The sequence below is a fragment of the Streptomyces sp. NPDC016851 genome (assembly GCF_055562795.1).
Window position 1 is genome coordinate 335,400 of record NZ_JBVHEP010000004.1, and the last position, 111,337, is coordinate 446,736.

Consider the following 111,337-nt stretch of genomic DNA (forward strand, 5'->3'; position numbering starts at 1 on the left):
CGACTGCGAGAGGTAGCGAGTTCATGAGCGGGAAGTACCTGGTGACGGGCGGCGCGGGTTACGTCGGCGGCGTGGTCGCCCAGCACCTGCTGGAGGCGGGTCACGAGGTCACCGTCCTGGACAACCTCTCCACGGGTTTCCGCGAGGGCGTCCCGGCGGGTGCCGCCTTCATCGAGGGCGACATCCGCGACGCCGCCAAGTGGCTGGACCCCTCCTTCGACGGCGTGCTGCACTTCGCCGCGTTCTCGCAGGTCGGCGAGTCGGTCGTGAAGCCGGAGAAGTACTGGGACAACAACGTCGGCGGCACCATGGCCCTGCTCGCGGCGATGCGCGAGGCGGGCGTCCGCAAGCTCGTCTTCTCCTCCACGGCGGCGACGTACGGCGAGCCGGAGCAGGTCCCGATCACCGAGTCGGCCCCGACGTCCCCGACCAACCCCTACGGCGCCTCGAAGCTCGCCGTCGACCACATGATCACCGGCGAGGCGGCGGCCCACGGACTGGGCGCGGTCTCGCTGCGCTACTTCAACGTGGCCGGCGCCTACGGCGAGCACGGCGAGCGCCACGACCCCGAGTCCCACCTGATCCCGCTCGTCCTGCAGGTCGCGCAGGGCAGGCGCGACGCGATCTCCGTCTTCGGCGACGACTACCCGACGCCGGACGGCACCTGCGTGCGCGACTACATCCACGTCGCGGACCTCGCCGAGGCCCACCTGCTCGCCCTGACGGCCGCGGCCCCCGGCGAGCACCTCATCTGCAACCTCGGCAACGGCAACGGCTTCTCCGTCCGCGAGGTCATCGAGACGGTCCGCCGGGTGACCGGCCACCCGATCCCGGAAGTGGTCGCCCCCCGCCGGGGCGGCGACCCGGCGGTCCTGGTGGCGTCGGCCGCCACGGCCCGCGAGAAACTGGGCTGGAACCCGTCCCGCGCGGACCTCGACGCAATCGTCGCGGACGCCTGGGACTTCGCGCAGCGGCGCGGCAACTAGTACGGAACGAAGGGTCAGGGGTCAGGCATGAGCGAGGCTGTTGCCGACGAGGCCGCCGGAGCGGTCGCCGAGCGGTTCACGGAGCTGTACGGCGCCGAGCCGCACGGAGTCTGGGCGGCACCGGGCCGCGTCAACCTCATCGGCGAGCACACCGACTACAACGACGGCTTCGTCATGCCGTTCGCCCTGCCGCACCAGGCGGTGGCGGCGGTCGCGCGCCGCGAGGACGGTGTGCTCCGCCTCCACTCGGCGGACGTCGAGGGCGGGGTCACCGAACTCCGCCTGGACGACCTGTCCCCCGAGTCGGACAAGAACTGGACGGCGTACCCGGCGGGCGTGGTGTGGGCGCTGCGCGAGGCCGGCCACGCGGTGACGGGTGCGGACATCCACCTGTCCTCCACGGTCCCCTCGGGCGCGGGCCTGTCGTCCTCGGCGGCGCTGGAGGTGGTCGTGGCCCTGGCCCTGAACGACCTGTTCTCCCTCAACCTCCGGGGCTGGCAACTGGCCCGCCTGTGCCAGCGCGCGGAGAACGTCTACGTGGGCGCCCCGGTCGGCATCATGGACCAGACCGCGTCGGCGTGCTGCGAGGCGGGCCACGCCCTGTTCCTCGACACCCGCGACCTCTCCCAGCGCCAGATCCCCTTCGATCTGGCGGCCGAGGGCATGCGCCTCCTCGTGGTCGACACCCAGGTCAAGCACTCCCACAGCGAGGGCGAGTACGGCAAGCGCCGCGAGGGCTGCGAGAAGGGCGCGGCCCTGCTGGGCGTCGACGCCCTGCGCGACATCCCCTACGCCGACCTGGACGCGGCCCTGGCCCGCCTCGGCGACGAGGAGGAGGTGCGCCGCCTGGTCCGTCACATCGTCACGGAGAACGAGCGCGTCGAGCGGGTGGTGTCCCTGCTGGAGTCGGGCGAGACCCGCGCGATCGGCCCGATCCTGATCGCCGGCCACGCGTCCCTCCGCGACGACTTCCGCATCTCCTGTCCCGAACTGGACCTGGTCGTCGACACGGCCCTCACCTCCGGCGCCCTGGGCGCCCGCATGACCGGCGGCGGCTTCGGCGGCTCGGCGATCGTCCTCGCGGAGGAGCCGGACGTGGACCCGATCACCAAGACGATCCAGGAAGCCTTCGCCACAGCGGGCTTCAAGACACCCCGCGTCTTCGAGGCGGTACCGTCGGCGGGAGCACGCCGCCTGCGCTGAGACTCCGCAGCAGATGCCGGGCGCCCTTGTCCTGAGGACGAGGGCGCCCGGGCCGCGAACCGCGTCAGTTGCACGTCCCCGGGACGGTGGTCAGCGAGGTGGTCTTCCACACGCCCTGGGACGTCCGGCCCAGCCGGAGGCGGTACTGGACGTTCGATCGCAGCTCCTCACGGCCGTCGTCCACGATCGCCTGAAGCTTCGGGTCACTGTTCGACCAGTTCTCGAAGTCCGCTCGGAACTCCTGGGGCAGCGTGATCTTCGGACGCTTGACGCTGCCCGGCGAGGCTGAGGGGGAGGGGCTGGCCGATGTGCAACGTCAGGGCTGGCACTTCCGCGATCCCCGGTCCTCGGTCAGATCCCACGTCTGCCAGACACCGTCCTCGTTCTTCTTCAGGCCGAGGTTGTAGAAGACGTAGCTGTTGGGCGTGGTCTTGGTGCCCCGAAGCTTGTTCGTCTCGCGGTTCTTGAGGTCGGCCTTGCTCTCGTCGACGCAGTACGTAAGAGCCGCCGACTTCTTGTCGAACACCGTCAGTTGGCGGTCGAAGTAACGCAGGGTGCCGGCCCAGCTGGTCTTCTTGGCGATGGCGCCCTTCGCGTACTGGTAGATGCCGACCAGCGCACTGTCCGTGTAGTAGAAGCCCATCCCGGACTTCTTCATGTTCCCGTAGGCCATGGCCTGCCACACCGTGCTGACGGTTCTCTCGTTGTCCGCCAGGATCGCGTCCTTGACGGTGTCGCCCGTCTGCTGTCCCTCGAAGACCAGCTTCATATCCGAAGGCAGCTTGATCTCCGGCCGATCGATCCCGTCCGCCGTCGCGGACACCGACGGCGAGGCCGATGGCGAATCGGCCGAATCCACATTGGCGATCTTGTCGGACGACGCCCCGTCACCTCCCCCCGAGCCGCAGGCGGTCAGCAGCAGGGCCGCGGATGCGGTGAGCGCGGCTGTCACGAGCCGAGCAGGGCGGTTCACTGTGTGCTCCAGTTGAGGGGGGACAAGTCAAGCGAACCAAACGCTATCCGTGGGCCGGACCGCGCCAGCAACGAGGTCTTCAGCCCAGCCGCTTCGTCAGCATGTACTCCGTGATCCCCGGTGGATAGTCCGGCACCGTGCACGCCACCTCGTACCCCTGCTTCTGGTAGAAGCGCGGGGCCTGGAAGTCCCATGTCTCCAGGCGGGCCGCGCGGCAGCCGCGGTCGCGGGCGGCGATGCGTTCCGCCTCGGAAAGCAACCGCGCACCCATGCCCCGGCCCCGGAGGCGTTCGTCGACCCACAGGTAGGTGACGTGGAGCCAGGTCGCCCACGTGTAGCCGACGAGGCCGCCCGCCAGGCCGTCGTCGGTGTCGTTCACAGCCCACACGTGCAACGGGACGTCCCTTTCGTCCGGCGTCCCGCGCAGGGCGCGCAGCACCGGAGAGGCGGCCGTGTTCGTTTCCCGCAGGCGTGTACGGAGCAGATCACGTCGGGCCTTGTCGACTTCTGTCTCAAGACGGAACATGCGGCACACCATAAACGCGCAGGGCAGTCAGTTCTGCAAATAACCTTCCGCTCCGGGCCCCCGGCCGTACTCTGATGAACAGCACCGGTGGGGGCCGGTGCCGATCAGGGGGCGAGACAGCCGGGTACGACACCCGGGGTGGGGGTAGCGGTTTCTGCACGGCGGCGGCCGTGCGGCTGCGGCGACCCGGCCGGACTGCTGTGAGGACGGACGGACAGATGCAGCAGATCCGGGCACCCCGGTGTCGTACCCGCGCGGTGCCGTCTTCCGACGATGGGGTATCCCCTGCTCTTCAGGAGCCTGGGGAAGGGGGTTACGTGGTTCGCATCCGAGTCCTGGTCGTCGACGACCATCGCATCTTCGCCGAGTCACTCGCGGCGGCCCTTGCCGCCGAGCCCGATGTCGAGGTCTCCGCGGCCGGCAGCGGTCCCGCCGCGCTGCGCAGCCTGGAGCGGGCGGTCGCCGAGGGGCGGCGGTTCGACGTGCTGCTCGTCGACGCCGATCTGGGCGGCAAGGTGCCGGGCGCCCGCCCGGCCGTACCCGTGCAGGAGGGCAACGAGGACGGGCTCGTGGACGGGATCTCCCTCGTCACGGGCGTGCGGTCCGCGCAGCCGAACGTACGGATCGTCGTGCTCGCCGAGAAGGACGACCCGCGCCGGGCCGCGCTCGCCCTTCAGGCCGGGGCCTGCGGGTGGGTCGCCAAGGACTGCTCGCTGTCCCGGCTGCTCACGGTCATCCGGGGCGTGCTGCGGGACGAGACGCATCTGCCGCCGGCCCTGCTGACCGGTGTGCTGCGGGAACTGACCGCCGCCCGCAAGCACCGCACGGAGAGCGAGCGGCTGGTGGAGTCCCTCACTCCGCGTGAGCGGGAAGTGCTGCGGTGCATGGTGGCGGGGCTGGGGCGCAAGGCCGTCGCCGAGCGCCTGTATCTGTCGCCTCACACGGTGCGGACGCACATGCAGAACGTGCTGGGCAAGCTGGGTGTGCACTCCACGCTCGCCGCCGTCGCCCTGGCCCGGCGGGCCGGGGTCGGCCCCGCCGACCTAGCCGGGGATGTTGTCGAACGGGGCGGTCAGCTGGCGTAGCAGCCCCGCCAGTTCGCCGCGCTGGGCCCGGGTGAGCTCCGCGAGGATCGCGCGCTCCTGGTCCAGCAGACCCGCCAGGGCCTGGTCCGCGCGGTCCCTGCCCTCGGCGGTCAGCCGGACCAGGACGCCGCGGCGGTCGCTGGGGTCGGGGAGGCGTTCCACCAGGCCTTTCTTCGCCAGGCGGTCGATGCGGTTCGTCATCGTGCCCGATGTGACCAGGGTCTGGGTGAGGAGCTGTCCCGGCGAGAGCTGGTACGGGGTGCCCGCGCGGCGCAGCGCCGTCAGGACGTCGAACTCCCACGGCTCCAGGCCGTGCTCCGAGAAGGCCAGCCGGCGTGCCCGGTCCAGATGCCGGGCCAGTCTGCTCACGCGGCTGAGCACCTCGAGCGGTTCGACGTCGAGGTCCGGGCGCTCCCGGCGCCATGCTGCGACCAGCCGGTCGACCTCGTCCTCCATGACGATCAGTGTAGTGGTTGTGTCGACGTAGAGTCTCTTGATGCCAACATTCTTGACGCCGAGATAAATGCGGTGTCACGCTGTGTGTGCGTGCCTTACGGCCATCATGGACACCAGGAGGAGCCATGCACTCAGCCGCCGCCCCCACCTGGGACCCCGCCCAGTACCTCCGCCACGCCGGCCACCGCGCCCGCCCCTTCGCCGACCTCCTCGCCCGCGTCCCCGACCTCCCCGGCGAACCTCCCCGCATCGCCGACCTCGGCTGCGGCCCCGGCAATGTCACCGCGCTGCTCGCCACCCGCTGGCCCACCGCACGGATCACCGGCTACGACAACTCGCCCGAGATGCTCGACAAGGCCCATGTGGAGCACGAGGGGCCCACCCCGGGCGGCGGCCGACTCGACTTCGCCCCCGCCGACGCCCGCAGCTGGACGCCCGACGAGCCCTGCGACCTGATCCTCAGCAACGCCACCCTCCAGTGGGTGCCGGGGCACCTCGACCGGTTCGCCGACTGGGTGGCCGCGCTGAAACCCGCCGGGACCTTCGCCTTCCAGGTGCCCGGGAACTTCGACGCCCCCAGCCACCGGCTCATGCGCGACCTCGCGCACGCACCGCACTGGCGCGACCACCTCGCGGGCACCCTGCGCCACGGCGACGCCGTCCACACCCCCGAGGCCTACCTGGAGCGGCTCACCTCGCTCGGCTGCACCGCCGACGTGTGGGAGACGACGTACATCCATCTGCTCCAGGGGGAGGACCCCGTGCTCGACTGGGTGAAGGGGACCGGCCTGCGGCCCGTGCTGACCGCCCTCGCCGACGACCCCGAGGCGCGGGACGCCTTCGTCGCCGAGTACCGGGCCGCCCTGCGCGAGGTCTATCCGACGGGGCCGCACGGCACGCCGTTCCCGTTCCGCAGGGTGTTCGCCGTGGCCCGCAGGGAGCGCTGATGATCACCGCCCTCGACCACGTCCAGCTCGCCGCCCCGCCCGGCAGCGAGGAGCGGCTGCGTGCCTACTACGCCGATGTCCTCGGAATGAGCGAGATCCCGAAGCCGTCGCCGCTCGCCCGGCGCGGCGGATGCTGGTTCCAGGCCGGTGCCGTGCAGCTGCACATCGGGATCGAGGAGGACTTCCGGGCGGCGAAGAAGGCCCATCCCGGGCTGCGGGTGACCGGCATCGACGCGTACGCCGCCCGGCTGGAGACCCACGGGGCGCCCGTCACCTGGGACTCCGCCCTGCCGGGACACAAGCGCTTCTACTCCTACGACCCCGTCGGCAACCGCCTGGAGTTCCTCGAACCCCTCCAGGCGGACACCCCCTAGGCCTTGCGGCGGCCTATCAGGTGCGGCTTGGCCTCCAGGCCGTCCAGCCCGTGCCACGCCAGGTTCACCAGGTGCGCGGCCACCTCGGCCTTCTTCGGCTTGCGTACGTCCAGCCACCACTGGCCGGTCAGCGCGACCATCCCGACCAGGGCCTGGGCGTACAGCGGAGCCAGCTTGGGGTCGAACCCGCGGCTCTTGAACTCGCGGCCCAGGATGTCCTCCACCTGGGTGGCGATGTCCGAGATGAGCGAGGCGAAGGACCCCGTCGACTGGGGGATGGGGGAGTCACGGACCAGGATGCGGAAACCGTCCGTGTACTCCTCGATGTAGTCCAGCAGGGCGAAGGCCGCCTGTTCGCACAGTTCGCGGGGGTGACCGGCCGTGAGGGAGCTGGTCACCATGTCCAGCAGGCGGCGCATCTCGCGGTCCACGACCACCGCGTACAGCCCCTCCTTGCCGCCGAAGTGCTCGTAGACCACCGGCTTGGAGACCCCGGCCTTCGCCGCGATCTCCTCCACCGACGTGCCCTCGAAACCCTTCGTGGCGAAGAGCGTGCGACCGATCTCCAGCAGCTGCTGGCGGCGCTCGGCACCGGTCATCCGGGTGCGACGCACTCGCCGCGGCTTGTCATTGCTGGGGGTGCTGCTCGAGTCGGTCGCCACAGCGACCATCATGCCGCCTTGACGGGCTCCTTCCCGCGCGGGGAGCCGCCTTCCCCGGTGTTACGGCGCGAATCGATACGCGAGCGTGACGGCCAGCGCACGTCGTACGCCCAGCCGCACATCTCGAACCAGCGGATCAGCCGGGCGGAGGAGTCCAGCTGGCCGCGCATCACCCCGTGCCGCGCGGAGGTGGGGTCGGCGTGGTGCAGGTTGTGCCAGGACTCGCCGCAGGACAGGACCGCCAGCCACCACACGTTGCCCGAGCGGTCGCGCGACTTGAAGGGACGCTTGCCCACCGCGTGGCAGATCGAGTTGATCGACCAGGTCACGTGGTGCAGCAGGGCCACCCGGACGAGCGAACCCCAGAAGAACGCCGTGAACGCGCCCCACCAGGACATTGTGACCAGCCCGCCGATCAGCGCCGGAAGGGCCAGGGACACGACCGTCCACAGGACGAACTGGCGGGAGATCGCACGCAGCGTCTTGTCCTTGATCAGGTCCGGGGCGTACTTCTCCTGCGATGTCTGCTCCTCGTCGAACATCCATCCGATGTGCGCCCACCACAGGCCCTTCATCAGGGCCGGGAGCGTCTCTCCGAACCGCCACGGCGAGTGCGGGTCACCCTCCGCGTCGGAGAACTTGTGGTGCTTGCGGTGATCGGCCACCCAGCGGACCAGCGGACCCTCGACCGCCATGGACCCGGCGATCGCCAGCGCGATCTTCAGGGGCCGCTTGGCCTTGAAGGAACCGTGGGTGAAGTGACGGTGGAAACCGATCGTGATGCCGTGGCACCCCAGGTAGTAGAAGAACACCAGCAGACCGAGGTCCAGCCAGCTCACTCCCCAGCCCCAGGCCAGCGGCACGGCCGCCAGCAGCGCGAGGAACGGGACGGTGATGAAGAGGAGGAGGGCGATCTGCTCGATGGACCGCTTCTGCTCGCCGCCCAGCGTGGCGGGGGGAGCCTGGTCGGTTTCCTGACCGGATGCCTTCGGGGCGTTTTCGATCACGTCGGAACTACTGGTCATACGCGTCCCCTGGGGGGTATGTGGATGGAGAGGAGGGTGCCGGAGCACGGGAACTCCGCAGTGCTTCCTACGGTTCCGTAACCTACGGCTTCGTAAGTATGGCAGCGCGTCGCCCGGCGGCAAGAGCCCGAGAGCCTGCGCGTCCCGGCCGACACCTATCCTGGAGTCGGTCGGACAGCGCGGTCCGCTCTGATTTCTTCCCGGATGTCCGGCCCGTATGCGGCGCCCGCCGCGCGAGACGCCGTCCGGGTACCCCCTCCCAGACGAGCTTCAACACTGCAAGGAGCCGCACCTGTGAGCAGTGCCGACGACCAGACCACGACGACGAGCAGTGAGCTGCGTGCCGACATCCGCCGACTGGGTGACCTCCTCGGAGAGACCCTCGTCCGGCAGGAGGGCCCGGAGCTCCTGGAGCTCGTCGAGAAGGTCCGCCGCCTCACCCGTGAGGACGGCGAGGCCGCCGCCGAGCTGCTGCGCGGCACCGAACTCGACACCGCGGCCAAGCTGGTCCGGGCGTTCTCCACCTACTTCCACCTGGCCAACGTCACCGAGCAGGTCCACCGCGGCCGCGAGCTGCGCGCCCGCCGCGCCGCCGAGGGCGGACTGCTCGCCCGCACGGCCGACCGGCTCAAGGACGCCGACCCCGAGCACCTGCGCGAGACGGTCCGCAACCTCAACGTCCGCCCCGTGTTCACGGCCCACCCGACCGAGGCCGCCCGCCGGTCCGTCCTGAACAAGCTCCGGCGCGTCGCCGCACTCCTGGAGACCCCGGTCATCGAGTCGGACCGCCGCCGCCTCGACACCCGCCTGGCCGAGAACATCGACCTCGTCTGGCAGACCGACGAACTGCGCGTCGTCCGCCCCGAGCCCGCCGACGAGGCCCGCAACGCCATCTACTACCTGGACGAACTGCACGCCGGCGCCGTCGGCGACGTCCTGGAGGACCTCACCGCCGAGCTGGAGCGCGCCGGGGTCAAGCTCCCCGACGACACCCGCCCCCTCACCTTCGGCACCTGGATCGGCGGCGACCGCGACGGCAACCCCAACGTCACCCCCCAGGTCACCTGGGACGTCCTCATCCTCCAGCACGAGCACGGCATCAACGACGCCCTGGACACGATCGACGAGCTGCGCGGCTTCCTGTCCAACTCCATCCGCTACGCCGGCGCCACCGAGGAACTGCTGAGCTCCCTCCAGGCCGACCTGGAGAACCTCCCCGAGATCAGCCCCCGCTACAAGCGCCTCAACGCCGAGGAGCCCTACCGGCTCAAGGCCACCTGCATCCGGCAGAAGCTGGAGAACACCAAGCAGCGCCTCGCCAAGGGCACCGCCCACGTGCCGGGCCGCGACTACCTCGGCACCAGCGAGCTGATCAGCGACCTGCGGATCATCCAGGCCTCCCTGCGCGAGCACCGCGGCGGCCTCTTCGCCGACGGCCGCCTCGCCCGCACCATCCGCACCCTGGCCGCCTTCGGCCTCCAGCTCGCCACCATGGACGTACGCGAACACGCCGACGCCCACCACCACGCCCTCGGCCAGCTCTTCGACCGCCTCGGCGAGGAGTCCTGGCGGTACGCGGACATGCCCCGCGACTACCGCACCAAGCTGCTCGCCAAGGAACTGCGCTCCCGCCGCCCCCTCGCACCCACCCCGGCACCCGTGGACGCCCCCGGCGAGAAGACCCTCGGCGTCTTCCAGACCGTGAAGAAGGCCCTGGAGGTCTTCGGACCCGAGGTCATCGAGTCGTACATCATCTCCATGTGCCAGGGCGCCGACGACGTCTTCGCCGCCGCCGTCCTCGCCCGCGAAGCCGGCCTGATCGACCTGCACGCCGGCTGGGCCAAGATCGGCATCGTCCCCCTGCTGGAGACCACCGACGAGCTCAAGGCCGCCGACACCATCCTCGAGGACATGCTCTCCGACCCGTCCTACCGGCGCCTCGTCGCGCTCCGGGGCGACGTCCAGGAGGTCATGCTCGGCTACTCCGACTCCTCCAAGTTCGGCGGCATCACCACCAGCCAGTGGGAGATCCACCGCGCCCAGCGCCGCCTGCGCGACGTCGCCCACCGCTACGGGGTGCGCCTGCGTCTCTTCCACGGCCGCGGCGGCACCGTCGGCCGCGGTGGCGGCCCCACCCACGACGCCATCCTCGCCCAGCCCTGGGGCACCCTGGAGGGCGAGATCAAGGTCACCGAACAGGGCGAGGTCATCTCCGACAAGTACCTCATCCCGTCCCTGGCCCGGGAGAACCTCGAACTCACCGTCGCCGCCACCCTCCAGGCCTCCGCCCTGCACACCGCACCCCGCCAGTCCACCGAGGCCCTCGCCCGCTGGGACGCCGCCATGGACGTCGTCTCCGACGCCGCCCACGCCGCCTACCGCCGCCTCGTCGAGGACCCCGACCTGCCGACGTACTTCCTCGCGTCGACGCCGGTGGACCAGCTCGCCGACCTGCACCTGGGCTCCCGGCCCTCCCGCCGCCCCGGCTCCGGCGTCTCGCTCGACGGCCTGCGCGCCATCCCGTGGGTGTTCGGCTGGACCCAGTCCCGGCAGATCGTCCCCGGCTGGTTCGGCGTCGGCTCCGGCCTCAAGGCCCTGCGCGAGGCCGGCCTGGACACCGTGCTCGACGAGATGTACGGCCAGTGGCACTTCTTCCGCAACTTCATCTCCAACGTCGAGATGACCCTCGCCAAGACCGACCTGCGCATCGCCCAGCACTACGTCGACACCCTCGTCCCCGACGAGCTCAAGCACGTCTTCGACACCATCAAGGCCGAACACGAACTGACCGTCGCCGAGGTCCTCCGCGTCACCGACGAGAACGAACTGCTGGACGCCGAGCCCGTCCTCAAGCAGACCTTCGCCATCCGCGACGCCTACCTCGACCCCATCTCCTACCTCCAGGTCGCCCTGCTCAAGCGGCAGCGCGACGCGGCCGCCGCCGGCGAACAGCCCGACCCGCTGCTCGCCCGCGCCCTGCTCCTCACCGTCAACGGCGTGGCAGCGGGCCTGCGCAACACCGGCTGACCCGCTCCCCGGACACGACCGTGCCCCCGAGCCCGTACAGGCTCGGGGGCACGGTGCGTTCGCGGAGGCTCAGCCGCGACCGAGCTTCCTGCGACGGAGCACCAGGAACCCACCGCCCGCGACCAGCACCGCCGCCACACCGGACAGCAGACCCACCGGGGCCCCGCTGCCCGTCTCGGCGAGGTCACCTCCGGCACCGCCCTGCGGCGACGGCGACGAGGACGCCGGCGCACCCCCGCCGGCCGGCGAACCCGGCGACAACGACGATCCCGGCTCCGCCGACGGCGACTCGGACGCCCCGGACGACGGCGACGGCGAAGCCGACCCGGACGGCGTCGAACCACCGGGCTCCTCCTCGTCCTCGCAGTCCGTCCAGAACACCTTGTGCTTGGCGGCACCCTTCTCGCCGTCGAAATTCCAGAACAGCTTGTAGTGCCCGTCCGGCAGCGACAGCTCCTCCGTGCGGCCGTGGCCCTCCGCGTCCAGCGTCAGCGCGCCGGACTTCACCGTTTCGCCCTTGTTCTCGCTCGGCGGGATCGCGTCGATGTGCCAGTCGACCTCCTGACCGCCGTCGAAACCGAAAGCGTCCAGGTAGAACGTGCATACGTGCGGCTCGTTGCGGCGCAGTTCCTCACCCGTCGAAGCATCGTGGATCTTGACCGTGCCGTTGTCACCGGGAGGGCTGGCCTGGGCGGCCGGAGCGAGCAGGAGAACCGCACAAGCGGCGGCGGCGACAGAGCCGGCGCGCGAAAGAGTTCGCATCGAGGAGTCATCCATCTTCGAGAAGTGACCGGGAAGATGTGGAGGGGGCGGCTCAGCATCCAGCCGCGCCCGACCGCCCGTCAATCACGAAGCGACAACGCTCGGCCCTCCACAGAACTGGAGAACGCCGGAACCCCTCATACAGTCACTCAGACGGCCACTCAGACGGTCACGAAAGCGGCCGTCAATAACGCCACCCCCGACAACGCCATCACCCACGCCGCCCGCGTCCGCAGCAGACCACCCGCCACCACCACCGACGCCAGCAACAGCGCACCGCCCAGCGGAATCCACGCGTACAGCACCCCGGCCGGACCCGAACGCACCGCGTCATCACTGCCCGGCTTCACGACCACCGTGTAGGTCCGGCCCTTCTGCACCGCGACCGACCTCTCCAGAACCACCTTCGACCGGGGCTGCCAGCCCTCGGACAACGGCGAGTACCGGCCCGTGCACGTGTCCTGCCCGCACCGCGTCACCTCGACCGTGCCGCGCTCCCGGCCCTTCGTCAGCATCACGTGCTGCGCCGTACCCCACGACGCCCACACGCCCGCGATCAGGATCAGCACCGCGACCGTGCCCATCGCCGCGAACCGCCCGAACCGCAACACGGCATGAGCGCTCTGGTGAGGGGTGGTGGCGGCGACAGAGGCAGGCATGGCCGGGATCATTGGCCATACCCGCACGGCCGGTCAACTCCCCCGGGCGACAAGTCAGGAGTTGTACGTACTCTGCGCCCGCTCCAGCCCCTCGATCACCAGACACTCCACCGCGTCCGCCGCACGGTCCACGAAGTAGTCCAGCTCCTTGCGCTCCGCCGACGAGAAATCCCGCAGCACGAAATCCGCCACCGGCATCCGCCCCGGCGGCCGGCCGATCCCGAACCGCACCCGGTGATAATCCGCCCCGAACGCCTTCGTCATCGACTTCAGCCCGTTGTGCCCGTTGTCCCCGCCACCCAGCTTCAGCCGCAACACCCCGTAATCGATGTCCAACTCATCATGAATCGCCACCACATGGGCGACCGGCACCTTGTAGAAATCCCGCAGCGCGTTCACCGGCCCACCCGACAGATTCATGTACGACATCGGCTTCGCCAAGATCACCCGCCGGCTGGCCGGTCCCGGCGGCCCGATCCGGCCCTCGACGACCTGCGCCTGCGCCTTCCCGGCCCGCTTGAACTTTCCCCCGACCCGGCCCGCCAGCAGATCGGCCACCATGAAACCCACGTTGTGCCGGTTCCCCGCGTACTCCGGCCCCGGATTGCCCAGCCCCACGATCAGCCACGGAGCGGCCGCATCGGTCGTCACGTCCATGTCTCCTTCATACGCGTCGGCCGCTGCTCCGCACCGAAGCAGCGGCCGACGAAACGACGACGAAGAGGATCAGGCCTCGGCGGCCTCGCCGCCCTCGGACTCCTCGCCCTCGGTCTCCTCCGCCTGCGCGGCCAGGACCTGCAGAACGACCGTGTCACCCTCGACGTCCAGCGTCGTGCCCTTCGGCAGCGGGATGTCCTTCGCGAGGACCGAGTCACCCGCCGTCAGACCCTCGACGGAGACCGTCACCGACTCCGGGATGTGCGTCGCCTCGGCCACCACCGGCAGCGCGTTCAGCACGTGCTCCAGCAGGTTGCCGCCCGGGGCCAGCTCACCCTCGGTGTGCACGTAGATCTCGACGTTGACCTGCTCGCCGCGCTTCACCAGCTGCAGGTCCACGTGCTCCAGGAAACCCTTCAGCGGGTCACGCTGCACGGCCTTCGGAATCGCCAGCTCGTTCTGCTTGCCGTCGATGTCCAGCGCGATCAGCACGTTCGGCGTACGCAGCGCCATCAGCAGCTCGTGACCCGGCAGGGTCAGGTGCAGCGGGTCCGAACCGTGCCCGTACAGGACACCCGGAACCTTGGACTCACGACGGATACGGCGCGCGGCACCCTTGCCGAACTCGGTGCGCGACGCGGCGGAGATCTTCACCTCGGACATACTCACTCCTCGAAGTAGGAACGGACGTGGTCACCCGGCCACGAACGGCCTGCTACGAAGAGCGCGTCGATAACGGACAGCCGCACAAACTTCCAGAAGAAGCGGTACGGCCTCCCTCGCCGAGCAACTTCAGCAGTCTACTCGGCGAGGGAGGCCGCACCCAAAACGATCTACAGAAGCCCGACCAGGGATTCCTACTGGTCGTCGAACAGGCTCGTCACCGAACCGTCCTCGAACACCTCACGCACCGCGTTCGCGATCGTCGGAGCGATCGACAGCACCGAGATCTTGTCCAGGCCCCCGCTCAGCTCACCCGGAGTCGGCAGCGTGTTCGTGAACACGAACTCACTCACCCGCGAGTTCTTCAGCCGGTCCGCCGCCGGACCCGACAGCACACCGTGCGTCGCCGTCACGATGACGTCCTCCGCACCGTGCGCGAACAGCGCGTCCGCCGCGGCACAGATCGTCCCACCCGTGTCGATCATGTCGTCCACCAGAACACACACGCGCCCCTTCACCTCACCCACGACCTCGTGGACGGTGACCTGGTTCGCGACGTCCTTGTCCCGGCGCTTGTGCACGATCGCCAGCGGCGCGCCCAGCCGGTCGCACCAGCGGTCGGCGACCCGCACCCGGCCCGCGTCCGGAGACACGACCGTCAGCTTCTGCCGGTCCACCTTCCGGCCCACGTAGTCAGCCAGCAGCGGCAACGCGAACAGATGATCCACCGGACCGTCGAAGAAGCCCTGGATCTGGTCCGTGTGCAGATCCACCGTCAGCAACCGGTCCGCACCCGCGGTCTTCATCATGTCCGCGATCAGACGCGCCGAAATCGGTTCACGTCCCCGGTGCTTCTTGTCCTGCCGCGCGTAACCGTAGAACGGCACGATGACGGTGATGGAGCGGGCCGACGCGCGCTTCAGCGCATCGATCATGATCAACTGCTCCATGATCCACTTGTTGATCGGAGCCGTGTGGCTCTGGATCAGGAAGCAATCGGCACCACGTGCCGACTCCTGATAACGCACATAGATCTCACCGTTCGCGAAGTCGAAGGCCTTCGTCGGGACAACCCCGACACCCAACTGCTGGGCGACCTCCTCGGCAAGCTCGGGGTGGGCGCGGCCGGAGAAGAACATCAACTTCTTCTCGCCGGTCGTCTTGATCCCGGTCACAGCACTGTCTCCTCAGAGGTGTCGCAGCTGGGGTGTTCGAGAGACCCTCTCAGCCGACTTGCGAGAGGCCGTCTCAGCTGGTGGGGGTGCGGGTGTGCACTTATCACCGTACGCCGTGTTTCAGGCACCGGTTTCCGGTCAGCCCTCCTCGGCCGACCCCCGGGAAGCCGCCTCCGCCGCCTTCGCGGCCGCGCTCCCCGGACGCTTTCGAGCCACCCAACCCTCGATATTCCGCTGCTGACCACGGGCCACGGCCAGCGAACCGGGCGGCACATCCTTGGTGATCACGGACCCGGCCGCGGTGTACGCCCCGTCCCCGACCGTGACAGGCGCCACAAACATGTTGTCCGAGCCCGTACGGCAATGCGAACCGATGGTCGTGTGGTGCTTCTCCTGACCGTCGTAGTTCACGAACACGCTCGCCGCACCGATGTTGGAGAACTCACCGATCGTCGCGTCACCGACATAGGAGAGATGAGGCACCTTCGTCCCCTCCCCGATCGACGCGTTCTTCGTCTCGACGTACGTCCCGATCTTGCCCTTCGCCCCGAGCCGCGTCCCCGGACGCAGATACGCGTACGGCCCGACGGACGCCCCGGGCCCCACCTCCGCACCCACCGCCACGGTGTTGTCGACACGCGCACCGGCATCCACCCGGGTGTCGGTCAGCCGGCAGTTGGGCCCGACCTCCGCGCCCTCCCCGAGATGGGTCGACCCGTGCAGCTGCGTACCCGGATGCACGACGGCGTCCTGCTCGAACGTCACCGTGACGTCGATCCACGTGGTCGCCGGGTCGATCACCGTCACACCGGACAGCATCGCCTCCGTGAGCAGCCGGTCGTTGAGGATCCGACGGGCCTCGGAGAGCTGCACACGGTTGTTGATGCCGGCGATCTCACGGTGGTCACCCGCCACGGAGGCCCCCACCCGGTGCCCCGCCTCACGCAGAATGCCGAGGACATCGGTCAGGTACTCCTCACCCTGACTGTTGTCCGTCCGCACCTTCTTCAACGCGTCGGCGAGCAACTGCCCGTCGAACGCGAACACCCCCGAGTTGATCTCCCGGATCGACCGCTGGGCCTCGGTGGCGTCCTTGTGCTCCACGATCGCCGTCACGGCACCCGAGTCGTCCCGCACGATCCGGCCGTAGCCGGTCGCGTCCGGCACCTCGGCGGACAGCACGGTGACCGCGTTGCCGTCCTGCGTGTGGGTGGCGGCGAGGACCCGCAGCGTCTCGCCGGTCAGCAGGGGAGTGTCCCCGCACACGACGATCACCGTCCCGTCGACGGACCCGCCGAGCGGCTCCAGGCCCATCCGTACGGCGTGCCCGGTGCCGTTCTGCTCCGCCTGTACCGCCGTGCGGACATCCGGGGCGATCTCGCCGAGGTGGGCGGTGACCTGCTCACGGGCGTGGCCGACCACGACGACCAGGTTCTCGGGGTCCAGCTCGCCCGAGGCGGCGAGCACGTGTCCCACGAGACTGCGGCCGCAGAGCTCGTGCAGGACCTTGGGTGTGGCCGACTTCATACGGGTGCCCTCACCCGCTGCGAGAACGACGACGGCTGCCGGGCGGTTGGCGCTCACGGGATGCCCTTCGGCTGTGGATGGGGTGGGGTGACATCCGCAGGATACCGGGGGGTTTTGTGGGGGGTGGGGGTGTGGGGCCTGACCCGGGGGTTTCACGGGGTCGGAACCCGAACTGAGGCTCTGGGGCCGCTGGCTCCCCCGCAAGGATTCGAACCTTGTCCTGCTGGTACCAAAAACCAGTGTGCTGCCAGTTACACCACGGGGGACAGCGCCTCAGACCTTACCGGAGACGTGCCTGAGCGTGGGCAACGATGCCGCTCCACCAGCCCTCGATGCGGTTGTACAGCTCGGCACTTCGGGCAACCGTCACGACGAGGCACCCGTGGTAGTCGTCGCCGGTGTTTTTGCGGACCGTTTTGGGGTTGTGCTTCTTCAGCGTCGGCTTGGCGAAGACCGACGCGTCGACGTCAGCCAGGTCTGCCCAATAGCGTTGTGCCGCGTCCACGTCGGCTGACTCGTGGATGAGTACGCGGAAGCGCAGGCGTTCCCGGCTCACCCCGAGCAGGTCGAGCCAGGCGAGGTAGACCTTGATCACCCCAGCGTCACTGTTGACGAAGATGGCCCTCTCCCGCCGGTCGTACGGCTTGCTCTTGGCGCCCTCGGCCCAGTAGAGCGCGACGCCCGTCAGAAACAGCTCCCTGTCCGTGAGGTCGCCCACCTCCCGTGTCGCGCTTTCCTTGGTGCGCTTGCGCTCTTCGTCCTGCGTGGCGCGGAGCCGGACGAGACCGGCTTGCATGAGTTCTCGCTGTTCCTCCGGCGTGTACCGGGGCTTCGGCTTCGGCAGGTCCCTCACCCACAGCGACACCGAGCTCCTCGAGCACCCCAGCTCCGCCTCGATCTGGTCGTACGTCCAGCCCTGGAGTCGGAGCTCCCGCGCCTTCTGTCGTAGGTCGTCCTTCGCGTTCGGGCGCTTGGTCCAAGCCGGCGGGGGCTCGCCCTTCACCAGTTGGTTGAGAATGTCGTTGTTGAAGATCTTCAGCTCGTCGCGGATCTGCCGAAGGCTGCAGCCCGACCGCCGCAGCGCCACCGCCCTCTCCCGTAGTCCCTCGAAGTCGGCGTATTTGCCGGTGGCATGTGTCATACGCATACCGTCCGGGCGGAATGGAGGGCTCCGGGGTCGAACGGTGAGCGATTCAGCAGTTCGAGGGATTTCGGGCCGTATCGCAGCCGAACGGTCACGGAGTGTGGTGGGGGCAAGTCCGGGAAATGCGCCGGAAAACCGGCTGCGGGCGCCCGTAGGCTGGAGGCATGACCGCGACGGGGGAAGACCATGTGACGGCCCGGGGAGGGCCGTGGTGGTGGGCCAGGCGGCGTAGTGCCGTGTTCGATGTGAGTCTGGCCGTGGTGTCCGCGCTGGAGTGCGGGGCGGAGGGCTTTCCGTTCGCCAGGGACGCGGGGATCCCGGTGGCCGCGGGGGTCGTTTTCGGTGTGCTGGCCGGGTCCGTGCTGCTCGTGCGGCGGCGGTGGCCGATCGCCGTCGTCCTGGTCTCGATCGCCATCACGCCCGCCCAGATGGGTTTCCTGATGGGCGTCGTCGGCCTCTACACCCTGGCCGCGGCCGAGCTGCCCCGGCGGATCATCGGCTCGCTGGCGGGGATGTCGCTGGTGGGGACGCTCATCGTGACGTTCGTGAAGACGCAGCAGGACACGGTGCGGGGCGATCTGGACCTGGGGGACTGGTTCGTGCCCTTCGCCGCCATCACGATGTCGCTGGGCTTCACGGCGCCCCCGGTGCTGCTGGGCCTGTACGTGGGGGCCCGGCGGCGGCTGATGGAGAGTCTGCGGGAGCGGGCGGACAGTCTGGAGCGGGAGCTTCAGCTGCTGGCCGAGCGGGCGGAGGAGCGGGCCGAGTGGGCCCGGAACGAGGAGCGGACGCGGATCGCCCGGGAGATGCACGATGTCGTCGCGCACCGGGTGAGTCTGATGGTGGTGCATGCGGCGGCGCTGCAGGCGGTGGCGCGGAAGGATCCCGAGAAGGCCGTCAGGAATGCCGCGCTGGTGGGGGACATGGGGCGGCAGGCGCTGACCGAGTTGCGGGAGATGCTCGGGGTGCTGCGCACTGGCGGGGACGTGCGGCGTGAGCGTGCCGCGTCGGTGCCGTTGGCGGCCGTGGGGGTGGCTGCCGCGGCGGCGGCTTCGCGGGCGGCCGATGACGAGGGGCCGTGTCTGGCGGAGATCGAGGAGCTGGTCGGGCAGTCGGCGGCCGCGGGGATGGTGGTCGATCTGACGGTGGAGGGGGACACCCGGTCGTATGCGCCGGAGGTGGAGCAGACGGCGTACCGGGTGGTGCAGGAGGCGTTGACGAACGTCCACAAGCACGCGGCCGGGGCGAAGACGTATGTGCGGCTGGCGCATCGGGTGTCGGAGATCGCGATGCAGGTGGAGAACGAGCCGCCGGAGGCGGCGGCGTCGTCGGCGCGGTTGCCGTCCGGGGGGAACGGGCTGGTGGGGATGAAGGAGCGGGTTGCCGCGCTGGGCGGGGTGTTCGTGTCCGGGCCGACGGACGCGGGGGGTTTTCGGGTGTCTGCGGTGATTCCGGCGTCGTAGCCGCCCTCGCGGCCTGGTGCGGCTGGGGTCAGCCCGCCGTCAGGCGGGTCGGTTCCGTGCCGGCGATGAGGGTGGTCAGGGCCTGGTCGATGTCGGGGCCGAGATACCAGTCGCCGGTGTGGTCGAGGGTGTAGACGCGGCCTTGGGTGTCGATGGCGAGGAGGGCCTGGCTGTCGGTTTCGGCGCCGAGGGGGCAGACCTCGGTGCCGAGGGCGCGGCCGAGGTCGCCGAGGGTGCGGGCCATGTGGAGGCCGTGCAGTGGGTCCAGGTGGAGGGTGGCGGGGGCGACCTGGCGGCCGGGGCCGGTGGGGGCGATGTGGAGTCCGCCGAATTCGGCCCAGGCCTCGACGGCCGCGGGGAAGACGGTGTGGCGGTGGCCGGCGGGTGAGGCGTGGTCGCGCAGGGCGTCGGCCCAGATCTCGGCCTGTTTGATGTCCCAGCGTCCGGGTTGCCAGCCGGCGGCGCGCAGGGCGGCGTCGACGGTTACGGCGAAGCGGGTGGTGGACGTGCGGTCGGTGTGCATCTGCCCTTCGTCTCGTCGAGGTCATGGGTGGCGGGCGCGGGGGTGCCGGTGGTGTTTTCGGTGTGCGTGGGGGCGTGTCAGCCGGTCGTGGCGGCCGGGTCGACTATGCGGACGCCGAAGTGGGCGCTGAGTGCGGTGCAGGCGCGGCAGGGGGTGGCGAAGCTGCCGTGGAGGGGGTCGCCGTCCTCGCGGATGCGGCGGGCGGTGAGTTTGGCCTGCTTGAGGGCTTTGCGGGCTTCGCCGTTGGTCATGGGTTTGCGGGCGGCGCGTTTGCTGCGGGCGGCGTCGGCGGCGGTGATGTGCCGGGAGATGAGGATGGTCTCCGCGCAGCGGCCGGTGAAGCGGTCGCGCTGGGCGCTGGTGAGGGTGTCCAGGAAGTCCTGGACGAGGGGGTGCAGTGCGGGGGGTGTGTCGCCGCGGGCGGCGGTGCCGGTGAGGGTGGCGCCGCGGACGGAGAGGGCGGCGGCGACGGTGGGGAGGATGCCGTCGCGGCGGTGGTGGAGGACGGGGGCGTGGGCGGCTTCGGTGGCGCTCCAGCCGATGCGGGGGTCGCCGCCTCTGGGGTCGCCGGTGCGCGGGTCGCCGTGTCGTGGGGCACCGGCCCGGGGGTCGCCGTGTCGTGGGTCGGCTGACCTGCCGGTGTGTGGTCCCGTCTGTGTCGCGTTCATGATCGTATTCCCCTCCGTGCATCCCCCCGGGGGTCACAGACTGCCAAATGGCGTGGCTGGTGCGGAAGCTGGGGCGCGGTGACACGCCCGTACCGGGGCGTGCCGTCACGGTGGGGTGACGGCTGGTCACGGAGGCGGAGGGGCGGTCGACCGGTGCCGGTGACCGGTGTCGTCGTACCGCATAGGCTGTCGGCACCGCGGGCGATGCGGTGATCCGTTCGGAGATCGATGTGGTGAACCGGAGGGTGATCCGTGAGGTGGGCGCGTGCGGTGACGTGCACCGAGGTGCACGGCAGTTGAGACAGAAGACGTGACAGTCCATACGGGCCGTAGTGCACCAAAGGTGGTGATTACGGGTCGTACAGAGTGCCGCAGGGGGCAACCGCCATGACGACAGGTCGGCTCGGGCAGCAAGCCGCGCCGCCGAACGCGGCCTACGCCGGGCAGGTCGTGCATTTCCCGGATCCGGTCCGGGCGGCGCGTCACCCGAGAGGGGTACGGGTCGACGAGCGTGGTTACCCCGACTTCTCGCCCTACGCGCGTGCGGCCGCGGAGATCGCGGAGCCGCCGGAGGGTTTCGGCGTGGACGAGTTGCGGCTGACGGACTACGTGTCGGCGAACATGGCGCTGGCGTCGTCCGGGCACGAGTTGTGGGACACGGTGCCGGCGGTGGCGACGCCGCACGGCTGGACGTGGCACCACGCGGTGGGCACGCGGCGGCTGGAGCTGGTGCCGGTCGAGGTGAAGGCGTTGCTGCGGCACCACGGCGGTGTGGCGACGTCGGGCGTCGACCAGTCCAAGCGGGGCACGCGGCCGTTGCAGGAGACGCGTCCGGCGCACTTCGGGCTGCCGAAGTCGGGCGTGGCGGTGACGGAGTCGCAGGTGCAGGGGGCCGAGGAGGACCTCGGCTACCGGCTGCCGGGGCCGTACCGGTCGTTCCTGAAGGCGGCGGGGGGTTGTGCGCCGGTGGGTGCCGCGCTGGACGCGGAGCTGGGGCTGCTGATCGACCAGCCGTTCTTCACCGTGCGGGACGAGGCGGCCGTGAACGACCTGGTGTACGTCAACAAGTGTCTGCGTGACCATCTGACCAAGGACTACCTGTGTGTCGGGTTCGTCCAGGGCGGGCTGCTGGCCGTGAAGGTGAAGGGCGAGCGGATCGGTTCGGTGTGGTTCTGCGCGTACGACGACGTCCGGGACGTGGATCCCTCGCTGCCGCCGGCGGAGCGGGTGGAGCGGCTGCTGCTGCCGTGCGGGGACGACTTCGACGTCTTCCTGTCGCGGCTGGCCGGTGATCCGCCGGAGTTGGAGACGGTGGCGAATCTGATGGTGGACGGCGGGTTCGCGCGTGTGGTGCCGGTGGGTGCGGTGTCGTCCTCGGCCGTGGGGGAGTGACTTCAGCGATGGTGACGTTCGCGCAGGCGCAGGAGCGCGCGGAAGAGTGGATCAACGGGGATGTGCCGTCGTACCAGCATCGTGAGGTGCGGGTGCGGGAGTTCGACCTCGGGTTCGTGGTGTGGGCCGAGGACCGGGCGGACGGGCCGCGGTCCGACGGTGGCGCGCAGCGGCTGGTGATCGCGCGGGACAGCGGTGAGGCGACGCTGTGGCCGGGGCTGCCGGTGGGTGAGGTGATCCGCCGGTACGAGGAGGAGTACGGCCGTCCGGACACGGCGGAGGAGCCGGCGCCGGCTCCTGCGGCCCGGGTGGATCTGAACCAGACGTCGTTCCTGCTGACTCCGCCGGAGTGGTTGCAGGACGCGGCGGACAAGCTGGGGATTCCGGATCGGCGGGGGGCTGGTACGCAGGGGGGTGCGGGCGCGGGTGCCGCGTCGGCTGCTGCTTCTGCTGGTGCCGGGGCTGGTGATTCCGGTTCTGGTGCCTCCTGGCCCGCTGCCGTGGGGAGCGACTCGGGGAGTGACTCTGGGGCGGGGGCGCCGGGTACGCCTGCCGGGGCGACGCCCTGGGCCGGTACGGACACCAACGGCGATGCCGGTGACGACCGTTCCGTACCGCTGCCCGCGACGGTCTTCGCACCGCCGCTGAGCGAGCCCGAGGGTGACACGCCTCCGCCGCCGTCGACGCCCGACGCCAAGACGGCGCTGATGTCGGGCGGCAGTCAGCTTCCGCCGACGGCGGTGTCGCCGGCGATCGACGAGCCGAACGCGCAGGGCGGTCCGGGTGCGGGTCCGGGTGCGACTGGACCTGCCGGACCTGCGGGTTCCGCCGGTCCCGCCGGTGCGCCGCAGCCGCCGGCCGGGCCGGGTACGCCCGCGCGGCCGCTCGCTCCGAACGCAGGCGACATCGCCGACGCCGCGACCAGCAAGGCGACTCCGCCGCCGGGTCGTGGACGGGGCTCGGGTCCGACGACGCCGCCTCCGCCGGGCGCTCCCGGGACGCCGGGTGCGCGGCCGGGCAGTACGCCTCCGCCGTCGGGGCCCGGTGCGCCGGGCACGCCCGCGGGTGGTTACGTGCCGACGCAGCTTGTGTCGGCGCTTGGGCCGGAGGGGCCTGCGGGGCCTGGGGCGCCTGGGGCGCCTGGGGCGCCTGGGGGCCCCGGCAGCGAGGGCGCCGGTGCGCCGCTGCCTCCCCAGCAGCCGCCGGGGTCTCCTGGTGCGCCGCAGCCTCCTGGTGCTCCGAACCAGCCTGGCGCCCCGCAGCCTCCTGGTGCTCCGAATCGTCCCGGCGCTCCCGGTGGTACGCCCCCGGGCGGTGTCCACCATGCCGCGACGATGCTGGCCGACCCCGGTCGGGGCGCCCCGGGCGCACCGCAGCCGCCCGGGCCTCCTGCTCCTCCGCGCGCGCCTGGTGCACCGGGAGGGCCCGGTGGCCCTGGTGGCCCGGGTGGTCCGGGAGTCCCCCAGCCGCCTGGCGCGCCGGGTGCTCCCGGCGGCCCGGGTCCCGTGCACCACGCGGAGACCATGCTGGCCACGCCTCCGGCGGGTGGCCCCGGCGTGCCTCCGCCGCCGCAGGCCCCCGGCGCGCCCCCCGCCGCCCCGGGCGCCCCTGGCGTGCCCGGTGCGCCGCCGATGCCGCCGCCCGGTGGAATGCCGGGTGGGATGCCGGGTGCGGTGCCGCCCGGTGCGATGCCGCAGGGCGGGATGCCGCCCGGCCCCATGCCCCCGGGTGGGATGCCGCCCGGCGCGATGCCGCCGCCCGGTCAGCCCGCCCCCGGGCAGCCTCCGGCGTACGGCTATCCGCAGCAGCCCACCGGCCAGCCGACGGTCGGGCCCGGCTACCAGGCCGTGCTGCGCTACCGCGCGCAGGACGGGTCCGAGCAGCAGCTGATCCGGCGTTCGGCGCCGGGTACGCCGCACCCGGAGTGGCAGATCTTCCACGAGCTGCGGGCCATGAACGTGCCGCCGGACCAGGTGCTGGAGCTGCACACCGAGCTGGAGTCGTGCGAGCTGCCGGGTGCGTACTGCGCGCGGATGATCCGGGAGCAGTGGCCGCAGGCGCGGATCACGTCCATCGCGCCGTACGGTACGGACCACGCGAGCCGGCAGCAGGGCATGCAGCAACTGCTGGCCCACCAGGGCGAGTTGCACCAGGTGGCGGACGGTCCGGCGCGTCCGGCCCCGGTGCGGGCGCCGTTGCCGCCGGTGCAGGCCGTGCCGCCGATTCCGCCGGAGGCCATCGCGCAGGAGCTGGCGGGGGCGTTCGGGCCGGGGGTGTTCCGGTTCGAGCAGGCCGCCGTGTCCCGGCAGGGTGTGCCGCCGGTCGTGGCGCACACGCTGGTGGGGGCGGGCCTGCCGATGGACATGGGCCCCTTCTTCTGGGCGCAGGCGCAGCCGGGCCGGCCCGTGCCGACGCTGGCGGAGCTGGCGGCCGAGCGCGGTGTGCAGCCGGCCTCCGACGCGGGGTCCTACCTGGTGATGGGCAGCGACTTCGGCAAGGCGATCTGCGTGCAGTACGGCACGGCGAACATCGTCGCCGTGCCGGTGGAGGCGGGGCCGGGCGGGGCGCCCGTACCGCCGCAGTTCGTGAACACCGGGCTGCCGGAGTTCGCGCGCTGTCTGGCGCTGCTCGGGCGGATGTGGCGGCTGCGGTTCGGGCTGAACCAGGAGCAGGCGGGCCGTTGGACCGTCGACTTCCAGGCGCAGTTGGCCGCGCTCGACCCGGCGGCGCTCGGGTCGCCGGAGAGCTGGTGGTCGGTGCTGCTGGAGGAGATGTGGGACGGGCTGCTGTGAGACGTCGCCGCTGAGGTGTCCTGAGGCGTCCTGAGGAGCCGGGTCCGGTCGGTCGTGAGGCCGCCGGGCCCGGCTTTTTCATGCCGGCCTGTCACACATTCCCGCGCCGCTCCGTCAGTGAGGTGACAGCGAATCACCGCAGACGCAGGAGGCAGAGATCATGCAGGCACGGATGACCAACCCGGCGTACGTCCTTCCCGGTGCGATGAAGGGCATCGGCACCCTCTTCCAGGCGATCGGGGAGGGCGGGCTCCAGCAGGACGTGGCGGAGATCGTCGGGCTGCGGGCCAGTCAGATCAACGGCTGCGGGGCCTGCGTGCACGGGCACACCGACAACCTCCGCAAGGCCGGGGTGAGCGAGGAGCGCATCGCGGCCGTCGCCGCTTGGCGGCACGCGCCCTTCTTCTCGGACGCCGAGCGCGCCGCGCTGAAGCTGACGGAGGCGATGACGCGCCTGTCGGATCTGTCGGAGGAGTCGGTTCCGGACGCGCTGTGGGACGAGGTGGCCGACCACTTCGACGAGAAGGAGATCTCGGCGCTGATCCTCACCGTCGCGGTCACGAACCTCTTCAACCGCATCAACACGACCATCAAGGAGCCCGCGGGCACCACGTGGGGCTGACGGTCGTACGGCCGGGCCGGGGCCCATGACCTCTGGACCTCCGTGACCTCCGTGACCTGTGCGGAGTGTCGCGTCATGGGTACTTCCGCCTGATCCACCAAGATGTGCGCGAAATCATCCCATTTCGTGCTCGATCGCGCGTCGGCGTGGTGGAGAGGGGCCCGGCATGAGCAGCCCATCGGTGTCCCCGCACGGCTTCCTGGCCGTGCGGGGGCGCGGTTACCGTCCCGAGCAGGTCGACGAGTACGCCGAGGCCCTCTCCGAGGACCGTGACGCGGCCTGGGAGAGGGCGGCCCGGCTGACGGTGCTCGCCCGGCAGATGGACGCGGAGCTGGAGCGGCTGCGGGACGCCGTCGCGCGGCTGGTCCCGCAGACCTACGAGTCGCTCGGGGAGCGGGCGCGGCGGCTCTTCGACCTCGGCCGGGAGGAAGCGGCGGCCGTACGGGAAGGGGCGCGGCGGGAGGCGCGGGAACTCGTGGACGGGGCCTGCGCGTCCGCGGCCGGCGTGCGCGAGTCCGCGCAGGCGTACGCCGATGCCGTACGCGCCGAAGCCGACGAACGCGCCCGGCAGCGGCTGCTCGCGGCGCGCGCCGAAGCCGACGAGATCCGGGCCGCGGCCGGTCGTGAGGCGACCGAGCAGCGGGGCGAGGCGCTGGCCGCGCTGCGTGAGATGCGGGAGCGCACCTCCGGGATGCTGGCCGATCAGGCCAGGGAACACGCCGAGCGGTGGGAGAAGTGGGACGAGGACGACGCCGCCCGGGCCACCGCGCTGGAAGCCCGCCACGCGGAAGCGGTGACGCGCGCCGAGAGCGCGCTGACCGAGGCCGAGCAGGCCTTCGCCGACGCCGATGACGCCGCCCGGCACCAGCAGGACGAGGCGGCCGAGCGCGCCGCGGAGTTGCTCGCCGAGGCCCGCGGCCACGCGGAGTCCGTCGAGCAGGAGACGGAACGCGTGCTGCGCGAGCACGCCGAGCGCGGGGACGACGCGCGGGCCCACATCGACCGCGTCCACGCGAGCCTGACGGCGTGGGCGGGGCGGGCGGCGGCCGAGTGACGGGGTGATACGGCTCGGGGTCGGCGGGGGTTGATGGGACGTCGGGCGCCTGGGTGCTGCGCCTTCGTGTCGCCACCGCCTGCCCCAACCGCCGGCTGGCTCAACCTTCAGCGGCCGCCGCCTGCCCAAACTTCCAGCGACCGCCGCCGCCCGGCCCAACCTCCAGCGACCGCCGCCGGCGGCGGCACGGAACCACAGGCCGTCCGCCGCCGTGCCCTGCGTGTCAGCGGTCCCTGTGTCAGCGGTCCCTGCCCGTCAGCGGTCCCTGCGTACCGCGCCCGCCAGGATCCAGCCCTCCACCGCCTCGTACTCGTGGCGTTGTTCCTCCGACTTGCGGCGGCCGGAGGCCAGGGTGCCCAGCCAGCCGCAGGCGAAGCCCAGGGGGATGGAGAGCAGGCCGGTCGTGGTGAACGGGAACCAGTTGAAGTCGGCGTCAGGGAAGGCGGAGACGGGTGAGCCGGAGACCAGGTTGGTGCCCGGCATCAGCAGCAGGACCGCCAGCGAGCCGCCGATGAGGGTGCTCAGCAGGCCCGTTCGCGTGTAGCGGCGCCAGAAGAGGCTGTAGACCAGCGCGGGCGCGATGGCCGAGGCGCCCAGGCAGAACGACAGCGTCACCAGGGGCTGCAGGCTGCGATGCTGGACGAGGGTGGCCAGAAGGATCGCGGGGATGCCCACGGCCAGCGCCGACAGCCGCGCCAGGGTCATCTCGCGGCGCGGTGACATCTCCCGCACCCGGGCCGCGAACACGTCGTGCGCGAGGGAGTTGGCGCAGGCGAGGATCATCCCGGCGACCGAGGCGAGCAGCGTGAGGAAGACCGCCGTGGTGACGGTGGTGAACAGGAACGTCTCCGCCGACGACACGTCCGCACCGAACGCCGCCTGCGAACCCAGCAGGTACGCCGTGTTGCCCTGCGGGTCGACCTGCGCGATCACCGCCCGGCCGATCAGCGCGGTCGCGCCGAAGCCGACGACCGTGATGATCAGCACGAACAGGGCCACGCCCGACACCGCCCAGGACATCGAACGCCGCACCTGACGGGCGCTGGAGGCGGTGTACATGCGCATGGTGATGTGCGGCAGGACGCCGCCCCCGAGGACCACCGTCAACTGCGCGGTGATCATGTCCAGGTCGGGGCTGGGACCGCCCGCGAACTGCAGGCCCGAGGAGAGGAACGCCGAGCCCACGCCGCTCTTCGCGGCGGCCGCGTCGAACAGGGCCCCCGGGTCCCAGTCGAACCGGTTGAGGATCAGCACGGCGACCACCGTGCCGGAACCGAGCAGCATCACGATCTTCAGGATCTGGATGAGGGCGGTGCCCTTCATCCCGCCGATCGCCGCGTAACTGATCATCAGCGCGCCCACGCCGATGATGCAGCCCGTCTGCAACGACTCGCCGGAGAAGCCGAGGACGAACGCCATCAGCTGCCCCGTCCCCGCCAGCTGCACCACCATCAGCGGCAGCAGCGCCGCCAGGGTCACCCCACAGGCCGCGATCCGGACGCCGCGTCCCGGCATGCGGCGGGTCAGCGCGTCGCCCATGGTGAACCGGCCCGCGTTGCGCAGCGGTTCGGCCAGCAGGAACATCAGCAGCATCAGGGACAGCGCCGTACTGAGGGCCAGTACGGTCCCGTCGTAGCCGAACAGGGCGATCACGCCGCCCGTGCCGAGGACGGTCGCGGCGGAGATGTAGTCGCCGGCGATCGCCAGGCCGTTGCGCATGGGGGACAGGGAGCTGTAGCCGGTGTAGAACTCGTCGAGATCGTCCCGGTCCGGGCCCGTCATCACGCACAGCAGGAGCGTGATCGTGGCCACCGCCGTGAAGCCCACGAGCGACATCGCCTGGGCGTTCCCGCTGAACTCGGTGGTCACCGCGTTCCCTCCCGCCTGGCGTCCAGTTCGGCCTGCTTGCGTATCCGGTCGGCGATCGGGTCGACGCGGCGGCGGGCCGTCTGCTCGTACAGGACGATCGCGAGCCAGGTCACGGGGACCTGGACGAGCGCGAGCAGCAGGCCGGTGGGCAGGCCGTCGGTGACGGTGCTCGTCATGAAGGACGGGGCGAACGCCGACAGGAGCAGGAACAGGACGAAGTAGCCGAGCGCGGTGAGCGTGGCCACGCGCCGCTGCCAGCGGTAGGCGCTGCGCAGCACCCGCAGGTCGCTGTGGTGCCCGAGCGCGGCGTGGCGCTGGGGACGCCTGCCGGCCGGTTCGGGCTCCTGCTGCGGCACCCAGGGGTAGGTGTCGTAGGAGGGCGAGGAATCCGGCGGGCGGTACGGGTAGGACGGTGGCGGCGGGTCGTAGGACATCCCGGTGCTCCTTGCGCGGGTCGGTTCCGGTGCGGCGGACCGCAGGAGGTGGGGGGTGGGCGGCCACGCACGTTACTTCGGAGTACCCGGGCAGCGCGAGGGTTTCGGCAAACTGATTGGTCGGTATGCGCTTGCCTTTTTGACCTCGGGTGTTACCCGCGTTAACGCGGATTCTCGGGAGGTGCCGGCGGCGCGGAGGTCAAGTTCCGGCGCAGGTAACGGCGTCCGGGCCGGCCGGCCACGGTCGTGTCCCCGGTGCACGTGAAGCCGTTGCGGGCCAGGACCGTCATGGAGGCCCGGTTGTCCAGGGTGGTGACCGCGGTGAGGGAGGTCAGTCCGTAGTCGGTGGCGGCCAGGCGGCACACCTGGGCGACGGCCGCCGTCGCCACGCCCCGGCCCGCGGCGCGTTCGCCCACCCGGTAGCCGAGTTCGGCACTGCCGTCCACGAGGTCGAGCAGGTTGACCCGGCCGACCAGGTTTCCCTCGTCGTCCAGGACGACATGGAAGCGGCACGCGCCCGCGTCCTGTTCCGCGAGGAGTGCCCGGTGGCGTTCGGCGAATCCCTCGGCCGTGAAGTAGGCGTCCCCGCGGTCGGTCACCGTGCGGGCGAAGTACGCCCGGTTCTCGCGCTCGAAGGACAGTACGGCGTCCGCGTGATCGGGCCGGAGTAGTTCCAAGGTCAGCATGGGCGGGAGGATACGTTCGGTCAGTCCCCCAGCACCGGGAATTTCCGGGGCGCGAGGAACAGCAGCACCAGGAACGCCAGTGCCGCCGCGCAGGAGGCGCCCAGGTAGACGGCGTGCACCGCCTCGGCGATCGCCCGCCGGGTCGCCTCCGGCGCGGTGCCCGAGCCGAGGGCCCGGGTCACCGAGTCGAGGTCGCCCGCACCGCCGAGCCGGGCGGCCAGCACCCCGTTGGCGACCGCGCCGAAGACCGCCGCGCCGACCGTCTGGCCCGTCTGACGGCAGAACAGCACGGACGCGGTCGTCGTACCGCGCTCGGCCCAGCCCACCGTCGACTGCACGCCGACGATCAGCGGCAACTGGAACAGGCCCAGCGCGGCGCCGAGCAGCAGCATCAGCAGGGTCGGCTGCCAGGCCTGCCCGGGGTACGGCAGGAACGGGAACGAGAGCAGGATCAGCGCGGCCGCTCCGATGCCCAGCATCGCGGTGTTGCGGAAGCCGATCCTGCGGTACACGTGCTGGCTCAGCGCCGCCGACACGGGCCAGCTCAACGTCCATACGGAGAGCACGAATCCGGCGGCCACGGGCGCGAGACCCAGTACCGACTGGGCGTAGGTGGGCAGGAACACCGTCGGCGCCACCATCAGCAGGCCCAGCGCGCCCAGGGCCAGATTGACCGCGGCGATCGTGCGGCGCCGCCACACCCAGCCCGGGATGACCGGCTCCGCCGCCCGGCGCTCCACCAGCACCACGACCGCGACGAGGACGAGTCCCGTACCGAACAGGGCGAGTGAGGGCGCCGACAGCCACGGCCACGCCACGCCGCCCTGCACCAGGGCCGTGAGCAGCACGCCGCCGCACGCGAACACCGCGACGGCGCCCGCCCAGTCCACGCGCGCGGGCGCGCCGCCTTCCCGCGCCGGCTCGTGGAGGTGACGGACGATCAGCCACAGTGCGACCGCGCCGATCGGCAGGTTGAGCAGGAAGATCCAGCGCCAGTCCGCGTAGGCGGCGAGCACACCGCCCAGGCCCGGGCCGGCGATCGCCGAGACCGCCCACACCGTGGACAGCTTCGACTGGATCCTGGGACGGTCCTTCAGCGGGTAGAGGTCGGCGGCGAGCGTCTGCACGGTGCCCTGGAGGGCGCCGCCGCCCAGCCCCTGCACGATGCGGAACGCGATGAGCGCCCCCATGTTCCAGGCCAGCGCGCACAGCAGGGAGCCGACGAGGAAGACCACGGAGCCCGCGACGAGGACCGGTTTGCGGCCGAAGGTGTCGGAGAGCTTGCCGTAGACGGGCAGGGTGACGGTCACGGCCAGCAGGTAGCCGGAGAACAGCCAGGAGAAGACGGAGAAACCGCCGAGGTCCCCGACGATCTGCGGGACGGCGGTCGCGACGATGGTGGCGTCGAGCGCCGCCAGCGCCATGGAGAGCATCAGCGCGGCGACGACGGCACCCCGCCGGTCGGTCCTGGCGGGACGTTCGGCCTCACGTGCCGCGGAACTGGTGCTGCCCACCCCGGGTCCTCCCCCTCGTTTCTGCCTGCCCCTTGCACCTAACTGCCGCCCGACAGCTTCCCACCTGACCCTGACGCAGCGGGAGGGTGGAGCCTGCTTGAGCCGACGGGTGGAGCGAACCCTGAGACGGTCTCCACCCTTCGGTGGACTGCCCCTAGGGGTACCTCCGTACTACGACCTGGGGAGGGTTCGTACCGGCGGAGGACGAGACGCACGGGGGCCGGTCCTTAACCTGGCTTTACGCCGTCGGGGGGCGGCTATGCACACCGGCGGGGGTGGGGTTTTCCACAGGAAAAGACTGCGCTGAGCACCAGGGCGCGGGACCCCTCCCCACCGCGAGACTGAAACGCGTCGGACGGATTCCTCGTCCGCATCGCGTACCAGCGGCTGTCGACCAGGCGACCGCCTTCACCATCTGCTGACCGATATAGGAGACATACCGTGACTTCGGCTGTGACCATTCCCAGGCACGGGGGTACTGGAGAGCGTACGGCCGTTGCCGCGCGGGCGCGGCAGGTCGTGAAGGCGTACGGGACCGGTGAGACCCGCGTCGTCGCGCTCGACCACGTCGACGTGGACATCGCACGCGGCCAGTTCACCGCGATCATGGGCCCCTCGGGGTCCGGCAAGTCCACGCTCATGCACTGCCTCGCCGGGCTCGACACCGTCACCGGCGGCCAGATCTACCTCGACGAGACCGAGATCACCGGCCTGAAGGACAAGAAGCTCACGCAACTGCGCCGGGACCGGATCGGGTTCATCTTCCAGGCGTTCAACCTGCTGCCGACGCTCAACGCCATAGAGAACATCACGCTGCCCATGGACATCGCGGGCCGCAAGCCGGACAAGCAGTGGCTGGCGCGGGTGGTGGAGACCGTCGGGCTCGCCGACCGGCTCAAGCACCGGCCCACCCAGCTGTCCGGCGGCCAGCAGCAGCGCGTCGCCGTGGCGCGGGCGCTCGCCGCCCGGCCCGAGATCATCTTCGGGGACGAGCCGACCGGAAACCTCGACTCGCGCGCCGGCGCCGAGGTGCTCGGCTTCCTGCGGCAGTCCGTGGACGAGCTGGGCCAGACCATCGTGATGGTCACCCACGACCCGGTCGCCGCCAGTTACGCGGACCGCGTGCTGTACCTCGCCGACGGCCGCATCGTCGACGAGATGTACAAGCCGACCGCGGAGGCCGTCCTCGACCGCATGAAGGACTTCGACGCCCGGGGGCGCACGTCATGACCGTCATGAAGACCTCGATGCGCAACTTCTTCGCGCACAAGGGGCGGATGGCGCTCTCCGCGGTCGCCGTCCTGCTGTCGGTGGCCTTCGTCTGCGGCACGCTCGTCTTCACGGACACCATGTCCACGACGTTCGACAAGCTCTTCGCGGCCACCTCCTCGGACGTGACGGTGAGCGCCAAGGGCGCCTCCGACAGCGGTGAGACCACCGCCGACAACGGCAAGCCGCCGGTCATGCCGGCCTCCGTGCTCGGCGAGGTCCGCAAGGCGCAGGGCGTGAAGTCCGCCGAGGGCGCGGTGTTCTCCACCTCGGTGACCGTCGTCGACGCCGACAAGGACAGCCTGTCGCCCACCAGCGGCGGCCCGACCATCGTCGGCAGCTGGAACGCCAACGAGGCCCGCACCATGAAGATCGCCTCCGGTGCGGCGCCCAAGAGCGCCGACCAGATCATGGTCGACGCCGACACCGCCGACAAGCACGACCTGAAGCTCGGCGACGAGATCGGCGTGCTCAGCGCCGTCGGCAACCACACCGCGAAGATCTCCGGCATCGCCGACTTCACCGTCACCAACCCCGGCGCGGCGATCTTCTACCTCGACACCAAGACCGCCCAGCAGACCCTGGTCGGTGAGAGCGGCGTCTACACCAACGTCAACGTCACCGCGGCCGCCGGCGTCAGCGACGCGCAGCTGAAGAAGAACGTCTCGGCCGAGCTGGGCGCCGGCTTCCAGGTGAAGACCGCCAAGGAGACCGCCGACGCCAACCAGAAGGACGTCGAGGGCTTCATGAACGTCATGAAGTACGCGATGCTCGGCTTCGCCGGGATCGCCTTCCTCGTCGGCATCTTCCTGATCATCAACACCTTCTCCATGCTGGTCGCCCAGCGCACCCGCGAGATCGGCCTGATGCGGGCGATCGGCTCATCCCGCAAGCAGGTCAACCGCTCCGTGCTGGCCGAGGCGCTGCTGCTCGGCGTCGTCGGATCGGCGCTCGGCGTCGGCGCGGGCGTCGGCCTCGCCGTCGGCCTGATGAAGCTCATGGGCCAGATGGGCATGGAGCTGTCCACCGACGACCTGACGGTGGCCTGGACGACCCCCGTGGTCGGCCTCGTCCTCGGTGTCGTCGTCACCGTCCTGGCCGCCTACCTGCCCGCCCGGCGCGCCGGCAAGATCTCCCCGATGGCCGCACTGCGCGACGCGGGAGCCCCCGCGGACGCCCGGGCAGGCTGGATCCGCGGTGTGATCGGCACGGTCCTCACCGGTGCCGGCGCCGTCGCCCTGTACCTGACGGCGCAGGCCGACAAGGCCACCGAGGGCTCGCTGTGGCTCGGCCTCGGCGTGGTGCTGTCGCTGATCGGCTTCGTCGTCATCGGCCCGCTGCTCGCCGGCGGCGTGGTCCGGGTCCTCGGCGCCGTCCTGCTGCGGATGTTCGGCCCCGTCGGCCGCATGGCCGAGCGCAACGCCCTGCGCAACCCGCGCCGCACCGGCGCGACGGGCGCCGCCCTGATGATCGGCCTCGCCCTGGTGGCGTGCCTGTCCGTGGTCGGCTCCTCCATGGTGGCGTCCGCCACCGACCAGCTCGACAAGACCGTCGGCACGGACTTCATCATCCAGTCCGACAGCGGCCAGCTGGTCACCCCGCAGGCCGTCAAGGCCGCGAAGTCGGCCTCCGGCGTGGAGCGGGTCACCGAGTACAAGTGGACCAAGGCCGACTTCACCACCCCCGACGGCAAGACGCTCAAGGACACGGCGATCACGGCGGCCGACCCGTCGTACGCGACCGACCTGCGCACCGAGACGGTCGCCGGCAAGCTGCCCGACGCCTACAAGCCCGACTCGATGTCCGTCCACGAGAAGTTCGCCAAGGACCACGGCATCAGCCTCGGCTCCAAGATCAAGGTCGCCTTCAAGGACGGCGCCACGGCCGACCTGACGGTCCGGGCGATCACCAGCAGCGACGTCGTGATCGACGCGGGCGCGATGTACACGTCCATCGCCACGATGGCCAAGTACGTCCCGGCCGACAAGATGCCGCTGGACGAGATGCTCTTCGCCAGCGCCAAGGAGGGGCAGCAGGACGCCGCCTACAAGTCCCTGAAGTCGGCGCTGCACGACTACCCGCAGTACACCGTGCGCGACCAGACCGACTACAAGGATGCGCTGAAGGACCAGATCGGCCAGCTGCTCAACATGATCTACGGCCTGCTGGCCCTGGCGATCATCGTCGCCATCCTGGGCGTGGTGAACACCCTGGCCCTGTCGGTGGTGGAGCGCACCCGGGAGATCGGCCTGATGCGGGCGATCGGCCTCTCCCGCCGGCAGCTGCGCCGCATGATCCGCATGGAGTCGGTCGTCATCGCCCTCTTCGGCGCCCTGCTGGGCCTCGGACTGGGCATGGGCTGGGGCGCCACCGCACAGCAGCTCCTCGCCCTGGAGGGCCTGGGAGTCCTGGAGATCCCCTGGCCGACGATCATCGGCGTCTTCATCAGCTCGGCGTTCGTGGGACTGTTCGCGGCGCTCGTCCCCGCGTTCCGGGCGGGCCGGATGAACGTCCTGAACGCCATCGCGACCGAATAGCCGGCCAAGACCACCGCACACGGGGGTTGCGGAGGACGGGCCCGCCCCGGAGGTTTTCGCCTCCGGGGCGGGCCCGTGCGCGACCGGGTGCCGGCACCCGGCGTCAGCCCGCCGCCACGCGCTCCAGGAGGACGTACCCGTTGGCCTTGCCCGTGACGGCGTAATCGGCGCCGGGGTGCAGCCGCCGGGCGTAGCCCACGGGGTCGCGGTACCTGCCGTCGATGTTCTCCAGGGCGATGTACGCCGGCGTGATGCCCTGGGTGCCGCCGAGCCACAGGACGCGGCAGCGCGAGGTCAGGCGGCTGATCGGGCCGACATTGGCCTCGACGGTGGCGCCGTCGGGGATGCGGGCCAGGAGCCGCTCGACACCGGACACCGGGGCGGGCTTGCGGTAGACCTCGGCCTCCGCGAGCTGCGCCAGCGGCAGCGAGGTGGTCAGCGCCAGAGCCGCCGCGGCGACGGCGGCCGGCAGCTGGGCGGCGTACGACCTCAGCCACGGACGGGGGTTCGTGCGCGCGGTCGCGAGGGCGTCGGCCAGGGCGAGGAAGACGACCGGCATCAGGACCGCGCTGTAGTGCCAGTCGGTGCCCCAGTAGTGCTCGTCACCGGACAGAAAGCGCCAGCCGAGCGTCGGCAGGGCCACCAGCAGCAGCGGGGAACGCAGGGCGAGCAGTCCGGTGGTGGGGACCAGCAGCCAGGCGAGGGTGCGCAGCTTGGTGCCGAGGCCGTCGAGGGGACTGCCCGACTCGCTGACCTTGTTCCAGTAGTCGTAGGTCCCGGACGTGTTGAACGCCGGGATCACCACCGTGAGGACGAGCACCGTAGCCGCCAGGCCGAACACCGCGGCACCGAGCGCGTACGCCGCCGTCCGGGGCGACGAGCCGCGCGCCCGCCACGCGACGACGAGCGCGATGGCGGCCAGTGTCAGCCCCAGGTCCTCCTTCACGAGCACCAGGGGAAGCGCCCAGTACAGGGCCGCGCGCCGGCGCTCCGCGAGCAGGGCCTCCAGGGAGAAGGCGATCAGCGGCACGGCGAAGCAGATCTCGTGGAAGTCGAAGTCGACGGCGCGCTGGACGCCCCAGGACAGTCCGTAGGCGAGACCGAGCGCCAGACCGCGGCGCCGGCCGAGGAGCCGGGCGGCGGCGCGGGTGACGGGTACGGCGGACAGGGCGAACAGCGCGGCCTGCGCGACCAGCAGCGTGACCGGCGAGGGAAACAGCCGGTACACCGGCGCGAGCAGGGCCGTCACGGGGCTGAAGTGGTCACCCAGGATGTCGAACCCCGGCCCCTTGAGGTCGGCCACCGGCGCCCGCAGATGCGCGTACGCCCGCACGACCTGCTCGAAGATGCCCAGGTCCCAGGAGAGGGTCGTCATGTGCCGGTAACGGCCGACGGAGACGGCCGCGTAGGCGGCGCAGAGGGCGGCGGCGAGGATCCACGGGTCCCACCGCGCGCGGTCCGGGGGCGGATCGTCGCGGGGCAGGCCGACCGGCGTCGGTATGTGGGGGTGGGGCTGGGGCTCTGAGGCCCGGAGGGTGGACGCGGGCATGCCGTGCCTTACGGGTGGGGGTACCGCTCGGGGGACCGGACCGATCATGCCGTGGCGAAATCAACGGGTGGGGGTGATGTTGTGAAGGTTGGGCGGCTGATTCCCACTTGACCGGCCGCACTCGCCCGACCGGGAGAGGGGTTGTCCACAGCCCCGCCGCGTGGCCGCGCATCGTCGTACGCTGGAGACCCCCGGCCCGCAGCGCGCGTCGGGCCCGTCGTGTTGCCCACCCCTGGACGGAAAAATCCCCGAATGAGCCTGCACGGTCTGCTCGACGCCGTAACCAAGGACGCCGCCCTCGCGGAAGCGATCAACGCGGCCGCAGACGGCAACCGCATGCATGTCGACCTGGTCGGCCCCCCTGCGGCCCGCCCCTTCGCGGTCGCCGCCCTGGCCCGCGACACGGGCCGCCCGGTGCTGGCGGTGACGGCGACGGGCCGTGAGGCGGAGGACCTGGCCGCGGCCCTGCGCTCCCTCCTCCCGCCAGAGGGGATCGTGGAGTACCCCTCCTGGGAGACGCTCCCGCACGAGCGGCTCAGCCCCCGCAGCGACACCGTCGGCCGCCGCCTGGCCGTGCTGCGCCGCCTGGCCCACCCCCGCTCCGACGACCCCGAGACCGGCCCGGTCTCCGTCGTCGTCGCGCCCGTGCGGTCCGTGCTCCAGCCGCAGGTCAAGGGCCTCGGCGACCTGGAGCCGGTCGCCCTGAGGACGGGCCAGACCGCCGACCTGAACGAGATCGTCGAGGCCCTCGCGGCCGCCGCGTACGCGCGCGTGGAGCTCGTGGAGAAGCGCGGCGAGTTCGCCGTGCGCGGCGGCATCCTCGACGTGTTCCCGCCCACCGAGGAACACCCCCTGCGCGTCGAGTTCTGGGGCGACGACGTCGAGGAGATCCGCTACTTCAAGGTCGCCGACCAGCGCTCGCTCGAAGTCGCCGAGCACGGCCTGTGGGCGCCGCCGTGCCGCGAGCTGCTGCTCACCGAGGACGTCCGCGCGCGGGCGCGTGCCCTGGCCGAGGAGCACCCCGAGCTCGGCGAACTGCTCGGCAAGATCGCCGAGGGGATCGCGGTGGAGGGCATGGAGTCCCTCGCGCCGGTCCTCGTCGACGACATGGAGCTGCTGCTCGACGTGCTGCCCAAGGGCTCCATGGCCGTCGTGTGCGACCCGGAGCGGGTCCGCACGCGCGCGTCGGACCTGGTGGCCACGTCGCAGGAGTTCCTCCAGGCCTCCTGGGCGGCCACCGCCGGCGGCGGCGAGGCGCCCATCGACGTCGGCGCGGCCTCCCTGTGGTCCATCGCCGACGTCCGGGACCGGGCCCGCGAGCTGGACATGATGTGGTGGTCGGTGTCGCCGTTCGCCGCCGACGAAGAGCTCACGGAGACATATGCCGCTGACGCGGCGGGCGACACCCTCAAGCTCGGCATGCACGCCCCGGAGACCTACCGCGGCGACACCGCCAAGGCCCTCGCCGACACCAAGGGCTGGCTCGCCGACGGCTGGCGCACGGTGTTCGTCACCGAGGCGCACGGCCCGGCGGCCCGTACGGTCGAGGTGCTGGGCGGCGAGGGCATCGCCGCCCGTCACGACGCCGACCTGGCCGAGATCTCCCCGTCGGTCGTGCACGTGGCGTGCGGCTCGATCGAGCACGGCTTCGTCGACCCGGCCCTCAGACTCGCCGTCCTGACCGAGACGGACCTGACCGGTCAGCGGGCGGCGGGCCGCGAGGGCGCCCGGATGCCGGCCCGCCGCCGCAAGACCATCGACCCGCTCACCCTGGAGCCGGGCGACTACATCGTCCACGAGCAGCACGGCGTCGGCCGCTACATCGAGATGGTGCAGCGCACCGTGCAGGGCGCGACCCGCGAGTACCTGGTCGTCGAGTACGCCCCCGCCAAGCGCGGCCAGCCCGGCGACCGCCTGTACATCCCCACCGACCAGCTGGAGCAGATCACCAAGTACGTCGGCGGCGAGGCCCCCACCCTGCACCGCCTCGGCGGCGCCGACTGGACGAAGACGAAGGCCCGCGCCAAGAAGGCCGTCAAGGAGATCGCGGCCGACCTGATCAAGCTCTACAGCGCCCGCATGGCGGCCCCCGGCCACGCCTTCGGATCGGACACCCCCTGGCAGCGCGAGCTGGAGGACGCCTTCCCCTACGCGGAGACGCCCGACCAGCTCACCACCATCGCCGAGGTCAAGGAGGACATGGAGAAGTCGGTCCCGATGGACCGCCTGGTCTGCGGCGACGTCGGCTACGGCAAGACCGAGATCGCCGTCCGGGCCGCCTTCAAGGCCGTCCAGGACGGCAAGCAGGTCGCCGTCCTGGTGCCCACGACCCTGCTGGTCCAGCAGCACTTCGGGACGTTCAGCGAGCGGTACGCGCAGTTCCCCGTGAGCGTGAAGGCGCTGTCCCGCTTCCAGACCGACACGGAGGCCAAGGCGGTCCTGGAAGGCCTGCGCGAGGGCTCGGTGGACATCGTCATCGGCACCCACCGCCTGTTCTCCTCGGAGACCAAGTTCAAGGACCTGGGCCTGGTCATCGTCGACGAGGAGCAGCGCTTCGGCGTCGAGCACAAGGAGCAGCTGAAGAAGCTCCGCGCCAACGTCGACGTGCTGACCATGTCCGCCACGCCGATCCCCAGGACGCTGGAGATGGCGGTGACCGGCATCCGCGAGATGTCCACGATCACGACGCCGCCGGAGGAGCGGCACCCGGTGCTGACCTTCGTCGGCCCCTACGAGGAGAAGCAGATCGGCGCCGCCATCCGCCGCGAGCTGCTGCGCGAGGGCCAGGTCTTCTACATCCACAACCGCGTCGAGTCGATCGACCGGGCCGCCGCCCGGCTGCGCGAGATCGTCCCCGAGGCGCGCATCGCCACCGCCCACGGCCAGATGTCCGAGCAGGCGCTGGAGCAGGTCGTCGTCGACTTCTGGGAGAAGAAGTTCGACGTGCTGGTGTCCACGACCATCGTGGAGTCCGGCATCGACATCTCCAACGCCAACACCCTCATCGTGGAGCGCGGCGACACCTTCGGCCTGTCCCAGCTGCACCAGCTGCGCGGCCGGGTGGGCCGTGGCCGCGAGCGCGGGTACGCGTACTTCCTCTACCCGCCGGAGAAGCCGCTGACCGAGACCGCGCACGAGCGGCTCGCGACCATCGCCCAGCACACGGAGATGGGCGCCGGCATGTACGTGGCGATGAAGGACCTGGAGATCCGCGGCGCGGGCAACCTGCTCGGAGGCGAGCAGTCCGGCCACATCGCGGGCGTCGGCTTCGACCTGTACGTGCGGATGGTCGGTGAGGCCGTCGCCGACTACCGGCGCCAGCTGGAGACCGGCGAGATCGAGGAAGAACCGCCGCTCGAGGTCAAGATCGAGCTGCCCGTCGACGCGCACGTCCCGCACGACTACGCGCCCGGCGAGCGGCTCCGGCTCCAGGCGTACCGCGCCATCGCCTCCGCCAACACGGAGGAGGACGTCAAGGCCGTACGCGAGGAACTCGTCGACCGCTACGGCAAGTTGCCCGAGCCGGTGGAGAACCTGCTGCTCGTGGCCGGTCTGCGGATGCTCGCGCGGGCGTGCGGCGTCGGCGAGATCGTGCTCCAGGGCACCAACATCCGCTTCGCGCCCGTGGAGTTGCGCGAGTCGCAGGAGCTGCGGGTCAAGCGGCTGTACCCCGGCGTCGTCATCAAGCCGGCCGCGCACCAGGTGCTGGTGCCGCGCCCGAAGACGGCGAAGGTCGGCGGGAAGCCGCTGGTCGGGCGTGACCTGCTGGCGTGGGTCGGGGAGTTCCTGACGTCGGTCCTGGGCTCCTGACGCTGACGCGGTGTCAGGCCACCGGTCGTACGCGTGCGCCGGTGGCCTCGCGCAGGGCCGCCGCCAGCCGGTCGCGGACCTCGGCCTGCGCGGCGATGCGCGCGTCCAGCACCGCGAGACGGCCGGCGGCGACCCGGAGCGCCTCCGCGGAGGCGGGCCCGGCCGTGACGTCGCCGTCCAGGCACGGCAGGAACACGCGTACGTCGTCGAGCGTCAGACCCACGTCCAGCAGACGGCGGACGTTGCGGACGCGGACGGCCGTACCGGCGTCGTACAGGCGATAGCCGTTCGCGGCGCGTTCGGAGGTGATGAGCCCCGCCTGCTCGTAGTGGCGCAGGGCGCGCGGCGTCGTGCCGGTCGCCTCGGCGAGTTCGCCGATCCGCATGCGTCGTTCCGCCATGCGCGTCAGTCTCATGCGACGACCGCGCCGCCGTCCACCGGAAGGATCACGCCGGTGACGAACGAGGCCTGCGGCGAGGCCAGTTGCGTGATCGCCCACGCCACCTCCTCGGGGCGTCCGAGGCGGCCGAGCGGTGTGTGCGCGAGCTGCCACGCGCGGATCGCGGCCTGTTGCTCGGGGGTGTGCCCCGCGTGCTCGCCGATCGGCGTGTCGATCGCTCCCGGCGCCACGGCGGCGACCCGGATCCCCAGCGGGGCGAGCTCGGCCGCCCAGCTGCGCGTGAGCACCTCCAAGGCCGCCTTCCCGGCCGCGTACAGGGAGTTGCCCGGCCAGGCGCGCTGGCCGACGGACGTCGTCACGTTCACGATCACGCCACGGCTGTCCTCCAGTGCCGCAAGCGCGGCCTGCGTGAGCAGGACGGGAGCGAGGAGGTTCGTCGCGAGCTGCGGCTCCACGGCGGCACGCGTGTAGGCGCGCAGGGACTGGGTGTCGAGGATGCCCGCGTTGTTCACGAGCACGTCGATGCGGCCGTGCCGGTCGAGTGCCGTACGGACGATGCGTCCGGGAGCGTCGTCGGCCGTGATGTCGGCGACGAGCGGGCTGATGCGGGCCGGGTCGTGGGCGGCGGTCTCGGCGAGCGGCGCCGCGCGGCGGCCCACCGCCACGACCTGTGCGCCCTCGTCGGCGAACGCCCGGGCGGTGGACCGGCCGATGCCGGTACCGGCGCCGGTGACGAGCACGGTGCGCGGGGTCTTCGAGGGGGTCTTCGAGTGTGGGGATGCCATGCGGGGATCGTCGGACCCTGACGTCAGTGTCAAGGTCAAGCGAACGTGTCACGGCCGAGCGAAGCCGCCCGCAGGAGCTGTCTGTCCGCGGACGGCCTCTGAGGGCGGAGGCCTTACTGCTGGTCGGGCCGTTCGCGGTCGCGGTCCATGCCGAGCTGTCCCTCGACCCGCTGCTGCCCGGCGTCGATCTGGTCCTCGTACTTGCCGCCGGTCCTCTCGTTCATCTTCTGTTCCGCGGAGTCGGAGCCTTGCTTGCCCTTGTTCCGCGCCTGGCTCTTGAACTTGTCGAAGATGCCCATTCAGAAACTCCCTCCGGAGATGGCTCAGAACCGACGATACGCGTGGCGTGCGAGGAATGCCCGTTTAGGGCCGATGTGGTCTGGACCTCTTCCTCGCTACGGTGGGTCCAGGCACACGCCGCCCGTGCGGAGGCGGAACAGGCAAGCAGGGGAGGGGCGCACGGTGAGGCGTCTGAGGCGCGGGGCGGCACTGGCCGTCGCGATGATGTTCGCCGGCCCGGCACTGGCCGGCTGTGAAGGCCTGACCCCGCCCGCGGACGGCGGTGGACCCTCGGGGTCCGGCGTCCCGACGGCCGGTGACGGACGGGCCGTGAGCCCGCTGGACAACCCGGACGGCACGAAGCCGGGCCTGGCGGCGATCACCTCCGCCGAGGACAAGGCGCGGGCCCGTGCCGTCATCGAGAAGGTGGAGACGAAGGGGCGCGGGCCCAGGACGGGCTACGAACGCGACAAGTTCGGCTATGCCTGGATGGACTCGGCACCGGCCGACGTCCCCTTCGCCCGCAACGGGTGCGACTCGCGCAACGACCTCCTCAAGCGCGACGGCGAGAACCTCCGCTTCCGGTCGGGCTCGGACTGCGTCGTCATGGCACTCACCCTGCACGACCCGTACACCGGCAAGGTCATCGAGTGGACCAAGTCCCGTGCGACGAAGGTCCAGATCGACCACGTCATGCCGCTGTCCTACGACTGGCAGATGGGCGCCTCGCGCTGGACGAAGGACAAGCGTGAGGCCATCGCGAACGACCCGCTCAACCTCGTCCCGGTGGACGGGCCGACCAACGGCTCCAAGGGCGACTCCGGTCCGGCGTCCTGGCTGCCCCCGAACAAGCGGATCCGCTGCGCCTACGCGGTGCGCTTCGCCCAGGTGTCGCTGAAGTACGAGCTTCCCGTCACGGCGGCGGACAAGCGGATGATGCTGAAACAGTGCGGCAGTTGAAACCGGATGAGGTGAGCCCGGCCGGAGCGTCCCGGATGCCGAGCGGACTTGTCGCGCTGGCGCTCGGCGGCTTCGGCATCGGCCTGACCGAGTTCCTCATCGCCGGGCTGCTGCCGCAGGTGGCGTCGAGCTTCGCGGTGTCCGAGGCGGCCGCGGGCCGGCTGATCTCCGGATACGCGCTGAGTGTCGCGGTGGGAGCGATCGCGCTGACCGCGGCGACGGCACGCCTGCCCCGCAAACACGTCCTGGTCGGCCTGGTGGCCCTGTTCGTCCTCGGCAACCTGCTGTCGGCCGTCGCGCCGAACTACCCGGTGATGCTGCTCGGGCGGATCGTCGCGGCGCTGTGCCACGGTTCGTTCTTCGGCATCGGCTCGCTGGTCGCACGCCGTCTGGTCGTGCCGGAGAAGAAGTCCCAGGCCGTGGCGGTCATGTTCGCCGGGCTGACGGTCGCGAACGTGCTGGGCGTGCCGTTCGGCGCGCTGGTCGGTGAGCGCTGGGGCTGGCGGGCGGCGTTCTGGGCGGTCACCGCGATCGGCGTCCTCGCCCTGGCGGGGATCGCCGCGCTGGTGCCCGCGTGGGCGGGCCGGACACCTGCGCCCTCGGGGACGGCCGATGGGGAACCGGTACCGCCGAGCGGCCTGCGGGCGCAGATGCGGGCCTTCCGCTCCTGGCAGGTCTGGCTGACCCTGACGGCCACCGCGCTCGGCTACGGCGGGATGTTCGGTGCCTTCAGCTACATCGCCTACACCTTCACCGAGGTCAGCGGCTTCGCCCCGGCGGATGTCGCCTGGCTGCTGATGGTCTACGGCGTCGGACTGGTCGTCGGGAACCTGGTCGGCGGGCGCGCGGCCGACCGCGACCGTGACCGTGCCCTGGTCCTCGCCCTGTCCGGACTCACCCTCACGCTGGCCCTGTTCGGGCTGTTCGCCGGCAGCGCGACCGCCTCGGTCGTCCTGGTGTTCGTGATGGGGGTGACGGGGTTCGCCAGTGTGCCCGGGATGATCACGCGTGTCACCGACCACGCGCACGGTGCGGCACTGGCCGCCAGCGCCAACGTGTCCGCGTCCAACGTCGGCAACGCCCTCGGCGCCTGGCTCGGAGGCCTGGCCATCACCGCGGGCCTGGGCTACACCTCACCGCTCTACGTCGGCGCCGGCATCACCCTGCTGGCCACGGTCGTCATGGTCGTCGCCGCACGGCAGGCCAGGTCTTCGGAGGTGGCGGACCGTGTCCCCACGCGGTAATTCGGTTCCGGCCGTGCCCCCGCACGCCTACCGTGATCACATGCAGCCGAAGATATCGAGCCTCGCCGACCGCCCGGACATGCGGGAGCGGGTCGTCGGGATGGCGGACAGCTGGCCGGAGTTCACGATCCAGGACCTCGTCGGCGCCGCGCACTTCCCGCGGATCGCCGCCGAACTCCCGGAGTACGTCCTGTTCGCCGAGGACGAGCAGGGCGAGGTCGTCGCGAACGGCTACAGCGTGCCCTTCGCCCTGAAGGCCGAGGGCCGTGGCCGACTGCCCGGGAACGGCTGGGACACGGTCCTCGTGTGGGCGTTCTCCGACCTGCGCCGCGGCGTCCGCCCCGACACCGTCAGCGCGATCTCGATCTCCGTCGCCCCGCACGCCCAGGGCCGCGGCCTGTCCGCGCTGATGCTCTCGGCCATGCGCGACAACGCCCGGGCGCACGGCTTCCGGGAGGTCGTCGCCCCGGTCCGCCCCAACGCCAAGCACCTGGAACCGCACACGCCCATCGAGGAGTACGCGCACCGGGTCCGCCCCGACGGCCTGCCCCAGGACCCGTGGCTGCGGGTCCACGCCCGGGCCGGTGCCACCATCGACTCCGTGGCACCGGCGTCCATGACGGTGGCCGCCTCACTGGCGGACTGGCGCCGCTGGACGGGGCTGCCCTTCGACACCCGGGGCGACATCGAGGTACCCGGTGCCCTGGTGCCGGTGCGCTGCGAACCGGAGCGCGGCTACGCGGTGTACGTCGAGCCCAACGTGTGGATGCGGCATCCCCTGTGACCGGGCGGGCCCGTCCCGGAGCTCCCCTACGACCCGTTACGACCCGTGGGCCGGCCGGCCCGCCACCGCCGCGAGTTCGGGAGCGGGCTCGACGCCCAGCTCCCTGCGCAGCCGCCGCCGTAGGTCGCGGAACAGCTCGGCGGCCCTGCTGGGGGCTCCGAGCTCCACGAACGCCCGCATGAGCAGCAGATGGCTGGGCTCGTCGAGCGGCTCCCAGGACACCAGGAACGTCGCCGTCTCCGCCGCCTCGTGGGGACGGCCGCCGGCCAGGAGACTGTGACCGGCCTCCCGCAGCGCGTGGAACCTGCGCTCGTCCCAGCCGGCCTGGTGCAACTCCGCCCAGGCCGACCGCACATCGGACATCAGCGGCTGCCGCAGCATCTCCAGGTCCCGCGCGCGGGGCGGTGCGCCGGGCCGGGTGACGCGCTCCAGAGCCTCCTCCGCCAGCCTCCAGTCGCTGGTCAGCGCGTCGGTGAGATGCACCGTCTCGCCTTCGGTGTACGTCAGTTCCCAGGGCAGGCTCCGGTTCGTCCGCCACAACAGGCGGCTGAGTCTGCGCCGCCCGACGCTCTCCGGCAGGCCGGGCCAGAGCGCGCCGACGAGGGCCGGTCTTCGGGCCCTGCGCCCGCCCCGCAGTTCCAGATAGGCGAGCAGTTCGGCGGTCTGCGGCGGCAGTCGGTGGGATTCGTGTTCCGCGAGGTGGATGCCGTCGTCACCCAGCAGACGCAGCAGCACGGTGGGTTCGGTCCTGCTCTTGTCCGGGTGGGTGGAGGCCACTCCGAACGGAGATACGTATGGCAAAGGTTCCCCCTGTGTTTCCCCGTATCCGGCCCTTGTCCTCGTAAGTACCGGGCCGCGCGTGATGGAGCAGAGGTCAGCCTGCCGATCACGCGCCAGACAGTTAACACCGGCCTGTCGAACAGAACAAGCCATATGGCCACCGCTCGTGGGACAGCGGTGACCGAAAGTGATTTCCCGGCGCGTCCGGCCGTCGACGGGTCCGGCCGCGCTGACCTGGACCGGGAACAGCGCGGAGACACCCGGGAGACACCTTCGCTGCATGATGTGCCCATGTCCGAGATCGTCAGGGGGCGCACCAGGGTGAGCGCGGAGACGGGGCCTTGTGAGCCTGTGCGAGCCGTTGGCCAACCGGCCGTAACGGCTTGCCAGTTGACTCATGGAGGACTCCGTGAACAAGAACCGCGTCATCGCGAGCACCGTGCTCGTCGGTGCCCTCATCGGTGTCGGCGCGCCGGCCGCCACCGCCGCGACCCCGGCTCCGGCCCGCTCCGTGGCCCAGGTGCAGACGGCCGACACCCACCGCGCGGTCTCCTCGGCCGCCGAGGTGAGGATCGCCACGCCGGCCGCCTCCACCAACACCGCCACGGGCTCGACCACCGCCTCGGCCGCCGCCGAGACGGGCGAGTTCGCCGCCCAGGGCCGCATCAGCTGGCTCATCGGCAAGCTGAAGGGCCTCGGCTCGACCGCCTGGAACAAGCTGAAGGCCGCGGCCAAGAGCGGCTACAACGCGTTCAAGAAGGCGTACGAGAAGTACGTGCCGTGGCTGGTCCGCAAGGCGATCGAGGTCGGCTACACGGTGTACGAGGTCTACACCATCGTGAAGGACTTCGTCAGCTGAGGACCCTGCTGACCGAGGGCCCGATCAGCGGGTTTCCCCGTCCGGACACGCGTCGGGAAGCCACCGTCGCAGCACCCGGACGCCCGGCCGGCTCTCGGTGACCTGCGCGGCCGCGGGAGCGGGGGCTCCGCTCGGCCGTCACCACCGGTCAGGGTTCCGGCCGGTCACCCGGCCGGCGGTGCGGCCCGCGGAACCAGCCGGTTCCGCGGGCCGCACCCCGCCTTCCCGACACCCGACCCTTTGACAAGCCCTCGAGGAAAACCAAGGAAGACATGAGCAACGGATCCTTCCCGGCACAGCGGCAGGACGCCCCGGACTCCGTCCGCGGCGACACCTGGCCCGTAGTCCCGCTCGCTGTGGCCCTGCTGCTGCTCCGCTGGCAGGGAGAGCACACCTGGGCGTACGTCACCGCGGCCGTGATCGGCGGCCTCGGGCTCCTGGCCGCGCTGATCGGACTCGCCGAGTGCGTCAAGGCCGTCCGGCGCGGGCTCGCGCCCGGCAAGGTCGTCTGGGTCGTCGCCATCCTGTTGCTCGCGAGCTTCGGCGTGGTGCGGCAACTGATCGTGGCCTGAGGCGGGTTCGGAACATGACCAAGGCGACGATCGAAGTGTCGGGGCTGGCCAAGACGTACGCGAAGAAGCGCGTCGTCGACGGCCTGTCCTTCACCGTGAGCCCCGGAACCGTCACGGGGTTCCTCGGCCCGAACGGGGCCGGCAAGACCACCACCCTGCGCATGCTGCTGGGTCTCACCCGGCCCGACGCCGGCACCGCGCTCATCGGCGGGCGCGCCTACCACGAGCACCCCGAACCCCTCCGGGTCGTCGGCGCGTTGATGGACGCCCGCTGGGCTCACCCCAAGCGCTCCGCCCACGCCCATCTGACCTGGCTGGCCCGCAGCAACCGCATCCCCCTCCAGCGGGTCGACGAGGTGCTCGCGCAGGTCGGGCTCGCCGACGTGGCGGGCAAGCGGGTCGGCGGGTTCTCGCTCGGCATGGCACAGCGCCTCGGGCTGGCGGGAGCGCTGCTGGGCGATCCGGGCGTCCTCGTCCTCGACGAACCCGCCAACGGCCTCGACCCCGAGGGCATCGCCTGGATGCGGGGACTGCTGCGCGCACTGGCGGCCGAGGGACGCACCGTCTTCGTCTCCAGCCATCTGCTCGCCGAGATGGCGCAGTTGGCGGACGACGTGGTGATGATCGGGCGCGGGAAACTGATCACCCAGGGTTCCGTCTCGGACCTCACCTCGCTCAGCTCCACGGAGGAGGTGCTCGTCCGTGCCGAGGAGCCGGAGCGGCTGCGCGCCCTGGTCGCGGAGCACGGCGCGAGCGTCGTCGAGGCACCCGACCGCGCCGAGGCGCTGCTCGTCTCCGGGATGAGCAGCGAGGACATCGGCAGAGCGGCGGCCCGGGCCGGACTGGCCCTGTTCGAACTGGCGCCGCGCCGCCGCACGGTCGAGGACGCCTATCTGAAGCTCACGGCCGATGCGGTCGAGTACCGGGGCTCCCTGCAGCAGCCGGTGGAAGGGAGCCGGGCATGAGCACGGCCGTACTGCGGACGGAAGTCGACAAACTGCGGTCCCTGACCTCGACGTGGTGGTTCCTCGGCATCACGGCCGCGGTGTCGCTCGCGCTGAGCGGCTTCGGGGTGCGCGAGACGGCGGAAGGACAGGAGCCGGGCATCGCCGACGTCCTGACGGGACCGGCCTTCGCCCAGCTGCTCATCATGGTCTTCGCCGCCCGTTCGGCCACCATGGAGTTCCGCACGGGCACGATCTGGGCCTCCCGGCTGGCCGTGCCGTCCTGGCAGCGGCTGCTCACGGGCAAGGCGGCCGTCGTCGCCGGGGTCGCCGCACTCGCCGGCGCGGTCCTCATGGCCGGTGGCCTCGCCGTGGCCGCGCTGGCGGAGCCCGGCGCGCGGCTCGCCCCGCACTCCGGACTCGACTGGCGCCAGCTCCTCACGGTGCCGGTGGCGTTCGCGATCACCGCCGTGATCGGACTCGCGGTCGGGCTGTTGCTCAAGAGCGGGGGCGCGACCGTGGCGGTCGTACTGGTGTGGTCCCTGGTGGCCGAGCCGGCGCTGGGCGCCACGGGCGAATGGCTGCTCAGCGTCGACATCGGTGCCTGGCTGCCCTTCATCGCGCTCAGCGACTTCCAGGGCCAGCCCGGCGGGACGCCGTTCCCCGGCGGCCCCTACGCGGCCGGCCTCTACGTCGCACTCCTCGCCGCCGGGCTGCTGGCGGCGGCGATCCGGGTCCAGGAACGCAGGGAGCCCTGACCGGACGGGGCCGGAACGGAGCCCCGAGGCCCGGAGACCCGGAGACCCAGAGCCCGGGAGGGGACCCCGCAGACCCCCCGGACGCGGCTCCCCTCCCGGACCGGTCCGCGCGGCGGTGCCGGAAGTCCTGGTGAATCGTTGGTCGAATGGGTTGGCCAGAGCTTGGCCACTGCCTACCATCGATCACCGCAAGACCTTGTGCACCGTCGCACAATCTCCTCGGGAGGTCTCCTTGCACCGCCGCCGTCGCACCGCGCTCGTCCTCACCGCCGCGATCGCCGCCGCGGCACCCCTTCTCACCGCCTGCGGCAACGACGCGCATCCCGGCGCGGCGGCCGTGGTGGGCGGGCAGCGGATCACCGTCTCGCAGCTGGAGAACCGGGTCGGCGAGGTACGCGCGGCCCAGCGGGCGGCCGTGCGGGACGACGCCCAGTACCAGCAGGCCATCGCAGGCACCGGCACGCTCACCCGCGACACCCTGCACACCATGGTCCTCGACCGGGTGCTGCACCGCGCCGCCCAGGACGCCGGTGTGACCGTCAGCCGCAGGGAGATCCAGGAGATGCGGTCCGGCCTGGAGGAGCAGGCCGGCGGCGCCAAGGCGCTGGAGACCACCTGGCTCCAGCAGTACGGCATCCCGCCGCAGCGCCTGGAGGAGAACCTCCGCCTCCAGCTGGAGGCCCAGAAGCTCGCTCAGAAGCTCGGCACCGACACCAACCGACCCGAGTTCTGGAAGGCCCTGTCCGAGGCCTCCAAGGACCTGAACGTCGACCTCAACCCGCGCTACGGCACCTGGGACGTCCAGAAGAGCAGCCGAGCCGACGCGAAGACGCCGTGGGTGCGGGACGTGTCGGCGGCGCAGGCGCAGCAGAACATGTAGGAGCACCGCCCCGGGTGTCCCGGGGGCCCGTCCAGGGGCTGTGGATGACTTCCGGGGTTGTCGGCGGCGTGGGATAGCTTCGAATCGTGAACGCCAACAGCCCCGAGGCCCCCGGCCGCATCGTCCTGCTCACCACCAGCCACCGTGTCGCCCCCGGCCTGCTGTCCTGGCCCGCCTGGCAGGTGCTGCACGCGGCCGACCAGGTGCTGTGCGCGGACGGCGCGCACCCGCAGCTGCCGTATCTGCGCGAGGCGGGGATCACCGTCGACGAGGCGTCCCCGACGGCCGAGGAACTGGTCGACGCCTGCGCCGGCGGCCGCACGCTGGTCGTCGTGGCGACGGGCGAGGGCGAGCCGGCCCTGACGGACGGCCTGGCCCGCCTGGCCGGCACCGGCCGCGTCGCCATGCCCGAGCTGGAGCTGCTCCCCGCGTCCTACGACCTCCCGGGCGCCCGCCTGCTCGATCTGGTCCAGGTCATGGACCGCATACGCGCCGAGTGCCCCTGGTCGTCCCAGCAGACGCACAAGGGCCTGGCCAAGTACGGCATCGAAGAGGCGTACGAACTCGTCGAGGCGATCGAGGAGGGCGACCGCGACGAACTGCGCGAGGAGCTCGGTGACGTCCTCCTCCAGGTCGTCTTCCACGCCAGGATCGCCGAGGACGACCTGGAGAGCCCCTTCTCCGTCGACGACGTCGCCGCCGGCATCGTCGCCAAGCTGATCCACCGCCACCCACATGTCTTCGGTGACGAGACGGCCACCACGCCCGAGGAGGTCAAGGCGCACTGGCTGCGCACCAAGGCGGTCGAGAAGCAGCGCAGCTCGATCACCGAGGGCATCCCCCTCGGCCAGCCCGGCCTGGCCCTCGCCGCCAAGCTGGCGTCCCGGGCCCGCACCGCCGGCCTGGACATACCGCTCCCGCCGGTGGAGGGCCTCGGCTACGACCTGCTGGCCCTGGCCGTCCGCGCGGAGGCGGAGGGCGTCGACCCGGAGGCGGCCCTGCGAGCGGCGGCCCGCGCGTACCGGGACGCGATCAGGGAAGCGGAGCAGGGCTGAGACCGGCCGGGCAGGCGCAAGGGGCGGAGCAGGGCTGAGATCGGCCGGGGGCAGACACGAGAGGCGGAGCAGGGCTGAGATCGGCCGGGGCAGGCGCAAGGGGCGGAGCAGGGCTGAGACCGGCCGGGCAGGCGCAAGGGGCGGAGCAGGGCTGAGATCGGCCGGGGGCAGACACAAGAGGCGGAGCAGGGCTGAGATCGGCCGGGGGCAGACCCAAGGGGCGGAGTAGCGCTGAGATCGGCCGGGCGCAGACATAAGAGGCGAAGGGTGGCTGAGACCGGCCAGGGGCAGGGCACAGGGGGGGAGAACGGCTGAGACCGGCCGGGTCAGGGCCGGGCAGGGAGGCGGAGGACCGCTGGGACCGGCCGAGGGAGGGGAGGGGGGCGGGAGCCGGATACCGTCGGGGAGTGACCGACCAGCCCCAGCCCAGCACCCCGGCCGCCGCTCCCGACCTCTTCACCTGGGAGTTCGCGAGCAACCCCTACCCCGCCTACGCCTGGCTCCGCGAGCACGCCCCCGTGCACCGGACCAAGCTGCCCAGCGGCGTGGAGGCCTGGCTGGTCACGCGGTATGCAGACGCCAAGCAAGCGCTCGCCGACCACCGGCTCTCCAAGAACCCCGCGCATCACGACGAGCCCGCGCACGCCAAGGGCAAGACCGGGATCCCCGGCGAGCGCAAGGCCGAGCTGATGACGCATCTGCTCAACATCGACCCGCCGGACCACACCCGGCTGCGGCGGCTCGTCTCCAAGGCGTTCACGCCCCGCCGGGTCGCCGAGTTCGCGCCGCGGGTGCAGGAGCTCACCGACACCCTCATCGACGGGTTCGCGCGGAAGGGGTCCGCCGACCTCATCCACGAGTTCGCGTTCCCGCTCCCCATCTACGCCATCTGCGACCTGCTCGGCGTCCCCCGCGAGGACCAGGACGACTTCCGCGACTGGGCGGGGATGATGATCCGTCATCAGGGCGGGCCCAGGGGCGGCGTGGCGCGGTCCGTGAAGAAGATGCGCGGCTACCTCGCCGACCTCATCCACCGCAAGCGGGAGGCGCTGCCCGACGAGCCCGCCCCCGGCGAGGACCTCATCTCCGGCCTCATCCGCGCCTCCGACCACGGTGAGCACCTCACGGAGAACGAGGCCGCGGCCATGGCCTTCATCCTTCTGTTCGCCGGCTTCGAAACGACCGTGAACCTGATCGGCAACGGCACCTACGCCCTGCTCACCCACCCCGAGCAGCGCGCACGCCTCCAGGCGTCCCTCGCCGCCGGGGAGACCGGCCTCCTGGAGACCGGCGTCGAGGAACTCCTGCGCTTCGACGGCCCCGTCGAACTCGCCACCTGGCGGTTCGCCACCCAGCCCCTCACCATCGGCGGGCAGCAGATCGCGCCCGGCGACCCGGTCCTCGTCGTCCTGGCCGCCGCGGACCGGGACCCGGAGCGGTTCGCCGGTCCGGACGTGCTCGACCTCGCCCGCCGCGACAACCAGCACCTCGGTTACGGCCACGGCATCCACTACTGCCTCGGCGCCCCGCTCGCCCGTCTGGAGGGCCAGACCGCGCTCGCCACGCTTCTCACCCGCCTCCCGGACCTGCGGCTGGCGGCGGATCCGGCCGAGCTGAGATGGCGCGGCGGCCTCATCATGCGCGGGCTGCGCACGCTGCCGGTGGAGTTCTCACCGGCTAAACATGACACGCCGTCAGACCTGTGATCTTCACGTGATCTGCGCGGCATGAACTTGTGACAAGTGATCGTCTGCCGATACGTTCACCCATCATCAGCGCGGCCCGGGGGACCCTGCGCCGCGCCGGTCACTGCTGTCTCGCGAAAGGTCTCCGTATGCTCTCCGGGAACGGTCGGCACCGTCGCCCCCGCCAGGCTCCGGCTCTCCTCGTCGCGGCCGGGGTCACCGGCTCCGCCATCGCGATCCCGCTCCTCGGAGCCTCCGGTGCCAGCGCGGCCGACGGCACGACCTGGGACCGGGTCGCGGACTGCGAGACCGGCGGCGCCTGGAGCCAGAACAGCGGCAACGGATACTTCGGCGGCCTCCAGTTGTCCCAGGAGGACTGGGAGAACCACGGCGGCCTCGACTACGCCCCGAGTGCCGACCTGGCCAGCCGCTCCCAGCAGATAGCCGTGGCCGAGAGAATCCTCGCCGACCAGGGGGTCGGCGCCTGGCGCACCTGCGGTCTGCTCTCCGGCCTCGAACAGGACAAGGGCTCGGACACGTCCGACTCGTCCGCTCCGACGGACTCACCCGGACTGCTCGACTCCTCCGAGTCGGACGAAACCACCAACTCCGACAAGTCGCCTGATTCTGCCGATCCCTCGACGGAGCAGTCACAGGAGCAGTCGCAGGAGCAGTCCCCGGACCAGTCGCAGGACCAGTCACGGGATCAGTCGCAGGACCAGGAGCCCGGCAGCTCCCCGTCGCCCACTCCGGAGCGTGACGAGCCCGCCAAGTCGCCACAGGACGACCGCTCTTCAGCCCCGTCCGACACCACTTCCGGCCGCCACCGCGGCCCCAGCGCCGACGAGGACGCCAAGGCCGAGGACGGCCGTTCCTCCGGCTCCGCCGGACGGCACGCCTCGCGCGACGGCGAGGCCGCCCGGGAGGCGACGGACGGCTCCTACACCGTCCGCCCCGGCGACAGCCTCTGGTCCATCGCGAACTCTCTTGATGTCAGCGGCGGATGGCGCGCGCTCTACGTCGGGAACGAGACGGCCGTCGGCACCGACCCGAACCTCATCCGCCCCGGTCAGAAGCTCACGGTAGGGGTCGAAGCGGACGAGCGGTAGCCGGTGGGGCAGTACGGAAACGGGGGTGGAAGTCACCCCGAAACCGTGCGAGTTCACGTCACCGTTCGCGGCTAATGTCCCTTATCGGTGCGGTGAGAGATAGATCTCAGAAGCCCTGATCGTCTTTGAAATTCCGCGGATCGCATGTCTACGGTCATGACCGCTCGTCACCACGAGCCCCGGCTGCCGCAACGCCGAATCCTGCCAGCGGCCGCACGGGAACAGTCGTCGCGTCAAGCGCCGTAGGCAGGAGCGGGGGACCCAAGGTAAGTGCCCTACCGGCCGGTTGTGCCGGAAGGGCTTGGGGTGAAGCCGCGTCCCGGGAGGGACGCGGCCGGGCAACTCAACCGGCCCGAACCCGACAGCTCACCTCGTAGGCGTCGGTGAGGGGATCTCTCCATGCTGTTTTCCGGCAAGGGCACGCACCGCCGTCCGTCCAAGGCCTCTCGGGTCATCGCCATCGCCGGTGTCACCGGTGCCGCCGTCGCCGCCCCGCTGATGGCGGCCGGCAACGCCTCCGCCGCCACCGCCTCCGAGTGGGACGCCGTCGCCCAGTGCGAGTCCGGCGGCAACTGGTCCATCAACACCGGCAACGGCTACTACGGCGGTCTGCAGTTCTCCGCCTCCACCTGGTCCGGCTACGGCGGCACGAAGTACGCCTCCACCGCCGACCAGGCCACCAAGTCCCAGCAGATCGAGATCGCCGAGAAGGTCCTCGCGAGCCAGGGCAAGGGTGCCTGGCCGGTCTGCGGCAAGGGCCTGTCGAGCGCCGGCTACAGCGGCGGCTCCGAGCAGAGCAGCGGCTCCACCGAGACCCGCCAGACCGAGCAGCAGCCGGCCTCCCGCTCCGACGAGCGCCCGGCCCAGACCCAGAAGACCCAGAAGACCGTCACCACCCCGACCGGCAAGAAGGTCAAGAAGGGCGACGGCGAGTACAAGGTCGTCAAGGGCGACACCCTCAGCTCCATCGCGACCGAGGAGAAGGTCGAGGGCGGCTGGGAGAAGCTGTTCGAGCTGAACAAGGACATCATCACGGACGCCAACCTGATCTACCCGGGCCAGCAGCTGCACCTGAAGTAAGCAGCGGCCCACCCCCGTCCCCACGGGCTCCCCGCCCCGGTGCGTCATCCCCCGTGCGCACCGGGGCGGGGTTTTTTCTGCCGGTCTTTTCTGCCGGTCTTTGCGAACCGGCTTTGTTCCGTTCGGAAACAATTTACTCTCGGTTCTGTCCATGGGGTGGGCGACCCGGTGGCCGATCGCCCGGAGCCGGTTAGGCTCATGTCGCGAGCCACCGCGGCCCGCGCCTCGCCGGGTCCCCGCGGCCCGCGTACCCGCGTCACATGAAGAAGGAGATGCTCGTGCCGTCCATCGACGTCGTCGTAGCCCGGGAAATCCTGGACTCCCGAGGCAACCCCACGGTCGAGGTCGAGGTCGGCCTCGACGACGGCAGCACCGGTCGTGCCGCCGTCCCGTCCGGCGCCTCCACGGGCGCCTTCGAGGCCATCGAGCTGCGCGACGGCGACTCGAACCGCTACCTCGGCAAGGGTGTGGAGAAGGCCGTCCTCGCGGTCATCGAGCAGATCGGCCCGGAGCTCGTCGGCTACGACGCCACCGAGCAGCGCCTGATCGACCAGGCCATGTTCGACCTGGACGCCACCGACAACAAGGGCTCCCTCGGCGCCAACGCCATCCTCGGCGTCTCCCTCGCCGTCGCCCACGCCGCCTCCGAGGCCAGCGACCTTCCGCTGTTCCGCTACCTGGGCGGCCCGAACGCGCACCTGCTGCCGGTGCCGATGATGAACATCCTGAACGGCGGCTCGCACGCCGACTCCAACGTGGACATCCAGGAGTTCATGATCGCCCCGATCGGCGCGGAGTCCTTCTCCGAGGCGCTGCGCTGGGGCGCCGAGGTCTACCACACGCTGAAGAAGGTCCTGAAGAGCAAGGGCCTGGCCACCGGCCTCGGCGACGAGGGCGGCTTCGCCCCGAACCTCGGCTCCAACCGCGAGGCCCTCGACCTCATCCTCGAGGCGATCAACGAGGCCGGCTACACCCCCGGCGAGCAGATCGCCCTGGCGCTCGACGTCGCCGCGTCCGAGTTCTACAAGGACGGCGTCTACACCTTCGAGGGCAAGGAGCGCTCGGCGGCCGAGATGACCGAGTACTACGCGGAGCTCGTCGACGCGTACCCGCTCGTCTCCATCGAGGACCCGCTGTTCGAGGACGACTGGGAGGGCTGGAAGACCATCACCGCCAAGCTCGGTGACAAGGTCCAGCTCGTCGGCGACGACCTGTTCGTCACCAACCCCGAGCGCCTGGCCCGCGGCATCGAGGAGGGCGCGGCCAACGCGCTCCTGGTCAAGGTCAACCAGATCGGCTCGCTGACCGAGACCCTGGACGCCGTCGAGCTGGCCCAGCGCAACGGCTTCAAGTGCATGATGTCCCACCGCTCCGGCGAGACCGAGGACGTCACCATCGCCGACCTGGCCGTCGCCACCAACTGCGGCCAGATCAAGACCGGCGCCCCGGCCCGCTCCGAGCGCGTCGCCAAGTACAACCAGCTGCTGCGCATCGAGGAGATCCTCGACGACGCGGCGGTGTACGCCGGCCGCAGCGCGTTCCCGCGCTTCAAGGGCTGACCCCGGCCACAAGACGCAGCGTCGTACGTACGTCCCCGTACTCGGTCCCGTACCGTGTCCGGGGACGTACGCGCGTATGACGGTGGAGCGGGAGGCGGACAGACATGGCCGTGAAGGACCGGGACCGGTTCTCCACCGCGACCAGGATCCGGCTGCTCGGCGAGCAGACCGCGGCCCGGGTCTACCGCTCCCAGACCAAGCGCCAGGCCCGCCGCTCACGGCTGACCGGCCGGGCCGCGCTGCTCGCCCTGGTGATGTGCTCGCTGATCGTGGCCCTGGCCTACCCGATGCGGGAGTACGTCTCGCAGCGCGCCGAGATCGACGACCTGCAGCGCGAACAGCAGCAGGCCCGGCAGCGCGTCGAACGGCTGCGCGACCAGAAGGCGCGCTGGCAGGACGACGCGTACGCGGAGCAGCAGATCCGGAAGCGGTTGCACTACGTCATGCCGGGGGAGACGGGATTCATCGTCGTCGACCCGCACGCGGCGAGGCAGTCGCACGCCGACCTCGGGGCGGCCGACCGCCCCTGGTACTCGAACGTCTGGGACGGGGTCGACAAGGCCGACGCCTCCGACCGGTGACCCGACCCCCAGCCAATGACCTGAACCCAGAGAAAGACAGCCTGAACACAGTCATGGAAACGCCCCCGCCGACCACTCCGCGCACCGAGCCCACCGACGCGGACGTCGAGGCCTTCAAGCAGCAGCTCGGCCGGCCCCCGCGCGGCCTGCGCGCGATCGCGCACCGGTGCCCGTGCGGGCAGCCCGACGTCGTCGAGACGGCCCCGCGGCTGCCGGACGGCACGCCGTTCCCCACGCTGTACTACCTGACGTGCCCGAAGGCGAACTCGGCGATCGGCACGCTGGAGGCGAACGGCGTGATGAAGGAGATGACCGAGCGGCTGGCCTCGGACCCGGAGCTGGCGGCTGCCTACCGGGCGGCGCACGAGGACTACGTCCGCCGCCGTGACGAGATCGAGGAGCTGAAGAACTTCCCGAGCGCGGGCGGCATGCCGGACCGGGTGAAGTGCCTGCACGTGCTGGTCGCGCACTCGCTGGCCGCCGGGCCGGGCGTGAACCCGCTGGGCGACGAGGCGCTGGCCATGCTGCCGGAGTGGTGGCGCAAGGGCGCGTGTGTGACGACCGTCGAGGAGGACGCCCAGTGACCCGTGTCGCCGCCGTGGACTGCGGTACGAACTCCATCCGGCTCCTGGTCGCCGACGCCACTGTGTCCGATAGCGCCTCCGGCGCGGGCGCCACCGGCGAACTGGTCGACCTGGACCGCCGGATGACGATCGTGCGGCTGGGGCAGGGTGTCGACCGCACCGGCCGGCTCGCCCCCGAGGCGCTCCAGCGGACGTTCGCGGCCTGCCGCGAGTACGCCGGGATCATCAAGGAGCACGGCGCGGAGCGGCTGCGGTTCGTGGCGACCTCCGCCTCCCGGGACGCCGAGAACCGGGACGAGTTCGTGCGTGGCGTGCTGGACATCCTGGGCGTCGAGCCCGAGGTGATCTCCGGGGACCAGGAGGCCGAGTTCTCCTTCACCGGCGCCACCAAGGAGCTCGCCGGGCGCGACCACCTGCCGAAGCCCTACCTCGTCGTGGACATCGGCGGCGGCTCGACCGAGTTCGTCGTCGGCGACGACCACGTCCGTGCGGCCCGCTCGGTGGACATCGGCTGTGTCCGTATGACCGAGCGTCACCTGGTCCGGGACGGGGTGGTGAGCGACCCGCCCTCCAGGGAGCAGATCGCGGCGATGCGGGCGGACATCGAGGCCGCCCTCGACCTCGCCGAGGAGACGGTCCCGCTGCGCGAGGCCCGCACGCTGGTGGGCCTGGCCGGGTCCGTGACGACCGTGTCGGCGATCGCGCAGGAGCTGCCCGAGTACGACTCCGAGGCCATCCATCACTCCCGTGTCTCCCACGACCGGGTCCGCGAGATCACCGAGTGGCTGCTGCGCTCCACGCACGCCGAGCGCGCGGCCGTGCCCTCCATGCACCCGGGCCGGGTCGACGTGATCGGGGCGGGGGCCCTCGTCCTGCTGTCGATCATGGAGCGGATCGGCGCGGAGGAGGTCGTCGTCAGCGAGCACGACATCCTCGACGGCATCGCCTGGTCCGTCGCCTAGCCCGCTTCTGAGCAGGCATGGATCACGAATGAGCGTCTCCGGGGGGTTCCGGTGACCCCCCGGAGACAGCCCGTCGGAAAAGTTCGTGAAGTTCTTCACAAGGAATTCGGCCCTCCCGGGCGATCAGAGCGGCCCGGTTGACCCGTCCGGGGGCTGAACAGGCCTTTGAACATGTTCAGAAGCATGGTATGGAGGGGTCCGGGAAGGTGCGCGAAGGGGCGCTCCGGAAGGCCCTCACGGAGGCTTCTCGGATGCAGAGAGGCAGCTCACGCGGCATTGACAACGGTCCGGGGTGCACAAACGCTCCCGGTTGTCACCATGACATGGATCACGCGAGCCGCGGAGGATAACACACACCCCACCCGAGCTTGTGAAGGGGCGCACGAGCCACCCCCCTCAGGCGGGTGGATACTCGATGGCATGAGCACCACGGAGCGTCCCAGGATCCTCGTAGTAGGCGGTGGGTACGTAGGCCTGTACGCAGCTCGGCGCATCCTCAAGAAGATGCGTTACGGAGAGGCGACCGTCACGGTCGTCGACCCCCGGTCGTACATGACCTACCAGCCCTTCCTGCCCGAAGCCGCCGCCGGCAACATCTCCCCGCGCCACGTCGTCGTCCCGCTGCGACGCGTGCTGCCGAAGGCGGAGGTCCTCACCGGCCGGGTCACCACCATCGACCAGGACCGCAAGGTCGCCACGATCGCCCCGCTGGTGGGCGAGGCGTACGAGCTGCCCTTCGACTACCTGGTCGTCGCGCTCGGCGCGGTCTCCCGCACCTTCCCGATCCCCGGCCTCGCCGAGCAGGGCATCGGCATGAAGGGCATCGAGGAGGCCATCGGCCTGCGCAACCACGTCCTCGAGCAGCTCGACAAGGCCGACTCCACCACCGACGAGGAGATCCGCCGCAAGGCGCTCACCTTCGTCTTCGTGGGCGGCGGTTTCGCCGGTGCGGAGACCATCGGCGAGGTCGAGGACCTGGCCCGGGACGCGGCGAAGTACTACAAGAACGTGTCCCGTGAGGACATGCGCTTCATCCTCGTCGACGCCGCCGACAAGATCCTCCCCGAGGTCGGTCCCAAGCTCGGCAAGTACGGCAAGGAGCACCTCGAGGGCCGCGGCGTCGAGGTCTACCTGTCCACCTCCATGGACTCCTGCGTCGACGGCCACGTGGTGCTGAAGAACGGCCTCGAGGTCGACTCCAACACCATCGTCTGGACCGCCGGCGTCAAGCCGAACCCGGTCCTGACCCGCTACGGCCTGCCCCTCGGGCCCCGCGGCCACGTCGACTGCGAGACCACGCTCCAGGTCAAGGGCACCGACTACATCTGGGCCGCGGGCGACAACGCCCAGGTCCCGGACCTCGTCGGCCGCAAGGCGGGCAACGAGAACGCCTGGTGCCCGCCGAACGCGCAGCACGCGCTGCGGCAGGCCCGCGTCCTCGGCGACAACGTCCTGTCCGGCATGCGGGGCTTCCCGCAGAAGGACTACTCCCACGCCAACAAGGGCGCGGTGGCCGGACTCGGCCTCCACAAGGGCGTGGCGATGATCGTCATGGGCAAGATGAAGATCAAGCTCAAGGGCCGTCTCGCCTGGTACATGCACCGTGGCTACCACGGCATGGCGATGCCGACCTGGAACCGCAAGATCCGCGTCTTCGCCGACTGGACGCTCGGCATGTTCCTCAAGCGCGAGGTCGTCTCGCTCGGCGCCATCGAGACGCCGCGCGAGGAGTTCTACGAGGCCGCCAAGCCGGCCCCGGTCGCCGCCGCGCCGAAGGAGAAGTCCGAGGCCAAGGCCAAGGAGAAGACCGAGGAGAAGGCCAAGGCCTCCTGACCTCCGGTCGGTCACCCGCCTGACGAAGGACTCCACCGAGGACGTCCGCCGCAGGATCTTCGCTGAAGGATCTCCGCCGAAGGACCTCCCGCCATCCGTGGTGCGGGAGGTCCTTCGGCGTTCCCGCTCCTTTGACGCGTTCCCGTTCCTTTGACGCGTTCCCGTTCCTTCGGCGTGGTGGTTTTGCCCAGCCATGACGCGTGCCGGGGACTGCGCGAAGGCCCCGCAGGTGTTTACGTGGTGTCGGACATTCCGGGATTCCCCGTCACGGAGGTGTACACCATGGCAGACGCCGCGCCGCGGCTCCAGGGCCTCTTCGCACAGTTGCTGGGAGCACCACTACCCGTGCGCATCCGCGCCTGGGACGGTTCGCAGGCGGGCCCGCCGGGCGCGCCGACCCTGGTCGTACGCAACCGCCGCGCCCTGCGCCGCCTGCTGTGGAAGCCGGGCGAACTGGGCCTGGCCCGGGCCTGGGTGGCGGGCGATCTCGACATCGACGGCGACCTCTACACCACCCTCGACCTGCTGGCCGGTCACATCTGGGAGCGCGACGAGGACGCCCGCACCCTCGCCCAGGCCCTGCGCGACCCCGAGGTCCGCGCCGCCGTACGCGGGCTCGTCAAGCTCGCCGGGACCCCGCTGCCGCCCGCCCCGCCCCGCGAGGAGGCCCGCCGGCCGCGCCGCAACCTGCACACCAAGCGCAGCGACAGACGCGCCATCAGCCACCACTACGACGTCGGCAACGACTTCTACGAGATCGTCCTCGGGCCGTCCATGGTGTACTCCTGCGCCTACTGGCCCAGCCCCGACAGCACCCTCGAACAGGCCCAGTACGACAAGCTCGAGCTGGTCTGCCGCAAGCTCGGCCTGACCCCCGGTCAGCGGCTGCTCGACGTCGGCTGCGGCTGGGGCTCCATGGCCATCCACGCCGCCCGCGAGCACGGCGTGAGCGTCGTCGGCATCACTCTCTCCCAGGAGCAGGCCGCCTACGCCCGCAAGCGCGTCGCCGACGAGGGACTCACGGACAAGGTCGAGATCCGCGTCCAGGACTACCGCGACGTCCGCGACGGGCCCTACGACGCGATCTCCTCCATCGGCATGGCCGAACACGTCGGCGCCGAGCGGTACCTGGACTACGCCACCGATCTGCACGGGCTGCTCAAGCCCGGCGGGCGGCTCCTCAACCACCAGATCGCCCGCCGCCCGCAGCGCGACGAGACGGCGTACGACGTCGACGCTTTCATCGACTCCTACGTCTTCCCCGACGGGGAGCTCCAGCCCGTCGGCATGACCGTCGCGATGCTGGAGCGCGCCGGGTTCGAGGTGCGCGACGTCGAGTCGATCCGCGAGCACTACGCCCTCACCCTGCGGCAGTGGGTCGCCCGCCTGGAGGCCGGCTGGCAGCGTGCCGTCCAGCTCACCAGCCCGGGCCGGGCCCGCGTCTGGCGCCTGTACATGGCCGCCTCCGCGCTCGCCTTCGAACACAACCGCATCGGCGTCAACCAGGTCCTGGCCGTCCGCACCCCCGAGTCCGGAGCATCGGGCATGCCGCTGCGCGCCCGCACCTGGAACTGAGAACGACGAAGGGCCCCCTTCTCCCACGGGTGGGAGAAGGGGGCCCTCGCAGGTCCGGCGCTACTCCGCCTTGATCGCCTCCAGCATGTTCAGGCGGGCCGCCCGACGGGCCGGCCACAGGGCGGCGAGGACACCCACCGTCGCGGCCAGCAGGAGGAAGATCCCCATCCGTGCCCAGGGCAGGATCAGTTCGTAGGTCGCCATCTTCGTGGCCAGCAGCTCACCGGCCGCCCAGCCGAAGAACACGCCCAGGCCGATGCCGAGCACCGCGCCGAACAGGGAGATCACCAGGGACTCCAGGCGGACCATCCGCTTGATGCCCTTGCGGTCCAGGCCGATCGCCCGGAGCATGCCGATCTCCTGGGAGCGTTCGAAGACCGACATGGCCAGGGTGTTGATGACCCCGAGGACCGCCACGATCACCGCCATGGCGAGCAGGCCGTAGACCATGTTCAGCATCAGCGTGAACATCTGCGCGATCTCGTTGGAGATGTCCTGCTTGTCCTGGACCTTGACGGCCGGGTTGGTGCCGAGGGCCTTCTCCAGCTTGTCCTGGGTCGCACCGGACGTGCCGCCGGCGGTCTTCACCATGACCTTCATGTTGTACGGGTCCGACGCGTGCGGGGCGAGGGCCTTCTCGTCGAGCAGGATGCCGCGCAGGAAGTCGTTGCTCTCGTAGGTTCCGGCGACTGTGAGCTTCTGCTTCTTGCCGTCCTCGTAGGCGAGCGTGAAGGCCGAACCGGCCTTCCAGCCGTAGGCCTTGGCGGTCTCGCTGTCCACGACGACGTCGGTGCCGCCGACCTTGAAGGAGCCTTCGTCGACCTTCGGGCCGACCAGGTCGCCGATCGCGGCGCCGTTGACGCCGGTCACGTACTCGCTCTGACCGTCGATCCGGGTCTCGGCGTTGAGCATCGGACTGGTGGCGGTGACGTCACCGGCCTGCTTCAGCTTCTTCTCGACGTCCGGCGACAGCGCGTTGCCGTTCGCCATGGACACCACGTAGTCCGCCTTGATGGACGACGACGCCATCTTCTCGATGGCCTGCTGGAGGCTGCCCGCCATCACCGTCATGCCGGTGATCAGGGTCAGGCCGATCATCAGCGCGGAGGCGGTGGCGGCCGTACGGCGCGGGTTGCGCACCGAGTTCTGCCGGGCCAGCTTGCCGGAGACGCCGAAGGCGCGCAGCACCGGTGCGGCGGCGGCGATCAGCGGGCGGGACAGCAGCGGGGTCAGGATGAACACGCCGATGATCAGCAGCACTGCGCCGAGGCCCATCGGCATCTGGCCGTCCGAGCCGTCCATGGTCGTGGCCACGAGGACCACCGCCACGCCCGCGGCCGAGACCAGGGCGCCCAGCGTGTTGCGCAGCACCAGCGACTTCGTCGTGGCCTTGGCGTGCACGCTGTTCATGGCCGCCACCGGCGGGATCTTCGCGGCCCGGCGGCCCGGGAGCCAGGCCGCCAGCATGGTGACCAGGATGCCGACCGCGAGCGCGGTGAGGATCGTGGCGGGCTTGATGATCAGCGGTCCGTCCGGCACGGTCGCGTCGAACGTCCCCATCAGGGAGCGCAGTCCGGCTCCGATGCCGATGCCCGCGACCAGCCCGGCCACGGCGGCGACCGCGCCGACCACGAACGCCTCGATGAGCACCGACCGCGTCACCTGCCGGCGGGAGGCGCCGACCGCCCGCATCAGCGCCAGCTCCTTGGTGCGCTGGGCGACCAGCATGGTGAAGGTGTTGGCGATGATGAAGGTGCCGACGAACAGGGCGATGCCGGCGAAGATCAGCAGGGCCGTCCGCATGCCGCTCATCGACTCGGAGATCATCCGCGCCTGGTCGTCGGCGAGCTGCTTGCCGGTGGTGGTGGAGACGGTGCCCTCGGGCAGCGCCTTGTCCAGCTCCGCCTTCAGCGCGGCCTGCGAGACGCCCGGCTTCGCCTTGACGTCGATCTGGTCGTACACGCCCGCCTTGCCGAACAGCTTCTGGGCGGTCGCCGTGTCGAAGAGGGTGAGGCTGCCGCCGGCCGCGACGTTGCCGTCGTCGGTGGTGAAGATGCCGGTGATCTTCGGGGTCAGGACCGGCCCGTCGACCGACATGCGTACGGTGTCGCCGACCTTGTACCCGGCGCGCTTCGCCGTCGCGGAGTCGATGAGGATCTCGCCCGGGCCCTTGGGGGCGTGCCCGCCGGCCAGGGGATAGCGCGGGTCCTTGGCGCCCCAGTAGTTGCCGCCCTGCGACTGGAAGCCGTCGCCGATGAGTTTGCCGTCCTTGTCGGCGAGGGCGGTGAAGCCCTGCACGACCCCGATGGCGGACGCGGCTCCGGGGACCCGCTCGCTCTTGTCGAGCGTGGCCTGGGTCAGGTCGTGGACCTTGCCGACCTGGTCGCCCTCGGCCTCCTGGTAGTCCGCCGTCATGGAGACGTCGACCTGGTCGAAGCCCTTGGCGGAACTCTTCTGGTAGGCGTCGGAGATGGTGTTGGTGAAGACCAGGGTCCCCGACACGAAGGCCACGCCGAGCATCACGGCGAGGACGGTCATCAGGAGCCGGGCCTTGTGCGCGAGCACGTTGCGCAAGGCGGTACGGAACATGGGTTTCTTCTTCTCAGTCCTGTCGGTCCTGACGGGGGATCAGCTGGTGCGGCCCTTGGCGTCGAACGCCTTCATGCGGTCCAGGACCGACTCGGCCGTCGGCCCGTACATCTCGTCGACGACCCGGCCGTCCGCGAGGAAGAGCACCCGGTCCGCGTAGGCCGCGGCCACCGGGTCGTGGGTCACCATCACCACCGTCTGGCCCAGTTCGCGCACGGAGTTGCGCAGGAAGCCCAGTACCTCGGCGCCCGAGCGCGAGTCGAGGTTTCCGGTGGGCTCGTCCCCGAAGATGATCTCGGGTCGGGAGGCCAGCGCCCGGGCCACGGCGACGCGCTGCTGCTGACCGCCCGACAGCTGGGAGGGCCGGTGGCCGAGCCGGTCCGCCAGACCGATCATCCGGATCACGGAGTCCAGCCACTCCTTGTCCGGCTTGCGGCCCGCGATGTCCATCGGAAGGGTGATGTTCTCCAGGGCCGTCAGGGTCGGCAGCAGGTTGAACGCCTGGAAGATGAAGCCGATCTTGTCCCGGCGCAGCTTCGTCAACTGCTTGTCCTTCAGGGAGCCGAGCTCGGTGTCGCCGATGCGCACCGACCCCGACGAGAAGGTGTCCAGACCGGCCACGCAGTGCATCAGGGTCGACTTGCCGGAGCCGGAGGGGCCCATGATCGCGGTGAACTCGGCCTGCCGGAAGTCGACGGAGACCCGGTCCAGGGCGACCACCTGGGTCTCACCCTGTCCGTAGATCTTCGACAGATCCGTGGCGCGCGCGGCCACGGTGGTGGCCCGGTCGGTGAGCGGTGCGGTGGTCACGGGATGGCACTCCTGTCGGACGACGGTGTTCTTGCGAGGACTCGTTCCATCGTCCGGGTCCCATGCCGCCGTGTAGTCACCCGTTGTTCCGGTTCCGGGGGCCGACTCCGGTCTGACCGCGAGGGGCGGAGTCATACCTGGGGATGACGAACGCCCCTGAGGGAACCGGGTGTCGGGAACCGCGCGTTCCGGATGTTGGGAAAACGGGCGGTCAAGTGTCAAGAACAGGTGGAGTGCCCTCGTTCGAGCGGTGAAATTCCGTCATTCCGGCTGCGCCGCCGACGGCCGCACGCAAGGCTATTGGCAAGTGCGGATGGCGCGTTCCGTGTGCTGATGCACCCTCAGACGTCAATAAAATAAGACAACATCGGTCCGCCCTTCCGCTGTTCGGGGGACACGTCCCGATAGTCTCGGAACCTCGATGCGGAGCCCATGGCCTGCCCGGATGGTGGAATGCAGACACGGCGAGCTTAAACCTCGCTGCCCCTTCGCGGGCGTGCCGGTTCGAGTCCGGCTCCGGGCACCTTCCGATCCCTGTGTGGTCCATTGAGAAGTTCGCGGCGTGACCGTTGACAGCGGTCGCATGCCGTCAGAGACTCACATCCGATAACGGTGAAGGAATTTTCACCTGGCGAACGCATGGACGAACGGATGGGAAGGGGTCGCCCGATGCGCACCACCGTCGGCATCATCGGAGCCGGCCCCGCCGGCCTCCTCCTGGCCCGGCTGCTCCACAACGCCGGCATCGACTCGGTCGTCCTGGAGAGCCGCGACCGCGCCTACGTCGAACGGCGGCAGCGCGCCGGGATCCTGGAGCAGGGCACCGCGGACGTGCTGCGCGCGGCCGGTGCCGGGCAGCGCATGGACCGCGAGGGGCTGCGCCACGACGGCATCGAGCTGCGCTTCGACCGCAGGCGCCACCGCATCGACTTCCCCGCCCTCACCGGCGGACGCTCCGTGATGGTCTACGCCCAGACCGAGGTCTGCAAGGACCTCATCGCCCTCCAGCTCGCCGAGGGCGGACCGCTGCTGTTCGAGGCGGAGGCGCTGGCCGTGGAGGACGCCGGCACCGACGCCCCGCGCGTCCGCTTCCGGCACGAGGGTCGCGAGGACGTCCTGGAGTGCGCGTACGTCGTCGGCTGCGACGGCTTCTGGGGCGTGGCCCGCAAGGCGATCCCGGCCGAACCGGTCCAGGTCTTCGAACGTACGTACCCCTTCGGCTGGCTCGGCATCCTCGCCGACGTGCCGCCCTCGCACGACGAGCTGGTCTACGCCCGCCACGACCGCGGCTTCGCCCTCCTCTCCATGCGCTCCCCGTCCGTCTCCCGCCTCTACCTCCAGGTGCCCGACGGCACCGACGCCGAGGCCTGGAGCGACGAGGCGATCTGGGACGAGCTGGAGCGCCGCTTCGAGACCGCCGACGACTGGCGCCTGGAGCGCGGCCCGATCACCCAGAAGTCGGTCACGCCCATGCGCTCCTACGTCCACGAGCCCATGCGCCACGGCCGCCTCTTCCTCGCGGGCGACGCGGCGCACATCGTGCCGCCCACCGGCGCGAAGGGGCTGAATCTCGCCGTCGGTGACGTCGTGACGTTCGCCCGGGCCCTGGCCCACCGGCAGGAGACCGGCTCACCGGCCCTGCTCGACGCCTATTCGGAGACCTGTCTGCGCCGGGTCTGGCAGGCCGAGCGGTTCTCGTACGACATGACGACCCTCCTGCACCGCGCCCCCGGCGCGACCGGCTTCGAGGACCGGCTCCAGCTCGCCCGGCTGGACCGGATCGCCTCCTCCCGCGCCGCCGAGACCGACCTGGCCGAGGGGTACACGGGCTTCCCGTTCGGCTGATGTACCGGCCGATGTAGGGGCGGCGTCAGCGGGTGATCTCCGTCCGGTTCCGGACGTGTCGCAGCTTGGTGATGAATGACCCCCTCCGGTGGGGGGAATCACGAAGCCGCGTAGCGTGTTGCGCAGCACGACGAGGGAAAGATCCTCCCCAGGCACTAGGGTCTTTCCTTTGCCTACCTATTACTCTTGAGCCAAGGCCACGCAGTGTTGGCCATGGAGGAGTGAAATGAGGAGCAGAAACCCGGTCTTCTCGCGACGGGGGTTCAGCCGCGACAACGGCTACGCGGGCTTCAACACCGCGCCGCAGGCCGGGGGTCCCGCTGTCGCCACCCAGGGCAACCCGTACGCACAGCCGACGGGCACCCCCTACGCGCAGAACCCTTACGCGCAGAACCCTTACGCCCAGCAGGACCTGCAGTACGGCGCGCCGCCGCAGGCCCCGGCCACCACCGGCCGGATGACCATCGACGACGTCGTCCTGCGCACGGCGAGCACCCTCGGTGTGCTCATCCTCACCGCGGCGCTCTCCTGGGCCCTGCTGCCGGTCGACGACGCCAACATCAGCCGTAGCTACGGCATCGGTATCGGCGCCGCGCTGATCGGCATGGTCCTGGCGTTCGTCCAGTCCTTCAAGCGCAAGGCCTCGCCCGCGCTGATCCTGACGTACGCCGCGTTCGAGGGTGTCTTCCTCGGCGTCGTGTCCAACATCGTCGACAGCCGCATCGCCGACGGCGCGGCCATGCAGGCCGTGATCGGCACCATGGCGGTCTTCGCCGGTGTGCTGATCGCCTACAAGGCCGGCTGGATCCGCGTCAACCGCCGCTTCTACGGCTTCGTGATGGCGGCCGCGCTCGGCTTCATCCTGCTGATGATGGTGAACCTGCTGTTCGCGGTGTTCGGCGGCGGTGACGGCCTCGGCTTCCGCAGTGGCGCCCTCGGTGTCGTCTTCGGCGTCATCGGCATCATCCTCGGTGCCTGCTTCCTCGCCCTGGACTTCAAGCAGGTCGAGGACGGCGTCGCCTACGGCGCTCCGCGTGAGGAGGCGTGGCTCGCGGCCTTCGGCCTCACGCTGACGCTGGTGTGGATCTACCTGGAGTTCCTGAGGCTCATCTCGATCCTCAACAGCAACGACTAGTACCGACCAGTCGTACGAGTCGTACGCGAAGGGCCCCGGCATTGCCGGGGCCCTTCGTCGTGGTGCGCGCCTAGAGCAGTTTGCGCGCGGCCCTCCTCAGGTCGTACTCGTGGACGATCGCCTTCGCGTGGCCGTACGCGAGGTTGTGTTCGTGCCGGAGCCAGCTGACCTTTTCCTCGAAACGGAAGAGTGCCGGGCCTTCTTCGACGGTGCGCAACCAGTCGGAGATATCACGACCGGTGCAGTGGGGGATGCGGGCGAGCATGTTGCGATGGGTCTCTTCGGAGAAGACTTGGGACATCGGCGCCTCCGGACGCTGGGATGTAAGCCGGTCCTTCAGGTCACCGTGCCTGAGTGTTCGCCCGTTGGCAACAGTCCCGGTGCGACGCGTACGCTCGCGGCGTGGTTGATACGACGCCTCTGACCCGTGCGGTGGATCACTTCGCCGATCGTTTGAGGGCCGCGCCCCAGAGCCGGTTGCAGCGGGGCGCTGCCGCTGAGGCTCTCGGGGTGGCCCGGGAGCTGGCCCGGAGGGCGCAGGTGCTCGAGGGGCTGGAGCCTCGGGAGATGCCGGATGCGGGGATGTTTGCAGCGGCAGATCAGATCACCGTTGCCGGGCATGATCTGGCGGTGGTGATTCCCAGTGGTGCCGACGTCGATGAGGCGGTGCGGTTGGTTGAGGAGGCGCAGAAGCGGGCGGGGGTGTGACCCGTTTCGTCGGCGGGTGCGCGTTGTGTGTGGTTGCTCGCGCAGTTCCCCGCGCCCCTTAGAGGGACGCGATGACCCTGTCGGCCAGGACGTACACGTTCTCCTCGCCGCACTCGAACGTCAGGGTGTAGGCGCCCGAGATGCCGGAGCCGCCCAGGAGGACCGTGGTTTTGCCCGCGCGCAGAGCCTCGGCCAGGTGCTCCGCCGTCTCCCGGTGGCCCGGGGTCATGCACAGGGTCGTGCCGTCGGCGAAGACGTAGACGTCGAGGGTGCCCAGGGGGCCCGGGCGGACGTCCGTCAGTTCCACGCGCTGGGCGGCCAGCTCCTCCAGCGTGGCGACCGTGCGCTCGTGGTCGTTCACCACCGGCGACTGCGTCGGCACGAAGTCCGGGTGGGAGGGGTGGCGGCGGCGGGCCGCGGCCAGCTCCGGGGACTCCGCGGCCGGCTCCTCGGTGTCCGCGCCGGGCTCGGACACCGGCTCCAGACCCGCGAAGTCGGCCTGCCGGGGCAGGAACAGGTCGGTGTCGGGCAGACCCAGCAGGGGCGGCGCGTCGGAGGCGTCACGGGCCTCCTGGGCGGCCCAGAAAGCCCGTGCCTCGGCGAGCTCCCGCTCGCGTTCCTCCGCGAGCGCCGCTGCCACGGCGGCCCGTATCTCGTCGGTGTCGGCCGACGTGCGGGCGGCGGGCAGCAGGGCACGGGTGGTGGCGGCGCGGTTCTCGGCCAGCGCGGTGTGCAGGGCCGCGACCTGTCGGCGCAGCTGGAGGACGGTGCGCAGGACGGCGACGCCCACGGCGCCCGTGGCGGCCGTGGTGACCAGCAACGCGATCGGCATGGCGCTCACTGACGTACTCCCGGTTCAAAGTCGACCCCCGACTTCCTACATCAGCTTGAAGGGCGGACTAACCAGCTGTCAGTGCGTAACGTCACGAAACGGACAGGGCTTCGGTGCCGGGGGAGGGGGTGGGGCTGTTGTGACCTGGGCTTCTCTGCCTGTAGAGGGAGATAGGTCACATCCTGAGGGAGATTGGATCACAAAACAGCCCAGAACCCCGGAGTTTCCGGGGTTCTGGGCCAGGGCCTCACGGTGGGTGCTATGGCGGCTACGGTCAGGCGCTCAGCTGAGGCGCTCGATGACCATGGCCATGCCCTGGCCGCCGCCGACGCACATCGTCTCCAGGCCGAACTGCTTGTCGTGGAACTGGAGGGAGTTGATGAGCGTGGTGGTGATGCGGGCGCCGGTCATGCCGAAGGGGTGGCCGACGGCGATGGCGCCGCCGTTGACGTTCAGCTTCTCCAGCGGGATGCCCAGGTCGCGGTAGGAGGGGATCACCTGGGCGGCGAACGCCTCGTTGATCTCGACCAGGTCGATGTCGCCGATGGTCAGCCCGGCCCGCTTCAGGGCCTGGTTGCTCGCCTCGACCGGGCCGAGGCCCATGATCTCGGGCGAGAGGCCGGAGACGCCGGTCGACACGATGCGGGCGAGCGGGGTGAGGCCCAGCTCGCGGGCCTTGGTGTCGGACATGATCACGAGCGCGGCGGCGCCGTCGTTCAGCGGGCAGCAGTTGCCGGCCGTGACCATGCCGTCGGGGCGGAAGACCGGCTTGAGGCCCTGGACGCCCTCCAGGGTGACGCCGGCGCGGGGGCCGTCGTCCTTGGAGACGACCGTGCCGTCGGGGAGGGTCACCGGGGTGATCTCGCGCTCCCAGAAGCCGTTCTTGATGGCCTCTTCGGCGAGGTTCTGCGAGCGGACGCCGAACTCGTCCATGTCCTGGCGGGTGACGCCCTTGGCGCGGGCCAGGTTCTCGGCGGTCTGGCCCATCGCGATGTACGGGTCGGGCAGCAGGCCGTCCTCGCGCGGGTCGTGCCAGGTGGAGCCCTCGGACTGGGCGGTCGCCTCGGTGCGGGCCTCGGCCTCGGCGAAGACCGGGTTGTGCGTGCCGGGCATGTCCGAGCTGCCGTTGGCGTACCGGGAGACCATCTCGACGCCGGCCGAGATGAAGACGTCGCCCTCGCCCGCCTTGATGGCGTGCAGGGCCATGCGGGAGGTCTGCAGGGAGGACGAGCAGTACCGGGTGATGGTGCAGCCCGGCAGGTGGTCCATCCCCATCTGCACGGCGACGATGCGGCCGAGGTTGTGGCCCTGCTCGCCGCCGGGCAGGCCGCAGCCGAGCATCAGGTCGTCGATGTCCTTCGGGTCCAGCTCGGGGACCTTCGCCAGGGCGGCCTGGACGATCGTGGCGGTCAGGTCGTCCGGGCGGAGGTCCTTGAGGGAGCCCTTGACGGCGCGGCCGATGGGGGAGCGGGCGGCTGAGACGATCACGGCTTCGGGCATCACGGCTCCATTGACGTACCGGGTGGTCTGGCTGGGCTGTCTGGGAAGTTACCCGTACGTATGGGCTGGGTCACGGGTATGGCGGTGTGACCCTGACCGCAGTTTTCTAAGCGCTTGCTTTTTCCGGCCTCCCGGGACTTTCGTCAGTTCGACGGTGTGGCGGGAGCCGGCTCCTGCTCGGGTACCCGCCGGCGGCGCCGGCGCTTCAGCAGCGCCCACGGCCCCCTCGGACCGCTCGGCATGGCGGCCGTGACCTCCGTACCCGCCTCCGACGCGGCCTCCGCCGCCGCCCGGGCCACCGGCAGGAAGCCCTCGCGACGGGAGGCGTCCGGGCGCTCCTCCTCGGCCGGCCACAGGCCGAGGGAGGCGCAGACGGTCGGCAGGACCGCCATCGCCGCCGTCGCGTAGCCCTCGGCGGAGGGGTGGTAGTTGTCCGGGCCGAACAGCTCGCGCGGGTTCGCGGCGAACTCGGGGCCGAGCAGATCGCCCAGGGACACGGTGCGGCCGCCCTGTTCGACGACTCCGATCGTCTGGGCGGCCGCCAGCTGGCGGGAGGCCCGTCGGGCCAGCCAGCGCAAGGGTTGCCGGACCGGCTCGATCGTGCCCAGGTCCGGGCAGGTGCCGACCACGACCTCCGCGCCGGCCGTGCGCAGCCGCCGCACCGCCGAGGACAGGTGGCGGACCGAGCGGGTCGGGGGCATGCGGTTGGTGACGTCGTTGGCGCCGACCATGATCACGCAGATGTCGGGCACGGGATCGGGGTCGGCCAGCACCAGGGCCACCTGGCGGTCCAGGTCGTCCGAGCGGGCCCCGGGTGTCGCCACCGTGCGCAGCTCCACCGGGCGTTCCGCCAGGGCCGCCAGACCCGAGGCCAGCAGCGCGCCCGGCGTCTGCCCGGCCCGGTGCACCCCCTGCCCGGCGGCCGTGGAGTCGCCCAGCATCGTCAGCCGCAGCGGCTCCACACCGGGATGGGCGTACGTGTGGCCGTACCGCCCGTCCGCGTTCGGCACATGCGCCGACGTGCCGTTGCCCACCCGGCGCCGCGCCAGCTGGACCTCCGCCAGCACCAGCCCGGCGGCCGCCGCCCCGGCCAGACCGATCCCGCCACCGCCGTACGCGGCACCCGCCGCGATCCGCCGGGCCACCCGCGCCCTCGACATGCTCGTCATGCGTCGCCGCCACCTCCTCGAACCCGTACACCCAGTGCTTGCCCCGTACAGACCGTCGCCCAATCTCAACGGGGAGTGAACGACCGTCACGGATGACCACCAGGGCGAAGGCCCTGTCGCCGGATTCCCGCCTGCCACGCGGTGTCTGGCACGCACGCTCGCCGCGTTGCCGAGCCGTCCACGTGGCTCCGCCACGCGGACGCCCCGGCGCCTTGCGATCGCACGCACCAGACACCGCGTGGCCCGCCTTCGGCGGACGACGGGAATCCGGCGACAGGGCCTAGGCTGGCGACACCAACTACGACCACTTCTGCGGCAACCGGAGACAACGGTGCAGTTCCACGACTCGATGATCAGTCTCGTCGGCAACACCCCGCTGGTGAGGCTCAACAGCGTGACCCAGGGCATCAGGGCGACCGTCCTGGCCAAGGTGGAGTACTTCAACCCCGGCGGGTCCGTGAAGGACCGCATCGCCCTGCGCATGATCGAGGCGGCCGAGGAGAGCGGCGCGCTCAAGCCGGGCGGCACGATCGTCGAGCCGACCAGCGGGAACACCGGCGTGGGTCTCGCCATCGTGGCGCAGCAGAAGGGGTACAAGTGCATCTTCGTGTGCCCCGACAAGGTGAGCACCGACAAGATCAACGTGCTGCGCGCGTACGGCGCCGAGGTCGTGGTGTGCCCGACCGCCGTGGACCCCGAGCACCCGGACTCCTACTACAACGTCTCCGACCGGCTGGTCCGTGAGACGCCCGGGGCCTGGAAGCCCGACCAGTACTCCAACCCGAACAACCCCCTCTCCCACTACCACTCCACCGGCCCCGAGCTGTGGGAGCAGACGGACGGGCGGATCACCCACTTCGTGACGGGTGTGGGCACCGGCGGCACCATCTCCGGGACCGGCCGCTACCTCAAGGAGGTCAGCGACGGCAAGGTGAAGGTCATCGGCGCCGACCCCGAGGGGTCCGTCTACTCCGGCGGGTCCGGGCGGCCGTACCTCGTCGAGGGCGTCGGTGAGGACTTCTGGCCCACCGCCTATGACCGGACCGTCGCGGACGAGATCGTCGCCGTGTCCGACAAGGACTCCTTCCAGATGACCCGCCGCCTGGCCAAGGAGGAGGGCCTGCTGGTGGGCGGCTCCTGTGGCATGGCGGTCGTCGCCGCGCTGGAGGTCGCCGAGCGGCTCGGCCCGGACGACGTCGTGGTCGTCCTGCTGCCGGACAGCGGCCGCGGCTACCTCAGCAAGATCTTCAACGACGAGTGGATGGCCGACTACGGCTTCCTGGAGGACGCGGGCCCGAGCGCCCGCGTCGGCGACGTGCTCGCCGACAAGGAGGGCGACCGCATGCCCTCCCTCGTCCACATGCACCCGGAGGAGACGGTCGGCCAGGCCATCGACGTGCTGCGTGAGTACGGCGTCTCGCAGATGCCGGTCGTCAAGCCGGGCGCGGGGCACCCCGACGTGATGGCCGCCGAGGTCGTCGGCTCGGTCGTGGAACGCGAGCTGCTGGACGCGCTGTTCAGCAAGAGCGCCTCGCTGGAGGACCCGCTGGAGAAGCACATGTCCGGCCCGCTGCCCCAGGTCGGCTCCGGCGAACCCGTCGCCGACCTGATGGCCGTCCTCGGCAAGGCGGACGCGGCGATCGTCCTCGTCGAGGGCAAGCCGACCGGTGTGGTCAGCCGGCAGGACCTGCTGTCCTTCCTCGCCCGCTCCGCGAAGTGACGGCGAACGGCAGGTGAACCACCCGTGAACCGGGTGCACTTGCCGTTCGTCCGCGATCTTCATGGGCTTCGCGGAAGTGGTACGAGCGCGACACGTTCGCGCAGCACCCGCTTAACACGAGTCCTGCACATTAGAGGTGTCGGCAGGGCGGGAGCGGCTCCCCGCCCCGGCCGGCGCCGTTGGCGTCAAGGACCTCCGGAGCGGCTCCCGGACCTCCACCGACGTCACAGACGCGAGGACCCGGCCTGACCAGGCCCGCGTCTTACGCGGGGACCGCCGTCGTCCCGCCCCCCTCACGGGGGTGCGGCGGTCCCCGCGCTTTTTCTTTGCCGCTTTTCTTTGCCGCTTTCCTTGTGCGGGGTCAGCCGGACCGGCTCGTCACCCAGCTCCCCAGCAGCGCGAGCCGCTCCGCCGTCTCCGAGCCCGGTTCGGGCGCGTACGCCACGATCGTCTGGTCGGGGGCGGCCGGGATGGTGAGGGTCTCGTACGGCAGGGTCAGCAGGCCCGCTACCGGGTGCCGGAGCTGCTTCACCCCGTGGTCGCAGGGCTTGACCAGGTGGTCCGCCCACAGGCGGCGGAAGTCGTCACTGGCGCGGGAGAGTTCACCGACGAGCCTGCCCATGGCGGGGTCGTCGGGGTGGTGGCCCGCGTTGAGGCGGAGGTGGGCGACCGTCTGGGAGGCGATCGCCGCCCAGTCCGGGTAGAGGTCGCGGGCGGCGGGGTCGAGGAAGACGCGGCGGGGCATGCCGCGCTCGCCGGGGGCCAGGTCGCTGAAGCCGATCACGGCGTCACCGAGGGCGTTCCAGGCGAGGACGTCCATGCGGTGGTCCAGGACGTACGCCGGGTTGCGGTCCAGTCCGTCGAGGATCAGCTGGACACCCGGGCGTACCCGGGACGCGGCCTCCCGGTGCGCGGATTCCCGGGACGCCGCCGGACCGCCCTCGGTCCGCCGGCGGGGCCGGGCGACCGCCCGCAGATACGCGTGCTCGGCCTCGTCCAGCCGCAGCACCCGCGCGATCGCGTCCAGCACGGCGTCCGAAACTCCCCCGGACTTCGTCCGGGAGGTGCCCCCGGATCCCCGGCCTTGTTCGAGCCGGATGTAGTAGTCGACGCTCACCCCGGCCAGCTGCGCCACCTCCTCACGACGCAGTCCCGGGACCCGGCGGCGGCCGTACGAGGTCAGCCCCACCTCCTCCGGCTGGATACGGGCGCGGCGCGAGCGCAGGAAGTCTCCCAGGTCTCCGTCCATGGGTCCGAGCCTAGGCGGCCCGGGCCCGGCGAACCTGGTACTGCCAGACCCAGGAAAAGCGCAGCCCTGGGTACGGCCGCCGAGGAGGCCGAGGGTGGTGGACGTCGCCGGGGAGACGCCCCGGCCACCACCGAGGGGACATTCCATGCCGTACGAGAACCTGGCCGGCCGTACCGCCGTCGTCACCGGAGCCGCGAGCGGGATCGGTGAGGCCGTCGCCGTACTGCTGGCCGCCCAGGGCGCGCGGGTGGCGCTGCTGGCCCGACGTGAGGAGCGGCTCGCGGCGACCGCCGGGAAGATCCGCGCCGACGGCGGACAGGCCCTGGTCGTCGCCGCGGACGTCACCGACGAGACGTCCGTGGCCGACGCCACCGACCGGATCCACGCCGAGTACGGGACGGTCGACCTGGTCGTGAACGCGGCCGGCGTCATGCTGCCGCACCCCGTCGACGCCCGGCGCGCCGACGAGTGGCAGCGGATGCTCGACACCAACGTCGCCGGCGTGCTGCGGATGATCGGTGCCTTCACCGGCGACCTGGTGGGCGCCGCCGCGGAGGGCCGTACCGCCGACATCGTGAACATCTCGTCCATCGCCGCGCACGTCAGCTTCCCGAACTACGCGGTCTACGGGGCGACCAAGGCGGCCGTCACCTATCTGTCGGAGTCCCTGCGCGGCGAGTTCGGGCCGCGGGACGTCCGGGTCACCAACATCGAGCCGGGGTTCGTCGAGAGCGAGCTGCGCACGCACATCGCCGACGCGGAACTCTCCCGGCAGGTGGAGGGCATGCTGGACGCGGTGGGCGCGCTGTCCGCCGAGGAGCTCGCCGACCTGGTCGCCTACGTGACGAGCCGCCCGCGCCGGGTCAACCTGCGGCAGATCGTCGCGCTGCCGACCCGGCAGGTCTGACGGCCCGCGCCCGCTCAGTCCTCCCAGTCGCTCTTCTGGGAGGACGGGCGGCGGCCGCCGAACAGGCCCGGGTTGGTGCGGACGGCCTGCACGACGTTGACGCCGACGATGCCCGCCCAGGCGGCGAGCAGGCCGGGCAGATCGGCCACGCCCCCGCCGATCGCGGACAGCGGCACCGCGAGGACCAGGGAGACGATCCCGAAGCCGAAGCGCTCACCCCAGGAGTCCGTGGCCCCCGGCGACCGGGAGTCCCGGGCCGTCTGCATCTGCTGCTCGGCGAGCTGCCGGCGCACCCGGCGGTCCACCGCGCCGTCGATCCGCTGGTCGACCTTCTCCAGGAACGAGTCGACCAGCGCGGACTCGTACTCCTCGCCCAGCTCCCTGCGCGCGTGCAGGGTGGCGTCGAGTTCCCTCTTCAGGTCGGTGTCCCGCGCGTCCATTCCGGTCATGCCCTCACGGTAGAAAGCCGGGGCGCCGGCCGCACTGGGGTTAGCCCCCCTGTCCGTGCGGGGGCTGCCGGGCGGACTCACCGTCTCCGTCGGTTTCGGGTCCTCACTCACCCTCTTCCATACCCCCCAGGGGTATGTTATGGTCCCGGACCAAGGTACCCCCCGGGGGTATATCAGAGAAGAGGTGAACCCATGTCTGCCGTCAATCCCAGGCGCTGGTGGGCACTGGCCGTGCTCGCCGCCGCCCAGTTCATGGTCATCATGGACACGTCGATCACCGGGGTGGCGCTTCCCGAGATGCAGAAGGACCTCGGCTTCTCACAGGGTGAGTTGCAGTGGGTCTTCAACGCCTACGTCATCGCCTTCGGCGGCCTGCTGCTGCTCGGCGGCCGCCTCTCCGACCTGCTCGGCGCCCGCAGGATCTTCACCACCGGCTGGGCCGTGCTGATCGCCGGCTCGGTCGCCGCCGCCGCCGCGCAGACGGCGTGGGTGGAGGTCGTCGGCCGTGCCGTTCAGGGCGTGGGCGGTGCGCTGATCGCACCGTCGGCCATGACGCTGCTGATGATGCTCTTCGCGCACGACCCGAAGGAACTCGGCAAGGCCATGGCGCTCTACGGCGCCGCGGCGCCCGCGGGCGGCACGGCCGGCGTGTTCCTCGGCGGGGTGTTCACCGAGTGGCTGAGCTGGCCGTGGATCTTCATCATCTACGTCCCGATCGGCGTCGCCACCCTCGCTGCCACCAGGCTCCTGCCCGCCGTCGGCAGCCGTCGCGGTGCCGTCGACGTGCTCGGAGCCGCAGCCGTCACCGCCGGTCTGGCGCTCGCGGTCTTCGCCGTCGTCCGCGCGCCGGAGACCGGCTGGACCTCCACCGGGACCGTGCTCCAGCTGGCCGGTGCCGCGGCGCTGCTCGTGCTCTTCTTCGTGATCCAGAAGACGGTGCGCGAGCCGCTGATGCCGCTCGGTATCTGGCGCGTCCCGCGGCTCGGCTCGGCCAACCTCGCGATGACCCTGCTCGGTGCCGCGTGGATCCCGATGTGGTACTTCCTCAACCTGTACCTCCAGCAGGTCCTCGGCTACGGGGCGTTCGCGTCCGGTGCCGCGCTGCTGCCGATGACCGGCCTGCTGATGATCTTCATGACGGCGATCACGGCGAAGCTGATGGCCAGGGTCGGCGCCAAGCCGCTGATCGGCGGTGGTCTGCTGGTCCTCGCCGCCGGACTGCTGTGGCTGTCCGCCGTCGAGCCCACCGGCACCTTCCTGGTCGATGTCCTGCCCGCCTCGCTGGTCGCCGCGCTCGGTATGTCGCTCGCCTACATCCCGACGATGATGACCGCCATGTCCGGGGCGCCCCAGGAGCAGGCGGGTCTGGCGTCCGGCATCGTCAACACCACGTACCAGGTGGGCTCCGCACTGGGCCTCGCGGCGCTGACCGCGGTGGCCACGTCGCAGGGCGCGGGCCGGCTGGGCAACCTGCCCGCACTGACGGACGGCTTCAGCGCCGCGTTCGTCTGGGCCGCCGCCATCGCCGCGGTGGGCGGGCTGACCACCCTGCTGGTGATGCGCAGCGACAAGGCGGCTGCCGCACCGCGGGCCGACGCCGCCTCCGCGGCACGGGGCGAGCGGGCCGGGGTCTAGGGGCTGACCGGCCGGTCATGCCGCAGACGAGAGGAACATCCGAGGGGCCGTCCGGCACCGGGCAACCGGGGCGCCGGGCGGCCCTGAATTCTGTCCGGGGAGCAGCACCGGTCAGCCGGTGACACCCGGAACGGCACAGCACGCCAGGACGAGCGGAGTCAGGGCTGCCGCTGCCGTGAGGGCCGCGCACACGGTCCGCGGTGCCGGAGAGCCCGGGGCCTGCGGTGCGAGGATGCGGCGCATGCGCAACACCGCCGACGGTCCGCCCGCCGCGAAGGCCGCGTGGGGTGCCTGACCGGATGCCACCGCGTACAGGGCGGTGGCGAGTGCGTCCCGCGAACACCGGCGCAACGCCTGGTCGTCGGCTGCCATCTCGAGCAGCAGGGGTACCTCGGTGCGAGCGAGCCGGGCCAACGGCAGTTCCCGGAAACTGGCGGCGAAGGCCCTGGCCGCGGCGACCAGCAGATGGTGGCGGCCGGTGATGTGCGCCCGCTCGTGCTCCAGTACCGCTGCCACCTGCTGCCCGGTCAGGACCTGGAGTGCCCCGGAACTGACCACGATGTGAGGCGCACGGCCCGGCAGGCAGTACACGGCCGGGGTGTCGTGCTGCAGCACCGTGGCACGCAGCCCCGGTCGCCGGCTGCCGACGAGGCGCAGCAGTTCGGCGTGACGTGCCCGCAGGCGCCTCGCGCTCAGCAGTTCGCGTACGAGGGCGACCGTGAACGCGGCGGGCACGAAGGCCGCCGCGGCGAGGGCCGCCCCCACGCGGGCGTCCACGCTCGCGAGGCCGTTCGGGAACACGGCCCCCCAATGCGCGCCGACGGAGACGAGGCAGGCCTCGGCGAAGCGGGACAGGTGGTGGCTGCCCACTGCCGGAAGCAGGAGTTGCAGGACCGTCAGGGACACGGAAGCGATGAGGGACACCCCGAGCAGGCCCCACACCGTGAGAGCCAGCCGGGGTGTCCGGTGCGCCCAGTCGCCGCGGGCGAGCACCTTCGGCAGCAGCACCCCGACCACCAGGGTGACGATCAGCGGCGGCAGCGCATGATGGCCGGGGACGAGTGACGGGCCCGAGTGACCGAGGAGTCCGGTCACGAGGGCGCTCCGGGCTCCTCGGCGCCGCCCGGGGCGCGGCCCATCGCGCGCAGTGCGGCGGCCAGCGCGGACACGTCCTCCGGCGACATGTGCTCCACGAACCGCTGCAGCGCGGCCGGGCGGTCCTCGGTGTTGCCGAGCGCGTCCTGCATGAGGGCGGCGGTGTACTCCTCACGGCTGCGCTCGGGTTCGTACAGCCAGGCGCGCCCGGCCTTCTCGCGGCGGAGCAGGCCCTTGCGGTGGAGGATGTCCGCGACCGTCATCACCGTCGTGTAGGCGACGGGACGCGTGTGGTTGATGTCGTCGACGATCTCGCGGACGGTGGCAGGCCGGCCCCAGCGCCAGAGCCGGTCCATGATTTCGGCTTCCAGGTCACCCAGCCGTCGCACCCTTCCCCCACTTCCTCCCCGTCGCCGAGGTGCCTCACATCGTAGGTCACCCCTTTTCACCGCGGGCCGGCGCAGGCTGAGCGCGAACAGCGCCGGGCCCGGGCGGCTGAACCGCCCGGGCCCGGAAAGCCGGTCGGCCGCTTCAGCGGTCGGCGGGCTGGAAGCCGCGCAGGCGCAGGCTGTTGCCGACCACGAAGACGGAGGAGAAGGCCATGGCCGCCCCGGCGATCATCGGGTTGAGCAGGCCGGCGGCGGCCAGCGGCAGGGCGGCGACGTTGTAGGCGAAGGCCCAGAAGAGGTTGGACCTGATGGTGCCCAGCGTCTTGCGGGACAGGCGGATGGCGTCCGCCGCGACCCTGAGGTCGCCCCGCACGAGGGTCAGGTCGCCCGCCTCGATCGCGGCGTCCGTGCCCGTTCCCATCGCCAGGCCCAGGTCGGCCTGGGCCAGTGCGGCGGCGTCGTTGACGCCGTCGCCGACCATGGCGACCGAACGGCCCTCGCCCTGCAGGCGCTTGACGGCGTCGACCTTGTCCTGCGGCATGACCTCGGCGATCACGTGCTCGGGTGCGATGCCCACCTCCGCGGCGACCGCTTCGGCGACCGCCTTGTTGTCACCGGTCAGCAGGATGGGCGTCAGGCCCAGGGCGCGCAGCCGCTCGATGGCCTCCGGGCTGGTCTCCTTGATGGCGTCGGCGACCTCCAGGACCGCGCGGGCCTCGCCGTCCCAGGCGACCGCGATGGCGGTACGCCCGGCCGCCTCGGCCTCGGCCTTTGCGCGCCGCAGCTCCTCCGGCAGGGACATGGCCCATTCGGCGAGCAGCTTCTCGCGTCCGACGAGGACCGCGTGGCCCTCGACGATGCCCTGGACGCCGAGGCCGGCGATGTTGGCGAAGTCCTCCGGAGCGGGGAGCGTGCCGACGCGGGCGGTGGCGCCGGAGGCGACGGCCTGGGCGATGGGGTGCTCGGAGGCGTGCTCCAGGGCGCCGGCGAGGCGCAGGACGTCCCTCTCGTCGGTGCCGTCGGCGGTGTGCACGGCGAGCAGGGTCATCTTCCCGGTGGTGACGGTGCCGGTCTTGTCCAGGACGATGGTGTCGACCTTGCGCGTGGTCTCCAGGACCTCCGGGCCCTTGATGAGGATGCCGAGCTGGGCGCCGCGTCCCGTGCCGACCATGAGGGCGGTCGGGGTGGCCAGGCCCAGGGCGCACGGGCAGGCGATGATCAGGACGGCGACCGCGGCGGTGAAGGCGGCGGTCAGTCCGGCGCCGTTGCCGAGCCAGAAGCCCAGCGTGCCGAGGGCCAGGGCGATCACGACCGGGACGAAGACCGCGGAGATCCGGTCGGCGAGCCGCTGGGCGGCGGCCTTGCCGTTCTGCGCGTCCTCCACGAGCTTGGCCATGCGGGCGAGCTGGGTGTCGGCGCCGACGCGGGTGGCCTCGACGACCAGGCGGCCGCCGGCGTTCAGCGTGGCCCCGGTGACGGCATCCCCGGCGCCGACCTCTACGGGTACCGACTCGCCGGTGAGCATGGAGGCGTCCACGGCGGACGACCCCTCGACGACCACACCGTCGGTGGCGATCTTCTCACCGGGCCGCACCAGGAACCGGTCGCCGACCTTCAAGTCGCTCACGGCGATGAGCTCTTCCCGGCCGCCACGCAGCACGGTGACGTCCTTGGCTCCCAGTTCCAGCAGGGCCTTCAGCGCCGCGCCCGCCTTCCGCTTGGAGCGCGCCTCGAAGTACCTGCCGGCCAGGATGAAGGCCGTGACACCCGCCGCGGCCTCCAGGTAGATGTTCCCGGCGCCGTCGGTGCGGGCGATGGTGAGCTCGAAGGGGTGGGTCATGCCGGGCGTGCCGGCCGTGCCGAAGAACAGCGCCCACAGGGACCACAGGAACGCCGCCGAGGTGCCGACGGAGATCAGCGTGTCCATCGTCGCGGCACCGTGCCTGGCGTTCGTCCAGGCGGCCTTGTGGAAGGGCCAGGCGGCGTACGTCACCACGGGCGCCGCCAGTGTGAGCGAGAGCCACTGCCAGTACTCGAACTGCAGCGCCGGGACCATGGCCATCGCGATCACGGGCACGGCGAGTGCCACGGCGGCGGTCAGCCGCTGGCGCAGCGGCCGCAGCTCGTCGCTCTCCTCCTGCTCCTCGCGGGCCGAGCCCTCACCGGACGCCGGGTCGTCGGAGCGGGCGGCCTGGGGCTGCGGCTCCCGTGCGGTGTAGCCGGTGGCCTCGACCGTGGCGATCAGGTCCGAGACCGTCACGTCCTCGCGGAAGGTGACCTTGGCCTTCTCGGTGGCGTAGTTGACGGTGGCCTCGACCCCGTCCAGGCGGTTGAGCTTCTTCTCGATCCGGGCGGCGCACGAGGCGCAGGTCATGCCGCCGATGGCGAGTTCGACCTCGGCGGCGCCGGGCGTGGTGGTGGTCATGTCTGCTCCTCGGAGCTCACGGACGCGATGTGCGAAAGAGACGGGGGAACGGGGGCCGCGGGGACGTGCGGCCCCCGCCCGGCTCGTGGGCCGGTCAGGCGGTCACGCGGCCGGCGAAGTCGTAGCCGGCCTCGTCGACGGTCTTGGCGATCAGCGCGTCGAGCGCCTCGCCGGGCTCGGCCGCGGTCGTCACCGTGACCAGGCCGGTGCCGATCTCGACCTCGACCGCGGTGACCTCGGCCAGATCTCCCACGGCCTTCTGGACGACGCCCTGGCAGTGCGCGCTGCCCACGCCGTCGACCTTGTAGGTGGTCTTGATCTCCGCCGTGGTGTGGCAGCTTCCGTCGGGGGTGCAGCAGTTCGACACGGGTCCTCCGCAACTAGTGGCCATCTTATACCCCTGGGGGGTATCTGCGACGACTTCATGTATACCCCCGGCCCGTATTCAAAGCAAGGGCCGGCCCGACTTGACTTGATACCCCCTAGGGGTATGTTGAGCATGTCGGTCGCACCCACGAGCGGCCCGGAGAGTAGGAGTGGGTCATGAACACCGGACTGCGGATCACCGTCTTCGCCGCCGCGCTCACCGCGACGTTCGGCGCCGCCTACGGCGTGGGCGGCGCGGTCGGCCCGGTCTCACCCGAGCCGAAGAGCGGTACGCACAGGGACGGCGCGGGACACGCGTCCGCCGGGCGCGGGGAAGAGGCGGCCGGGCACCACGAGGCGAAGGCCGGCGGCCACGAAGCGGAACCGCCGGGCGGCCTGGAGATCTCCAGCAACGGCTACACGCTGGACCTGAAGACCGCGCGCGTCGAGGCGGGCCGGAAAGCCGACCTGCGCTTCGCCGTCGTCCGGGACGGGACGGGCCGCAAGGTCACCGCGTACCAACGGGAGCACGGCAAGGATCTGCACCTGATCGTCGCCTCACGGGACCTGACCGTCTACCGTCACCTGCACCCCGCCCTGGCCCCGGACGGCACCTGGTCGACGCCCGTGCACCTGCCGAGGGCCGGCGGTTACCGCGTCTTCGCCGACTTCAAGCCGAAGGGCGGCGAAGCGCTCACCCTCGGTGCCGACCTCGCCGCGTCCGGACCGTACGAGCCCCGCGAGCTGCCCGAGCGCAACACCACGGCGAAGGTCGACGGTTACGAGGTGAAGCTGCGCGGCGCGCTGACCCCCGGCAAGGCCGGCGAGCTGACGCTGACGGTGGCGAAGGACGGCAAGCCGGTCCGCGACCTCCAGCCGTACCTGGGGGCGTACGGCCACCTGGTCGCCCTGCGCTCCGGCGACCTCGCCTACCTGCACGTCCACCCCAACGGCGAGCCCGGCGACGGCAGGACGAAGCCCGGCCCCGAGATCTCGTTCACCGCGACGGCACCGAGCGCCGGCGCGTACCGCCTGTTCCTGGACTTCCAGCACGAGGGCAAGGTCCGTACGGCCGCCTTCACGGTGCGTGCGGGCGGTGCGGGGGACGACTCCGGGCAGCCCTCGCGGAACCGGTCCGCCGGGGAAGAGGCCGGGCACGCGCACTGAGCAGGTCGGCGGGCCGGGCGCCGTCTAGCCGCCGTAGTGGTCCAGGAACATGTCGACGCCGTTGGTGATGAGACGGTCCGTCAGGTCTTCGTCGAGTTGCATGCCGTAGGAACTGAAGAGCATGTGGGGGAAGACCAGGAGTCCGTAGAACTGGATGATCGCCACTTGCAGGTCGGGGACCGCCAGTCGGCCCCGCTCGGTGAGGGTGCGCAGGGCGCCCGCGACCGCGGGGTGGTGGCTCTCCGGGCCGCGGTGCCTCCAGGCCTCGCCCAGCTCGGGGAAGCGGTGGAGCTCGGCGGCGACGAGGTTGCGCAGAGCGGTGACCTCGCGGTTGGTGCGGACGGCGTGGACCCAGGTGCGGGCCGCCTCGACCAGGGCGGTCCGCAGGTCCTCGGCATCCGCCAGACCGTCGAGCGCGGCTGCGGACTCCCCGGCGAGAGGCTCGTCGAGCGCGTCCGTGATGACCGCTGTGAACAGGGTTTCCTTGCTGCCGAAGTGGTTGTAGACGGTCACCTTGGACACGCCTGCCGCGGCGGCGATGGTGTCCATTCCCACGCCGAAGCCCTCCCGCAGGAACAGCTCGCGGGCGGCCCGCACGATGGCCTGCCGCTTGAGCTCCGCGCGAGGTCCGCTGGGGGTCCTTTTGACGCTGTCCGTGCTCATGGACCGACCCTAGCACCCATCTGAACTGTACGGTTGAGTTCATGTGAACTGAACAGTATGGTTCAGGTGAGCCGGTCGACCGGAGCCGTACGCCAGAAGGACTCGCCATGACCCATTCCGCAGCCGGTGCGCCACACATCGCCGAACACGACCACCACCCGCCCGCCGATCCACGCCGCTGGGCAGCCCTCGCCCTGATCTGCCTCGCCCAGTTCATGCTGATCCTCGACGTCACCGTCGTGAACGTCGCCCTGCCCGACATGGCGGCCGACCTCGACCTCGGCCGGGAGACCCTGACCTGGGTCGTCACCGCCTACACCCTCTGCTTCGGCGGGCTGATGCTGCTCGGCGGCCGGCTCGCCGACGTCCTCGGCGCACGCCGCACCCTGCTCGCCGGACTCGTCCTCTTCACCGCCGCGTCACTGGTCACCGGTCTGGCCGGGAACGCGCCGACACTCCTCGGCGGCCGGATCGGCCAGGGTGTCGGCGCGGCCCTGCTGTCCCCGGCCGCGCTGTCCATCGTCACCACCACCTTCCACGGCGCCGAACGCAACAAGGCGCTCGGTGTCTGGGCGGCGATCGGCGGCACCGGCTCCGCGGCCGGCGTGCTCCTCGGCGGGGCCCTGACCGGCGGGCCCGGCTGGCAGTGGGTGTTCTACATCAACGTGCCCGTCGGGCTGCTCCTGCTGGTCGCCCTGCCCGCCCTCGTTCCGGCCCGGGCCCCGCAGCCCGCCCGGCTCGACGTCCCCGGCGCGCTGCTCGTCACCACGGGCACCGCCGCCCTGATCTACGGCCTGGTCGAGGCGGGGGACGCCGGCTGGGCGGACGCCTCGACGCTGCTGCCGCTGGCCGGTGCGGCGGTCGCGTACGCGGCCTTCGCGGCGGTCGAACGGGCCGGCCGGGCCCCGCTGATGGACCTGCGGATGTTCACCCGGCGGCCGGTGCTCGCCGGGGCCTTCCTGATGCTGATCGCGACCGCCATGCTGATCGCGTTCTTCTTCCTCGGATCCGTCTACTTGCAGCACATCCGCGGCTTCAGCCCCCTGAGGACGGGGCTGGTGTTCCTCCCCGTCGCCGTGGCCACCGGCATCGGCGCCCACCTCGGCTCCCGGCTCGTCGGCCGGATCGGCAGCCGTGCGACGGCTGTCGCCGGTATGGCCGTAGCGGCCGCCGGGACCGTCCCGCTGACCCGGCTGTCGGAGACCGGCAGTGTGTACGCCGGGCTCCTGCCGGGCTTCGTGATCGCCTCCCTCGGCATCGGCGCGGTCTTCGTCACCGCCACGACGACCGCCCTGGCGATGGTGGAGCACCGGGAGGCGGGGCTGGCCTCCGGGGTCGTCAACACCTTCCACGAGGTGGGTGGCTCGATCGGTGTCGCCGTCGTCTCCACCGTCGCGGCCTCCGGCTTCGAGCGGGGCTCGGTGGGCGGGTTCGGCGACGCGTTCACGGTCTGTGCCGTGACGGCCGCCGCCGGCGCCGTGCTGTCCCTGGGCCTCGTACCGCGCGGCAAGCCCCGCCCGACCGGCGGCCCGCACGTGCACTGACAGGGCCGGTCGCCGACTCGCGCCGAACGACAGTGCGACGCCCGGGATCCGAGTGCGGGCGACGCAGTACCAACTCACTTAGTAGTATCGCGGTAGGTCGAGTACGGAAGGCAGGTCGGCATGAGCGGGCGACTGCGGGCAGGTGGAGCCTTCGGGTACCTCCTGCTGGTCGTCATGCTCACCCTGGGCGTGTTCGCCATGCACACGATGGGCCATCCGGAGGAGTCGTCCGGGCACGGCATGAGCGCTGCCGTTCCTGCTGCGGCAGGGGCCGCAGGAGCCGCAGGGGTGCACCACGACGCCATGGCACCGAACGCCTCGGCCCCCGCCGGGCCCGAGGTGACGGGCGGGCAGGAGACTGCGGCGTCGGCCGCCAAGTCGCCGGTGCACGAGCCTCCGGGCGGCATGGACCCGATGTCCGTGTGCCTGGCGGTTCTCACCGTGTGGCTGCTCGTGCTGTTCCTCCGGGCGCTGGTGGTCCGCCGGCAGGAGCGGCTGACCGCCCTTCTCGCCCGGTCGAGGGCCCTGGCGCGCCCCGGCACTCCACCACCGAGACCGCTCCTCTCCCAGTTGTCAGTTCTGCGGATATAGGCCGAACCGCGGCGCGGTGCACCCAGTGCTGCCCGCGCAGACGCCGACTCCGCACAGCCAGTGACTGACGACAAGAGGTATCTCGCACATGACTGCCTACAAGCACGCCCTCAACCGTCGCCCGATCCGCCGTCTCGCGGTGGTGGGCGCCATCACGGCGGGCGGGCTGCTGCTCGCCGCCTGCGGCGGGAACGACATGGAGGGCATGGACCACGGGAGCGGCAGCTCCGCCTCCGCCTCCGCTTCCGCCTCGCCGAGCCGGGCGACGGGTGAGAAGCCGGCGTCCGGCGCGTTCAACGACGCGGACGTCATGTTCGCCCAGATGATGATCCCGCACCACGAGCAGGCCCTGGAGATGGCCGAGCTCGCGGACGGCCGGGCCTCCGACGCCGAGATCAAGACCCTGGTCGCGGACATCGAGAAGGCCCAGGACCCCGAGATCCGGACCATGAAGTCATGGCTGAAGTCCTGGGGCAAGCCGGAGTCCGCGGGGGAGAGCATGCCCGGCATGGATCACGGATCCGGCGGCAAGGACCAGGGGTCGGGCGGCATGGACCACGGGTCCGGGATGCCCGGAATGATGTCCGAAGGGGACATGAAGAAGCTCGAGGCCGTCAAGGGCACCGAGTTCGACCGGATGTTCGCGGAGATGATGATCGAGCACCACAAGGGCGCGATCACCATGGCGGAGGACGAGCAGAAGAACGGCCGCAACGCCCAGGCCAAGAAGCTCGCCGCCGACGTCGTGAGGACCCAGACCGCCGAGGTCGAGAAGTTCGAGAAGATCCTCGACCGCCTCTGATCGGCGTCACCCACTGACCGCCCAGGGCTCCGAGGCGCGCACCGAGGAGCCCGGGCGCGATCAGACGGCCATCGCGATCAGGCGGCCATCGCGATCAGGCGGCCATCATGACGAGCATGGCGCACATGGTGCCGCCCATGCCGATGTGGGCCGCCAGCGCCGCGCCCGGTGACGTGCCGGGCGGGCGACGGCGGCTCCGGTTGCCCGCTGCCCCGTGTGCGCGGTGCTTGTCGCCTCCCGGGCGGGCCTTGTCCCAGACGGAGACGGCGAGGGACGCGGCGAAGACCACGATCGCGTCGGGCAGGGCGAGGAGCCGCCTGGCCCAGCGGCTCTTGCCCGCGGCGCGGCCCGCGCCCGAACGTCGGCCGGTGCCGCGGAGCCGCGCCCACACGGACGCGACGACCGAGAGCAGGAAGTACACGGCGAGGGCGATCAGGACGACACGCCACACGGATGTGGAGCCCGCCGACGCGGAGCCATGGGCAGCGGCGCCGGTCGTCATGTCGTGGGCGGACATCCCCGCGGAGTGGCCCGTGCCCTCCGTCCCGGCCATGCCCGCCGCCCCGGCCGTGCCCTCCGCCCCCGCTGGGTCGGATCCGTGCCCGTGCCCGTGAGCCATGCCGGCCATCGAGTGCCCGCCCAGGGCGAGGACCGGCGCGGAATCGGTACCCGGCATGGCGAGCGTCATGATCACCATGGCGGCACTGCCGATGACGTGATGCGTCCAGCGGCGGCCGTGCCGCCAGCCGTGCAGACGGGCGTGGTGCACGGACAGGGCCACGCCGACCAGGCCGACGGCGGTGAACGCCGCCACCCACCACAGGCTGTGGTCACCGAAGCCGGCCGCCGTCGCGGGCAGGAACATCGCGGCCATGCCGCCGGCCATGACGAGGTCGCCTCCGGCGGCGAACCGGGCCTCTTTGCTCTCGGCGGCGGCCAGCCGGGCCGTGCTCACGACGGCCACGAGTGCGGCGACCGCCGCCAGCGTCCCGTTCAGGGCCGGACTTCCCATCGCTGCCTCCGTATTGACCGTCGCCGGCTGTTGTCTACGGACCTCCTTAGTACGTCGGAGCGCCGGGAGGCGTTCAGCGGAGGACCCCGCTTGCCGGTCTGCATATGCTCATGCAGAATCCTCAGCTACTGAATAAGCGAGGGGGAGCACCTCATGAGCGTGACCGACAGCCCTGCCGCGCGGTTGCAGGCGCTCTTCGAGGGCCACCGGCTGACGCCGACCCAGCGGCGCATCGCGCACAGCATGGTGCGGCGCGCCGCCGACGTGCCGTTCCTGTCGAGCGTGGAACTCGCCGAGCTGGCCGGGGTCAGCCAGCCGTCCGTGACCCGTTTCGCCGTCGCCCTCGGCTTCGACGGCTACCCGGCCCTGCGCCGCCACCTGCGCGAGGTCGCCCCCGCCGAACCCGCCGCGGACGCCGGGTCCGCCAACGAGTACCAGCAGGCCGTCGAGGCCGAGATCGAGAACCTGCGGCACCTGGCGGAGGTCCTGGCCGACCCCCGGCCCGTGCAGCGCGCGGGGCGCCTCCTCGCGGCATCCCGGCCGCTCCCCGTCCTCGGACTGCGGGCGGCGGCCGCCCAGGCGCACGGCTTCGCCTACTTCGCCGCCAAGGTCCATCCCGACGTACGGCTCCTCAACGAGGGCGGCACGATGCTCCACGACCGCATCGACGCCGCCGTCCGGGCCGGCGCGACCGCACTGCTGTGCTTCGCGCTGCCCCGGCACCCCCGCGAGGTCGTCGACACCCTCGACTACGCCAGACAGGCCGGGCTGACCGTCGTCACGGTCGCCGACTCCGCCTTCGCACCGGTGGCCAAGGTGTCCGACCTGCTGCTGCCCGCCGCCGTCGGCACCGGCCTCGCCTTCGACACGGCCTGCGCTCCCATGCTGCTCGGCCGGGTCCTGCTGGAGGCGATGTGCGACGACCTGCCTCAGGCCCAGTCCCGCCTGGAGGAGTTCGACGTGAAGGCGGCGGCGCGGGGACTGTTCGTCGACTGACGGCACGGGCACCGCATTCTCAGACTCGTCTCACGTTGTGTCGCTAATGTGCCTGTCCTGAAACGCCCTTCAGACGCTTCTGAGAGTGAACGGAGGCTGAACGTGACGCGCGGAGGACAAGGGCTGGCTCGGGTGGCCGTCGTCGTACGGGCGGGGGCGGCCCCGCTGTGGTGGCTGGGTGTGTTCGCGGCGGGCATCGGCCTGCTGGTGCCGGGGCTGACCGGGCGCCGGATCGGCGTCCTGGCCGGCGCGGCACTGTTCGTCCTGGCGACGGCCGTCGTGGCGTACGGACGCCGCAAGCGGTACGTCGTCCTGGCCGCGTCCGCGGCCCGTGCCGGCAAGCACGACGTACTCCAGGACCGCCATGTGACCGTGCGCAACTGGCGCCGTCACCACCGCTGGTGGCTCCTGCTCGCCTTCCTCGCCGCCCTGGGCAGCGCCTTCGCCGTGCCCGCCGCGGCGGGTCTGCTCCTGGCCGGCTGCGGGGCGGGCCTGTGGCTGAAGGCCGCGTGGCTCGGCCGCCGCGAACGCGCGGACGAGGTGCTGCTCTGGGTGCGCGTGGACTGGCTGCGCGGGAGCGCGGGCGGCCCCGCGCGCAAGCGGGTCAAGGCCTACCGCAGCACGGGCATCGCGGCCGGTGACGCGGCCCCGGGCGGGGCGAGGAAGAAGACACCGGCGCTCGTCTGATCGGGCAGCCCAGGGGCGCGGGGCAGCATTCGCCATGCGGCTACCGCCGCGCGGGCGCGACCAGCCATGTCGGACGTGTGGCCGGCGCACTACGGAAGCCCCCACGGCGCCCGGCCGCCCACCAGCGCATCGACCTGCGCCCCGCCGGACTCCGCCACGACCTCCTCGACCGTCTGTGCCCGGCGCACCACCGCGAAGGAGACGCGCCCCTCTCCGCCAGGCCCGAAGCCGTGAATCGCGGGCCGGACCAGCGAGTTGTACGCGTAGTGGTGCGCGAAGTAGTACGCCCCCGTGTCCAGCGCCGCCGCGAAGTCCCCCTGCTCCAGCAGCGGCAGCGCACACCCCTCGGCCAGCAGGTCGCCCGAGAAGCACGCCGGTCCGGCCACGTCCTGCACCACGTCCGGGCCCTCCTTCGGCCGCCCCTTGGCGTCGTAGGCGGCGATCCTCAGCGGCCAGACTCCCGGCGCGTACACCGTCCGCGTCGCCACCTGCACGCCCGCGTGCGTGACCGCCACCGGCCGGCCGCCCGCGCTCTTGGCGTACTCGACCCGCGCGACGACCGTCCCGTGCTTCGCCAGCAGTGACCGCCCGAATTCCGTCACCAGTCCGTACCGCCCGTCGAACAGCCCGGGCACCTCCTCGGCCAGCGTCCGCGCGTACTGCGCGTACGTCGGCGTGGTCGCGTCCGACGCGAAGTTCACCGGCAGCCCGCCGCCGATGTCCAGCGTGTCGATCTGCCGCCGCCCGGCCCGCCGGTTGATCTCCTCCGCCAGCTCGTACGTCTCCGCCACGCCCCGCGCCATCAGGGACAGCGGGACCCCCTGGGACCCGGTGTGCGCGTGCAGCCGGGTCAGCCACGGCCGGTCCAGATACGCCCGCACGACCCACTCCCGGGCGCCCTCGTCGCGCAGTGCCACCCCGAACTTCGACGTCGCCGTGGCCGTGGACGTCGCCTCGATGGAACCCCCGCCGATCTGCGGATTCACCCGAATCCCGAGCGGGGACCGGCTGGCGGCGGACCTCATCAGGCCGTCGATGCGCTCCAGCTCCTGCGGATTGTCCGCGTTGACGGCGATGCCCAGCGCCAGCGCCTCGCGCAGCTCCCCGGGCGTCTTGGCCGGCGAGTCCAGCACCGTCATCTCCGGGCCCAGCCCCGCCGCCCGCGCCAGTGCCAGCTCGCCCGGGCTCGCCACCTCCGCGCCGACGCCCTCCTCGCGCAGCAGTCGCAGCACCGGCACCAGCGGGGTCGCCTTCACGGCGAAGGCGTGGAGCACCGGCGTGCCCGGCGCGACGACCGCGTCGAACGCGGCCCGCAGCTCCGCCGCCGACTCGCGGATGCCGGTGACGTCCAGCAGTCCGACGATGGGGCTGTCGGGCCCGAGCAGCCCCTGCTCGACGGCTGCCCGTACCGCCTCGTCCCGCCGGGTCGCCCGCCCGGCGCCAAAGTCGCGTGCCTCATCTGCCTCGTTGTGTGCGCCCATGCATCCAGCCAAACATCCACGCCACCGCCGCGCCGACCCCCGGACGTATTGACTAGCTCTATTCAGGAGGCCAGGATGTGAATAACCGCAGCAACAATAACCGCAGCACCACCCGCCGGGAGCACCACGCACCCACCAGGAGGCAGACCATGTCAGGACCCCGCCCCGTCCGAGCACCGCGCGGCACGGAACGAAGCGCCCTGGGATGGCAGCAGGAAGCCGCCCTGCGCATGCTCCACAACAACCTCGACCCGGAGGTCGCCGAGCACCCCGACAAGCTCGTCGTCTACGGCGGCACCGGCAAGGCGGCCCGCGACTGGCGCTCCTTCGACGCGATGGTGCGGACGCTGCGGGGACTGAAGCAGGACGAGACCATGCTGGTCCAGTCCGGCCGGCCCGTCGGCGTCATGCAGACCCACGAGTGGGCCCCGCGCGTCCTCATCGCCAACTCCAACCTCGTCGGCGACTGGGCGAACTGGGAGGAGTTCCGCCGCCTGGAGGCCCTCGGCCTGACCATGTACGGGCAGATGACGGCCGGCTCCTGGATCTACATCGGCACCCAGGGCATCCTCCAGGGCACCTACGAGACCTTCTCCGCCGTCGCCGCGAAGAAGTTCGGCGGCACCCTCGCCGGGACGATCACGCTGACCGCCGGTCTCGGCGGGATGGGCGGCGCCCAGCCGCTCGCCGTGACGATGAACGACGGTGTGGCGATCTGCATCGACTGCGACCCGCGCGCCATCGAGCGGCGCATCGAGCACCGGTACCTGGACGTCAGGGCCGACTCCCTTGACCACGCGCTGCGGCTCGCCGTGGAGGCCCGGGACGCCCGCCGCCCGCTGTCCATCGGCGTTCTCGGCAACGCCGCCGAGCTGGTGCCGCAACTGCTCGCCATGGGCGCCCCGATCGACATCGTCACCGACCAGACCTCCGCCCACGACCCGCTGGCCTACCTGCCCCTCGGCACCGCCTTCGAGGACATGGCCGACGCCGCCGCCAAGGACCCGGCCGGCTTCACCACCCGGGCCCGCGAGTCCATGGCCCGGCACGTCGAGGCCATGGTCGGCTTCATGGACGCCGGCGCGGAGGTCTTCGACTACGGCAACTCCATCCGCGGCGAGGCGCAATTGGCCGGATACGAACGGGCCTTCGCCTTCCCCGGCTTCGTCCCCGCCTACATCCGCCCGCTGTTCTGCGAAGGCAAGGGCCCCTTCCGCTGGGCCGCCCTGTCCGGCGAGGCCTCCGACATCGCCAAGACCGACAAGGCGATCCTCGACCTCTTCCCGGAGAACGAGTCCCTGGCCCGCTGGATCCGCATGGCCGGGGAGCGGGTCCACTTCCAGGGCCTGCCCGCCCGCATCTGCTGGCTCGGCTACGGCGAGCGGGACAAGGCCGGCGAGCGGTTCAACGACATGGTCGCGAGCGGGGAGCTGGCCGCGCCGGTCGTCATCGGCCGCGACCACCTCGACTGCGGCTCCGTCGCGTCCCCCTACCGGGAGACCGAGGCCATGCTCGACGGGTCCGACGCGATCGCCGACTGGCCGCTGCTCAACGCGATGGTGAACGTGGCGTCCGGGGCGTCCTGGGTGTCCCTGCACCACGGCGGCGGTGTCGGCATGGGGCGGTCGATCCACGCGGGGCAGGTGACGGTGGCCGACGGCACGAGGCTGGCCGGCGAGAAGATCCGGCGGGTGCTGACGAACGACCCGGGCATGGGGGTCATCCGGCATGTGGATGCCGGGTACGACATCGCGGAGACGGTGGCGCGGGAGAAGGGCGTCCGTGTTCCGATGCGTGAAGGTGACTCGGCGTGACCGCACCGAACGGCAACCCTCCGGTGGGGGCGGGCGCATCGTCGCCGCCCGCGGGTTCGGCTGTGCCCACCCGTTCCGCCCCACGGAACGACTGCCCACAGCCCGTACCGCCTGGCCCTCACGGCTCCTCCTTCCACCAGATGTGGCGCGACCTGCTCCCCATCGGCCGCCACCCCGCATCCAACGGCTACCGCCGCTTCGCCTGGACCGGTGTCGACGGTGACTGCCGGGCCTGGTTCGAAACCCAGGCGCAGTCGCGCGGCCTCGTCCACGAGGTCGACCGGAACGGAAACCAGTGGGCCTGGCTCGGTGACCCCGCCGCCGGGGACGCCGTCGTCACCGGGTCGCATCTGGACTCCGTGCCGGACGGCGGCGCCTTCGACGGCCCCCTCGGAGTCGTGTCCGCCTTCGCCGCACTGGACGAACTGCGCGCCCGGGGCGTGCGGTTCGCCCGCCCCCTCGGCATCGTGAACTTCGGTGACGAGGAGGGCGCCCGGTTCGGGCTCGCCTGTGTCGGGTCCCGGCTCACCGCCGGCGAGCTCACCCGCGAACAGGCGCACCGGCTCACCGACGGCGAGGGCGTGACCCTGCCCCGGGCCATGGAGGCCGCCGGATACGACCCGGAGGCCATCGGGCCCGACCCCGAGCGGCTCGCCCGCATCGGTGCCTTCGTCGAACTGCACGTCGAGCAGGGCCGGGCCCTCGACCTGTCCGGCGACCGGGTCGGCATCGCCAGCGCGATCTGGCCGCACGGCCGGTGGCGGTTCGACTTCCGGGGCGAGGCCAACCATGCCGGCACCACCCGGCTCGCCGACCGGCGCGACCCCATGCTGTCCTACGCCGAGACGGTCCTCGCCGCCCGCCGCGAGGCCGAACTCGCCGGTGCCGTCGCCACCTTCGGCAAGATCGCCGTCGAGCCGAACGGCGTCAACGCCATCCCCTCCCTGGTGCGCGGCTGGCTCGACTCGCGCGCCGCCGACCAGGACAGCCTGGACGCCGTGGTCGCCGGTGTCGAGAAGGCGGCCGGGGAGTACGCCGCCGCCCACGGTGTCGATCTCGCCGTCGTGCGCGAGTCGTTCACGCCCGTCGTCGAGTTCGACCACGCCCTGCGCGACGAACTCGGCCGCATCCTCGGCAAGGACACCGGCCTCACCGTCCCCGTCCTGGGCACCGGCGCCGGACACGACGCCGGGATCCTGTCCGGGAGCATCCCGACCGCCATGCTGTTCGTGCGCAACCCCACCGGCGTCTCCCACTCACCGGCCGAGTCCGCCACCGAGGACGACTGCGTCGCCGGGGTACTCGCACTCGCCGACGTACTGGAAGGACTGGCGTGCAGGTGACCTCAGCAGCCCCGCGCACGTACTGGCTGGAGCACGCCTGGCTCGGCACGCACGTCGAGCCGGGCGTGGCCCTGGACGTCCGGGACGGCCGCATCGCCGCCGTCCGCCCGGGCACCCCCGCCCCGCCGCCGGGCGCCGAGGTCCTGCGCGGCCTCACGGTCCCCGGCCTCGCCAACGCCCACAGCCACGCCTTCCACCGCGCCCTGCGCGGCACCGTCCAGGTCGGCTCCGGCACCTTCTGGACCTGGCGCGAGGTCATGTACGCCACGGCCGCCCGGCTCACCCCGGACAGCTACCACGCCCTCGCCCGCGCCGTGTACGCCGAGATGGCCCTGGCCGGGATCACGGCGGTCGGGGAGTTCCACTACGTCCACCACGCCCCCGGCGGCACCCCCTACGCCGACCCCAACGCGATGGGCGAGGCCCTGATCGCGGCCGCCGCCGAAGCCGGGATCCGCATCACCCTCCTCGACACCGCCTACCTCTCCTCCGGCTTCGGACAGCCGCCCACCACCCCTCAGCTCCGCTTCTCCGACGGCACGGCGGACGCCTGGGCCGAACGCTGTTCAGTTCTCAAGGAACGAGATCACGCGCGGATCGGAGCGGCGATCCACTCCGTACGGGCCGTGCCCGCCGACCAGCTGGCGACCGTCGCCCGGTGGGCCGAGGAGCGGCGGGCCCCGATCCATGTGCACCTGTCGGAACAGACGGCCGAGAACGACGCCTGCCGGGAAGCCCACGGCCGCACCCCCACCCGGCTGCTCGCCGACCACGGCGTGCTCGGCCCGCGCACCACCGGCGTCCACAACACGCACCTCACCGACGAGGACATCGCCCTGCTCGGAGGTTCCGGCACCGGCACCTGCATGTGTCCCACCACCGAGCGGGACCTCGCCGACGGCATCGGGCCCGCCGTCGCCCTGCAGCAGGCGGGCTCGCCGCTCTCCCTCGGCTCCGACAGCCACGCCGTGATCGACCTGCTCGAAGAGGCGCGGGCCATGGAGCTGAACGAGCGCCTGCGCACCCGTACCCGAGGCCACTGGACGGCGGCGGCCCTTCTGCGGGCCGCCTCGGCGGACGGGCACGCGGCCCTCGGCTGGCAGGACGCGGGAGCCCTGGAGACCGGCGCGCTCGCCGACTTCACGACGATCGCGCTCGACTCGGTCAGGACGGCAGGGCCGCTTCCGCGGCTCGGGGCCGAGACGGCCGTATTCGCCGCGTCGGCGGCAGATGTGTCGCATACGGTCGTGGCAGGCCGGCACGTCGTACGGGACGGGGTCCACTCGCTCGTACCGGATGTGCCGCGAGCCCTCGCGGACGCCGTCGAAGCCCTGCGCGGATGACCCCGGACCGCTCCTGCGAGCGGCCGGCCCCCGCACCCGAACCCACCGCCGACCAGGCCACCAAGGACGCCATGAGCAACGCGACGACCGTCAGCCCCGCCCACTCCGCGAGCACCGCAAGCACGCTCATCACCAACATCGCCGCCCTGGTCACCAACGACCCCTCTCTCGGTGACAATTCCCCCCTCGGACTGGTCCAGGACGCGGCCGTCGTCATCGAAGGCGACCGCATCGCGTGGACCGGTGATCAAAGCAAAGCACCCGCCACTGACAATCGGGTCGACGCCGGCGGCCGCGCGGTCCTCCCCGGCTTCGTCGACTCCCACTCCCACCTCGTCTTCGCGGGCGACCGGACGCAGGAGTTCAACGCCCGGATGTCGGGGCGGCAGTACAGCGCGGGCGGCATCCGCACGACCGTCGCGGCCACCCGCGCCGCGACGGACGAGGAACTGGAAGCCAACGTCACCCGTTACCTCGCCGAGGCCCTCCGCCAGGGCACGACCACCTTCGAGACGAAGTCCGGCTACGGCCTGACGGTCCGGGACGAGGCGCGGGCCCTGCGCGTCGCCGCCCGCCACACCGACGAGGTCACCTACCTCGGCGCCCACATCGTCGCCCCCGAGTTCGCCGACGACCCGGCGGCCTACGTCGACCTCGTCACCGGCGAGATGCTCGACGCCTGCGCCCCGCACGCCCGCTGGATCGACGTCTTCTGCGAGCAGGGCGCCTTCGACGGCGACCAGGCCCGCGCGATCCTCGCCGCCGGCAAGGCGCGCGGCCTGCACCCCCGTATCCACGCCAACCAGCTCTCCTACGGCCCCGGCGTGCGACTGGCGGTCGAACTCGACGCGGCCAGCGCCGACCACTGCACCCATCTGACGGACGAGGACGTCGACGCGCTGGCGAACAGCCGCACGGTCGCCACCCTCCTGCCCGGCGCCGAGTTCTCCACCCGCGCCGAGTGGCCGGATGCCCGCCGCCTCCTCGACGCCGGCGTCACCGTGGCCCTGTCCACGGACTGCAACCCGGGCTCGTCGTTCACCTCGTCCGTCCCGTTCTGCATCGCGCTCGCCGTACGGGACATGGGCATGACCCCGGACGAGGCCGTCTGGTCGGCCACGGCGGGCGGTGCCGCGGCCCTCCGGCGCACCGACGTCGGCCGCCTCACCCCGGGCGCGTACGCCGACCTGACGCTTCTCGACGCCCCGAGCCACGTCCACCTGGCCTACCGGCCCGGGGTCCCGCTGGTCACCGGAGTCTGGCGGCGCGGCGAGCGGGTGCTCTAGAGAGACCGGATGAAGACAAGCACCGAACACTCACGGCTCCGGCTGATCCTCCCCCTGGCCGTCAACGTCGTCCTGGGGATCCCAGCCGTGGTTCCGGCGTTCCTGCTGTGGTACTTCGCGTCGAACTGGTTCCTTGCCGACGCGGGCTGGACCGAGCGCGAGCCCACCGAGAACGACGGCATGCTGCCCTGGTTCATGGTCGCCACACCGATCCTCACCCTGTTCGGGCTCGTCTGGTGGCTGGCCAACCGTCCTCTCCGGCGCAGGACGGCGCTGTCACCCCACGCTTACTGGCTACTGAGCGCTGCGGCCACCGCACTGCCCACGCTCACCCTCATCATCATCGGCTCGGGACGGAACTGAGGACGTGGCGACAACGCATCACGGGTGAGGCCCGCGAGGTCCACGACAGACGCGCCCGGGGGCGGACCGAACGGTCCGCCCCCGAAGTACAGCGTCACCGGGCACAGCGTCGTGCAGTGCGGACCCCTCGTCGGAGGGCCGCTTCGCGAAGGTCACTCCTCGACGGTCAGCCCCTTGCGCAGCCGTACCAGCGTGCGCGACAGCAGCCGCGAGACGTGCATCTGGGAGATGCCCAGTTCCTCGCCGATCTCCGACTGGGTCATGCCCGCGACGAAGCGCAGCGACAGGATCTTCCGGTCGCGCGGCGGAAGTTCGGCGATCAGCGGCTTCAACGACTCGACGTACTCGATGCCTTCGAGCCCGTGGTCCTCGTAGCCGATGCGGTCCGCGAGCGCGCCCTCGGAGTCGTCCTCCTCCGGCTGCGCGTCCAGCGAGGAGGCGGTGTAGGCGTTCGACGCGGCCATGCCCTCGACGACCTCGTCGTTGGAGATGCCGAGGCGCTCGGCCAGTTCGGTCACCGTCGGGGCGCGGTCCAGCTTCTGGGCCAGCTCGTCACCGGCCTTGGCCAGGTCGAGCCGCAGCTCCTGGAGCCGCCGCGGAACGCGCACGGACCACGAGGTGTCGCGGAAGAAGCGCTTGATCTCGCCGACGATGGTCGGCATCGCGAACGTGGGGAACTCGACACCCCGGGACAGCTCGAAGCGGTCGATCGCCTTGATCAGGCCGATGGTGCCGACCTGGATGATGTCCTCCATCGGCTCGCTGCGGGAGCGGAACCGGGAGGCGGCGAACTTGACCAGCGCGAGGTTCAGTTCGACGAGCGTGTTGCGGACGTACGAGTACTCGTGGGTGCCTTCCTCCAGCGTCTCCAGGCGCTCGAAGAGGGTCTTGGACAGGGCCCGTGCGTCGACCGCGTCGACTTCCTCGTATGGGGGGATGTCCGGAAGTCCGGCGAGAAGGTCGTCCTGTGTGACGAGCATCTCAACCTGCTCGATGGGATCCAGATGTTCCGGAGGGGGTGTCGACGTCGCTTTCTGGGTACGCGATGCGTCGAGCCGGGGTGACATGGTGTCCTCCATCGTTCTCGGCATATGGCTGCCGGAGCCAGTACGTGCACTGCGGTGTGCGGCGCCTCCAAAGCCGGCCGTGTCGGTTACGTGTCCTACTAGGCCTACCCGCTTCCCCGAGCACACCGCAAGTGCGTTCTGTGGGCATATGTCCGTTTGTGTGCGGTTGTTCGGGTGTCGAAGCGTGGAGGGAAGGCGTAGTGTTCGTGGGCGTCAGCAGCAGTCACGACGTCGGGAGAGAGAGACGGCATGGACCGCGGGACAGTCGGCAGCGCACAGTCTGGCCGGCTTCTGGTGGAGGTGCGGGAAGAGGGCTCTAATGCCGTCGTGACCCCGGCGGGTGAGTTGGATCACCACACCGCCGATCTGTTGCGTGAGCCACTCGACGACTGCCTCGCCAAGGGATTCAAGCGCCTGGTCATCGACTGCGCGCGGCTGGAGTTCTGCGACTCCACGGGGCTCAACGTGCTCCTGGGTGCCCGCCTGAAGGCCGAGGCCGCGGGCGGTGGCGTGACGCTCGCCGGGATGCAGCCGGTGGTGGCACGCGTGTTCGAGATCACTGGCGCGGACGCGGTCTTCAGCGTCCATGACACGCTTGAGGCGGCCCTGGCCGACGAGTCGGGCTGAGCCGCGGTGTGTCGGCGCGCCGAACCTCGGCCATCCCCCTGTGACCGATGTCCTGGCCCCGTCGCGCCTTTCGCGCCGAATACGGGGGTGTTCCCCCGAGCCGCCCGGGCAGGAGACATCCTGAAACGGTCGGCCGCCAGGGCGGCGGGGGCGCCGCGAAACCGTCGTGCCGCGCACTGCGTGACTGACTGTGTAGTGGATTTTTTGAATCGTGAACTGGTGAATCGGTGAGGTGAAGCGCTGATGAGCACCACCCGGCCCTACTCGCCGGGCGACCGCGGGCCGGAGCCCAGCGGCGCTTCCGGGGCGTCCGGAGGTGGCGTACCCGTGGGCGGTGCGTCCGGCGAGGGCGTGGCCGCGCCGTCCGGAGCCGCGGCACCGCCGGGGGGCCGGCAGGTGCGTCGGCTGAGCTTCGACGGTGCCAGCGGTGTCGTCCCGCTCGCCCGCGACTTCGCCCGCCAGGCGCTGTACGCGTGGGGCTGGCTGCCGGCCGCCTCTGCGGACCAGCGTGCCGCCGCCGAGGACGTCCTGCTCGTCGTCTCCGAGCTGGTCACCAATGCCTGTCTGCACGCCGAGGGGCCGGACCAGCTGTGGATCACCTGCGACAACAAGGTGATCCGCATCGAGGTCGCCGACCGGGGCACGGGTCAGCCGTCGCCCCGCACCCCGCACCGGGCCGGCCGCCCCGGCGGTCACGGCATGTTCATCGTCCAGCGGCTGTGCCTGGACTGGGGCGTCGTCCGCACGCCGGGAGTCGCCGGCAAGACGGTGTGGGCCGAACTGGGAGCTCCTGCCTGATCCGGAGCCGCCTCGGCTGATCCGGGGCGCCGCGAGCACGCCGCCTGTCCGCTTCGACTGTCCCTGGGTGCCCGTGTGGGGGCGAGCTCGGGCTGTTTCCCGGGCGCCCGCCCGGATGGCTGATCGACCGCGGTGCGGGCTCCGCGGATTCCGTAGGTGATCGACCGGGCGCGAAGCAGACCGTCCGGGAGCCCGTCTTCCGTGGTCGCGTCCAGCGCCTCGATGATCCCCTCGACCCTGAAGGCGCTCGGCTGTCCGGGTGACCCCGACGGGTGCGCGCTCCGGGCCCTCCGCGTGCGGCCGTTCGAGTGAAGGGCCGAGCGGGCAGTCCGCCGGTGGCTGCACGCCGCCCGGCCGCACGACTGCCCCGCTGGACGGCTGCCCCGCTGTACGCCTGCCCGGCCGCACGCCTGCCCGGCCGCACGACTGCCCCGCTGGACGCCTGCCCGGCCGCTCGCCCGCCCCCACCCCCACCGAACCTCCACCCCCACCGAACCTCCGCCGCACATCCCCCCGACCGCCACGCCCCGCACTCCGGATCGCCACAGATCCGGCGCGCACTGTGTCTTCCTTCCTCAAGGCCCCGGGCGTACCTTGACGGCCCGATCTGATGCGCCGTCAGAAAACAGGAAGGGGAGCGGCTCCGTGTCGTACCGGAATCGAACCGCCGCGCTCGCGTCCGCCGCGGCCCTGGCCGGCTCGGCGGTGTTGATCGCCGCCCCCACGGCCCGGGCCGAGGTCGTCGACGTCAACTACCAGTGCAAGACGCCGATCGGCGACAAGAGCGCCGTCTCGCCCATCGACATCAAGGGTGTCGAGAGCGGCAGCGGCTACCGGATCACCATGTCCTGGCAGAAGGGCGTCTCCTCCAGCCCGGTCGAACTGGGCAAGGGCGCGATGACGCCGAGCGCCACCATCGCCCTGGGCGGCGCGGACAGCGGCACCCTGACGGTGACCGGCCCCGCCAACGACGCCGCGATCCCCGCCAACACGCCGATCAAGATCAACGACCTGAGCGGCACGTACACGCCGAAGAAGAGCGGCGAGGTCACCTTCACGGCCGGCGTGCTCACCATCAAGGCGCTCGGCACGACGACCACGTGCACGCCGACGAACGACCCGGGCCCGTCCCTGACCCTCGACGTCACGGCCGCGAGCGGCGGCGGCGCCACCGGCTCCACCCAGGGCGGCGGCTCCGGCCCGGGATCCGGCTCCGGCCCGGGATCCGGCTCCGGTGACGAGCTCCCGCAGACCGGTCCGGAGGACTCGGCCGTCGCCCTCGGCACCCTCGGCGGAACCGTCCTGCTCGCCGGCGCGGCGGGCACCCTGTGGCTGACACGACGTCACCAGACAGCACGAGCACGCCGCTGAGCGCCCGCCCGCACGACCGCTGGAGCCGCCGATGCAGCCGATGCCGTACGTCGCCCGTGTCCCGTACCTGTCACCGCGTCTCCTGCTCTCCCTCCTGCCGCCCCTCCTGCTGGTGCTCCCGCTGTGCCTGGCGGGCGCCGGGCCCGCCGGGGCGGCGGACCGGCCGGTCGTCGAACTGTCCAGGGCCCAGGCCGGGACGGGCGGCTCGGTCACCGTCACCGGCAGCGGCTGGCGTCCGCGTGCCCTGCTGACGCTGCTGGTCTGCGGGCAGGCCGAGCCGTCCCGGGGTGTGACCGGCGGCACCAACTCCTGCGCCAACGCCGACGGCCGGGCCGTCACCACCGACGCCGAAGGGCGCTTCCGCCGCGAACTGCCCGTCGTGGAGCCGCCCGTGCCGTGCCCCTGCGTGGTGCACGTGGCGACGGTGACGGGGGCGGGGGCCGAGGCCGACGCGGTCCTCCGGGTCGCCGGGCACGCGGTCGAGCCACTGCCCGCCGACCGGGCCGGCGGGCGGCTGTCCCTGCTCGCGGACACCCGGCTGCGGGGCTCCGACGGGCTGCTGACCTGGTTCGGCTCCCCGCCCGCCCGGACACTCGTGGTCACCGTCGGGAACGTCGGGACGTCCCCCGTGAAGGACCCCGTCTTCCAGGTCGGCACCTCCCACGGCGTGTTCGCCCCGCAGTGGCAGGACCAGCGCTGGCGCGGCACGATCCGGCCCGGCGGCAAGGCGCGCATCGAACTCCCCGTACAGCTCGCCGCCGGGGCGCACGGCGACTACACCGTGTCCCTGAAGTACGGCGGCAAGGTCCTCACCGAACACCCCTGGGGCGTGGGCCGCCCCTGGGGCGTGACCCTCTTCTGGGTCCTCGTCTGCCTGGTCGTCCCGGCGGCGCTGTTCCGCGCCGGCCTGGCCGTCGTGGACCACGCCCGCCCCCGCCACGCCGTGCACGCGGCCCGCCCGCCCCGTCGCCGTCTGCGCCTGCCCGTCACCCGCCGGCCCCCGGCCCTGCCGTGGGTCTCCCCGGACGCCGAACCGCCGAGCTCCACGAGGACATGAGAAGGGCCGCCGCACCTCGAAGGTGCGGCGGCCCGTTCGTCAGGGTCCGGTGGGACGGGTCAGTGGACGTCGCCCATCAGCGCCTTGACCTTCCTGCGGTACATGTACACCGCGCCACCCGCCAGGGCGGCGAGGACCGCCTCCGCCGCGACCGCGCCCGTGCCGCTCAGGTCGACGCCCCCGACGGCCGGGTTGGAGAGCAGACCCGTCACCGAGTCGCCCGCCGTGACCGCGAGGAACCAGACGCCCATCATCTGGCTGGCGTACTTGGCCGGGGCCATCTTCGTCGTCACCGACAGGCCGACCGGCGAGAGGCACAGCTCACCGACGGTCTGGATCAGGTAGATGCCCACCAGCCACATCGGGCTGACCAGCGTGTCACCGCCGGCCATGCCCAGCGGCAGCAGGAAGAAGAAGAACGAGACACCGATGAAGAACAGCGCCGCGGCGAACTTGGCGACCGTGCTCGGCTCCTTGCCCTTGCGGTTCAGCCACAGCCAGAACCAGGCGAAGACCGGGGCCAGGGCCATGATGAACACCGGGTTCAGCGACTGGTACCAGGACGACGGGAAGTCGAAGCCGAGCAGCGAGCCGGAGGCCTTCGTCTCACCGAACGCCTGGACCGTGGAACCGCCCTGGTCGTAGATCATCCAGAAGGCGGCGGCCGCGACGAAGAACCAGATGTAGCCGGTCATCTTCGACTGCTCGACGTCGCTGAGCTCCTTGTCCCGCTTGATGCGGATCAGCACACCCGCCGGAATGACCAGGCCGATCACCGTGAGCGGGATCATCGCCCAGTTGAGGGTGAAGTGGCCGGTCAGGCCGACGACGCCGTAGAAGACCGCCGCGACGGCCAGCCAGAGCAGGCCCTTGCGCAGCCAGGACGCGCGCTCCTCGGCCGCCAGCGGCTTGGGCACGACGCTGCTCTGCGGGCTGAGGTTCCGGGTGCCGAAGAGGAAGGCCACGAGGCCGATGCCCATGCCGACCGCGGCCAGGCCGAAGCCGAGGTGCCAGCTCACCTGCTGGCCGACCGTGCCGATGATCAGCGGCGCGAAGAAGGCACCCATGTTGATGCCCATGTAGAAGATCGTGAAGCCGCCGTCACGGCGCGGGTCCTCCGGGCCGTCGTAGAGGTGGCCGACCATGGTGGAGATGTTGGCCTTGAGCAGGCCGGAGCCCAGCGCCACCAGGGCCAGACCCACGAAGAAGGGCGCCTGGCCGCCGGGCAGGGCCAGCACCAGGTGACCGGCCATGATCGTGACGGCCGCGATCGCCACGGTCTTGCGCGGGCCCCAGACCCGGTCACCGAGCCAGCCGCCGGGCATGGCGAGCAGGTACACCATCGACAGGTACACCGAGTAGATCGCCGTGGTGGTGGCGAGGTCCATCCCGAGACCGCCGCCCATGCTGCCCTCCTTGGCGTCGGGCCCGCCGGAGAGCAGGTACACGACGAGCAGGGCCCGCATGCCGTAGAAGCTGAACCGCTCCCACATCTCGGTCATGAACAGAGTGGCCAGTCCGCGGGGGTGGCCGAAGAAGGTCTTCTCGGAGCCGGGGATGCCCGGGCGGGCCGAGTCCTTCGTCAGGCTGGACGCCATGGTCGTTCCTTGCTGGTCGGGACGCGCTCCGCAGCAGCGGTGGGTGCGCCCGGGGGGAGCTGCCGGCACCGGTTCGTACGGCCGTCCGCCCGACGCCTACGGGGGTCCGCTCCGGGTCACGGAGCGGTGGGCGGTCGCCACCGGGATCCACGCCTCTACGCGCGTATCCGCACGACGAGGCCCGGCCACAGGTCGTTTCGGTCCGGGGGGCCGGCGAGCCGGTCCGCGCACAGACCCACACACAAAAGAGACCTCCAGGGGCAAACAGCCTCCGAAGGTCGCCGTGGTGCTACAGGCGTTGATTCACCATACGGCAGGACACCGCCGTATATGGAAGGACTTGAGACACGGATCACAGGTGTCGGGGGAACCGCAAGACCTATTTCCATGGTCCTTACCAGGATCGCACCCCACAGGCAGAGGTCAGTGCGCCTACCCGCGGTTCGTAAGAAACGGGTGTGCTGCGGGTAAGAATCAAGGCTTCCGGTCACACCCCAGCTCAGGGGCTTGCGGGACTACCATCACCTCATGACCCGTGTACTGCTCGCCGAGGACGACGCGTCCATCTCGGAGCCCCTCGCCCGTGCTCTGCGCCGGGAGGGCTACGAGGTCGAGGTGCGTGAGGACGGACCCACCGCGCTCGACGCCGGAATGCAGGGTGGCGTCGACCTGGTCGTGCTCGACCTGGGTCTGCCCGGCATGGACGGTCTGGAGGTGGCCCGCCGCCTGCGGGGCGAAGGTCACAGCATCCCGATCCTCATCCTGACCGCGCGCGCCGACGAGGTGGACACCGTCGTCGGGCTCGACGCGGGCGCCGACGACTACGTCACCAAGCCGTTCCGGCTGGCCGAGCTGCTCGCCCGCGTCCGCGCCCTGCTGCGCCGCGGCGCCGCCGAGCCGCAGCAGCCGCCCGCCACCCACGGCGTGCGGATCGACGTCGAGTCGCACCGCGCCTGGATGGGCGAGGAGGAGCTCCAGCTCACCGCCAAGGAGTTCGACCTGCTGCGGGTGCTGGTGCGCGACGCGGGCCGGGTCGTCACCCGCGACCAGCTGATGCGCGAGGTCTGGGACACCACCTGGTGGTCGTCGACCAAGACCCTCGACATGCACATCTCCTGGCTGCGCAAGAAGCTCGGCGACGACGCGGCCAACCCCCGGTACATCGCCACGGTGCGCGGCGTGGGCTTCCGTTTCGAGAAGAGCTGAGCCGCGGGGCAGGCACGGGTAGGCACGGGTAACAGGACATGCGCCGCCGACTGATCCAGTCCACGCTCGCCGTGGTCCTCGTCGTGATCGCCGTCTTCGGCGTCTCCCTCGTCATCGTCGAGACCAGGACGATCAGCAACAGCGCCCAGGAGCGGGTGGAGTCCGAGGCGGTCCGGCTGGCCAGCATCGTCGACAGCCGGCTCTTCGGCGCGCAGCAGGTCGACGCGGAGGTACTGCGCGACCAGATCACGCAGAACCGCTACTACGCGGTGATCCGGATCCCCGGGGAAGCGCCCATCGAGGTCGGCACCAAGCCGACCGGTGACGTCATCAGCGCCAGCGCGCCCGGCGAGGAGGGCGAGACGGTCACCGTCCAGGAGCCGCGCTCCTCGGTGACCCGCGAGGTCGGCCGCACCCTGCTGATCATCGCCTTGGTCGCACTGCTCGCCGTGGTGGCCGCGGTGCTGCTGGCCGTCCGCCAGGCGAACCGGCTGGCGTCGCCGCTGACCGACCTCGCGGAGACGGCCGAGCGGCTCGGCTCGGGCGATCCGCGCCCGCGCCACAAGCGGTACGGCGTGCCCGAGCTGGACCGGGTCGCGGACGTGCTGGACGGCTCGGCCGAGCGCATCGCGCGCATGCTCACCGCCGAGCGGCGGCTGGCCGCGGACGCCTCCCACCAGCTGCGGACGCCGCTCACCGCCCTGTCCATGCGGCTGGAGGAGATCACCCTCACCGACGACCCGGACACGGTGAAGGAAGAGGCGACGATCGCGCTGGCCCAGGTCGAGCGGCTCACGGACGTCGTCGAGCGGCTGCTGACGAACTCCCGCGACCCGCGCACCGGCTCCGCCGTCACCTTCGACCTCGACGAGGTCATCCAGCAGCAGCTCGCCGAGTGGCGCCCCGCCTACCGCAGCGCGGGCCGGGCGATCGTCAGCTCCGGCAAGCGGCACCTGGAGGCCGTCGGCACACCGGGAGCGGTCGCGCAGGTGCTGGCCGCGCTGATCGAGAACTCCCTGATGCACGGCGGCGGCACGGTGGCGCTGCGCACCCGCGTCACCGGCAACCAGGCCGTCATCGAGGTCACGGACGAGGGCCCCGGGGTCCCCGCCGACCTCGGCGCCCGGATCTTCGAGCGGGCCATCAGCGGGCGCAACTCCACGGGCATCGGCCTGGCCGTGGCCCGCGACCTGGCGGAAGCGGACGGCGGCCGCCTGGAGATGCTCCAGACCAAGCCCCCGGTGTTCGCCCTGTTCCTGTCCCGCACGCCCGTCGGGAAGTCAAAGGGCGGCCAGGACGCGCCGATGATCCGCTGACGCGTCTCGCGACGGCTCGCGACGGCTTACGGCACCCGCTGCTTGGCCCGCGACCGCCTGGCCCGCTCGCCCTTCAGGAGCGATTCCGCGTCCGCCACCGCCTCACGGGCCGGGAGGGCGCGGAACACCCAGCTGCGGTACGACCAGAAGCGGAACAGCGTGGCGACGCCGATGCCGAGGAACTTGAAGATGTTGTTCTGCAGCGGGGTGTCCCAGCCGAAGCCGTACGTGGCCGCGTACAGGATGCCGTTCTCGATGACCAGGCCGATCGCGCTGAACAGCAGGAACAGGCTCATTTCCCGCGTACGGCGGCTCTTGTCGCGGTCGCGGTAGGTGAAGTAGCGGAAGCCGACGTAGTTGAAGACGATCGCGACGACGGTCGCGATGACGCTCGCGCGCACCACCTGGAGGTCGGTGACGTGCCGCACCAGGTTGAACACGAGGAGGTTGACGAGCACCCCGGCACCGCCCACCGCGCCGAACTTGGCGACTTCGTGGACGAGCCGTCGGAGCCGCGAGGCACCATGTCCCATGGTCGTGCAGGCCCCCGTCCGTGGTCGGCGTCAACCCAGCCATGCTAACCACCCTTCAGCGCGATCTTCCTGCGGGCGGCGGTGGACCGCCGGAGATGGTCCGGGCGGGGCCGGGGTGGGACAGGAAACCGGCCACCTTGGCGCGGCCGATACCCTGGGGGCGTGACGTTCCCGGTAGTCGGCATGGTCGGCGGGGGCCAGCTCGCTCGTATGACACACGAGGCAGGCATCCCGCTCGGCATCAGGTTCAAGCTCCTCAGTGACACCCCGCAGGACTCAGCTGCGCAGGTCGTGAGCGATGTCGTCGTCGGCGACTATCGCGACCTGGAGACGCTGCGTGCCTTCGCACGCGGGTGCGATGTGATCACCTTCGATCACGAACACGTACCCACCGAGCACCTCAGGGCCCTGGAGGCGGACGGCATCCCCGTGCGCCCCGGCCCCGACGCGCTCGTGCACGCCCAGGACAAGGGCGTGATGCGCGCGAAGCTCGACGCGATCGGCGTGCCCTGCCCCAGACACAGAATCGTTTCCGATCCGCAGGACGTGGCGGCCTTCGCCGCGGAGGGTGACGGATTCCCCGTCGTCCTGAAGACCGTCCGCGGCGGTTACGACGGCAAGGGCGTGTGGGTCGTCGACTCCGTCGAGGAGGCCGCCGACCCGTTCAAGGCCGGTGTCCCCGTGCTCGCCGAGGAGAAGGTCGACTTCGTCCGCGAGCTCGCCGCCAACGTGGTGCGCTCCCCGCACGGGCAGGCCGTCGCCTACCCGGTCGTGGAGTCCCGCCAGGTCAACGGCGTCTGCGACACGGTGATCGCGCCAGCCCCCGGCCTCGACGAGGGCCTCGCCCTGCGGGCGGAGGAGATGGCGCTGAACATCGCCAAGGAGCTCGGCGTCGTCGGGCACCTCGCCGTCGAGCTGTTCCAGACCCGCGACGGCCGCATCCTCGTCAACGAACTGGCGATGCGCCCGCACAACTCCGGCCACTGGTCGATGGACGGCGCCGTCACCAGCCAGTTCGCCAACCACGTCCGGGCGGTCCTGGACCTGCCCCTCGGCGACCCGCGCCCCCGCGCGACGTGGACGGTCATGGTCAACGTCCTCGGCGGCGACTACCCGGACATGTACTCCGCGTACCTGCACTGCATGGCACGCGACCCCCAGCTCAAGATCCACATGTACGGCAAGGACGTGAAGCCCGGCCGCAAGGTCGGTCACGTCAACACCTACGGCGACGACCTGGACGACGTGCTGGAGCGCGCCCGTCACGCAGCCGGTTACCTGAGAGGCACGATCACCGAATGAGCCCTGTTGTCGGCATCGTCATGGGGTCGGACAGCGACTGGCCCGTCATGGAGGCGGCCGCCAAGGCCCTCGACGAGTTCGAGATCGCCTACGAGGTGGACGTCGTCTCCGCGCACCGCATGCCGCGCGAGATGGTCGCCTACGGCGAGCAGGCCGACGAGCGCGGGCTCAAGGTGATCATCGCCGGGGCCGGCGGCGCCGCCCACCTGCCCGGCATGCTCGCCTCCGTCACCCCGCTGCCCGTCATCGGCGTGCCCGTGCCGCTGAAGTACCTCGACGGTATGGACAGCCTGCTGTCGATCGTGCAGATGCCGGCCGGCGTCCCGGTCGCCACGGTCTCCGTCGCCGGTGCGCGCAACGCCGGCCTGCTCGCGGCCCGCATCCTCGCCGCGCACGACGACGAACTCCGCGCCCGCATGCGCGACTTCCAGCAGGAGCTCAACGACCAGGCCACCGAGAAGGGCAAGCGCCTGCGCTCCAAGGTCGAGGGCTCGGGCGGCTTCGGCTTCGGCGCGGGGAAGTGACGACGATGACCTCCGCGGAGGCGGTCCGGGAACTCCTGAGCGAGTTCCCGGTCGTCGACGGGCACAACGACCTGCCCTGGGCGCTGCGCGAGCAGGTCCGCTACGACCTCGACGCCCGCGATGTCGCCGCCGACCAGAGCGCCCACCTGCACACCGACATCCCGCGGCTGCGCGCGGGCGGCGTCGGTGCGCAGTACTGGTCGGTGTACGTCCGCACGGACCTGCCCGACCCGGTCGCGGCCACGCTCGAACAGATCGACTGCGTACGGCAGTTGATCGACCGCCACCCGGAGGACCTGCGGCCCGCGCTGACGGCCGCCGACATGGAGGCCGCGCGCCTGGAGGGCCGGATCGCCTCCCTCATGGGTGCGGAGGGCGGGCACTCCATCGCCAACTCCCTGGGCACCCTGCGGGGTCTGTACGGGCTGGGCGTGCGCTATCTCACCCTCACCCACAACGACAACGTGGACTGGGCGGACTCCGCGACCGACGAGCCGCGGTCCGGCGGCCTCACCGCGTTCGGCCGGGAGGTCGTGCGGGAGATGAACCGGCTGGGCATGCTCGTCGACCTCTCGCACGTGGCGGCGACGACCATGCGCGACGCGCTCGACACGAGCTCCGCCCCGGTGATCTTCTCCCACTCCTCGGCGCGGGCCGTGTGCGACCACCCGCGCAACATCCCGGACGACGTCCTGGAGCGGCTGCCCGCCAACGGCGGCGTCGCGATGGTGACGTTCGTGCCGAAGTTCGTGCTCCAGGCCGCCGTCGACTGGACGGCCGAGGCCGACGAGAACATGCGCGCCCACGGCTTCCACCACCTCGACACCACCGCGCAGGCCATGAAGGTCCACCGCGCCTTCGAGGAGCGGCACCCGCGCCCGGTCGCCACGGTGTCCACGGTCGCCGACCACCTGGACCACATGCGCGAGGCGGCCGGCATCGACCACCTCGGCATCGGCGGCGACTACGACGGCACGGCCTTCACCCCCGACGGCCTGCACGACGTCTCCGGCTACCCGAACCTGATCGCGGAACTCATGGACCGCGGCTGGTCCAAGGCCGACCTGGCGAAGCTGACCTGGAAGAACGCGGTCCGGGTGCTGGACGCGGCGGAGGACGTGGCCCGGGGGCTTCAGGCGACGCGGTCGCCGTCCAACAAGACGATCGAGTCGCTCGACTCGCTCGACGGCTGAGCGTCGAGGGCGGGGTAGTCGGTGTAGCCGGTCGCCCCGCCCACGTACATGAAGTACCGGTCGCGCATCTCGTTCAGGGGCGCCCCGAGCCGCAGCCGGGTCACCAGATCCGGGTTGGCGAGGAAGGGCCGGCCGAGCGCGATGAGGTCGGCACCGGCGGCCAGCAGGTCCTCGGACGCCCGGAGCACACCCTCGGTGGAGATCTCCTTCAGCACCGGGTTGGCGACGATCACCCCGGGCCAGGCGGCGCGCACCTTGCGGAACACCGGCGTGTCCGGGTCGGCGTACCCCAGGTGCAGATAGGCGAGCCCCAGCTCGCCGAGCCGCTCGGCGAGCGCCGGGTAGATCTCCTCCGTCTCGCCCTCCTCGATGCCGTTGACGGTGTTGCCGGGGGAGACCCTCAGACCCACCCGCTCCGCGCCGATCTCGGCCGCCACGGCCTCGGTCACCTCGGCGGTGAACCGGATCCGGGCGGCGACCGGCCCGCCGTAGCCGTCGGTGCGGAGGTTGGTGTTGCGGGCGAGGAACTGGTGGAGCAGATGGCCGTTGGCGGAGTGCACCTCCACGCCCTGGAATCCGGCGTCGATCGCGTTCCGGGCGGCGCGTGCGAAGTCGGCGACGGTGGTGCGGATGTCCTCGGCGGTCATCTCCCGCGGCACCGGGGCCGGCCGGTGACCCTCCGGCGTGAAGATCGTCTCGGGGAGCGGGACGGGCGAGGGGGCGACCGGTGTCAGCCCGCTGGTCGCGGGGTGGCCGACCCGGCCGCCGTGCTGGAGCTGGAGGAACATCCGGCCGCCCGCGTCGCGCACGGCGTCCGTGACCTGCCGCCAGCCGGTCACGTGCGTCGGGCTGTGGACGGCGGTGATGTTCGGGTACGTCTGCCCGACCGCGTTCGGCGTCGCGGCCTCGGCGATGATCAGCCCGGCGGAGGCGCGCTGGGCGTAGTACGTGGCCATCAGCGGGGTCGGGGTGCCGTCGGCCTCGGCCCGGTTGCGGGTCAAGGGCGCCATCACCAGACGGTTGGGCAGGTCCAGCCCGGGGAGACGAGCCGGTTCGAAGAGTGCTGTCGTGTGCTGCGTCATGCCCGTACGCTAGAACCTGACACTGATGTCAGAATCAAGTCCGGGAGTGGGACGTGCGGATCGGTGAACTGGCCCGGCGCACCAATGTGAGCGAGCGGTCGCTGCGCTACTACGAGAAGCAGGGGATGCTCACCGCCGAGCGGACGCCCGGCGGGCACCGGGAGTATCCGGAGGCGGCCGTGGACCGGGTCATCCGGATCCAGGAGCTGTTCGCGGCGGGACTGTGCAGCGAGAAGATCGTCCAGCTGCTGCCGTGCATGCGGGACACGGACGGCGGGCCCTCGGTCCGCGCCACACCCAACCTGGTCGCCGAGCTCACCACCGAGCGCGCCCGCATCGACCGGATGATCGCCGATTTGGTCCGCTCCCGGGACACCCTCGACGAGGTGATCGAGGCGGCCCGGCTGTCCTGAGGGGGGCGCGGCGCGAGGGGCGGGACCGTACTCC

The 111,337-nt window shown here is 71.4% G+C and carries 102 protein-coding genes, 2 tRNA genes and 1 riboswitch (1 of these 105 running past the window's edge); of the genes, 61 read left to right on the forward strand and 43 right to left on the reverse strand.

Annotated elements, in window-relative coordinates:
- The 3 genes in view from galT to galK are tightly spaced (at most 27 nt apart) and all read left to right on the forward strand, a layout consistent with a single transcriptional unit that may run on beyond the window.
- Positions 1–27 carry the 3' end of a galactose-1-phosphate uridylyltransferase gene (gene galT, locus ACZ3I3_RS09295; protein WP_467363788.1) on the forward strand. Its footprint begins 1,035 nt before the window's first position, so only the last 27 of its 1,062 coding nucleotides appear in the window; its start codon lies beyond the left edge, outside the window; its stop codon occupies positions 25–27.
- Positions 24–986, forward strand: coding sequence for a UDP-glucose 4-epimerase GalE (gene galE / locus ACZ3I3_RS09300; RefSeq protein WP_467363790.1), 963 nt, complete (start codon positions 24–26; stop codon positions 984–986). The genes galT and galE overlap by 4 nt, the downstream gene beginning before the upstream one ends.
- A gap of 27 nt (positions 987–1,013) precedes the next feature.
- Positions 1,014–2,189, forward strand: coding sequence for a galactokinase (gene galK, locus ACZ3I3_RS09305; RefSeq protein WP_467363791.1), 1,176 nt, complete (start codon positions 1,014–1,016; stop codon positions 2,187–2,189).
- Positions 2,190–2,505: 316 nt separating this feature from the next.
- Here the strand turns inward: galK and ACZ3I3_RS09310 are convergent, their stop codons facing one another.
- Both ACZ3I3_RS09310 and ACZ3I3_RS09315 read right to left on the reverse strand, forming a co-directional pair.
- Positions 2,506–3,162 (reverse strand): hypothetical protein, encoded by a 657-nt coding sequence (locus tag ACZ3I3_RS09310; protein WP_467363793.1) that lies wholly within the window; start codon positions 3,160–3,162, stop codon positions 2,506–2,508.
- A 79-nt stretch (positions 3,163–3,241) separates the two neighbouring features.
- Positions 3,242–3,700, reverse strand: a complete 459-nt coding sequence (locus tag ACZ3I3_RS09315) for a GNAT family N-acetyltransferase (RefSeq protein ID WP_467363794.1) — start codon at positions 3,698–3,700, stop codon at positions 3,242–3,244.
- A gap of 305 nt (positions 3,701–4,005) precedes the next feature.
- Here ACZ3I3_RS09315 and ACZ3I3_RS09320 point away from each other — a divergent pair, with 305 nt between their 5' ends.
- On the forward strand, positions 4,006–4,773 hold the full coding sequence (locus ACZ3I3_RS09320) for a LuxR C-terminal-related transcriptional regulator (RefSeq protein ID WP_467363795.1): 768 nt from the start codon (positions 4,006–4,008) through the stop codon (positions 4,771–4,773).
- Here the strand turns inward: ACZ3I3_RS09320 and tamR are convergent.
- Positions 4,732–5,229: a MarR family transcriptional regulator TamR gene (tamR, locus tag ACZ3I3_RS09325; RefSeq protein ID WP_010035221.1), complete on the reverse strand. Its 498-nt coding sequence runs from the start codon at positions 5,227–5,229 to the stop codon at positions 4,732–4,734. The two genes, ACZ3I3_RS09320 and tamR, sit on opposite strands and share 42 nt — an antisense overlap.
- A 125-nt stretch (positions 5,230–5,354) precedes the next feature.
- On the opposite strand from tamR, the gene ACZ3I3_RS09330 reads away from it, so the two are divergent.
- Both ACZ3I3_RS09330 and ACZ3I3_RS09335 read left to right on the forward strand, forming a co-directional pair.
- Positions 5,355–6,176 (forward strand): trans-aconitate 2-methyltransferase, encoded by an 822-nt coding sequence (locus ACZ3I3_RS09330; protein WP_467363797.1) that lies wholly within the window; start codon positions 5,355–5,357, stop codon positions 6,174–6,176.
- Positions 6,176–6,550 carry a VOC family protein gene (locus ACZ3I3_RS09335; RefSeq protein WP_467363799.1) on the forward strand — a complete coding sequence of 125 codons (375 nt, stop codon included), beginning with the start codon at positions 6,176–6,178 and terminating at the stop codon, positions 6,548–6,550. Before ACZ3I3_RS09330 ends, ACZ3I3_RS09335 begins: the two co-directional genes overlap by 1 nt.
- Here the strand turns inward: ACZ3I3_RS09335 and ACZ3I3_RS09340 are convergent.
- Complete coding sequence (locus ACZ3I3_RS09340) at positions 6,547–7,224, reverse strand: TetR/AcrR family transcriptional regulator (RefSeq protein WP_184984587.1); 678 nt, start codon at positions 7,222–7,224, stop codon at positions 6,547–6,549. The genes ACZ3I3_RS09335 and ACZ3I3_RS09340 overlap by 4 nt on opposite strands.
- Positions 7,221–8,237, reverse strand: coding sequence for an acyl-CoA desaturase (locus ACZ3I3_RS09345; RefSeq protein WP_467363801.1), 1,017 nt, complete (start codon positions 8,235–8,237; stop codon positions 7,221–7,223). Before ACZ3I3_RS09345 ends, ACZ3I3_RS09340 begins: the two co-directional genes overlap by 4 nt.
- A gap of 294 nt (positions 8,238–8,531) precedes the next feature.
- On the opposite strand from ACZ3I3_RS09345, the gene ppc reads away from it, so the two are divergent.
- The gene (gene ppc, locus ACZ3I3_RS09350) at positions 8,532–11,264 is read left to right on the forward strand and encodes a phosphoenolpyruvate carboxylase (RefSeq protein WP_467363802.1); all 2,733 of its coding nucleotides are present in this window, start codon (positions 8,532–8,534) and stop codon (positions 11,262–11,264) included.
- A 69-nt stretch (positions 11,265–11,333) separates the two neighbouring features.
- Here the strand turns inward: ppc and ACZ3I3_RS09355 are convergent, their stop codons facing one another.
- The 8 genes from ACZ3I3_RS09355 to ACZ3I3_RS09390 all read right to left on the reverse strand — a co-directional run bounded on the left by ACZ3I3_RS09355 (position 11,334) and on the right by ACZ3I3_RS09390 (position 17,848).
- Positions 11,334–12,026, reverse strand: coding sequence for an LPXTG cell wall anchor domain-containing protein (locus ACZ3I3_RS09355; protein ID WP_467363804.1), 693 nt, complete (start codon positions 12,024–12,026; stop codon positions 11,334–11,336).
- Between the two features lie 161 nt (positions 12,027–12,187).
- On the reverse strand, positions 12,188–12,697 hold the full coding sequence (locus tag ACZ3I3_RS09360) for a hypothetical protein (RefSeq protein ID WP_467364008.1): 510 nt from the start codon (positions 12,695–12,697) through the stop codon (positions 12,188–12,190).
- A 42-nt stretch (positions 12,698–12,739) separates the two neighbouring features.
- A complete protein-coding gene (pth, locus tag ACZ3I3_RS09365; RefSeq protein WP_467363806.1) occupies positions 12,740–13,342 on the reverse strand; it encodes an aminoacyl-tRNA hydrolase in 603 nt (200 codons plus the stop codon).
- Between the two features lie 69 nt (positions 13,343–13,411).
- Complete coding sequence (locus ACZ3I3_RS09370) at positions 13,412–14,005, reverse strand: 50S ribosomal protein L25/general stress protein Ctc (protein ID WP_467363807.1); 594 nt, start codon at positions 14,003–14,005, stop codon at positions 13,412–13,414.
- 194 nt (positions 14,006–14,199) lie between these two features.
- Complete coding sequence (locus ACZ3I3_RS09375) at positions 14,200–15,180, reverse strand: ribose-phosphate diphosphokinase (protein ID WP_467363809.1); 981 nt, start codon at positions 15,178–15,180, stop codon at positions 14,200–14,202.
- Positions 15,181–15,318: 138 nt separating this feature from the next.
- On the reverse strand, positions 15,319–16,764 hold the full coding sequence (glmU, locus tag ACZ3I3_RS09380; RefSeq protein ID WP_467363810.1) for a bifunctional UDP-N-acetylglucosamine diphosphorylase/glucosamine-1-phosphate N-acetyltransferase GlmU: 1,446 nt from the start codon (positions 16,762–16,764) through the stop codon (positions 15,319–15,321).
- Between the two features lie 133 nt (positions 16,765–16,897).
- Positions 16,898–16,973 (reverse strand) — tRNA-Gln (locus tag ACZ3I3_RS09385).
- Positions 16,974–16,987: 14 nt separating this feature from the next.
- Positions 16,988–17,848, reverse strand: a complete 861-nt coding sequence (locus tag ACZ3I3_RS09390) for a terminase gpP N-terminus-related DNA-binding protein (RefSeq protein WP_467363812.1) — start codon at positions 17,846–17,848, stop codon at positions 16,988–16,990.
- Between the two features lie 167 nt (positions 17,849–18,015).
- Between ACZ3I3_RS09390 and ACZ3I3_RS09395 the strand changes: the two genes are divergently transcribed.
- Positions 18,016–19,314: a sensor histidine kinase gene (locus ACZ3I3_RS09395; RefSeq protein ID WP_467363813.1), complete on the forward strand. Its 1,299-nt coding sequence runs from the start codon at positions 18,016–18,018 to the stop codon at positions 19,312–19,314.
- 28 nt (positions 19,315–19,342) lie between these two features.
- Here ACZ3I3_RS09395 and ACZ3I3_RS09400 read toward each other — a convergent pair whose 3' ends face one another.
- Together ACZ3I3_RS09400 and ACZ3I3_RS09405 are read right to left on the reverse strand one after the other, a co-directional pair.
- Positions 19,343–19,837: an SUKH-3 domain-containing protein gene (locus tag ACZ3I3_RS09400; protein WP_467363815.1), complete on the reverse strand. Its 495-nt coding sequence runs from the start codon at positions 19,835–19,837 to the stop codon at positions 19,343–19,345.
- A gap of 77 nt (positions 19,838–19,914) precedes the next feature.
- Entirely contained in the window at positions 19,915–20,505 is a 591-nt protein-coding gene (locus tag ACZ3I3_RS09405; protein WP_467363816.1) for a YwqJ-related putative deaminase, read from the reverse strand.
- Between the two features lie 387 nt (positions 20,506–20,892).
- Between ACZ3I3_RS09405 and ACZ3I3_RS09410 the strand changes: the two genes are divergently transcribed.
- From ACZ3I3_RS09410 to ACZ3I3_RS09425, 4 genes are all read left to right on the forward strand, one after another.
- Positions 20,893–21,897, forward strand: a complete 1,005-nt coding sequence (locus ACZ3I3_RS09410; RefSeq protein WP_467363817.1) for an SMI1/KNR4 family protein — start codon at positions 20,893–20,895, stop codon at positions 21,895–21,897.
- 8 nt (positions 21,898–21,905) lie between these two features.
- Positions 21,906–24,689: an SUKH-4 family immunity protein gene (locus ACZ3I3_RS09415; protein ID WP_467363819.1), complete on the forward strand. Its 2,784-nt coding sequence runs from the start codon at positions 21,906–21,908 to the stop codon at positions 24,687–24,689.
- A 160-nt stretch (positions 24,690–24,849) separates the two neighbouring features.
- Positions 24,850–25,311: a carboxymuconolactone decarboxylase family protein gene (locus ACZ3I3_RS09420; protein WP_450170462.1), complete on the forward strand. Its 462-nt coding sequence runs from the start codon at positions 24,850–24,852 to the stop codon at positions 25,309–25,311.
- Between the two features lie 166 nt (positions 25,312–25,477).
- Positions 25,478–26,365 (forward strand): cellulose-binding protein, encoded by an 888-nt coding sequence (locus ACZ3I3_RS09425; RefSeq protein WP_467363822.1) that lies wholly within the window; start codon positions 25,478–25,480, stop codon positions 26,363–26,365.
- A gap of 255 nt (positions 26,366–26,620) precedes the next feature.
- Here ACZ3I3_RS09425 and ACZ3I3_RS09430 read toward each other — a convergent pair whose 3' ends face one another.
- The 4 genes from ACZ3I3_RS09430 to ACZ3I3_RS09445 form a co-directional block, all read right to left on the reverse strand.
- Entirely contained in the window at positions 26,621–28,234 is a 1,614-nt protein-coding gene (locus ACZ3I3_RS09430; protein ID WP_467363824.1) for a sodium/solute symporter, read from the reverse strand.
- Positions 28,231–28,668 (reverse strand): DUF485 domain-containing protein, encoded by a 438-nt coding sequence (locus tag ACZ3I3_RS09435; protein ID WP_467363826.1) that lies wholly within the window; start codon positions 28,666–28,668, stop codon positions 28,231–28,233. The genes ACZ3I3_RS09430 and ACZ3I3_RS09435 overlap by 4 nt, the downstream gene beginning before the upstream one ends.
- Positions 28,669–28,829: 161 nt before the next feature.
- Positions 28,830–29,354, reverse strand: a complete 525-nt coding sequence (locus ACZ3I3_RS09440; protein WP_467363828.1) for a GNAT family N-acetyltransferase — start codon at positions 29,352–29,354, stop codon at positions 28,830–28,832.
- Positions 29,355–29,374: 20 nt separating this feature from the next.
- Positions 29,375–30,868 (reverse strand): MFS transporter, encoded by a 1,494-nt coding sequence (locus ACZ3I3_RS09445; protein WP_467363830.1) that lies wholly within the window; start codon positions 30,866–30,868, stop codon positions 29,375–29,377.
- A 441-nt stretch (positions 30,869–31,309) separates the two neighbouring features.
- Here ACZ3I3_RS09445 and ACZ3I3_RS09450 point away from each other — a divergent pair, with 441 nt between their 5' ends.
- Together ACZ3I3_RS09450 and ACZ3I3_RS09455 are read left to right on the forward strand one after the other, a co-directional pair.
- Complete coding sequence (locus tag ACZ3I3_RS09450; protein WP_467363831.1) at positions 31,310–32,098, forward strand: ABC transporter ATP-binding protein; 789 nt, start codon at positions 31,310–31,312, stop codon at positions 32,096–32,098.
- Positions 32,095–34,674 (forward strand): ABC transporter permease, encoded by a 2,580-nt coding sequence (locus ACZ3I3_RS09455; RefSeq protein WP_467363833.1) that lies wholly within the window; start codon positions 32,095–32,097, stop codon positions 34,672–34,674. The genes ACZ3I3_RS09450 and ACZ3I3_RS09455 overlap by 4 nt, the downstream gene beginning before the upstream one ends.
- 103 nt (positions 34,675–34,777) lie before the next feature.
- On the opposite strand, the gene ACZ3I3_RS09460 is transcribed toward ACZ3I3_RS09455, so the two are convergent.
- A complete protein-coding gene (locus tag ACZ3I3_RS09460) occupies positions 34,778–36,223 on the reverse strand; it encodes a DUF2079 domain-containing protein (RefSeq protein WP_467363835.1) in 1,446 nt (481 codons plus the stop codon).
- Between the two features lie 252 nt (positions 36,224–36,475).
- Here ACZ3I3_RS09460 and mfd point away from each other — a divergent pair, with 252 nt between their 5' ends.
- On the forward strand, positions 36,476–40,033 hold the full coding sequence (mfd, locus tag ACZ3I3_RS09465) for a transcription-repair coupling factor (protein ID WP_467363837.1): 3,558 nt from the start codon (positions 36,476–36,478) through the stop codon (positions 40,031–40,033).
- 13 nt (positions 40,034–40,046) lie between these two features.
- Here mfd and ACZ3I3_RS09470 read toward each other — a convergent pair whose 3' ends face one another.
- From ACZ3I3_RS09470 to ACZ3I3_RS09480, 3 genes are all read right to left on the reverse strand, one after another.
- The gene (locus ACZ3I3_RS09470; protein WP_467364009.1) at positions 40,047–40,418 is read right to left on the reverse strand and encodes a MerR family transcriptional regulator; all 372 of its coding nucleotides are present in this window, start codon (positions 40,416–40,418) and stop codon (positions 40,047–40,049) included.
- Between the two features lie 26 nt (positions 40,419–40,444).
- Entirely contained in the window at positions 40,445–41,218 is a 774-nt protein-coding gene (locus ACZ3I3_RS09475; RefSeq protein ID WP_467363839.1) for an SDR family NAD(P)-dependent oxidoreductase, read from the reverse strand.
- Between the two features lie 113 nt (positions 41,219–41,331).
- Positions 41,332–41,517, reverse strand: a complete 186-nt coding sequence (locus ACZ3I3_RS09480) for an antitoxin (RefSeq protein WP_397699951.1) — start codon at positions 41,515–41,517, stop codon at positions 41,332–41,334.
- A gap of 163 nt (positions 41,518–41,680) precedes the next feature.
- On the opposite strand from ACZ3I3_RS09480, the gene ACZ3I3_RS09485 reads away from it, so the two are divergent.
- Genes ACZ3I3_RS09485 through ACZ3I3_RS09495 form a run of 3 tightly spaced genes read left to right on the forward strand, consistent with a single transcriptional unit; the run spans position 41,681 to position 44,485 of the window.
- Positions 41,681–42,457: an HNH endonuclease family protein gene (locus ACZ3I3_RS09485; RefSeq protein ID WP_467363841.1), complete on the forward strand. Its 777-nt coding sequence runs from the start codon at positions 41,681–41,683 to the stop codon at positions 42,455–42,457.
- 35 nt (positions 42,458–42,492) lie between these two features.
- A complete protein-coding gene (locus ACZ3I3_RS09490) occupies positions 42,493–43,701 on the forward strand; it encodes an MFS transporter (RefSeq protein ID WP_467363843.1) in 1,209 nt (402 codons plus the stop codon).
- A 40-nt stretch (positions 43,702–43,741) separates the two neighbouring features.
- Positions 43,742–44,485, forward strand: a complete 744-nt coding sequence (locus ACZ3I3_RS09495; protein ID WP_467363844.1) for an N-acetyltransferase — start codon at positions 43,742–43,744, stop codon at positions 44,483–44,485.
- Between the two features lie 36 nt (positions 44,486–44,521).
- Here ACZ3I3_RS09495 and ACZ3I3_RS09500 read toward each other — a convergent pair whose 3' ends face one another.
- Positions 44,522–45,286, reverse strand: a complete 765-nt coding sequence (locus ACZ3I3_RS09500) for an AfsR/SARP family transcriptional regulator (protein ID WP_467363846.1) — start codon at positions 45,284–45,286, stop codon at positions 44,522–44,524.
- A gap of 388 nt (positions 45,287–45,674) precedes the next feature.
- Between ACZ3I3_RS09500 and ACZ3I3_RS09505 the strand changes: the two genes are divergently transcribed.
- The 15 genes from ACZ3I3_RS09505 (at position 45,675) to ACZ3I3_RS09575 (ending at position 61,301) form a co-directional block, all read left to right on the forward strand.
- Positions 45,675–46,124 (forward strand): hypothetical protein, encoded by a 450-nt coding sequence (locus ACZ3I3_RS09505; RefSeq protein ID WP_467363848.1) that lies wholly within the window; start codon positions 45,675–45,677, stop codon positions 46,122–46,124.
- Between the two features lie 272 nt (positions 46,125–46,396).
- A complete protein-coding gene (locus tag ACZ3I3_RS09510; RefSeq protein WP_467363850.1) occupies positions 46,397–46,696 on the forward strand; it encodes a hypothetical protein in 300 nt (99 codons plus the stop codon).
- Positions 46,697–46,710: 14 nt separating this feature from the next.
- Positions 46,711–47,661 (forward strand): ABC transporter ATP-binding protein, encoded by a 951-nt coding sequence (locus tag ACZ3I3_RS09515; RefSeq protein ID WP_467363852.1) that lies wholly within the window; start codon positions 46,711–46,713, stop codon positions 47,659–47,661.
- Positions 47,658–48,398, forward strand: a complete 741-nt coding sequence (locus ACZ3I3_RS09520) for a hypothetical protein (protein WP_467363853.1) — start codon at positions 47,658–47,660, stop codon at positions 48,396–48,398. Before ACZ3I3_RS09515 ends, ACZ3I3_RS09520 begins: the two co-directional genes overlap by 4 nt.
- 232 nt (positions 48,399–48,630) lie before the next feature.
- Entirely contained in the window at positions 48,631–49,278 is a 648-nt protein-coding gene (locus tag ACZ3I3_RS09525; RefSeq protein WP_467363855.1) for a SurA N-terminal domain-containing protein, read from the forward strand.
- An 86-nt stretch (positions 49,279–49,364) separates the two neighbouring features.
- Positions 49,365–50,333, forward strand: a complete 969-nt coding sequence (locus tag ACZ3I3_RS09530; RefSeq protein ID WP_467363857.1) for a nucleoside triphosphate pyrophosphohydrolase — start codon at positions 49,365–49,367, stop codon at positions 50,331–50,333.
- Positions 50,334–50,740: 407 nt separating this feature from the next.
- Positions 50,741–52,039 carry a cytochrome P450 family protein gene (locus ACZ3I3_RS09535; protein ID WP_467363859.1) on the forward strand — a complete coding sequence of 433 codons (1,299 nt, stop codon included), beginning with the start codon at positions 50,741–50,743 and terminating at the stop codon, positions 52,037–52,039.
- A 128-nt stretch (positions 52,040–52,167) separates the two neighbouring features.
- Positions 52,168–53,127 (forward strand): transglycosylase family protein, encoded by a 960-nt coding sequence (locus tag ACZ3I3_RS09540; protein ID WP_467363860.1) that lies wholly within the window; start codon positions 52,168–52,170, stop codon positions 53,125–53,127.
- Positions 53,128–53,355: 228 nt separating this feature from the next.
- Positions 53,356–53,522, forward strand: a riboswitch (cyclic di-AMP (ydaO/yuaA leader).
- A 4-nt stretch (positions 53,523–53,526) separates the two neighbouring features.
- A complete protein-coding gene (locus ACZ3I3_RS09545) occupies positions 53,527–54,207 on the forward strand; it encodes a transglycosylase family protein (protein WP_467363862.1) in 681 nt (226 codons plus the stop codon).
- Positions 54,208–54,485: 278 nt separating this feature from the next.
- Positions 54,486–55,766, forward strand: coding sequence for a phosphopyruvate hydratase (gene eno, locus ACZ3I3_RS09550; protein ID WP_128092713.1), 1,281 nt, complete (start codon positions 54,486–54,488; stop codon positions 55,764–55,766).
- Positions 55,767–55,870: 104 nt separating this feature from the next.
- A complete protein-coding gene (locus tag ACZ3I3_RS09555; RefSeq protein ID WP_467363863.1) occupies positions 55,871–56,347 on the forward strand; it encodes an FtsB family cell division protein in 477 nt (158 codons plus the stop codon).
- A 53-nt stretch (positions 56,348–56,400) separates the two neighbouring features.
- Positions 56,401–56,931: a DUF501 domain-containing protein gene (locus ACZ3I3_RS09560; RefSeq protein WP_436727827.1), complete on the forward strand. Its 531-nt coding sequence runs from the start codon at positions 56,401–56,403 to the stop codon at positions 56,929–56,931.
- The gene (locus ACZ3I3_RS09565) at positions 56,928–57,893 is read left to right on the forward strand and encodes a Ppx/GppA phosphatase family protein (protein WP_467363866.1); all 966 of its coding nucleotides are present in this window, start codon (positions 56,928–56,930) and stop codon (positions 57,891–57,893) included. Before ACZ3I3_RS09560 ends, ACZ3I3_RS09565 begins: the two co-directional genes overlap by 4 nt.
- Positions 57,894–58,313: 420 nt before the next feature.
- Positions 58,314–59,726 (forward strand): NAD(P)/FAD-dependent oxidoreductase, encoded by a 1,413-nt coding sequence (locus ACZ3I3_RS09570; protein WP_467363868.1) that lies wholly within the window; start codon positions 58,314–58,316, stop codon positions 59,724–59,726.
- Positions 59,727–60,008: 282 nt separating this feature from the next.
- Positions 60,009–61,301: a class I SAM-dependent methyltransferase gene (locus ACZ3I3_RS09575; protein ID WP_467363870.1), complete on the forward strand. Its 1,293-nt coding sequence runs from the start codon at positions 60,009–60,011 to the stop codon at positions 61,299–61,301.
- A gap of 60 nt (positions 61,302–61,361) precedes the next feature.
- Here ACZ3I3_RS09575 and ACZ3I3_RS09580 read toward each other — a convergent pair whose 3' ends face one another.
- Together ACZ3I3_RS09580 and ACZ3I3_RS09585 are read right to left on the reverse strand one after the other, a co-directional pair.
- Positions 61,362–63,890, reverse strand: coding sequence for an ABC transporter permease (locus ACZ3I3_RS09580; protein WP_467363872.1), 2,529 nt, complete (start codon positions 63,888–63,890; stop codon positions 61,362–61,364).
- Positions 63,891–63,929: 39 nt separating this feature from the next.
- Positions 63,930–64,700, reverse strand: a complete 771-nt coding sequence (locus ACZ3I3_RS09585) for an ABC transporter ATP-binding protein (protein WP_356927650.1) — start codon at positions 64,698–64,700, stop codon at positions 63,930–63,932.
- Positions 64,701–65,139: 439 nt separating this feature from the next.
- On the opposite strand from ACZ3I3_RS09585, the gene ACZ3I3_RS09590 reads away from it, so the two are divergent.
- The 3 genes from ACZ3I3_RS09590 to ACZ3I3_RS09600 all read left to right on the forward strand — a co-directional run bounded on the left by ACZ3I3_RS09590 (position 65,140) and on the right by ACZ3I3_RS09600 (position 67,680).
- A tRNA-Leu gene (locus ACZ3I3_RS09590) sits at positions 65,140–65,223 on the forward strand.
- Between the two features lie 146 nt (positions 65,224–65,369).
- On the forward strand, positions 65,370–66,545 hold the full coding sequence (locus ACZ3I3_RS09595; RefSeq protein ID WP_467363874.1) for a 4-hydroxybenzoate 3-monooxygenase: 1,176 nt from the start codon (positions 65,370–65,372) through the stop codon (positions 66,543–66,545).
- A gap of 226 nt (positions 66,546–66,771) precedes the next feature.
- Positions 66,772–67,680 carry a Bax inhibitor-1/YccA family protein gene (locus ACZ3I3_RS09600; protein WP_467363875.1) on the forward strand — a complete coding sequence of 303 codons (909 nt, stop codon included), beginning with the start codon at positions 66,772–66,774 and terminating at the stop codon, positions 67,678–67,680.
- Between the two features lie 70 nt (positions 67,681–67,750).
- Here ACZ3I3_RS09600 and ACZ3I3_RS09605 read toward each other — a convergent pair whose 3' ends face one another.
- Positions 67,751–67,981 carry a DUF4287 domain-containing protein gene (locus tag ACZ3I3_RS09605; protein ID WP_306966512.1) on the reverse strand — a complete coding sequence of 77 codons (231 nt, stop codon included), beginning with the start codon at positions 67,979–67,981 and terminating at the stop codon, positions 67,751–67,753.
- Between the two features lie 101 nt (positions 67,982–68,082).
- Between ACZ3I3_RS09605 and ACZ3I3_RS09610 the strand changes: the two genes are divergently transcribed.
- The gene (locus ACZ3I3_RS09610; protein WP_467363877.1) at positions 68,083–68,388 is read left to right on the forward strand and encodes a hypothetical protein; all 306 of its coding nucleotides are present in this window, start codon (positions 68,083–68,085) and stop codon (positions 68,386–68,388) included.
- 58 nt (positions 68,389–68,446) lie between these two features.
- Here the strand turns inward: ACZ3I3_RS09610 and ACZ3I3_RS09615 are convergent, their stop codons facing one another.
- The 3 genes from ACZ3I3_RS09615 to ACZ3I3_RS09625 form a co-directional block, all read right to left on the reverse strand.
- Positions 68,447–69,229: a hypothetical protein gene (locus ACZ3I3_RS09615; RefSeq protein ID WP_467363879.1), complete on the reverse strand. Its 783-nt coding sequence runs from the start codon at positions 69,227–69,229 to the stop codon at positions 68,447–68,449.
- Positions 69,230–69,502: 273 nt separating this feature from the next.
- A complete protein-coding gene (locus tag ACZ3I3_RS09620) occupies positions 69,503–70,720 on the reverse strand; it encodes an acetyl-CoA C-acetyltransferase (RefSeq protein WP_467363881.1) in 1,218 nt (405 codons plus the stop codon).
- 143 nt (positions 70,721–70,863) lie between these two features.
- Positions 70,864–71,889, reverse strand: a complete 1,026-nt coding sequence (locus tag ACZ3I3_RS09625) for an SGNH/GDSL hydrolase family protein (RefSeq protein ID WP_467363883.1) — start codon at positions 71,887–71,889, stop codon at positions 70,864–70,866.
- Between the two features lie 331 nt (positions 71,890–72,220).
- Between ACZ3I3_RS09625 and ACZ3I3_RS09630 the strand changes: the two genes are divergently transcribed.
- The gene (locus ACZ3I3_RS09630) at positions 72,221–73,609 is read left to right on the forward strand and encodes a cystathionine beta-synthase (RefSeq protein ID WP_467363885.1); all 1,389 of its coding nucleotides are present in this window, start codon (positions 72,221–72,223) and stop codon (positions 73,607–73,609) included.
- A 361-nt stretch (positions 73,610–73,970) separates the two neighbouring features.
- Here ACZ3I3_RS09630 and ACZ3I3_RS09635 read toward each other — a convergent pair whose 3' ends face one another.
- On the reverse strand, positions 73,971–74,858 hold the full coding sequence (locus ACZ3I3_RS09635) for a helix-turn-helix transcriptional regulator (RefSeq protein ID WP_467363887.1): 888 nt from the start codon (positions 74,856–74,858) through the stop codon (positions 73,971–73,973).
- A 145-nt stretch (positions 74,859–75,003) separates the two neighbouring features.
- On the opposite strand from ACZ3I3_RS09635, the gene ACZ3I3_RS09640 reads away from it, so the two are divergent.
- On the forward strand, positions 75,004–75,765 hold the full coding sequence (locus ACZ3I3_RS09640; protein ID WP_467363889.1) for an SDR family oxidoreductase: 762 nt from the start codon (positions 75,004–75,006) through the stop codon (positions 75,763–75,765).
- Positions 75,766–75,779: 14 nt separating this feature from the next.
- Here the strand turns inward: ACZ3I3_RS09640 and ACZ3I3_RS09645 are convergent, their stop codons facing one another.
- Positions 75,780–76,205 carry a hypothetical protein gene (locus tag ACZ3I3_RS09645; protein WP_467364011.1) on the reverse strand — a complete coding sequence of 142 codons (426 nt, stop codon included), beginning with the start codon at positions 76,203–76,205 and terminating at the stop codon, positions 75,780–75,782.
- A gap of 201 nt (positions 76,206–76,406) precedes the next feature.
- Between ACZ3I3_RS09645 and ACZ3I3_RS09650 the strand changes: the two genes are divergently transcribed.
- Entirely contained in the window at positions 76,407–77,849 is a 1,443-nt protein-coding gene (locus ACZ3I3_RS09650) for an MFS transporter (protein WP_467363891.1), read from the forward strand.
- A gap of 111 nt (positions 77,850–77,960) precedes the next feature.
- Here ACZ3I3_RS09650 and ACZ3I3_RS09655 read toward each other — a convergent pair whose 3' ends face one another.
- The 4 genes from ACZ3I3_RS09655 to ACZ3I3_RS09670 all read right to left on the reverse strand — a co-directional run bounded on the left by ACZ3I3_RS09655 (position 77,961) and on the right by ACZ3I3_RS09670 (position 82,125).
- A complete protein-coding gene (locus ACZ3I3_RS09655; RefSeq protein WP_467363894.1) occupies positions 77,961–78,944 on the reverse strand; it encodes a M56 family metallopeptidase in 984 nt (327 codons plus the stop codon).
- The gene (locus ACZ3I3_RS09660) at positions 78,941–79,333 is read right to left on the reverse strand and encodes a BlaI/MecI/CopY family transcriptional regulator (protein ID WP_467363896.1); all 393 of its coding nucleotides are present in this window, start codon (positions 79,331–79,333) and stop codon (positions 78,941–78,943) included. The genes ACZ3I3_RS09655 and ACZ3I3_RS09660 overlap by 4 nt, the downstream gene beginning before the upstream one ends.
- Before the next feature lie 142 nt (positions 79,334–79,475).
- Positions 79,476–81,758 (reverse strand): heavy metal translocating P-type ATPase, encoded by a 2,283-nt coding sequence (locus tag ACZ3I3_RS09665; protein WP_467363898.1) that lies wholly within the window; start codon positions 81,756–81,758, stop codon positions 79,476–79,478.
- Between the two features lie 94 nt (positions 81,759–81,852).
- Positions 81,853–82,125, reverse strand: a complete 273-nt coding sequence (locus ACZ3I3_RS09670) for a heavy-metal-associated domain-containing protein (protein ID WP_467363900.1) — start codon at positions 82,123–82,125, stop codon at positions 81,853–81,855.
- A 176-nt stretch (positions 82,126–82,301) separates the two neighbouring features.
- Between ACZ3I3_RS09670 and ACZ3I3_RS09675 the strand changes: the two genes are divergently transcribed.
- Complete coding sequence (locus ACZ3I3_RS09675) at positions 82,302–83,291, forward strand: hypothetical protein (RefSeq protein WP_467363902.1); 990 nt, start codon at positions 82,302–82,304, stop codon at positions 83,289–83,291.
- Between the two features lie 24 nt (positions 83,292–83,315).
- Here the strand turns inward: ACZ3I3_RS09675 and ACZ3I3_RS09680 are convergent, their stop codons facing one another.
- Positions 83,316–83,954, reverse strand: coding sequence for a TetR/AcrR family transcriptional regulator (locus ACZ3I3_RS09680; protein WP_467363904.1), 639 nt, complete (start codon positions 83,952–83,954; stop codon positions 83,316–83,318).
- A 107-nt stretch (positions 83,955–84,061) separates the two neighbouring features.
- Here ACZ3I3_RS09680 and ACZ3I3_RS09685 point away from each other — a divergent pair, with 107 nt between their 5' ends.
- The 3 genes from ACZ3I3_RS09685 (at position 84,062) to ACZ3I3_RS09695 (ending at position 86,891) form a co-directional block, all read left to right on the forward strand.
- Positions 84,062–85,498, forward strand: coding sequence for an MFS transporter (locus ACZ3I3_RS09685; protein ID WP_467363905.1), 1,437 nt, complete (start codon positions 84,062–84,064; stop codon positions 85,496–85,498).
- 120 nt (positions 85,499–85,618) lie between these two features.
- Positions 85,619–86,089, forward strand: coding sequence for a DUF6153 family protein (locus ACZ3I3_RS09690; RefSeq protein WP_467363907.1), 471 nt, complete (start codon positions 85,619–85,621; stop codon positions 86,087–86,089).
- 88 nt (positions 86,090–86,177) lie between these two features.
- Complete coding sequence (locus ACZ3I3_RS09695) at positions 86,178–86,891, forward strand: DUF305 domain-containing protein (RefSeq protein WP_467363908.1); 714 nt, start codon at positions 86,178–86,180, stop codon at positions 86,889–86,891.
- A 94-nt stretch (positions 86,892–86,985) separates the two neighbouring features.
- On the opposite strand, the gene ACZ3I3_RS09700 is transcribed toward ACZ3I3_RS09695, so the two are convergent.
- Positions 86,986–87,903, reverse strand: a complete 918-nt coding sequence (locus tag ACZ3I3_RS09700) for a DUF5134 domain-containing protein (protein WP_467363909.1) — start codon at positions 87,901–87,903, stop codon at positions 86,986–86,988.
- 153 nt (positions 87,904–88,056) lie between these two features.
- On the opposite strand from ACZ3I3_RS09700, the gene ACZ3I3_RS09705 reads away from it, so the two are divergent.
- Positions 88,057–88,899, forward strand: a complete 843-nt coding sequence (locus ACZ3I3_RS09705; RefSeq protein ID WP_467363911.1) for a MurR/RpiR family transcriptional regulator — start codon at positions 88,057–88,059, stop codon at positions 88,897–88,899.
- 102 nt (positions 88,900–89,001) lie between these two features.
- Positions 89,002–89,586, forward strand: a complete 585-nt coding sequence (locus ACZ3I3_RS09710) for a hypothetical protein (protein ID WP_467363913.1) — start codon at positions 89,002–89,004, stop codon at positions 89,584–89,586.
- Positions 89,587–89,675: 89 nt separating this feature from the next.
- Here the strand turns inward: ACZ3I3_RS09710 and ACZ3I3_RS09715 are convergent, their stop codons facing one another.
- On the reverse strand, positions 89,676–91,067 hold the full coding sequence (locus ACZ3I3_RS09715; protein WP_467363915.1) for a type III PLP-dependent enzyme domain-containing protein: 1,392 nt from the start codon (positions 91,065–91,067) through the stop codon (positions 89,676–89,678).
- A gap of 149 nt (positions 91,068–91,216) precedes the next feature.
- Between ACZ3I3_RS09715 and hutU the strand changes: the two genes are divergently transcribed.
- From hutU to ACZ3I3_RS09740, 5 genes are all read left to right on the forward strand, one after another.
- Positions 91,217–92,881 (forward strand): urocanate hydratase, encoded by a 1,665-nt coding sequence (gene hutU / locus ACZ3I3_RS09720; protein WP_467363917.1) that lies wholly within the window; start codon positions 91,217–91,219, stop codon positions 92,879–92,881.
- 140 nt (positions 92,882–93,021) lie between these two features.
- A complete protein-coding gene (locus tag ACZ3I3_RS09725; protein ID WP_467363919.1) occupies positions 93,022–94,224 on the forward strand; it encodes an allantoate amidohydrolase in 1,203 nt (400 codons plus the stop codon).
- Positions 94,215–95,567 (forward strand): formimidoylglutamate deiminase, encoded by a 1,353-nt coding sequence (locus ACZ3I3_RS09730; protein WP_467363920.1) that lies wholly within the window; start codon positions 94,215–94,217, stop codon positions 95,565–95,567. Before ACZ3I3_RS09725 ends, ACZ3I3_RS09730 begins: the two co-directional genes overlap by 10 nt.
- Complete coding sequence (gene hutI, locus ACZ3I3_RS09735) at positions 95,564–96,853, forward strand: imidazolonepropionase (protein WP_467363922.1); 1,290 nt, start codon at positions 95,564–95,566, stop codon at positions 96,851–96,853. The genes ACZ3I3_RS09730 and hutI overlap by 4 nt, the downstream gene beginning before the upstream one ends.
- Before the next feature lie 9 nt (positions 96,854–96,862).
- Entirely contained in the window at positions 96,863–97,216 is a 354-nt protein-coding gene (locus ACZ3I3_RS09740; RefSeq protein ID WP_467363924.1) for a hypothetical protein, read from the forward strand.
- Between the two features lie 152 nt (positions 97,217–97,368).
- Here the strand turns inward: ACZ3I3_RS09740 and ACZ3I3_RS09745 are convergent, their stop codons facing one another.
- On the reverse strand, positions 97,369–98,283 hold the full coding sequence (locus ACZ3I3_RS09745; RefSeq protein WP_467364012.1) for an RNA polymerase sigma factor SigF: 915 nt from the start codon (positions 98,281–98,283) through the stop codon (positions 97,369–97,371).
- A gap of 249 nt (positions 98,284–98,532) precedes the next feature.
- Here ACZ3I3_RS09745 and ACZ3I3_RS09750 point away from each other — a divergent pair, with 249 nt between their 5' ends.
- The 4 genes from ACZ3I3_RS09750 (at position 98,533) to ACZ3I3_RS09765 (ending at position 102,136) form a co-directional block, all read left to right on the forward strand.
- Positions 98,533–98,910: an STAS domain-containing protein gene (locus tag ACZ3I3_RS09750; protein ID WP_392038955.1), complete on the forward strand. Its 378-nt coding sequence runs from the start codon at positions 98,533–98,535 to the stop codon at positions 98,908–98,910.
- A gap of 243 nt (positions 98,911–99,153) precedes the next feature.
- Positions 99,154–99,708 (forward strand): ATP-binding protein, encoded by a 555-nt coding sequence (locus ACZ3I3_RS09755; RefSeq protein ID WP_467363926.1) that lies wholly within the window; start codon positions 99,154–99,156, stop codon positions 99,706–99,708.
- Positions 99,709–100,353: 645 nt separating this feature from the next.
- Positions 100,354–101,079 (forward strand): LPXTG cell wall anchor domain-containing protein, encoded by a 726-nt coding sequence (locus ACZ3I3_RS09760; protein ID WP_467363927.1) that lies wholly within the window; start codon positions 100,354–100,356, stop codon positions 101,077–101,079.
- Between the two features lie 40 nt (positions 101,080–101,119).
- On the forward strand, positions 101,120–102,136 hold the full coding sequence (locus ACZ3I3_RS09765) for a hypothetical protein (RefSeq protein WP_467364013.1): 1,017 nt from the start codon (positions 101,120–101,122) through the stop codon (positions 102,134–102,136).
- A 59-nt stretch (positions 102,137–102,195) separates the two neighbouring features.
- Here ACZ3I3_RS09765 and ACZ3I3_RS09770 read toward each other — a convergent pair whose 3' ends face one another.
- The gene (locus tag ACZ3I3_RS09770) at positions 102,196–103,734 is read right to left on the reverse strand and encodes a peptide MFS transporter (protein ID WP_467363928.1); all 1,539 of its coding nucleotides are present in this window, start codon (positions 103,732–103,734) and stop codon (positions 102,196–102,198) included.
- Between the two features lie 528 nt (positions 103,735–104,262).
- Here ACZ3I3_RS09770 and ACZ3I3_RS09775 point away from each other — a divergent pair.
- Both ACZ3I3_RS09775 and ACZ3I3_RS09780 read left to right on the forward strand, forming a co-directional pair.
- Positions 104,263–104,940: a response regulator transcription factor gene (locus ACZ3I3_RS09775; RefSeq protein ID WP_010034575.1), complete on the forward strand. Its 678-nt coding sequence runs from the start codon at positions 104,263–104,265 to the stop codon at positions 104,938–104,940.
- Positions 104,941–104,978: 38 nt separating this feature from the next.
- On the forward strand, positions 104,979–106,256 hold the full coding sequence (locus ACZ3I3_RS09780; protein ID WP_467363929.1) for an ATP-binding protein: 1,278 nt from the start codon (positions 104,979–104,981) through the stop codon (positions 106,254–106,256).
- Between the two features lie 26 nt (positions 106,257–106,282).
- Here ACZ3I3_RS09780 and ACZ3I3_RS09785 read toward each other — a convergent pair whose 3' ends face one another.
- Positions 106,283–106,789, reverse strand: a complete 507-nt coding sequence (locus tag ACZ3I3_RS09785; RefSeq protein WP_467363931.1) for a GtrA family protein — start codon at positions 106,787–106,789, stop codon at positions 106,283–106,285.
- Between the two features lie 162 nt (positions 106,790–106,951).
- Between ACZ3I3_RS09785 and ACZ3I3_RS09790 the strand changes: the two genes are divergently transcribed.
- Genes ACZ3I3_RS09790 through ACZ3I3_RS09800 form a run of 3 tightly spaced genes read left to right on the forward strand, consistent with a single transcriptional unit; the run spans position 106,952 to position 109,808 of the window.
- Entirely contained in the window at positions 106,952–108,091 is a 1,140-nt protein-coding gene (locus ACZ3I3_RS09790) for a 5-(carboxyamino)imidazole ribonucleotide synthase (RefSeq protein WP_467363932.1), read from the forward strand.
- Between the two features lie 20 nt (positions 108,092–108,111).
- On the forward strand, positions 108,112–108,615 hold the full coding sequence (gene purE, locus ACZ3I3_RS09795; RefSeq protein ID WP_020274205.1) for a 5-(carboxyamino)imidazole ribonucleotide mutase: 504 nt from the start codon (positions 108,112–108,114) through the stop codon (positions 108,613–108,615).
- Positions 108,616–108,620: 5 nt separating this feature from the next.
- The gene (locus ACZ3I3_RS09800; protein ID WP_467363934.1) at positions 108,621–109,808 is read left to right on the forward strand and encodes a dipeptidase; all 1,188 of its coding nucleotides are present in this window, start codon (positions 108,621–108,623) and stop codon (positions 109,806–109,808) included.
- Here the strand turns inward: ACZ3I3_RS09800 and ACZ3I3_RS09805 are convergent.
- Positions 109,748–110,890, reverse strand: a complete 1,143-nt coding sequence (locus tag ACZ3I3_RS09805) for an alkene reductase (RefSeq protein WP_467363935.1) — start codon at positions 110,888–110,890, stop codon at positions 109,748–109,750. The two genes, ACZ3I3_RS09800 and ACZ3I3_RS09805, sit on opposite strands and share 61 nt — an antisense overlap.
- Before the next feature lie 53 nt (positions 110,891–110,943).
- On the opposite strand from ACZ3I3_RS09805, the gene ACZ3I3_RS09810 reads away from it, so the two are divergent.
- Complete coding sequence (locus ACZ3I3_RS09810) at positions 110,944–111,303, forward strand: MerR family transcriptional regulator (protein ID WP_467363936.1); 360 nt, start codon at positions 110,944–110,946, stop codon at positions 111,301–111,303.
- Positions 111,304–111,337: the final 34 nt, after the last annotated feature.

Excerpts from the sequence above, each read along its gene's own strand:
- galE (WP_467363790.1), top strand. The coding sequence starts at position 24 with ATGAGCGGGAAGTACCTGGTGACGGGCGGCGCGGGTTACGTCGGCGGC.
- galK (WP_467363791.1), top strand. The coding sequence starts at position 1,014 with ATGAGCGAGGCTGTTGCCGACGAGGCCGCCGGAGCGGTCGCCGAGCGG.
- ACZ3I3_RS09315 (WP_467363794.1), bottom strand. The coding sequence starts at position 3,700 with ATGGTGTGCCGCATGTTCCGTCTTGAGACAGAAGTCGACAAGGCCCGA.
- tamR (WP_010035221.1), bottom strand. The coding sequence starts at position 5,229 with ATGGAGGACGAGGTCGACCGGCTGGTCGCAGCATGGCGCCGGGAGCGC.
- ACZ3I3_RS09330 (WP_467363797.1), top strand. The coding sequence starts at position 5,355 with ATGCACTCAGCCGCCGCCCCCACCTGGGACCCCGCCCAGTACCTCCGC.
- ACZ3I3_RS09335 (WP_467363799.1), top strand. The coding sequence starts at position 6,176 with ATGATCACCGCCCTCGACCACGTCCAGCTCGCCGCCCCGCCCGGCAGC.
- ACZ3I3_RS09340 (WP_184984587.1), bottom strand. The coding sequence starts at position 7,224 with ATGATGGTCGCTGTGGCGACCGACTCGAGCAGCACCCCCAGCAATGAC.
- ACZ3I3_RS09345 (WP_467363801.1), bottom strand. The coding sequence starts at position 8,237 with ATGACCAGTAGTTCCGACGTGATCGAAAACGCCCCGAAGGCATCCGGT.
- ACZ3I3_RS09355 (WP_467363804.1), bottom strand. The coding sequence starts at position 12,026 with ATGCGAACTCTTTCGCGCGCCGGCTCTGTCGCCGCCGCCGCTTGTGCG.
- ACZ3I3_RS09360 (WP_467364008.1), bottom strand. The coding sequence starts at position 12,697 with ATGATCCCGGCCATGCCTGCCTCTGTCGCCGCCACCACCCCTCACCAG.
- pth (WP_467363806.1), bottom strand. The coding sequence starts at position 13,342 with ATGGACGTGACGACCGATGCGGCCGCTCCGTGGCTGATCGTGGGGCTG.
- ACZ3I3_RS09370 (WP_467363807.1), bottom strand. The coding sequence starts at position 14,005 with ATGTCCGAGGTGAAGATCTCCGCCGCGTCGCGCACCGAGTTCGGCAAG.
- ACZ3I3_RS09390 (WP_467363812.1), bottom strand. The coding sequence starts at position 17,848 with ATGACACATGCCACCGGCAAATACGCCGACTTCGAGGGACTACGGGAG.
- ACZ3I3_RS09395 (WP_467363813.1), top strand. The coding sequence starts at position 18,016 with ATGACCGCGACGGGGGAAGACCATGTGACGGCCCGGGGAGGGCCGTGG.
- ACZ3I3_RS09400 (WP_467363815.1), bottom strand. The coding sequence starts at position 19,837 with ATGCACACCGACCGCACGTCCACCACCCGCTTCGCCGTAACCGTCGAC.
- ACZ3I3_RS09405 (WP_467363816.1), bottom strand. The coding sequence starts at position 20,505 with ATGAACGCGACACAGACGGGACCACACACCGGCAGGTCAGCCGACCCA.
- ACZ3I3_RS09410 (WP_467363817.1), top strand. The coding sequence starts at position 20,893 with ATGACGACAGGTCGGCTCGGGCAGCAAGCCGCGCCGCCGAACGCGGCC.
- ACZ3I3_RS09415 (WP_467363819.1), top strand. The coding sequence starts at position 21,906 with ATGGTGACGTTCGCGCAGGCGCAGGAGCGCGCGGAAGAGTGGATCAAC.
- ACZ3I3_RS09420 (WP_450170462.1), top strand. The coding sequence starts at position 24,850 with ATGCAGGCACGGATGACCAACCCGGCGTACGTCCTTCCCGGTGCGATG.
- ACZ3I3_RS09425 (WP_467363822.1), top strand. The coding sequence starts at position 25,478 with ATGAGCAGCCCATCGGTGTCCCCGCACGGCTTCCTGGCCGTGCGGGGG.
- ACZ3I3_RS09435 (WP_467363826.1), bottom strand. The coding sequence starts at position 28,668 with ATGTCCTACGACCCGCCGCCACCGTCCTACCCGTACCGCCCGCCGGAT.
- ACZ3I3_RS09440 (WP_467363828.1), bottom strand. The coding sequence starts at position 29,354 with ATGCTGACCTTGGAACTACTCCGGCCCGATCACGCGGACGCCGTACTG.
- ACZ3I3_RS09455 (WP_467363833.1), top strand. The coding sequence starts at position 32,095 with ATGACCGTCATGAAGACCTCGATGCGCAACTTCTTCGCGCACAAGGGG.
- ACZ3I3_RS09460 (WP_467363835.1), bottom strand. The coding sequence starts at position 36,223 with ATGCCCGCGTCCACCCTCCGGGCCTCAGAGCCCCAGCCCCACCCCCAC.
- mfd (WP_467363837.1), top strand. The coding sequence starts at position 36,476 with ATGAGCCTGCACGGTCTGCTCGACGCCGTAACCAAGGACGCCGCCCTC.
- ACZ3I3_RS09470 (WP_467364009.1), bottom strand. The coding sequence starts at position 40,418 with ATGCGGATCGGCGAACTCGCCGAGGCGACCGGCACGACGCCGCGCGCC.
- ACZ3I3_RS09475 (WP_467363839.1), bottom strand. The coding sequence starts at position 41,218 with ATGGCATCCCCACACTCGAAGACCCCCTCGAAGACCCCGCGCACCGTG.
- ACZ3I3_RS09480 (WP_397699951.1), bottom strand. The coding sequence starts at position 41,517 with ATGGGCATCTTCGACAAGTTCAAGAGCCAGGCGCGGAACAAGGGCAAG.
- ACZ3I3_RS09490 (WP_467363843.1), top strand. The coding sequence starts at position 42,493 with ATGCCGAGCGGACTTGTCGCGCTGGCGCTCGGCGGCTTCGGCATCGGC.
- ACZ3I3_RS09495 (WP_467363844.1), top strand. The coding sequence starts at position 43,742 with ATGCAGCCGAAGATATCGAGCCTCGCCGACCGCCCGGACATGCGGGAG.
- ACZ3I3_RS09510 (WP_467363850.1), top strand. The coding sequence starts at position 46,397 with ATGAGCAACGGATCCTTCCCGGCACAGCGGCAGGACGCCCCGGACTCC.
- ACZ3I3_RS09515 (WP_467363852.1), top strand. The coding sequence starts at position 46,711 with ATGACCAAGGCGACGATCGAAGTGTCGGGGCTGGCCAAGACGTACGCG.
- ACZ3I3_RS09520 (WP_467363853.1), top strand. The coding sequence starts at position 47,658 with ATGAGCACGGCCGTACTGCGGACGGAAGTCGACAAACTGCGGTCCCTG.
- ACZ3I3_RS09540 (WP_467363860.1), top strand. The coding sequence starts at position 52,168 with ATGCTCTCCGGGAACGGTCGGCACCGTCGCCCCCGCCAGGCTCCGGCT.
- ACZ3I3_RS09545 (WP_467363862.1), top strand. The coding sequence starts at position 53,527 with ATGCTGTTTTCCGGCAAGGGCACGCACCGCCGTCCGTCCAAGGCCTCT.
- ACZ3I3_RS09555 (WP_467363863.1), top strand. The coding sequence starts at position 55,871 with ATGGCCGTGAAGGACCGGGACCGGTTCTCCACCGCGACCAGGATCCGG.
- ACZ3I3_RS09560 (WP_436727827.1), top strand. The coding sequence starts at position 56,401 with ATGGAAACGCCCCCGCCGACCACTCCGCGCACCGAGCCCACCGACGCG.
- ACZ3I3_RS09570 (WP_467363868.1), top strand. The coding sequence starts at position 58,314 with ATGAGCACCACGGAGCGTCCCAGGATCCTCGTAGTAGGCGGTGGGTAC.
- ACZ3I3_RS09575 (WP_467363870.1), top strand. The coding sequence starts at position 60,009 with ATGGCAGACGCCGCGCCGCGGCTCCAGGGCCTCTTCGCACAGTTGCTG.
- ACZ3I3_RS09580 (WP_467363872.1), bottom strand. The coding sequence starts at position 63,890 with ATGTTCCGTACCGCCTTGCGCAACGTGCTCGCGCACAAGGCCCGGCTC.
- ACZ3I3_RS09595 (WP_467363874.1), top strand. The coding sequence starts at position 65,370 with ATGCGCACCACCGTCGGCATCATCGGAGCCGGCCCCGCCGGCCTCCTC.
- ACZ3I3_RS09600 (WP_467363875.1), top strand. The coding sequence starts at position 66,772 with ATGAGGAGCAGAAACCCGGTCTTCTCGCGACGGGGGTTCAGCCGCGAC.
- ACZ3I3_RS09605 (WP_306966512.1), bottom strand. The coding sequence starts at position 67,981 with ATGTCCCAAGTCTTCTCCGAAGAGACCCATCGCAACATGCTCGCCCGC.
- ACZ3I3_RS09620 (WP_467363881.1), bottom strand. The coding sequence starts at position 70,720 with ATGCCCGAAGCCGTGATCGTCTCAGCCGCCCGCTCCCCCATCGGCCGC.
- ACZ3I3_RS09625 (WP_467363883.1), bottom strand. The coding sequence starts at position 71,889 with ATGACGAGCATGTCGAGGGCGCGGGTGGCCCGGCGGATCGCGGCGGGT.
- ACZ3I3_RS09635 (WP_467363887.1), bottom strand. The coding sequence starts at position 74,858 with ATGGACGGAGACCTGGGAGACTTCCTGCGCTCGCGCCGCGCCCGTATC.
- ACZ3I3_RS09640 (WP_467363889.1), top strand. The coding sequence starts at position 75,004 with ATGCCGTACGAGAACCTGGCCGGCCGTACCGCCGTCGTCACCGGAGCC.
- ACZ3I3_RS09645 (WP_467364011.1), bottom strand. The coding sequence starts at position 76,205 with ATGGACGCGCGGGACACCGACCTGAAGAGGGAACTCGACGCCACCCTG.
- ACZ3I3_RS09650 (WP_467363891.1), top strand. The coding sequence starts at position 76,407 with ATGTCTGCCGTCAATCCCAGGCGCTGGTGGGCACTGGCCGTGCTCGCC.
- ACZ3I3_RS09665 (WP_467363898.1), bottom strand. The coding sequence starts at position 81,758 with ATGACCACCACCACGCCCGGCGCCGCCGAGGTCGAACTCGCCATCGGC.
- ACZ3I3_RS09675 (WP_467363902.1), top strand. The coding sequence starts at position 82,302 with ATGAACACCGGACTGCGGATCACCGTCTTCGCCGCCGCGCTCACCGCG.
- ACZ3I3_RS09680 (WP_467363904.1), bottom strand. The coding sequence starts at position 83,954 with ATGAGCACGGACAGCGTCAAAAGGACCCCCAGCGGACCTCGCGCGGAG.
- ACZ3I3_RS09685 (WP_467363905.1), top strand. The coding sequence starts at position 84,062 with ATGACCCATTCCGCAGCCGGTGCGCCACACATCGCCGAACACGACCAC.
- ACZ3I3_RS09690 (WP_467363907.1), top strand. The coding sequence starts at position 85,619 with ATGAGCGGGCGACTGCGGGCAGGTGGAGCCTTCGGGTACCTCCTGCTG.
- ACZ3I3_RS09695 (WP_467363908.1), top strand. The coding sequence starts at position 86,178 with ATGACTGCCTACAAGCACGCCCTCAACCGTCGCCCGATCCGCCGTCTC.
- ACZ3I3_RS09700 (WP_467363909.1), bottom strand. The coding sequence starts at position 87,903 with ATGGGAAGTCCGGCCCTGAACGGGACGCTGGCGGCGGTCGCCGCACTC.
- ACZ3I3_RS09705 (WP_467363911.1), top strand. The coding sequence starts at position 88,057 with ATGAGCGTGACCGACAGCCCTGCCGCGCGGTTGCAGGCGCTCTTCGAG.
- ACZ3I3_RS09715 (WP_467363915.1), bottom strand. The coding sequence starts at position 91,067 with ATGGGCGCACACAACGAGGCAGATGAGGCACGCGACTTTGGCGCCGGG.
- hutU (WP_467363917.1), top strand. The coding sequence starts at position 91,217 with ATGTCAGGACCCCGCCCCGTCCGAGCACCGCGCGGCACGGAACGAAGC.
- ACZ3I3_RS09725 (WP_467363919.1), top strand. The coding sequence starts at position 93,022 with ATGTGGCGCGACCTGCTCCCCATCGGCCGCCACCCCGCATCCAACGGC.
- hutI (WP_467363922.1), top strand. The coding sequence starts at position 95,564 with ATGACCCCGGACCGCTCCTGCGAGCGGCCGGCCCCCGCACCCGAACCC.
- ACZ3I3_RS09740 (WP_467363924.1), top strand. The coding sequence starts at position 96,863 with ATGAAGACAAGCACCGAACACTCACGGCTCCGGCTGATCCTCCCCCTG.
- ACZ3I3_RS09745 (WP_467364012.1), bottom strand. The coding sequence starts at position 98,283 with ATGTCACCCCGGCTCGACGCATCGCGTACCCAGAAAGCGACGTCGACA.
- ACZ3I3_RS09750 (WP_392038955.1), top strand. The coding sequence starts at position 98,533 with ATGGACCGCGGGACAGTCGGCAGCGCACAGTCTGGCCGGCTTCTGGTG.
- ACZ3I3_RS09755 (WP_467363926.1), top strand. The coding sequence starts at position 99,154 with ATGAGCACCACCCGGCCCTACTCGCCGGGCGACCGCGGGCCGGAGCCC.
- ACZ3I3_RS09765 (WP_467364013.1), top strand. The coding sequence starts at position 101,120 with ATGCCGTACGTCGCCCGTGTCCCGTACCTGTCACCGCGTCTCCTGCTC.
- ACZ3I3_RS09770 (WP_467363928.1), bottom strand. The coding sequence starts at position 103,734 with ATGGCGTCCAGCCTGACGAAGGACTCGGCCCGCCCGGGCATCCCCGGC.
- ACZ3I3_RS09775 (WP_010034575.1), top strand. The coding sequence starts at position 104,263 with ATGACCCGTGTACTGCTCGCCGAGGACGACGCGTCCATCTCGGAGCCC.
- ACZ3I3_RS09780 (WP_467363929.1), top strand. The coding sequence starts at position 104,979 with ATGCGCCGCCGACTGATCCAGTCCACGCTCGCCGTGGTCCTCGTCGTG.
- ACZ3I3_RS09785 (WP_467363931.1), bottom strand. The coding sequence starts at position 106,789 with ATGGGACATGGTGCCTCGCGGCTCCGACGGCTCGTCCACGAAGTCGCC.
- purE (WP_020274205.1), top strand. The coding sequence starts at position 108,112 with ATGGGGTCGGACAGCGACTGGCCCGTCATGGAGGCGGCCGCCAAGGCC.
- ACZ3I3_RS09800 (WP_467363934.1), top strand. The coding sequence starts at position 108,621 with ATGACCTCCGCGGAGGCGGTCCGGGAACTCCTGAGCGAGTTCCCGGTC.
- ACZ3I3_RS09805 (WP_467363935.1), bottom strand. The coding sequence starts at position 110,890 with ATGACGCAGCACACGACAGCACTCTTCGAACCGGCTCGTCTCCCCGGG.